Source organism: Staphylococcus sp. HMSC34G04 (assembly GCF_001838765.1).
Classification (GTDB): Bacteria; Bacillota; Bacilli; order Staphylococcales; family Staphylococcaceae; genus Staphylococcus; species Staphylococcus epidermidis.
This window is the reverse complement of sequence record NZ_KV838739.1, coordinates 243,094-358,436: the sequence shown is the minus strand read 5'-3', so window position 1 is coordinate 358,436 and position 115,343 is coordinate 243,094. Positions and strand designations below refer to the sequence as shown.

The 115,343-nt window shown below is 31.9% G+C and carries 85 protein-coding genes, 1 other RNA gene and 1 riboswitch (2 of these 87 only partly in view); of the genes, 74 read left to right on the top strand and 12 right to left on the bottom strand.

Annotation, left to right across the window (positions count from 1 at the left end; genetic code table 11):
• The 3 genes from HMPREF3241_RS08345 to HMPREF3241_RS08335 form a co-directional block, all read left to right on the top strand.
• On the top strand, nucleotides 1-487 hold the end of the coding sequence (locus HMPREF3241_RS08345; protein ID WP_002457710.1) for a dihydrolipoamide acetyltransferase family protein. Its footprint begins 833 nt before the window's first position; 487 of the gene's 1,320 nt are visible here — the last part of the coding sequence; the start codon falls outside the window, past its left edge; it ends in the stop codon at nucleotides 485-487.
• A gap of 204 nt (nucleotides 488-691) precedes the next feature.
• On the top strand, nucleotides 692-1,129 hold the full coding sequence (gene brxB, locus HMPREF3241_RS08340; RefSeq protein ID WP_002446504.1) for a bacilliredoxin BrxB: 438 nt from the start codon (nucleotides 692-694) through the stop codon (nucleotides 1,127-1,129).
• Between the two features lie 12 nt (nucleotides 1,130-1,141).
• Nucleotides 1,142-2,119 carry an aromatic acid exporter family protein gene (locus HMPREF3241_RS08335; RefSeq protein ID WP_002457709.1) on the top strand — a complete coding sequence of 326 codons (978 nt, stop codon included), beginning with the start codon at nucleotides 1,142-1,144 and terminating at the stop codon, nucleotides 2,117-2,119.
• A 52-nt stretch (nucleotides 2,120-2,171) separates the two neighbouring features.
• Here the strand turns inward: HMPREF3241_RS08335 and prli42 are convergent, their stop codons facing one another.
• Nucleotides 2,172-2,267, bottom strand: coding sequence for a stressosome-associated protein Prli42 (gene prli42, locus HMPREF3241_RS12965; protein ID WP_002493579.1), 96 nt, complete (start codon nucleotides 2,265-2,267; stop codon nucleotides 2,172-2,174).
• 230 nt (nucleotides 2,268-2,497) lie between these two features.
• On the opposite strand from prli42, the gene HMPREF3241_RS08330 reads away from it, so the two are divergent.
• The 3 genes from HMPREF3241_RS08330 (at nucleotide 2,498) to HMPREF3241_RS08320 (ending at nucleotide 6,934) form a co-directional block, all read left to right on the top strand.
• On the top strand, nucleotides 2,498-3,622 hold the full coding sequence (locus tag HMPREF3241_RS08330) for a M20/M25/M40 family metallo-hydrolase (RefSeq protein ID WP_002457708.1): 1,125 nt from the start codon (nucleotides 2,498-2,500) through the stop codon (nucleotides 3,620-3,622).
• A 79-nt stretch (nucleotides 3,623-3,701) separates the two neighbouring features.
• Nucleotides 3,702-5,108 (top strand): NADP-dependent phosphogluconate dehydrogenase, encoded by a 1,407-nt coding sequence (gndA, locus tag HMPREF3241_RS08325; protein ID WP_002499780.1) that lies wholly within the window; start codon nucleotides 3,702-3,704, stop codon nucleotides 5,106-5,108.
• A gap of 170 nt (nucleotides 5,109-5,278) precedes the next feature.
• Nucleotides 5,279-6,934, top strand: a complete 1,656-nt coding sequence (locus tag HMPREF3241_RS08320) for a glycoside hydrolase family 13 protein (protein WP_070853589.1) — start codon at nucleotides 5,279-5,281, stop codon at nucleotides 6,932-6,934.
• Nucleotides 6,935-7,168: 234 nt separating this feature from the next.
• Here the strand turns inward: HMPREF3241_RS08320 and HMPREF3241_RS08315 are convergent, their stop codons facing one another.
• Nucleotides 7,169-8,050 carry an AraC family transcriptional regulator gene (locus HMPREF3241_RS08315; protein ID WP_002457705.1) on the bottom strand — a complete coding sequence of 294 codons (882 nt, stop codon included), beginning with the start codon at nucleotides 8,048-8,050 and terminating at the stop codon, nucleotides 7,169-7,171.
• A 201-nt stretch (nucleotides 8,051-8,251) separates the two neighbouring features.
• On the bottom strand, nucleotides 8,252-9,736 hold the full coding sequence (gene zwf / locus HMPREF3241_RS08310; RefSeq protein WP_002446498.1) for a glucose-6-phosphate dehydrogenase: 1,485 nt from the start codon (nucleotides 9,734-9,736) through the stop codon (nucleotides 8,252-8,254).
• Between the two features lie 424 nt (nucleotides 9,737-10,160).
• Between zwf and rnz the strand changes: the two genes are divergently transcribed.
• Complete coding sequence (rnz, locus tag HMPREF3241_RS08305; protein WP_002499778.1) at nucleotides 10,161-11,081, top strand: ribonuclease Z; 921 nt, start codon at nucleotides 10,161-10,163, stop codon at nucleotides 11,079-11,081.
• Nucleotides 11,082-11,130: 49 nt separating this feature from the next.
• Here rnz and proC read toward each other — a convergent pair whose 3' ends face one another.
• A complete protein-coding gene (proC, locus tag HMPREF3241_RS08300) occupies nucleotides 11,131-11,946 on the bottom strand; it encodes a pyrroline-5-carboxylate reductase (RefSeq protein ID WP_001831307.1) in 816 nt (271 codons plus the stop codon).
• Nucleotides 11,947-12,107: 161 nt separating this feature from the next.
• Here proC and HMPREF3241_RS08295 point away from each other — a divergent pair, with 161 nt between their 5' ends.
• The gene (locus HMPREF3241_RS08295; protein ID WP_002446496.1) at nucleotides 12,108-12,866 is read left to right on the top strand and encodes an SDR family NAD(P)-dependent oxidoreductase; all 759 of its coding nucleotides are present in this window, start codon (nucleotides 12,108-12,110) and stop codon (nucleotides 12,864-12,866) included.
• Nucleotides 12,867-13,078: 212 nt separating this feature from the next.
• On the opposite strand, the gene HMPREF3241_RS08290 is transcribed toward HMPREF3241_RS08295, so the two are convergent.
• Nucleotides 13,079-13,987 carry an aldo/keto reductase gene (locus HMPREF3241_RS08290; RefSeq protein ID WP_002446495.1) on the bottom strand — a complete coding sequence of 303 codons (909 nt, stop codon included), beginning with the start codon at nucleotides 13,985-13,987 and terminating at the stop codon, nucleotides 13,079-13,081.
• A gap of 82 nt (nucleotides 13,988-14,069) precedes the next feature.
• On the opposite strand from HMPREF3241_RS08290, the gene HMPREF3241_RS08285 reads away from it, so the two are divergent.
• The 3 genes from HMPREF3241_RS08285 (at nucleotide 14,070) to xerD (ending at nucleotide 16,096) form a co-directional block, all read left to right on the top strand.
• Nucleotides 14,070-14,612: an NUDIX hydrolase gene (locus HMPREF3241_RS08285; protein ID WP_002446494.1), complete on the top strand. Its 543-nt coding sequence runs from the start codon at nucleotides 14,070-14,072 to the stop codon at nucleotides 14,610-14,612.
• Nucleotides 14,613-14,716: 104 nt separating this feature from the next.
• Nucleotides 14,717-15,166, top strand: coding sequence for a ferric iron uptake transcriptional regulator (locus HMPREF3241_RS08280; protein ID WP_002446493.1), 450 nt, complete (start codon nucleotides 14,717-14,719; stop codon nucleotides 15,164-15,166).
• A 42-nt stretch (nucleotides 15,167-15,208) separates the two neighbouring features.
• Entirely contained in the window at nucleotides 15,209-16,096 is an 888-nt protein-coding gene (gene xerD, locus HMPREF3241_RS08275) for a site-specific tyrosine recombinase XerD (protein ID WP_002446492.1), read from the top strand.
• A 52-nt stretch (nucleotides 16,097-16,148) separates the two neighbouring features.
• On the opposite strand, the gene HMPREF3241_RS08270 is transcribed toward xerD, so the two are convergent.
• On the bottom strand, nucleotides 16,149-16,673 hold the full coding sequence (locus tag HMPREF3241_RS08270) for a DUF309 domain-containing protein (RefSeq protein WP_002446491.1): 525 nt from the start codon (nucleotides 16,671-16,673) through the stop codon (nucleotides 16,149-16,151).
• A 97-nt stretch (nucleotides 16,674-16,770) separates the two neighbouring features.
• On the opposite strand from HMPREF3241_RS08270, the gene HMPREF3241_RS08265 reads away from it, so the two are divergent.
• From HMPREF3241_RS08265 to HMPREF3241_RS08240, 6 genes are all read left to right on the top strand, one after another.
• Entirely contained in the window at nucleotides 16,771-17,502 is a 732-nt protein-coding gene (locus HMPREF3241_RS08265; protein ID WP_002475227.1) for a segregation and condensation protein A, read from the top strand.
• Nucleotides 17,495-18,037: an SMC-Scp complex subunit ScpB gene (gene scpB / locus HMPREF3241_RS08260; RefSeq protein ID WP_002446489.1), complete on the top strand. Its 543-nt coding sequence runs from the start codon at nucleotides 17,495-17,497 to the stop codon at nucleotides 18,035-18,037. Before HMPREF3241_RS08265 ends, scpB begins: the two co-directional genes overlap by 8 nt.
• Nucleotides 18,030-18,767 (top strand): pseudouridine synthase, encoded by a 738-nt coding sequence (locus HMPREF3241_RS08255; protein WP_002446488.1) that lies wholly within the window; start codon nucleotides 18,030-18,032, stop codon nucleotides 18,765-18,767. The genes scpB and HMPREF3241_RS08255 overlap by 8 nt, the downstream gene beginning before the upstream one ends.
• A gap of 133 nt (nucleotides 18,768-18,900) precedes the next feature.
• Complete coding sequence (locus HMPREF3241_RS08250; protein WP_002446487.1) at nucleotides 18,901-19,626, top strand: response regulator transcription factor; 726 nt, start codon at nucleotides 18,901-18,903, stop codon at nucleotides 19,624-19,626.
• The gene (locus tag HMPREF3241_RS08245; RefSeq protein WP_070853588.1) at nucleotides 19,610-21,370 is read left to right on the top strand and encodes an ATP-binding protein; all 1,761 of its coding nucleotides are present in this window, start codon (nucleotides 19,610-19,612) and stop codon (nucleotides 21,368-21,370) included. Before HMPREF3241_RS08250 ends, HMPREF3241_RS08245 begins: the two co-directional genes overlap by 17 nt.
• A 408-nt stretch (nucleotides 21,371-21,778) precedes the next feature.
• Nucleotides 21,779-21,914, top strand: a riboswitch (FMN riboswitch).
• A gap of 62 nt (nucleotides 21,915-21,976) precedes the next feature.
• Nucleotides 21,977-22,516 carry an ECF transporter S component gene (locus HMPREF3241_RS08240; protein WP_002457696.1) on the top strand — a complete coding sequence of 180 codons (540 nt, stop codon included), beginning with the start codon at nucleotides 21,977-21,979 and terminating at the stop codon, nucleotides 22,514-22,516.
• Between the two features lie 399 nt (nucleotides 22,517-22,915).
• Here HMPREF3241_RS08240 and HMPREF3241_RS08235 read toward each other — a convergent pair whose 3' ends face one another.
• Complete coding sequence (locus tag HMPREF3241_RS08235; protein WP_001831262.1) at nucleotides 22,916-23,164, bottom strand: ferredoxin; 249 nt, start codon at nucleotides 23,162-23,164, stop codon at nucleotides 22,916-22,918.
• A 108-nt stretch (nucleotides 23,165-23,272) separates the two neighbouring features.
• On the opposite strand from HMPREF3241_RS08235, the gene HMPREF3241_RS08230 reads away from it, so the two are divergent.
• The 4 genes from HMPREF3241_RS08230 to ypdA all read left to right on the top strand — a co-directional run bounded on the left by HMPREF3241_RS08230 (nucleotide 23,273) and on the right by ypdA (nucleotide 28,261).
• The gene (locus HMPREF3241_RS08230) at nucleotides 23,273-24,235 is read left to right on the top strand and encodes a YpbB family protein (RefSeq protein ID WP_002495741.1); all 963 of its coding nucleotides are present in this window, start codon (nucleotides 23,273-23,275) and stop codon (nucleotides 24,233-24,235) included.
• On the top strand, nucleotides 24,222-25,601 hold the full coding sequence (locus HMPREF3241_RS08225) for a RecQ family ATP-dependent DNA helicase (protein ID WP_002446483.1): 1,380 nt from the start codon (nucleotides 24,222-24,224) through the stop codon (nucleotides 25,599-25,601). The genes HMPREF3241_RS08230 and HMPREF3241_RS08225 overlap by 14 nt, the downstream gene beginning before the upstream one ends.
• A gap of 143 nt (nucleotides 25,602-25,744) precedes the next feature.
• On the top strand, nucleotides 25,745-27,142 hold the full coding sequence (gene ebpS / locus HMPREF3241_RS08220) for an elastin-binding protein EbpS (RefSeq protein WP_141763179.1): 1,398 nt from the start codon (nucleotides 25,745-25,747) through the stop codon (nucleotides 27,140-27,142).
• Between the two features lie 132 nt (nucleotides 27,143-27,274).
• Complete coding sequence (ypdA, locus tag HMPREF3241_RS08215) at nucleotides 27,275-28,261, top strand: bacillithiol disulfide reductase YpdA (RefSeq protein WP_001831121.1); 987 nt, start codon at nucleotides 27,275-27,277, stop codon at nucleotides 28,259-28,261.
• A 212-nt stretch (nucleotides 28,262-28,473) separates the two neighbouring features.
• Here ypdA and HMPREF3241_RS08210 read toward each other — a convergent pair whose 3' ends face one another.
• Nucleotides 28,474-29,442: an asparaginase gene (locus HMPREF3241_RS08210; protein WP_002446481.1), complete on the bottom strand. Its 969-nt coding sequence runs from the start codon at nucleotides 29,440-29,442 to the stop codon at nucleotides 28,474-28,476.
• A 78-nt stretch (nucleotides 29,443-29,520) separates the two neighbouring features.
• Between HMPREF3241_RS08210 and cmk the strand changes: the two genes are divergently transcribed.
• From cmk to HMPREF3241_RS08085, 25 genes are all read left to right on the top strand, one after another.
• On the top strand, nucleotides 29,521-30,168 hold the full coding sequence (gene cmk / locus HMPREF3241_RS08205) for a (d)CMP kinase (protein ID WP_002446480.1): 648 nt from the start codon (nucleotides 29,521-29,523) through the stop codon (nucleotides 30,166-30,168).
• 483 nt (nucleotides 30,169-30,651) lie between these two features.
• A complete protein-coding gene (rpsA, locus tag HMPREF3241_RS08200; RefSeq protein ID WP_002446479.1) occupies nucleotides 30,652-31,830 on the top strand; it encodes a 30S ribosomal protein S1 in 1,179 nt (392 codons plus the stop codon).
• A 215-nt stretch (nucleotides 31,831-32,045) separates the two neighbouring features.
• A complete protein-coding gene (der, locus tag HMPREF3241_RS08195) occupies nucleotides 32,046-33,356 on the top strand; it encodes a ribosome biogenesis GTPase Der (RefSeq protein WP_002446478.1) in 1,311 nt (436 codons plus the stop codon).
• 20 nt (nucleotides 33,357-33,376) lie between these two features.
• The gene (locus HMPREF3241_RS08190; protein ID WP_002446477.1) at nucleotides 33,377-34,375 is read left to right on the top strand and encodes an NAD(P)H-dependent glycerol-3-phosphate dehydrogenase; all 999 of its coding nucleotides are present in this window, start codon (nucleotides 33,377-33,379) and stop codon (nucleotides 34,373-34,375) included.
• A gap of 170 nt (nucleotides 34,376-34,545) precedes the next feature.
• A complete protein-coding gene (locus HMPREF3241_RS08185) occupies nucleotides 34,546-34,818 on the top strand; it encodes an HU family DNA-binding protein (RefSeq protein WP_001043863.1) in 273 nt (90 codons plus the stop codon).
• Between the two features lie 475 nt (nucleotides 34,819-35,293).
• A complete protein-coding gene (locus HMPREF3241_RS08180; RefSeq protein WP_002446476.1) occupies nucleotides 35,294-35,860 on the top strand; it encodes a hypothetical protein in 567 nt (188 codons plus the stop codon).
• Nucleotides 35,861-35,865: 5 nt separating this feature from the next.
• Nucleotides 35,866-36,591: a demethylmenaquinone methyltransferase gene (locus HMPREF3241_RS08175; protein WP_002457688.1), complete on the top strand. Its 726-nt coding sequence runs from the start codon at nucleotides 35,866-35,868 to the stop codon at nucleotides 36,589-36,591.
• Between the two features lies 1 nt (nucleotide 36,592).
• Nucleotides 36,593-37,552 (top strand): polyprenyl synthetase family protein, encoded by a 960-nt coding sequence (locus HMPREF3241_RS08170; RefSeq protein ID WP_002495743.1) that lies wholly within the window; start codon nucleotides 36,593-36,595, stop codon nucleotides 37,550-37,552.
• 139 nt (nucleotides 37,553-37,691) lie between these two features.
• Nucleotides 37,692-38,141: a nucleoside-diphosphate kinase gene (gene ndk, locus HMPREF3241_RS08165; RefSeq protein WP_002457686.1), complete on the top strand. Its 450-nt coding sequence runs from the start codon at nucleotides 37,692-37,694 to the stop codon at nucleotides 38,139-38,141.
• A gap of 479 nt (nucleotides 38,142-38,620) precedes the next feature.
• Nucleotides 38,621-39,787 carry a chorismate synthase gene (aroC, locus tag HMPREF3241_RS08160; RefSeq protein WP_002446472.1) on the top strand — a complete coding sequence of 389 codons (1,167 nt, stop codon included), beginning with the start codon at nucleotides 38,621-38,623 and terminating at the stop codon, nucleotides 39,785-39,787.
• A 27-nt stretch (nucleotides 39,788-39,814) separates the two neighbouring features.
• The gene (aroB, locus tag HMPREF3241_RS08155; protein WP_002446471.1) at nucleotides 39,815-40,879 is read left to right on the top strand and encodes a 3-dehydroquinate synthase; all 1,065 of its coding nucleotides are present in this window, start codon (nucleotides 39,815-39,817) and stop codon (nucleotides 40,877-40,879) included.
• 9 nt (nucleotides 40,880-40,888) lie between these two features.
• A complete protein-coding gene (aroA, locus tag HMPREF3241_RS08150; protein WP_002475222.1) occupies nucleotides 40,889-42,190 on the top strand; it encodes a 3-phosphoshikimate 1-carboxyvinyltransferase in 1,302 nt (433 codons plus the stop codon).
• A 3-nt stretch (nucleotides 42,191-42,193) separates the two neighbouring features.
• Complete coding sequence (locus HMPREF3241_RS08145; protein WP_002446469.1) at nucleotides 42,194-43,438, top strand: tetratricopeptide repeat protein; 1,245 nt, start codon at nucleotides 42,194-42,196, stop codon at nucleotides 43,436-43,438.
• 13 nt (nucleotides 43,439-43,451) lie between these two features.
• Nucleotides 43,452-44,015, top strand: a complete 564-nt coding sequence (locus tag HMPREF3241_RS08140) for a YpiB family protein (RefSeq protein ID WP_002446468.1) — start codon at nucleotides 43,452-43,454, stop codon at nucleotides 44,013-44,015.
• An 11-nt stretch (nucleotides 44,016-44,026) separates the two neighbouring features.
• Nucleotides 44,027-44,620: a DUF1405 domain-containing protein gene (locus tag HMPREF3241_RS08135; RefSeq protein ID WP_002446467.1), complete on the top strand. Its 594-nt coding sequence runs from the start codon at nucleotides 44,027-44,029 to the stop codon at nucleotides 44,618-44,620.
• Nucleotides 44,621-44,664: 44 nt separating this feature from the next.
• Nucleotides 44,665-45,360 (top strand): zinc metallopeptidase, encoded by a 696-nt coding sequence (locus HMPREF3241_RS08130; protein WP_002446466.1) that lies wholly within the window; start codon nucleotides 44,665-44,667, stop codon nucleotides 45,358-45,360.
• Nucleotides 45,361-45,539: 179 nt separating this feature from the next.
• A complete protein-coding gene (locus HMPREF3241_RS08125; RefSeq protein ID WP_002446465.1) occupies nucleotides 45,540-45,857 on the top strand; it encodes a nucleotide pyrophosphohydrolase in 318 nt (105 codons plus the stop codon).
• A gap of 21 nt (nucleotides 45,858-45,878) precedes the next feature.
• Nucleotides 45,879-47,021, top strand: coding sequence for an N-acetyl-alpha-D-glucosaminyl L-malate synthase BshA (bshA, locus tag HMPREF3241_RS08120; RefSeq protein ID WP_002489963.1), 1,143 nt, complete (start codon nucleotides 45,879-45,881; stop codon nucleotides 47,019-47,021).
• Nucleotides 47,011-48,213 carry a CCA tRNA nucleotidyltransferase gene (locus tag HMPREF3241_RS08115; protein WP_070853586.1) on the top strand — a complete coding sequence of 401 codons (1,203 nt, stop codon included), beginning with the start codon at nucleotides 47,011-47,013 and terminating at the stop codon, nucleotides 48,211-48,213. The genes bshA and HMPREF3241_RS08115 overlap by 11 nt, the downstream gene beginning before the upstream one ends.
• Nucleotides 48,200-49,171, top strand: coding sequence for a biotin--[acetyl-CoA-carboxylase] ligase (locus HMPREF3241_RS08110; RefSeq protein ID WP_002446462.1), 972 nt, complete (start codon nucleotides 48,200-48,202; stop codon nucleotides 49,169-49,171). Before HMPREF3241_RS08115 ends, HMPREF3241_RS08110 begins: the two co-directional genes overlap by 14 nt.
• Nucleotides 49,172-49,195: 24 nt before the next feature.
• Nucleotides 49,196-51,904, top strand: a complete 2,709-nt coding sequence (locus HMPREF3241_RS08105) for a helicase C-terminal domain-containing protein (protein ID WP_070853585.1) — start codon at nucleotides 49,196-49,198, stop codon at nucleotides 51,902-51,904.
• 120 nt (nucleotides 51,905-52,024) lie between these two features.
• Entirely contained in the window at nucleotides 52,025-53,317 is a 1,293-nt protein-coding gene (asnS, locus tag HMPREF3241_RS08100; RefSeq protein WP_002446460.1) for an asparagine--tRNA ligase, read from the top strand.
• Between the two features lie 93 nt (nucleotides 53,318-53,410).
• Nucleotides 53,411-54,097: a DnaD domain-containing protein gene (locus HMPREF3241_RS08095; protein WP_002446459.1), complete on the top strand. Its 687-nt coding sequence runs from the start codon at nucleotides 53,411-53,413 to the stop codon at nucleotides 54,095-54,097.
• Nucleotides 54,087-54,746 (top strand): endonuclease III, encoded by a 660-nt coding sequence (nth, locus tag HMPREF3241_RS08090; RefSeq protein WP_002446458.1) that lies wholly within the window; start codon nucleotides 54,087-54,089, stop codon nucleotides 54,744-54,746. Before HMPREF3241_RS08095 ends, nth begins: the two co-directional genes overlap by 11 nt.
• 4 nt (nucleotides 54,747-54,750) lie before the next feature.
• Complete coding sequence (locus HMPREF3241_RS08085) at nucleotides 54,751-55,083, top strand: YpoC family protein (RefSeq protein ID WP_002446457.1); 333 nt, start codon at nucleotides 54,751-54,753, stop codon at nucleotides 55,081-55,083.
• Between the two features lie 189 nt (nucleotides 55,084-55,272).
• Here HMPREF3241_RS08085 and HMPREF3241_RS08080 read toward each other — a convergent pair whose 3' ends face one another.
• Complete coding sequence (locus HMPREF3241_RS08080; protein ID WP_002446456.1) at nucleotides 55,273-57,504, bottom strand: transglycosylase domain-containing protein; 2,232 nt, start codon at nucleotides 57,502-57,504, stop codon at nucleotides 55,273-55,275.
• Complete coding sequence (recU, locus tag HMPREF3241_RS08075) at nucleotides 57,501-58,127, bottom strand: Holliday junction resolvase RecU (protein WP_002476769.1); 627 nt, start codon at nucleotides 58,125-58,127, stop codon at nucleotides 57,501-57,503. Before recU ends, HMPREF3241_RS08080 begins: the two co-directional genes overlap by 4 nt.
• A gap of 345 nt (nucleotides 58,128-58,472) precedes the next feature.
• Between recU and HMPREF3241_RS08070 the strand changes: the two genes are divergently transcribed.
• The 9 genes from HMPREF3241_RS08070 (at nucleotide 58,473) to ebh (ending at nucleotide 97,824) form a co-directional block, all read left to right on the top strand.
• Complete coding sequence (locus HMPREF3241_RS08070; protein ID WP_002457676.1) at nucleotides 58,473-58,805, top strand: YppE family protein; 333 nt, start codon at nucleotides 58,473-58,475, stop codon at nucleotides 58,803-58,805.
• Between the two features lie 11 nt (nucleotides 58,806-58,816).
• A complete protein-coding gene (locus HMPREF3241_RS08065) occupies nucleotides 58,817-59,383 on the top strand; it encodes an SLOG family protein (protein ID WP_002475224.1) in 567 nt (188 codons plus the stop codon).
• 13 nt (nucleotides 59,384-59,396) lie between these two features.
• Nucleotides 59,397-59,735 carry a cell division regulator GpsB gene (gpsB, locus tag HMPREF3241_RS08060; RefSeq protein WP_001831034.1) on the top strand — a complete coding sequence of 113 codons (339 nt, stop codon included), beginning with the start codon at nucleotides 59,397-59,399 and terminating at the stop codon, nucleotides 59,733-59,735.
• Nucleotides 59,736-59,803: 68 nt separating this feature from the next.
• An RNA gene (rnpB, locus tag HMPREF3241_RS08055) (RNase P RNA component class B) lies at nucleotides 59,804-60,187 on the top strand.
• Nucleotides 60,188-60,377: 190 nt separating this feature from the next.
• Nucleotides 60,378-61,514, top strand: coding sequence for a THUMP domain-containing class I SAM-dependent RNA methyltransferase (locus HMPREF3241_RS08050; protein WP_002499766.1), 1,137 nt, complete (start codon nucleotides 60,378-60,380; stop codon nucleotides 61,512-61,514).
• A gap of 167 nt (nucleotides 61,515-61,681) precedes the next feature.
• On the top strand, nucleotides 61,682-62,320 hold the full coding sequence (locus HMPREF3241_RS08045; RefSeq protein ID WP_001831317.1) for an SDR family oxidoreductase: 639 nt from the start codon (nucleotides 61,682-61,684) through the stop codon (nucleotides 62,318-62,320).
• Nucleotides 62,321-62,696: 376 nt separating this feature from the next.
• Entirely contained in the window at nucleotides 62,697-66,134 is a 3,438-nt protein-coding gene (locus HMPREF3241_RS08040; RefSeq protein ID WP_070853584.1) for a dynamin family protein, read from the top strand.
• Between the two features lie 18 nt (nucleotides 66,135-66,152).
• Nucleotides 66,153-67,031 (top strand): 5'-3' exonuclease, encoded by an 879-nt coding sequence (locus tag HMPREF3241_RS08035; protein WP_002457673.1) that lies wholly within the window; start codon nucleotides 66,153-66,155, stop codon nucleotides 67,029-67,031.
• Nucleotides 67,032-67,374: 343 nt separating this feature from the next.
• Nucleotides 67,375-97,824, top strand: a complete 30,450-nt coding sequence (gene ebh / locus HMPREF3241_RS08030; protein WP_070853583.1) for a hyperosmolarity resistance protein Ebh — start codon at nucleotides 67,375-67,377, stop codon at nucleotides 97,822-97,824.
• Between the two features lie 172 nt (nucleotides 97,825-97,996).
• On the opposite strand, the gene HMPREF3241_RS08025 is transcribed toward ebh, so the two are convergent.
• Together HMPREF3241_RS08025 and HMPREF3241_RS08020 are read right to left on the bottom strand one after the other, a co-directional pair.
• The gene (locus HMPREF3241_RS08025) at nucleotides 97,997-98,392 is read right to left on the bottom strand and encodes a ribonuclease HI family protein (RefSeq protein ID WP_002446449.1); all 396 of its coding nucleotides are present in this window, start codon (nucleotides 98,390-98,392) and stop codon (nucleotides 97,997-97,999) included.
• A 325-nt stretch (nucleotides 98,393-98,717) separates the two neighbouring features.
• Nucleotides 98,718-99,422, bottom strand: coding sequence for a queuosine precursor transporter (locus HMPREF3241_RS08020; RefSeq protein WP_002446448.1), 705 nt, complete (start codon nucleotides 99,420-99,422; stop codon nucleotides 98,718-98,720).
• Nucleotides 99,423-99,673: 251 nt separating this feature from the next.
• Here HMPREF3241_RS08020 and HMPREF3241_RS08015 point away from each other — a divergent pair, with 251 nt between their 5' ends.
• From HMPREF3241_RS08015 to HMPREF3241_RS07925, 19 genes are all read left to right on the top strand, one after another.
• Entirely contained in the window at nucleotides 99,674-99,868 is a 195-nt protein-coding gene (locus HMPREF3241_RS08015; RefSeq protein ID WP_002446447.1) for a zinc-finger domain-containing protein, read from the top strand.
• 11 nt (nucleotides 99,869-99,879) lie between these two features.
• Nucleotides 99,880-100,140 carry a NifU N-terminal domain-containing protein gene (locus HMPREF3241_RS08010; protein WP_001831110.1) on the top strand — a complete coding sequence of 87 codons (261 nt, stop codon included), beginning with the start codon at nucleotides 99,880-99,882 and terminating at the stop codon, nucleotides 100,138-100,140.
• A gap of 51 nt (nucleotides 100,141-100,191) precedes the next feature.
• Nucleotides 100,192-100,629 carry a bacilliredoxin BrxA gene (gene brxA, locus HMPREF3241_RS08005; protein WP_002457670.1) on the top strand — a complete coding sequence of 146 codons (438 nt, stop codon included), beginning with the start codon at nucleotides 100,192-100,194 and terminating at the stop codon, nucleotides 100,627-100,629.
• Nucleotides 100,630-100,838: 209 nt separating this feature from the next.
• Nucleotides 100,839-101,888 (top strand): ABC transporter permease, encoded by a 1,050-nt coding sequence (locus tag HMPREF3241_RS08000; RefSeq protein ID WP_002446446.1) that lies wholly within the window; start codon nucleotides 100,839-100,841, stop codon nucleotides 101,886-101,888.
• 15 nt (nucleotides 101,889-101,903) lie between these two features.
• Nucleotides 101,904-102,566 (top strand): ABC transporter ATP-binding protein, encoded by a 663-nt coding sequence (locus tag HMPREF3241_RS07995; protein WP_070853582.1) that lies wholly within the window; start codon nucleotides 101,904-101,906, stop codon nucleotides 102,564-102,566.
• A gap of 321 nt (nucleotides 102,567-102,887) precedes the next feature.
• Entirely contained in the window at nucleotides 102,888-103,844 is a 957-nt protein-coding gene (locus HMPREF3241_RS07990; RefSeq protein WP_002446444.1) for a thymidylate synthase, read from the top strand.
• Nucleotides 103,845-103,885: 41 nt separating this feature from the next.
• Nucleotides 103,886-104,371 (top strand): trimethoprim-sensitive dihydrofolate reductase DfrC, encoded by a 486-nt coding sequence (gene dfrC / locus HMPREF3241_RS07985; RefSeq protein WP_002476114.1) that lies wholly within the window; start codon nucleotides 103,886-103,888, stop codon nucleotides 104,369-104,371.
• Between the two features lie 9 nt (nucleotides 104,372-104,380).
• Entirely contained in the window at nucleotides 104,381-105,229 is an 849-nt protein-coding gene (fakB2, locus tag HMPREF3241_RS07980) for a fatty acid kinase binding subunit FakB2 (RefSeq protein WP_002446442.1), read from the top strand.
• A gap of 102 nt (nucleotides 105,230-105,331) precedes the next feature.
• Nucleotides 105,332-105,859: a peptide-methionine (S)-S-oxide reductase MsrA gene (msrA, locus tag HMPREF3241_RS07975; protein WP_002446441.1), complete on the top strand. Its 528-nt coding sequence runs from the start codon at nucleotides 105,332-105,334 to the stop codon at nucleotides 105,857-105,859.
• Nucleotides 105,852-106,280, top strand: coding sequence for a peptide-methionine (R)-S-oxide reductase MsrB (gene msrB, locus HMPREF3241_RS07970; protein WP_002446440.1), 429 nt, complete (start codon nucleotides 105,852-105,854; stop codon nucleotides 106,278-106,280). Before msrA ends, msrB begins: the two co-directional genes overlap by 8 nt.
• A 12-nt stretch (nucleotides 106,281-106,292) precedes the next feature.
• Nucleotides 106,293-106,793, top strand: a complete 501-nt coding sequence (locus HMPREF3241_RS07965; protein ID WP_002446439.1) for a PTS sugar transporter subunit IIA — start codon at nucleotides 106,293-106,295, stop codon at nucleotides 106,791-106,793.
• Nucleotides 106,793-107,017: a YozE family protein gene (locus HMPREF3241_RS07960; protein WP_001831241.1), complete on the top strand. Its 225-nt coding sequence runs from the start codon at nucleotides 106,793-106,795 to the stop codon at nucleotides 107,015-107,017. The genes HMPREF3241_RS07965 and HMPREF3241_RS07960 overlap by 1 nt, the downstream gene beginning before the upstream one ends.
• A 344-nt stretch (nucleotides 107,018-107,361) precedes the next feature.
• Nucleotides 107,362-108,837, top strand: a complete 1,476-nt coding sequence (locus HMPREF3241_RS07955; protein WP_002446438.1) for a S41 family peptidase — start codon at nucleotides 107,362-107,364, stop codon at nucleotides 108,835-108,837.
• Nucleotides 108,838-109,171: 334 nt separating this feature from the next.
• Nucleotides 109,172-109,675, top strand: coding sequence for a GNAT family N-acetyltransferase (locus tag HMPREF3241_RS07950; protein ID WP_002446437.1), 504 nt, complete (start codon nucleotides 109,172-109,174; stop codon nucleotides 109,673-109,675).
• A 17-nt stretch (nucleotides 109,676-109,692) separates the two neighbouring features.
• Nucleotides 109,693-110,766, top strand: coding sequence for an undecaprenyldiphospho-muramoylpentapeptide beta-N-acetylglucosaminyltransferase (locus HMPREF3241_RS07945; protein ID WP_002446436.1), 1,074 nt, complete (start codon nucleotides 109,693-109,695; stop codon nucleotides 110,764-110,766).
• A gap of 12 nt (nucleotides 110,767-110,778) precedes the next feature.
• Complete coding sequence (locus tag HMPREF3241_RS07940; protein ID WP_002446435.1) at nucleotides 110,779-111,393, top strand: phosphatase PAP2 family protein; 615 nt, start codon at nucleotides 110,779-110,781, stop codon at nucleotides 111,391-111,393.
• Between the two features lie 350 nt (nucleotides 111,394-111,743).
• Nucleotides 111,744-112,835: an ABC transporter ATP-binding protein gene (locus HMPREF3241_RS07935; RefSeq protein ID WP_002446434.1), complete on the top strand. Its 1,092-nt coding sequence runs from the start codon at nucleotides 111,744-111,746 to the stop codon at nucleotides 112,833-112,835.
• The gene (locus HMPREF3241_RS07930) at nucleotides 112,832-113,788 is read left to right on the top strand and encodes an ABC transporter permease (RefSeq protein WP_002446433.1); all 957 of its coding nucleotides are present in this window, start codon (nucleotides 112,832-112,834) and stop codon (nucleotides 113,786-113,788) included. Before HMPREF3241_RS07935 ends, HMPREF3241_RS07930 begins: the two co-directional genes overlap by 4 nt.
• A gap of 11 nt (nucleotides 113,789-113,799) precedes the next feature.
• Nucleotides 113,800-115,343, top strand: partial view of an extracellular solute-binding protein gene (locus tag HMPREF3241_RS07925; protein ID WP_002446432.1) — the 5' portion only. The gene runs 145 nt beyond the window's last position; only the first 1,544 of its 1,689 coding nucleotides appear in the window; the start codon lies at nucleotides 113,800-113,802; its stop codon lies off the right edge, out of view.

Sequence of the window (115,343 nt, the reverse complement as noted above, 5' to 3'; positions counted from 1 at the left end):
TTTAAAAGCAAATCCATTACTCAATAGTACATGGCAAGGAGATGAAATTGTTATCCACAAAGATATTAATATCTCTATTGCTGTTGCAGATGATGATAAATTGTATGTGCCAGTCATTAAAAATGCAGATGAAAAGTCAATTAAAGGTATTGCACGTGAAATTAATGATTTAGCTACTAAAGCGAGATTAGGGAAATTATCACAAAGTGATATGCAAAACGGTACATTTACGGTTAATAATACTGGTTCCTTTGGTTCTGTTTCTTCAATGGGAATCATTAATCATCCACAAGCTGCCATTTTACAAGTAGAATCAGTTGTAAAGAAACCTGTAGTTATAGATGATATGATAGCAATTAGAAATATGGTTAATTTGTGTATTTCAATCGATCATCGTATTCTCGACGGTGTTCAAACGGGAAAATTTATGAATCTTGTTAAGAAAAAAATAGAACAATATTCTATTGAAAATACATCTATTTATTAATTACAAACATTGATTACCAATTAAACTTCATATTATAGTTGAACGCTTTAAGGAGGAGAATTTCTTCTTAAAGCGTTCTTCAGTATTCATTTTAAATTTCAACTAGAATTTTTCAATCATCATAAATTAATCCTGTTGAACAATGTGCTGTTAATTAGTAGAATAAAATAAGTAAAATTAACTTATTATGGAAGGTGACAAATCATGGATTTAAACTTTGATTTATATATGAATGATGTTGTTGAACAAGCACGAAACGAAATTGAGCATGCTGGTTATCAACAATTAACTTCTGCTGAGGATGTTGATCAAGTTTTACAACAAAAAGGGACATCTTTAGTCATGGTAAATTCCGTATGCGGATGCGCAGGTGGGATTGCACGTCCTGCTGCGGCACATGCATTACATTATGATAAATTACCTCAACGATTAGTTACAGTATTTGCAGGGCAAGATAAAGAGGCAACACAACAAGCCAGAGAATATTTTGAAGGATATGCACCCTCAAGTCCATCTTTTGCTTTGATTAAAGATGGTAAAATCACCGAAATGATTGAACGACATCAGATTGAAGGTCATGATGTAATGGACGTAATCAATCAGTTGCAATCTTTATTTGATAAATATTGTGAAGAAAGATAAAAGGTTAGTTCCATGCTTAAGTTAAATCCCTATAAAATAGGATTTAGAACTGTCAAAACTGCTGTGGGAATGACTTTAGGAGTAATCATATGTAAACTTTTAGGTTTAGATAATTATGCATCCAGTGCTATTTTAGTTGTATTGTGCATAAAGCACACTAAGATGCATTCAGTACAAGCAATTTTATCTCGACTAGTTTCATGTTTACTCATATTATTTTTAGGTTCAGCAATTTTTAGTCTTTTAGGACAACATGCATTTGTTTTAGGTTTAATTGTTTTGTTGTTTATTCCTTTGACTGTTGTTCTAAATGTGCAAGAAGGTGTTATTACTAGTTGTGTCATATTATTACATGTCTTTAACGCCAAGGCTATTAATGGGCACCTTATTTTAAATGAAATAATGCTATTAATAGTGGGCTTAGGTATAGCATTTCTAATGAACTTAATGATGCCTAGTTTAGATAAGAAATTGAATCATTTTAAGCAGGATATCGAAAATCAAATAACTGAAATATTTAATATTTTTAGTCAAGCCTGCTCAATGCATAATGATCATTTAAATATTAAATTTGATTCATTACTTTTAAATATTAAAAAAGCAAAATCACTTGCTTTTAGAGATGTTAAAAATCACTTTGTACGAAACGAAAATTCATTTTATCATTATTTCGATATGAGGGAAGAACAAGTTGAATTATTAAAACGTATGACATCGTTATTAGAAAAGATAAATACAGATGATCCTATACTTGAAAAGATTTCACAATTAATGTATGAAATTGGAAGTAATGTAAATAGCAATGATTATACGGCTCTAAGACTACATTCACTTTATGAAATACGTTTATCTCTCGATGATTTACCATTACCGACTACTCATAAGACTTTAAATTCCCGTGCACATATTATTCAAATTCTAAATGAACTAGAAGAATACTTAAATATTAAATCTCAATTTGGTTCTTTAAAATTGCATAGTGAAATATAAAAAAACCGTTACTTGACGAAATATTAATTAACGTCATGTAACGGTTTTTTCATTAGTTCATTAATGGAGCTATGCTAGTTAATAGTAATGCTAGTACTACTGCAATTAACATAACAACAATAATGACACGTAACACTTTATTGTTCAATTTTAATCCTCCGCATCATAAAGTCATATTCAACCATTGAGTCATTGACACTATAAACTATAATTCATTCACTCGTAAAATATCAACTTTATAATAATAAAATTATATACTTTATCTTATAGGTTGTAAAATGTCATAGAATTAAATCATTAGTGAAGAGTTAAATTAGTTTTGACAATTCATAATGTCAGTTAAAATATATTTATACAAGTAAAAAGGGGGGACCAAAAATGATTAATCAAAAGCGTTTATTAGATTGTTTTCTAGAATTAGTGCAAATTAATTCGGAAACAGGACACGAAGAAACAATTCAACCTTATCTTAAAGATACGTTTAAAAAAATGGGGCTCAATGTTATTGAAGATGAAGCTTCAAAAAATGATGGATTAGGTGCTAACAATCTTATTTGCACGCTAAAAAGTAATATAAGTCATCAGAATGTGCCGAAAATTTATTTTACAAGTCACATGGATACTGTAGTTCCAGGAAAAAACATCCAACCTGTAGTAAAAGAAGATGGATACGTTTATAGCGATGGAACTACGATACTTGGCGCGGACGATAAAGCTGGTCTTGCGGCAATAATTGAAGCGATTAAACAAATTAAGGAATCAAATTTGCCACATGGACAGATTCAAATAATTATAACCGTGGGAGAAGAATCTGGATTAGTAGGTGCTAAAGCAATAGATACTCGACTTCTAGATGCAGATTTCGGCTATGCTGTAGATGCAAGTAAAGATGTTGGAACTACTGTTATCGGTGCTCCAACTCAAGTAAAGATTTATACAACTATAAAAGGGAAAACAGCCCATGCAAGCACACCTAAAAAAGGTATTAGCGCAATAAATATTGCATCAAAAGCAATCAGTCGAATGAAATTGGGACAAGTAGATGCATTAACAACAGCCAATATCGGTAAATTTCACGGTGGCTCTGCAACTAATATTATAGCTGATGAAGTCACTTTAGAGGCAGAAGCACGGTCACATGATGATCAAAGCATTAATAAACAAGTGAAACATATGAAAGAGACTTTCGAAACAACAGCAAATGAATTAGGTGGTCAAGCTGAAGTGTTAGTTGAAAAAAGTTATCCTGGATTTGAAGTTAATGAAACTGACAAAGTAACACAATATGCTATATCTAGTGCATTAGCCCTCGGGCTAAAAGGGGATACCTGTATTGCTGGTGGTGGTTCAGATGGCAACATCATGAATCAATACGGTATTCCTTCCGTAATTTTAGGAGTAGGATATGAAAACATACATACTACTTCAGAAAGAATAGCAATAAAAGATATGTATATGCTCACAAGACAAATAATAAAAATTATTGAGTTAGTAGCTGAATAAAACATGCATATCATGATTGTTAATTAGCGATTTATGTTACAATATTATTGAAAATTTTTGAACAAGAGAGGTAAGTAATATGACACAACAAATTGGAGTAGTGGGTTTAGCAGTAATGGGGAAAAACCTAGCTTGGAATATTGAATCACGTGGTTATAGTGTTTCTGTTTATAACCGATCAAGACAAAAAACTGATGAAATGGTTAAAGAATCACCTGGAAAAGAAATTTACCCAACATACTCTTTAGAAGAATTTGTAAAATCTTTAGAGAAACCTCGTAAGATTTTATTAATGGTAAAAGCTGGACCTGCAACAGATGCCACTATAGATGGTTTATTACCTTTATTAGACGATGATGATATTTTAATTGATGGTGGTAATACTAATTACCAAGATACGATTCGTCGAAATAAAGCTTTAGCTGAAAGTAGCATTAACTTTATTGGTATGGGGGTTTCTGGTGGAGAAATCGGCGCACTCACGGGACCTTCTTTAATGCCAGGTGGTCAAAAAGATGCTTATAATAAAGTCAGCGATATATTGGACGCAATTGCTGCTAAAGCACAAGATGGTGCTTCATGTGTGACTTACATTGGCCCTAATGGTGCAGGACATTATGTTAAGATGGTACACAATGGTATCGAATATGCTGATATGCAATTAATTGCTGAAAGTTATGCAATGATGAAAGATTTATTAGGCATGTCACATAAAGAAATTTCTCAAACTTTTAAAGAATGGAATGCTGGAGAACTTGAAAGTTATTTAATAGAGATTACAGGTGATATTTTCAATAAATTAGATGATGACAATGAAGCACTTGTAGAAAAAATATTAGATACTGCAGGTCAAAAAGGCACAGGTAAATGGACTTCAATTAACGCACTAGAATTAGGTGTTCCGTTAACAATCGTTACAGAATCTGTATTTGCGAGATTCATCTCATCAATTAAAGAAGAACGTGTTACTGCATCTAAATCTTTAAAAGGACCTAAAGCACATTTTGAAGGCGATAAAAAAGCATTCTTAGAAAAAATACGTAAGGCACTTTATATGAGTAAAATATGCTCATATGCTCAAGGTTTTGCTCAAATGAGAAAAGCCAGTGAAGATAATGAGTGGAATTTGAAATTAGGCGAATTAGCAATGATTTGGCGTGAAGGTTGTATTATTCGTGCACAATTCCTACAAAAAATAAAAGATGCCTACGATAATAATGAAAACCTACAAAACTTATTATTAGACCCTTACTTCAAAAACATTGTTATGGAATATCAAGATGCACTACGTGAAGTAGTAGCTACTAGTGTATACAATGGCGTGCCAACACCTGGTTTTTCAGCAAGTATAAATTACTATGATAGTTATCGTTCAGAGGATTTACCTGCAAATTTAATTCAAGCACAACGTGATTACTTTGGCGCACATACTTATGAACGTAAAGACCGTGAAGGTATTTTCCATACACAATGGGTAGAAGAATAATTAAAATTAAAAAATCTCACTCTAAATTGGGTGGGATTTTATTGAAATTTTAATGTAAACGTTTTCTCTTAGCATAATTTTTATCAAAATTAATGAGTCCTTTTATTTTAACTTATTAATTTTGTTTATTTTAATATTTTAGTTTTTTTAATAATAGAGGAGATGATTTTATGAAAAGAAATTGGTGGAAAGAAGCTGTTGCATATCAAGTATATCCACGTAGTTTTAATGATAGTAATGGAGATGGAATAGGTGATTTGCCTGGATTAATTGAAAAATTAGATTATCTAGAAAATTTAGGAATAGATGTCATTTGGTTAAGCCCAATGTATCCATCACCAAACGATGACAATGGATATGATATTAGTGACTACAAAGGCATTATGAGTGAATTTGGTACAATGGACGATTTTGATCAATTGTTATCAAGCATACATCAAAGAGGAATGAAATTAATATTAGACTTAGTGGTGAATCACACATCAGATGAACACCCATGGTTTATTGAATCAAAATCTAGTAAAGCAAGTGCAAAAAGAGATTGGTATATTTGGGCGGATCCTAAACCTGATGGATCTGAACCTAATAACTGGGAAAGTATCTTTAATGGTTCAACTTGGGAGTTTGACGAATCGACTAAGCAATACTATTTCCATTTATTTAGCAAAAAGCAGCCAGATTTAAATTGGGAAAATCCAGATGTAAGACAAGCTGTGTTTGATATGATGAATTGGTGGTTTGAAAAAGGTATTGATGGATTTAGAGTTGACGCCATTACTCATATTAAAAAGAATTTTGAAGCAGGAGATTTACCTATACCTGATGGCAAAAAATTTGCTCCAGCATTTGATGTAGATATGAATCAGCCAGGAATACAAGAATGGCTCCAAGAAATGAAAGATAAATCGTTAAGTCGATATGACATTATGACTGTAGGCGAGGCTAATGGTGTCACTCCTAATGATGCTGAAGAATGGGTAGGAGAAGAAAAAGGGAAATTTAATATGATATTCCAGTTTGAACATCTCGGTTTATGGAGTACTGGCGATACGAAATTCGATGTTAAAGCCTATAAACAAGTCTTAAATCGTTGGCAAAAGCAACTAGAAAATGTAGGTTGGAATGCTTTATTTATCGAAAACCATGATCAACCACGCCGTGTTTCAACCTGGGGTGATGATAAAAATTATTGGTATGAATCAGCAACTAGTCACGCTACTGCCTACTTTTTACAACAGGGCACACCTTTTATTTACCAAGGTCAAGAAATAGGTATGACTAATTATCCATTTGAAAGCATTGAAAGTTTCAACGATATCGCAGTTAAAACTGAATATCAAATAGTCAAAAAAGAAGGTGGAGATGTCAATCAATTACTAGATAAATATAAAATGGAAAACCGAGACAATGCAAGGACTCCAATGCAATGGAATAATTCAATCAATGGTGGATTCACTACTGGTAAGCCATGGTTTCATGTAAACCCTAACTATACAGAAATTAATGTTAAACAACAACTAAATGATAAGTTTTCGATACTCTCTTATTATAAAGCGTTAATTCAACTTAAAAAATCTGATTTGATTTACACTTACGGTAAGTTTAGTATGGTCGATGCAGAAAATGAGCAGATTTTTGCTTATACACGCTCATTTAAAAACAATACAGTATTAATTGTAGCCAATCTAACAAATGAAGTATCAGAACTAAACCTACCTTTTGAATTAGATATTTCATCTGTAGATATAAAATTGCATAATTATCACTTAAATGATATAAATTTAGACCATATTAAACCTTATGAAGCATTCGTCGTTGAAATATAATACCGTGACGATAATTCAGAAATTAATAATGAACACGCCAGTGACGTTAATTACCTCACTGGCGTGTTCACTATACATTGGTAGTCCATAACTCATTTATATTAAGTTTGTCCCGACTAAATTTAGTTGAACACAACTCGAAGAATTTCATTCTAAAATTCAACAAATCTATCGAGTTGGAATTCAAAACACAATTCATATAATACTGATAACCTCATAACTCTATGTCACATTTTAATTTTGATAATCCTCATCTAAATCATAGATTTCTTGTTTAATAGGTAACCATAGTTGAATCTTAGTGAACGGGTCATTAAATGAAATATCAAGTGGATAAATCTCAACATATAAACTATTTCGCTCATAGGGTAAAGTTAGTTGTAAGCTAGATTCAATATAATACCAAGCCTCGTTTGTAGCATAATCAATTTCACCTTGTAAATTAAACAATGCATAATGGCGACCAGGTAAAAATCTGCTTTCAAGGTGTGAAGGGTAACGTTCACTCGGAACACCAACAAATATTTCTAAACCTTGTTCCAGAGGACAACTGACTACAAATAATTCATACGGGCTCGTATCATTATAACGTTTAAGTTCTTTAATATAACCATCTACTAATAAATCCTCTAAAAAGTCTGGGATATTAAATGGATTTGATAATTGCTTAGTAGGAATAAATCTTGAATAGCCAACTAAAGATATATCATCAGTCTCTTGAAGCCTGTATGTATAGGGTGCATTTTCAGTCGTTGATAATTTTATATACAATCGTTTCTGTATTTTTAGTTCATCTTTTTTTGTTGTAGCTTGAATAGGTGAGATACCATGAAAATCACTAAAATCATTTGCGAAATCATTTGAATTCGCATAACGATATTTCTTAGCAACATCCATTAATCGACTAGCTCCATTAACTACATCGTTTGCTGCTATTGTCATTTTACGTGCACGTGCGTATTCCTCTGGTGACTGACCAACAATCATCTTAAAAGATTGATCCAAATGATACGGCGAAAGACCAACGTAATCACTTAATTCTTGCAAATTAAAAGGCTCTAACAAACGATCCTCAATATATACAATTGCTTGTTGTATTTGCTTGATAACGTCCAAAACTTTCACTCCAATTAAATTCAATCATAATCTTTATTGTACATTATTTTTAAATATTATACATCTTAAAGCTAGATTAATTTTTTGCAAAGATATAAAAATGTGAATGATTATAGTCCTAAATCACTACAAGTTCTTTTGAACGTTGCGTAAATTAAGATATCATCATTCACACTAATCTATATTTATATAAAATTCATATTAGTGGATATCATCCCACCAATGATTCCCATCGCGACTTAATAAAAGATCACTTTCAAGAGGGCCATTTGTACCCGCTTCATAGTTAGGGAAACATGGTTCAACCATTGTCCATTGATCTTGGATTGCATCTACAAATTTCCAAGTAGATTTTAATTCTTCCCAATGTGTAAAATTAGTCGCATCACCTTTAAGACAATCAAACAATAAGTTTTCATATGCATCTACAGTATTCATTTTATCTTGGGCACTCATTGCGTATGATAATTGCACGGGCTCAGTATCAATTCCTTGAATGTTCTTTTTAGCATTTAAATGCAATGAAATTCCTTCATTTGGTTGAATATTAATGACTAGCAAATTGGAATCTAGTAAATTGTCAGTTTCATAATATAAATTCATAGGTACTTCTTTAAATTCTACTACGACTTGTATCGTTTTTGATTTCATGCGTTTACCTGTTCTAATATAGAAAGGAACTCCAGCCCATCTAAAGTTGTCAATTGTTAATTTACCCGATACAAATGTAGGTGTAACCGAATCCTTTGCTACACGATCTTCTTCTCGATATGACTTAACCTGTTTACCATCTATAGTGCCTTGATCATATTGACCACGCACGAAATTCTTTTTAACTTCTTCTGGTTTTAATTGTCTAAGAGATTTAAGTACTTTGACTTTTTCTGCACGTATATCTTCACTGTTCAAACTTATCGGTGCTTCCATTGCAAGTAAAGCAACCATCTGTAGCATGTGATTTTGTACCATGTCTTTAAGTGCACCACTAGATTCATAATACCCACCACGATCTTCGACACCTAATACTTCTGATGATGTAACTTGAATATTTGAAATGTATTTATTATTCCATAAAGGTTCAAACATTGCGTTTGCGAATCGTAATACTTCTATATTTTGCACCATATCTTTGCCAAGATAGTGATCTATCCGATATATTTCTTCTTCTTTAAACGAACGTCTTATTTGATTATTTAATGATTCAGCAGATTTAAGATCACTGCCAAATGGTTTCTCTATAACTAAGCGTTTAAAGCCCTTAGTTTGAGTAAGACCAGAAGATTTAAGGTAATCTGAAATCACTCCAAAAAATTGTGGTGCCATCGCTAAGTAAAACAGACGATTTCCACCTAAAGCAAATTCTGAATCTAGTCGCTCACTAAATTGAAGTAATGACTGATAACTATCTTTATCACTCACGTCAGTTTTATGATAAAAAACATGCGTCATAAACTCATCAATTCTATCTGTATCTTTAACATAAGTTTGAATTGACGCTTTAACTTGGTCGCGAAATTGTTCGTTATTATAGTCGCGACGTCCTATACCAATAATAGCAATATGTTCATCTAAATTATCTTGTTGATATAAATGAAATATAGAAGGAAATAGCTTTCTATGACTCAAATCTCCTGTGGCACCGAATATTGTAATCAAACAAGGAATGTGTTTTTGTTTAGTACTCAAGATTAAAACCTCAATTCTTAAATAAATATAATAAAAGATGATATACTTTATGATTAAACATAATTTTAGTTACGATACTTTTATTGCGTAGTATTAAAAGTAAATCAATCACATAGTTAAATATGCTTATGGATTTCATTTGATAGGAATGTAATTTTAATTCATATCAAAACATACTAGATTAATTTATTATATGATAATCACAACTTAAGGTCATTATATTTGCTTAAAGTTAAGTAAAATAAATTGAAAAATGCTTTATGACTCAAAAAATCAACTTTAACAAATATGAGACACAAGTTTGCGCTTAATAAAATAATATCAAAAATGATTATGCGATAATAGTTTATAATTATATTTTATTTCTTGATATAGAAATTATTCTTACGTATGATAAAATGAGTTAAGAAGAGGAGGATGAAGCATGGAAGTTACATTTTTCGGTACAAGTGCTGGGTTACCGACGAAAGAGAGAAATACACAATCCATTGCTTTAAATCTAGAACCATATTCAAATTCGATATGGTTATTTGATGTGGGCGAGGGAACACAACATCAAATTTTAAGACATTCTATTAAGTTAGGGAAGATAGATCATATTTTTATAACACATATGCATGGTGATCATATTTTTGGTCTCCCTGGACTACTAACAAGTCGTTCGTTTCAAGGTGGAGAAAATAAACCCCTTACTATTATAGGGCCTAAAGGGATTCAAAATTACATCGAAACATCTTTACAACTTTCTGAATCGCATTTAAATTATTCGATTACCTATATCGAAATCAATCAACAATTAGCGTATCACCACAATGGTTTTACTGTACAAGCTGAAATGCTTAACCATGGCATTCCTTCATTCGGATATCGTATTGAAGCCCCAATCACGCCTGGTACAATCAATGTAGATGCCTTGAGAGATATTGGACTAGAACCTGGTCCAAAATATCAGGAAGTTAAATTACAAGAAACGTTCGAATATAAAGGATTAATTTACAATTCAGATGATTTTAAAGGTAAAGCTAAATCTGGTCCAATTATCAGTATATTTGGTGATACAAAACCGTGTGAAAATGAATATAAATTAGCAAACAACTCTGATTTAATGATTCATGAAGCAACTTACATTGAAGGAGATAAGAAACTTGCTAATAATTACCATCATAGTCATATAGACGATGTATTTAATCTAATTAAGCAAGCCAATGTAAATAAAAGTCTTATCACTCATATCAGTAACAGATATAACATTGATGAAGTTACATCAATATACAATGAGTTATCCCTTGATCAAACTTCTCCACATTTTTATTTCGTTAAAGATTTCGATACCTTCAAAATATAATAAAACGCTTTTCTCTCAGAATACTATCTTAGGAGAAAAGCGTTTTTATTTATTCATCTTCTTTATGTGATAATTCCATACTTCTATTCACAGCTGCACCTAAACAATCTTCAAACATCGACACAATATCATATTGAGATAGTGCATCAAGTCCAGCTTGTGTAGTACCACCTTTAGATGTAATATTTTTTCTTAATTGAGACATACTTAAATCTGAACGCTCAATCATTTTACTTGTTCCAATAATTAAATTGCGTATAGATTCTTCGACTTGATTTCGTTCTAAACCTAATTCAGTACCTGCTTTTACATATTGTTCAAATACATGATATAAAAATGCCGGCCCACTTCCTGTAATTGCAGTAACTTGATGTAGATGTTCTTCGGAGACTTCTATAACTGATCCAAATGCATTGATTAATTCATCCACTTCATTTTTAGATTTAGGATCAAAATTATTTGAAAAACTTATTCCAGTAACCGAATGTCCAACTTGAGCATTTGTATTTGGCATAATACGAGCTAGTGGATTATTGGTATTAAGTTGCTGACGAATATAATCAATAGATAAACCTGCCATTATAGAAATAAACCTATTATCATTCGTAATGTGTTCTCTAATACGATTAGCTAAATTTTCAAAATCATGGGGCTTTGTACCTAAAAATACATAATCGGCATCTTTGAGTAATGCTTCATCATCATAACTATAATTAACCCCTAATTTTTCTGCAAAGCTTTTTAATGCTTGTTCATTGGATTTATTAGTTAAATAAATATCATTTGCATTTAAATTGTTGGAATTAATAATTCCAGTAAAAATTGCCTGCGCCATATTACCAGCGCCATAAAATACAAGTTTCATATTCATCTCAACTCCTTCAATTTTGAATACTATTCATTGACTTAAAGTTATGCATATATAGTATCATATATCATAGTTAAGTAATATTACACACAAATAAAATTGAATGCTATCACACTTTATTAAACTTGTTATTAAAATATACATAAAGGAGGAGCGACGTGATAGGTAAACACTTTATTATAACTGGAGCAACGAGTGGGTTAGGGTATGCAATAACCAATGAATTACTTCAAAGAGGCGCCCATGTTACTATACTTGCAAGAAATATCGATAAGTTCAATCGAATCAAAGAAAACTATTTTAAACCTGAACATATCAATGTGATTAAATGTGATTTAATGCAACGAAAAGATATTGAATCATTACAAGCGTTTTTAACCACACCTATAAATGGTTTCATCTATAGTTCAGGTGTCGGATATTTTAAGTCTATAAATGAACATTCAACTCGTGAAATATTAGAAACTTACGAGGTTAATCTTACAAATTTTAATTTGTTATACAAAGTGATTCAACCCCAATTAGTAAAAGCAGCATATATCGTTGGTATATCTAGTCAAGCTGCTTTAGTTTCTCAGGCTAATACGGCCCATTACGGTGCATCGAAAGCAGGGTTTAGCGCCGTGCTTAATGCATTGAGATTAGAACAACCGGAATTAAAAGTACTCAATGCACAGCTCGGTCCAATAGATACACCATTCCATAAAAACGCAGATCCTACTCTTAAGTATTTTAAAAATTATAGACACATGATGATGCAACCACAACAACTTGCCAAGCGAATAGTGGAAGGAATAATACTAAATAAAATTGAAATTAATCAACCATCATGGATGCAAATAATGCTTAAATTTTATCAATTATGTCCACGTACACTAGAAAAATTTTGTCCAAAACTATTTAAAAATAAAGTTTAAGGTAAAAAACAACATTGACTGAATGGACATTTTTACAAATGATCTTTCAAAACCTCATCTTCGGATTTTATCAACGTGGTCAATATGATTTTTGGTATTAGTATTGCCTTAAAATAAAGAGATCCTACAGACGTCATTTAACCGTTTTATCTGTTGGGTCTCTTTATTTAAGTATAGTCATTTAGGTATTTAACAAGTTGGTTAATATCCTTTTATTTCAAATGTTGTGTATATTCAATATCTTTTACTCTATTACGTGCGGATTTGATTTGATCTAAACTGATTTCTTTATAATAATTGCGGACATTCTCTTCAAGTTGTTCAACGTTACTAGCTCCTACAATAATTGACCCCATAGCATCATGAGAAGTTAAATATTTAAATGATAACGCGGTTAAATTACTTTCCAATTCTTTAATAGAAGCAATCGTGCTACCCAATTCGTCTTGAGTGTAATCTAACACACCGTTTTCAAATTTTTCATCTATAACATCAACACTTTTTGAAGTTAATAAACCTTTAAATACAGGGCCACGTGCTAGAATTTTAACTTGCTTATCATGAACATCATTAATAAGACTTTCAGGACGATTATCTATTAAATTAAACTGGGACATAAGTGTTTCAATTTGACTATTTTTAAGATAATAGTCTATCACGTTAGGGCGTATAGATGAAATTCCATATGCACGAATATATCCTTCTTGCTTTAATTCATCAAATGCACTAATAGTTTCGTCCAGAGGATCGTCTATTGTTCCGCCATGTAATTGATATAAGTCTAAATGGTTTAATCCTAATCGTTTCAAAGATCCTTTAACACTTTCTTTAATATGTTTTTTCGAAGGATCCCACGTCATATGTCCATCGTCAGTTAATCGATTTCCAACTTTAGTTCCGATAACGATGTCATCACGATTTTGATATTTTTTTAATGCTTTACCAACAATTTCTTCATTAACTCCTTGATCGTAAATATCTGCAGTATCAAAATACGTAATACCATGATCAATTGCACTTTCAATAATAGGTTGGGCTTTTTTATAATCTGTGCCTAAACTCATGCAACCTAACCCAAGTTCAGAAATTTCGATGCCACTTTTTAGAATATTTTTTTGCATGTCCAGTCTCCTTTCGATACACTTTAACTGACGAATTCAGTTTATCAATTTATAAAAACAATTAAAAGGAACGTGTTTAAATATGAGATTAAACGAAAAAACAATCGATAGAACGGTTATTTACAATGGTAGTATTATTGATTTAGAAGTACATGATGTTGAATTACCCGATGGCAGTACATCTAAACGTGAACTTGTGTTTCATCATGGTGCGGTAGCAGTGTGTGCAATAACACCTGAAAATGAAGTTTTATTAGTTAAACAATTTCGTAAGGCTGCAGATCAACCACTTTTGGAAATTCCTGCAGGTAAATTAGAACAGGGTGAAGATCGTAAAGAAGCGGCTATTAGAGAACTACAAGAAGAAACAGGATATATTGCTTCAGATTTGCAATTTGTCACTAATATGTACGGGTCTCCTGGATTTTCAAGTGAAAAACTTTCTATATACTTTACAGACCAATTAACGATTGGAGAAACCAATTTAGATGCTGATGAATTTGTCGAGCTTCAAAAAGTACCTTTAAATCAAATAGATTCATTGCTAAAAGATAATAAAATTGAGGATGCCAAAACAATCATTGCGTTGCAACATCTATTATTAAATTATAATCATTCTAAATAACAAGTAAATCTTCTTGCTTTTTACCGACAATATTGGTATTTTATTAAATGAACCATGGATTAAATTAAAATGATTATAATTCTTAGTAGAGGAGTGAGGCTTCCGTGGAAGAACGATTAAATCGCGTGAAGCAGCAATTACAACAATCATCATATAAATTGACTCCACAAAGAGAGGCAACTGTTAGAGTATTAATTGAAAATGAGAAAGATCATCTTAGCGCAGAAGATGTGTACTTAAAAGTCAAAGATAAGGCTCCAGAAATAGGGTTAGCAACCGTTTATAGAACTTTAGAATTGCTAGCTGAAATAAAAGTGCTAGATAAAATAAATTTTGGTGATGGTGTAGCTCGTTTTGATTTAAGAAAAGAAGGTGCCACGCATTTCCATCATCATCTTGTTTGTATGGAATGTGGTAAAGTCGAAGAAATTGAAGAAGACTTATTACCTGAGGTTGAAAATCGTGTTGAAAATGAGTTTAATTTTAAGATTTTAGATCACCGTTTAACGTTTCACGGTGTATGTTCTGAATGCCAAGCCAAAAATAAGCAATAACTTAGCCAACAGACAAGTTACCGCTTCAATAGGGGTGCTAACATGAATAATATCATTGACGAATATTTAAATTTTATTCAAATTGAAAAAGGATTAAGTAACAATACTATAGGGGCGTATCGAAGAGATTTAAAAAAATATAAAGATTATCTTGAAGATAACAAGATTTCACATATCGATTTTATTGATAGACAAATTATCCAAGAGTGTCTTGGCCACCTTATAGATATGGGGCAATCTTCAAAATCTCTCGCAAGGTTTATTTCTACAATTAGAAGCTTTCATCAGTTTGCATTACGCGAAAAATATGCTGCCAAAGACCCAACTGTTTTAATAGAAACGCCCAAATATGAAAAGAAACTGCCAGATGTGCTTGAAATAGACGAAGTAATAGCATTACTGGAAACGCCTGATTTAGCCAAGAATAATGGATATCGTGATCGTACGATGTTGGAACTTTTATACGCCACAGGTATGCGTGTAACTGAAATTATTCAATTGGATGTTGAAGACGTAAACTTAATGATGGGATTTGTACGAGTGTTCGGGAAAGGGAATAAGGAAAGAATTGTCCCCTTAGGAGATACCGTCATCGAATATTTAACTACGTATATCGAAACCGTAAGACCTCAATTACTCAAACAAACCACAACCCAAGCGCTATTCCTTAACATGCACGGAAAATCTTTATCAAGACAAGGCATTTGGAAAATCATTAAACAATATGGTTTGAAAGCTAATATCAATAAGACGCTTACACCACATACATTACGGCATTCTTTTGCAACACATCTCTTAGAAAATGGTGCAGATTTAAGAGCGGTACAAGAAATGCTAGGTCACTCTGACATTTCTACAACCCAACTTTATACACATGTATCCAAATCACAAATCAGAAAAATGTATACGCAGTTTCATCCAAGAGCTTAGTAATATAGGAATTTGTAACCAGTAAATTTATGTTTAATAGCCAACCATAAATTTACTGGTCTTTTTTATTACTTTTATTTCGATACTGTCTATGGAATAAAGCACGTTCTCTATTTTTTATCACTTCTGTTCTGTCACGTTTAATATGATGATCAACAATATAAGGTTCCTTAATTATTTGAGAAGTAAATAAATAATCCGGATATTTACGTTTAATAAGTGTCCGAAACTCTGGCTCAATAGGTAATTGTAACGGAGTAAAGTGTTTTTGTAATTTAACTGCTTCAATCCTTTTCATAATAAGTTCTTTAAATTCATTGATATTAAGGTGTAATTGAGTCGCATCTTTAGCGTGGTTAATAGTTAATAACGCTTTTTCAAAAGATTTTAATGCGCCTTTTAAATTCCCACGTCGATAGTGATAATTAGCTGTTGCAAACAAAATCAGACTTACCACTGCATCATGTTTTGAAAAAGTATTTTGTGATTTCCAAGCATCTTCTAAAATATCATGACATAGAAAGTAATGTTGATGCTTATGAAACTGATAATAATAATCCATTAATGATTGTTCCATTAGATTTCACCCATAATTTAAAAGTTATATGTATTCATGCTATAATAATTTAGTGAAATATGCATTAACGACGCAATTTGATATAGAGGTAGATGTAATGTATGAAGTAAAACTCGATGCATTTAATGGTCCATTAGACTTATTATTGCATCTAATTCAAAAATATGAAATTGATATTTATGATATCCCTATGAAAGCCTTAACTGAACAGTACATGCAATATGTTCATGCGATGAATCAGCTAGAAATTAATGTTGCTAGTGAATATTTAGTAATGGCATCAGAATTATTAATGATTAAAAGTAAATTACTATTGCCTCAATCGAGCATCGAAGAAGATATAGAAGAGGATCCTCGTGAGGACTTAGTAGGAAGACTTATTGAGTATCAAAACTATAAAGAATATACTGAAATATTAAATACTATGAAAGAAGAACGCGATCTTTATTTTACTAAACATCCGACGGACCTTACTCATTTAGAGACAAATGAATCGTGGGATCCTAATCAAACGATTGATTTAACTGAATTGATTGTAGCTTATCAAAGAGTTAAAAATCGGGTTGAACTTAACACTCCTAAATCTGTAGAAATTAAAAAAGAAACATTTACGATTCAACAAGCGACAGCCCAGGTTACCGAACGATTAAAACAACATGAATCGTTTAACTTTTTCAGTTTATTTACATTTCATGAACCGGTCGAACAAGTTGTTACTCATTTTTTGGCAATTTTAGAAATGTCAAAATCAGGAATAGTTAATATCAAACAAACAAAACAATTTGATGATATTGACATAATAAGAGGAGTGAACTATAGCATTGGATAATATTGCAATACTTGAGGCATTACTATATACCTCCGGCGATGAAGGATTAGAGCAAAAACAAATTATTGACATATTAGACATCAACCTCAATCAATTAGAAGATTTAGTTAGTAGATATCATTCACATGGCTTAACAATTCAAAGATATGGGTCAACTTATGTACTTACAACAAAAAAAGAAACTTCTACATACATAGAACAATTAGTCAAAGAAAAGTCTAAAATGAAATTATCCCAAGCAGCAATGGAAACACTCTCTATTATTGCATATAATCAACCGCTGACACGTGGAGATATAGAAATGATTAGAGGAATTAATTCGGATGGAGCTGTAAAAACTTTAATTGCTAGAGGATTAGTAGAAGCAAAAGATGTTGATCATTCTAGAAGCCATCATTTACTAACCACAGATTTATTTCTAAATGTGTTTGGAATCGAAAACTTAGATGCATTACCTACTACAGAAGAAGATGAAGCAGAAATGGATGAATTCTTTAGTAATTTAGTTAACCAAAAAGGAGAGTCAAATGAGTAAAGAACAAGAAAGATTACAAAAAAGAATCGCTAAAAGCGGGTATACATCTCGTCGAAAAGCAGAAGTACTTATCACTGAAGGACGAGTTAAAGTCAATGGACAAACTGTAACAGAATTAGGTTCCAAAGTGATGCCATCAGATTTAGTTGAAGTTGATGGTATTAAAATCGAACAAGAAGACAAAATTTATATTTTATTTTATAAACCTACTCAAGTCATTACGAGTGTCTCTGATGATCGTGGACGTAGGGTGGTTACGGATTACTTTGATGATCTAGAATCACGTATTTATCCGGTTGGACGATTAGATTATGACACATCTGGAGTTTTATTATTAACTAATGACGGAGAATTTACCAACTTGATGACACATCCTCGATATCACATTAAAAAGAAATACATCGCTAAATTAAAAGGTTATTTAATGAGAGAGGAAATTAAGCAACTTGAAAAAGGAATAGAATTAGAAGATGGATATACACAACCAGCACAAGTTAAAATAAAAAAGCAAGATAAAGAGAAAAATACGACTTTAGTTGAAATTACAATTAGTGAAGGGCGAAATAGACAAGTTAGACGTATGTTTGAGTATTTCGGTCATCAAGTTAATAAGTTAGTAAGAATTCAATTTGGTCCCATAGATTTAAAAGGTTTGAACGCCGGTGAAGGAAGAGTTCTTACACCACATGAAGTAAAAACATTAAGACATTTGGCTGAAAACGGTAAATAAACACTAAAAAGATGTAATTACCATTTAGATTGATATTTTTTTCACAAGGTTAACCTTTGAGTCACTCAACATCGTTAACCTATGATATAATGACAAATGTATTTAACAGCAAGTGTAGGAGGTAGTAAAAAGTATGACTAACGAAATTTTAATCGTTGATGATGAAGATAGAATTAGAAGATTACTTAAATTATATTTAGAAAGAGAATCTTTTGAAATTCATGAAGCAAGAGATGGTAAAGAAGCCTACGAGCTTGCTCTTGAAAACAACTATGCGTGCATCCTCTTAGATTTAATGCTTCCTGAAATGGATGGAATTGAAGTTGCCTCTAAACTTAGAGAACATAAAGATACACCTATCATCATGCTTACTGCAAAAGGTGAAGAAACAAATCGTGTTGAAGGATTTGAATCGGGAGCAGATGATTATATTGTGAAGCCTTTCTCACCAAGAGAAGTAGTATTGAGAGTAAAGGCGTTATTAAGACGCACACAAACTGCAAACACTGAGCAAAGCGAACCGCACGCACGCGATATTATTGAATTTAGTCATCTAGTGATTGATAATGACGCTCATCGGGTCCTTGCGGATAATCAACAAGTGAATCTAACACCTAAAGAGTATGAATTACTCATCTATTTAGCTAAAACTCCAAATAAAGTATTTGATCGAGAACAGTTACTTAAAGAGGTTTGGCATTACGAATTTTATGGGGACTTGCGTACAGTAGATACTCATGTCAAAAGACTTAGAGAAAAGTTAAATCGAGTATCAAGTGATGCTGCACAAATGATACAAACTGTGTGGGGTGTCGGTTATAAATTTGAGGTAAAACCTAGTGATGAACCGACTAAATAGTGTTGTTATAAAACTGTGGTTAACTATTATTTTAATAGTAGCGACAGTTTTAATTTTATTAAGTGTTTCATTAATCACTTTTATACAATATTACTTTACGCAAGAAACAGAATATGCGATTAAAGAAGATGCCAAAAGAATTAGTTCACTTGTTGAGAAGTCTCATAACAAAACATTAGCTATCCAAAATAGCCAAACACTCATTGATGGACCGGGTGGTCTCATTATTATGAACGACATGAGCGAGAAACCAGACTCATCATATAAAGACACTAAAAAACAAATGTTCAATGAAATAAAAAAGAGCACTAAATTTAAAAAAGTGTTTAAAGAAGGTGAGTATGAAACTCAAAATATTACAATAAAAAATAAAGGTAATTCTCAATCTTATCTTTTGTTAGGATACCCAATGAAAGCTCAAAAAGGTGCTCAGAGCAATTATAGTGGTGTTTTTATATATAAAGATTTGAAATCTATCGAAGATACAAATAATGCTATTACAATTATTATCTTAATAACTGCTATTATATTTACTATAGCAAGCACAATATTTGCATTCTTTTTATCTAATAGAATAACAAAACCCTTACGTCAATTAAAAACTCAAGCACAAAAAGTTTCTGAAGGGGATTATAGTCAAATTTCAACTGTCGCTACTAAAGATGAAATAGGTGATTTATCACGTGCATTTAACAACATGAACGTTGAAATTCAAGAGCATATCAAAGCAATTTCTTCATCTAAGAATATAAGAGATACATTATTAAACTCTATGGTAGAAGGCGTTCTAGGTATTAATAATCAACGTGAAATCATATTGTCGAACAAGATGGCTGATGATATTATGCGTCACATTGATGATTTTTCAAAAGAATCTATTGAACAGCAAATTGAAGCAACATTTGAATCACAAGAAAATGAGTATTTAGAATTAGAAATTAATACAAGGTACTATGTATTTATCTCCAGTTATATAGATAGCATTCAAACAAATGGTAGAAGTGGTATTGTCATGGTCATCCGTGATATGACAAATGAACAAAATCTTGATCAAATGAAAAAAGATTTTATAGCAAATGTATCACATGAATTGCGTACGCCAATCTCTTTATTACAGGGCTACACTGAGTCCATAGTAGACGGTATAGTTACCGAACCAGATGAAATACGTGACTCATTAGCAATCGTTTTAGATGAATCTAAACGACTTAATCGTTTAGTCAATGAGTTACTAAATGTAGCTCGTATGGATGCTGAAGGATTATCAGTTGAGAAGGAATTACAACCTATTCAACATCTTCTTGATAAAATGGAGTCTAAATATCGCATGCAAAGTGAAGAGTTAGGTTTAACAATGACGTTTGATTCTAATAATGAAGAACAATTATGGAACTATGATATGGATAGAATGGACCAAGTATTAACTAATTTAATTGATAATGCAACAAGATATACACAAGCTGGTGATTCTATAAAGATTTCTATTGAAGAAGATTCAGATTTCAATATTTTAACAATAACTGATACAGGCACTGGTATAGCGCCGGAACATCTGAAACAAGTATTTGACCGTTTTTATAAAGTAGACGCTGCTCGAAAAAGAGGTAAGCAAGGCACTGGGTTAGGTCTTTTCATTTGTAAAATGATTATTGAAGCACACGGTGGACGTATTGATGTTGAGAGCGAATTAGGCAAAGGTACTTCATTTATTATTAGACTACCTAAATCAAAGCAAATTAGTTAGAAACCGAAAAGTATCATAAATTGTCAGTTTCAATGATTATTTTGAAAACAGAGAAATTATAATGCTACCCATCAAAATTAATATATGAAATACGCCTGAGACACAGAGTGATGTCTCAGGCGTATTTTGTATATAATCAGTCGATAACTAAATTGAGCATAAATTTAATTATCATTATATTTGAATAACTTCTACAAGTTTAAAGATATCATTTCAGAATCAATAAAGTTTATTTATTTATTTATTTATTTATTTATTGGTAAATATTTTATGTGTTCAAACTTAAATCCAAGTTATATATTGATTTCACATTTTGTTATTAAGGTCTAAAAATTATATTAACCGTAAGCAGAAATATTGAGTTTTTAAAATTAATCATGTAATATAAATTTAAAATAAAATTGATATATTCATCTTCGGGGTAGGGTGTGATTCCCAACCGGCAGTAATTTAAGCCTGCGACGACAACGTATTAATTTTTGCTTTGTCTTGATTCAGTGAAAGTCTGAAGCCGACAGTATAGTCTGGATGGGAGAAGATGGAGGTTTTTTGTTGTACAAATTTCCTCCTTTTCTAAGTAAGATGAATGGAAGGAGAAAATTATATATGCAACAAAACAAACGTTTGATTACAATTAGTATGTTAAGTGCGGTAGCGTTTGTGTTAACTTTCATCAAGTTTCCATTGCCATTTATTCCACCGTATCTAACTCTCGATTTTAGTGATGTTCCGACATTATTAGCAACATTCCTCTTAAGTCCTATTGCTGGGATTATCGTTGCACTCATCAAAAATATTTTAAATTTTCTATTCAATATAGGGGATCCTGTTGGACCAGTAGCTAACTTTTTAGCAGGCGTCAGCTTTTTGCTATCATCATACTATGTTTATAGAAAAAGAAGAAATAATCGTTCTTTAATTTATGGATTAATTACAGGTACAATCGTTATGACTATTGTTTTGAGCATTTTAAATTATTTTGTGTTACTTCCATTATATGGAATGATATTTAATTTAGGTGATGTGCTTAATAACGTAAAAATTGTTATTGTGTCTGGAGTCATACCTTTTAATTTAATTAAAGGCATAATCATTTCCATTATATTTGTGTTGTTATTTAGAAGACTAAGACATATCATTAAATAAAAAACATTTTAAACTTTTTTGATTTATCTATTATAAAGACAATGTTCATATTCAAAAATGGACATTGTCTTTATGTTGTTTCTAAAGATATAAAGAAAATGTAACTCATAAACAATTTAACAATAGTGAGCGTAACGCTTTAAGATATTATGATTTTAAACTTCTTATCAAATAGAACACTGATTTTAATGAGCTATATAAAATGTTATCAATAAAGACTAATAAACAACCCCAAATGAATCATATTAAACAATTCATTTGGGGATCAATTCATCTAATAGCTTATTATTTTATTGTTTATGGCTAGTTAACTTAACAATTAATGCTCATACAAATTGATATACTATAAATAGTAATAAATTATTTAGATTAATTTTTATATATTCTAAGAATCATATATTATTCAAATTTCAGTGCGTCACCATCAAATGGTTCGTCTTCAATTTTGATTGAGTCAGTAGGACAACCTTCTAGTGCATCTTCCATATCTTCATATAACTCTTCAGGCACTTCAGCAGTACCTTGGTTATCGTCGAGGATTACGTATGCAATACCTTCATCATCGTAATCATATATATCTGGAGCAGCTGCACCGCAAGCACCGCATGCTATACATGTATCCATATCAACGATTGTATATTTTGCCATATTTATTCGCCTCCTTTGATAAAAATGCTACACTAGTATTGTAAATACAATTGTAGACATCGATAGATTACATTTCAATTTATTCGTTTTATAGAGTGAGGGTTTAATTTGTACAATATACTATCATACGCCATGAGTCATGCATTTAACTACAAAACCAATAAAAGTATCTATAATATTTTAATAGGCAAGAAGTCACACCAAACGTTTTTTGATGCGTCAAGCCAACAACTTTTGTCATTATATCATAGTTTACCTAATTTAAAGTATTCAACTTTTGAGCAATTTATACTCCAAAAGGATGATTTTGAAAAATCAATTCAAGTAAAAATACATCCACAATACACTTATGATAGTCTCACTCAAACGTTTAGTTGCATACAATTACTTATCCAAACGTTATCTCATAAACGCAAGGAGTCAAATACTTTTATTCCAATTGTTCAAAATACCTATGTTCAACAAAGGGTCAAACAAATTTATCAACAGGTCATTGAATCAAATCAAGTATCAAAAACTATAGACGAAATATATTTATTATTTGAGAATTTAAATAATAAAGCCAACCATACATTTCTTCATTATTATTTACAAGGATATGAGGAATCTATGTATACTAGACAACAAATAAGTTTAATTGAGGGTATACCACAATCAGAACTATTTGAACGAGAAATGAATGAACTGATTGCCTTATTGAATCAATTAAAAGATTCAACGAAATATCCAATACTTTCTCAAGCTATCATTCTTTCACCATTACAATCAAATACATACTTAAGCTATCAAAAGTTAAAATCTGGGCTCAATTTAAAAGAAATTGCTCAACAACAAAATGTAAAACTTAACACAATTGAAGATCATGTTCTAGAAATGTATATTAAGGGTTATCTGATTGACTATACATTATTTATAAATAAAAAAGATATTCTCGAATTTATAAACTACTATCAAAATCATCGAGGTAAACGATTAAAATTTCATAAAGAACATTTTAATGATTGGACTTACTTTCAAATTAAGTTAGTTATAGTAGGAATAGAAAGAGGTGACTTAATTGCTGAAAGATAATTTAAAGAAATGGTTTGGTTTTGATGAATTTAAAGAGGGGCAAGAAGAAATTATTGATAGCGTCCTTCATGGAAAGCATACACTTGGAATTTTACCAACTGGTAGTGGTAAAAGTTTATGTTATCAACTCCCAACATATATATTAGAAAAACCAACATTAATTATATCACCACTCATTTCACTTATGGATGATCAAGTAATGCAAATGAAGTTAAAAGGTGAAACACATGTTGCATGTATCCATTCTGGCATGGACGAAGTAGAAAAAAGAGACAATATTAAACGACTAAGTAAAAGTCGATTTATTTATTTAAGTCCAGAATATATATTGCAACCCCATAATTTTAAGTACATCGCTCATATCAACTTTGGATTAATAGTATTAGATGAAGCACACTGTTTATCAGAGTGGGGGTATGATTTTAGACCTCACTATGCTTTAGTTGGTAAAATTATTCATCATTTTAATTCAGCAACAGTGTTAGCACTAACAGCTACAGCACCACCTCAATTAGAGACTGATTTATCTCACATTTTATCACTCAAATTAAATGTAGTTCAAAAAAGTATGAATCGAAAAAATATTAGCTTACAGCACTTTAATTTTAATGATGATGAGGGGAAGATTGAATGGCTGTTACCATTTTTATCTAATTCTGGGCCTACAATTATATATGTTTCTTCTAAAAAAAGATGTTTAGAACTAGCCCAAATGATTTATGATTCAGGATATCTAACAGGTATATATCATGGAGATTTAAGTTATCAGGAACGCCAAACAGTTCAACAACAGTTTTTTAATAATGACATACCAGTTATAGTAGCAACAAGTGCTTTTGGAATGGGAATAAATAAAAAAGATATTCGTACAGTCATACATTTTCATTTATCATCTTCACCATCTAACTATTTACAAGAAATTGGTCGTGCTGGTAGAGATGGTAAACAAAGTCAAGCCATTAGCTTATTTCAACCTGATGATAGTTTTATTCTAGAAACATTACTATTCACTGATATGATCACTGATGACGATATCACAATGTTTGAGATGGGAAACCACTTACCAGATGAAAAGGAAAAAATTTTAAGTACTTTAAACTTACAATTCACATTTAGCCAACTTAAAGATATATTTCATCAATCATATCAACGTAAGCGACTAGGTTATATGAGAATGATGGGGTATACAAATTTAGATCAATGTAGACGCAAATACTTGCTGGAATTTTTTGGTGAACATCCTCAAAGTCCAAAACAATGTTGTGATCAAGATTCAAGCTTAGAATCTATTCAGATATTGAATCGTAAAAAGGTGAAAAGAAAACTAAGTTTTAATGAAAAATTATATAATTTGTTCGAAACCTAGCTATCGCTTTACTTACTGAAATTTAACAAGCTATAATCAATATGTAGACCCAATTAAGCAGTGTTAAATACTTTTAATTATTTTACATATTTAATTTTAACTTGGGTATAGAGTAATTAATCAAAATAGAAGGGATGATAGTTGTGTCTAATAATAATTTTAAAGATGATTTTGAAAAGAATCGTCAATCTATTAATCCAGACGAGCATCAAAGAGATTTAAAAGAAGATGATAAAACAAATGAAAATAATAAAGAAGTAGACTCTCAAAACAGTGTATCTAATAACTCAAATCAGCAATTTCCACCAAGAAATGCACAACGACGAAAAAGACGCAGAGAGACAGCTACAAATCAAAGCAAACATCAAGACGACAAGCATCAAAAAAATAGTGACGCTAAAACTACAGAAGGTTCATTAGATGACCGTTATGACGAAGCACAGTTACAGCAACAACATGATAATTCGCAACAGCAAAATAAAATTGAAAAACAATCACAAGATAGTAGAATGATAGATGGAAAAGATGCAGCTATTGTAAATGGAAAATCTGAGTCTTCAGAACATAAATCAAAATCAACACAAAATAGACCCGGCCCTAAAGCTCAACAACAAAAGGATAAATCAGAAAGTACGCAATCAAAATCTTCAACAAACAAAGATAAAAAAGTAGCTACAGGAGCTGGAATAGCTGGTGCAGCTGGTGTTGCAGAAACATCCAAACACCATCATAATAAAAAAAATAAACAAGATTCTAAACAGTCAAATCATGAGAATGACGAAAAATCTGTTAAAAATGATGACAAAAAGCAATCTAAAAAAGGCAAGAAAGCAGCAGTCGGTGCTGGCGCAGCTGCAGGAGTTGGTGCGGCTGGTGCTGCGCATCATAACAAACAAAATAAACATCATAATGAGGAAAAAAATTCTAGTCAAAACAATCAGTACAATAACCACTCAGATGATAAGAAAAAAGGTGGTTTCATGAAAATCTTGTTACCACTCATAGCAGCCATTCTTATTCTAGGTGCAATAGCAATATTCGGTGGTATGGCTCTAAATAATCACAACGACAGTAAAAGTGATGACCAAAAAATAGCGAATCAAAGTAAGAAAGACTCAGATAAAAAAGATGGTGAGCAATCCGGAGATAACAAAGACAAAAATCACGATAGTAAAAAAGACAAAAAATCTGATTCTGATAAGAAAGCTAATGATGATTCTGATAAGAACACTAATGATGACTCTGATAATAGTTCCTCAAATCCTAACGCTACTTCAACTAATAATAACGTTAATGTAGCTAATAATAACTCAAATTATACAAACCAAAATCAACAAGATAATGCAAATCAAAATAGCAATAATCAACAGACAACTCAAGGACAACAATCACATACAGTATACGGTCAAGAAAACTTATATCGTATCGCCATACAATATTATGGAGAAGGAACTCAAGCTAACGTAGATAAAATTAAACGTGCGAATGGATTAAGCAGTAATAATATTCATAATGGTCAAACACTAGTTATTCCTCAATAACATGATTAATAGTCCCAGTATTGGTGACAAACACCAATATTGGGGCTATATTTTTATTTAATTCAAAATTCAGGTCTTAGCTAAAATAGTGAATAACTGATATAATTATTTGGTGATTAAAGGAGGATAAGTATGCAAACTATTGAAAGCATCATTATAGGTGGCGGTCCATGTGGATTAAGTGCAGCAATTGAACAAAAGAAAAAAGGTATTGAAACATTAGTAATTGAAAAAGGTAATGTTGTTGAATCAATCTATAATTATCCAACACATCAGACTTTTTTCTCATCAAGTGATAAATTAAGTATCGGAGATATTCCTTTTATTGTTGAAGATAGTAAGCCAAGACGCAATCAAGCGCTTGTATACTATAGGGAAGTCGTTAAACATCATCAACTTAACATACATCCGTTCGAAGAAGTTTTAACAGTTAAAAAAATAAATAATAAATTTGCAATTACAACCACAAAAGGTGTATATGAATGTAAATATTTAACTGTTGCTACGGGTTATTATGGTCAACATAATACTTTAGAAGCGGAAGGGGCAGAATTACCTAAAGTATTCCATTACTTTAAAGAAGCACATCCGTATTTTAATCAAAATGTTGTTATTATTGGAGGCAAAAACTCTGCTGTTGATGCTGCGTTAGAATTAGAAAAAGCTGGTGCTAATGTAACTGTTTTATATCGTGGTGAACAGTATCCTAAAGCAATTAAACCATGGATATTACCTAATTTCGAATCATTAGTCAATCATGAAAAAATAACGATGGAATTTAATGCGACAGTAACCAAAATTACCGATCATTCAGTGACTTATGAAAAAGATGGTCAACTTATAGAAATTGATAATGACTACGTTTTTGCTATGATTGGTTATCATCCAGATTACGATTTCTTAAAAACGATAGGTATAGATATCCATACCAATGAATATGGTACTGCTCCTGTTTATAATCGAGAAACATTTGAAACAAACGTCGAAAATTGTTATATAGCTGGTGTTATTGCTGCGGGTAATGATGCAAATACTATTTTTATCGAAAATGGTAAATACCATGGTGGTGTCATTACACAAAGCATTTTGACAAAAAAACAAACACCACTTGAAACATAGAGCCTACAAAAAGCTTGGGATACTAAACAATGTCCCAAGCTTTCTTAATGTATTGGTAATCAATGACTCAATTAAAATGCACATATTAATGATAGGTAAGCCTTAATTAGAGTATAATTGCACTAAAGAAATTTCATAGACAATGCACGCAACTAATAGAAATCGGAGTGTGACAATGAACTCGATACGAATTTTTGTCCCACTCTTTTTAATTACTCTTCGAAATATCGCTCTAATTGATTATGAGTCATATCCTGACTCAAACCAACTAGTAATTTTAGCCTTGCCTTTGGTCCATTTAAACCATTCGAAAAAATAACATCATTATTTTTTAAATCTGCGCCACCACCTTCATAAGCATATACAGGACTAACAATGCCATTGAATGATCTAGATACGAGAACTAGAGGAATCTTATTCTTTAGACATTGCTGTAGTCCATTAAGACAACTTTTTGGAAGATTACCTTGTCCTAGTGCTTCGATGACTATACCATCAACGTGCTGTTGTGCATAAAATGATAGTACATCATCTTCCATACCCATGTATGCTTTTACAAGTGGAACACGTAAATTTACATCGATATATTGATAGGTAGTTTGTCTGTAGGGATGATGATAAAATTGTACTCGATTCTTGGTAAGTACACCTAGAGGCCCCTGATTAGGACTTTGAAATGTATTTATATTCGAAGTATGTGTCTTTGTCACATTACGAGCAGTATGAATCTCATCATTAAATACAACCATTACACCTTTATGATTAGCCTCAAATGAAGTAGCAACCCTTATAGCAGAAATAAAATTATAGAGACCATCGGAACCAATTTCATTGGATGATCTCATTGCTCCAGTAATTACTATGGGCTCTTGAATATCAATTAATAAATCTATTAAAAAAGCTGTTTCCTCAAGTGTATCTGTTCCATGAGTAATAACAAATCCATCATATATATTTTCTTTAGAATATGTAATGATTTCGTCTCTTAATCGCACAACATTCGAAATTGTCATATGCGGCGAGGGTATATTTAGAAGATTGATTTCGTCAACTTTTGCATATTGACCAATGATATTTTGATGTTGAGATATTGGATTTTCTTCATTCGTTATCACTTTATTAGTTTGATCTTGTGACATACTTATTGTGCCACCAGTGTGTATGACAAGTAGACGTTTCATTACGTATTCCTCCTATTTATTCTTTACTTTTTTATGATAAAATAATATCTATAAAACAACAAGGAAGGTTATCAAATAATGAGTTCAATTAATATTGCACTAGATGGCCCAGCTGCTGCAGGTAAGAGTACTATTGCTAAACATGTAGCCAGTCGTCTATCTATGATATATGTTGATACAGGAGCAATGTATCGTGCCATTACATATAAATATTTACAAAATGGCAAACCCGAAAATTTTGATTATCTAATTAATAACACTAAACTTGAGCTTACTTATGATGAAGCAAAAGGGCAAAGAATCATACTAGACAATCAAGACGTCACTGATTATTTAAGAGAAAATGATGTAACACATCACGTATCTTATGTTGCTTCTAAAGAACCAGTGCGTTCCTTTGCAGTGAAAATACAAAAAGAATTAGCTGCTAAAAAAGGTATCGTTATGGATGGCCGAGATATTGGTACAGTTGTATTACCAGATGCCGAATTAAAAGTTTATATGATTGCATCTGTTGCTGAACGCGCTGAACGACGACAAAAAGAGAATGAACAACGTGGCATTGAATCAAATTTAGAACAATTAAAAGACGAAATTGAAGCACGAGATCACTATGATATGAATCGTGAAATTTCGCCATTACAAAAAGCCGAAGATGCTATTACACTTGATACTACTGGTAAATCTATAGAAGAGGTAACAAATGAAATATTGTCTCTACTTTAAATGTTAAAATTAAAATCCTAATATTGTTTATTGTAAACATTTAAGTGTAGTAGAATTTATAATCAATGACTAGAACATATTAAAATTATTAGTGTTGATTTATTCAAAAGCCACGGACGCTCTGTCTCTGGCTTTTATTTTTGACCATTGAGAACTATGTAAATAATCTTATTTTTAACCAAGTCTCCTCGATAGAGTAGTAATACAATGTTTATTACCAATTCTGATATATCTTTTTCAATTTTATTCCTCATATTATTATGAGCTTAGGATTAATTGCCATGAAATTTATGTTACAATAAAAATAACAATGTTATTAAATATACTACAAACTAAATTGACCATCACTTAACTAGGTGCTCTGTTAAACTTTTGTTATAAATTAAAGATAGATGCAACCTATTCATATAAAGTGGTATCTCTTGACAATTTTACTTGTTTATAAGATGTTATAATTATGTAGTGTATAAGGAGGCATACAAGATGACTGAAGAATTCAATGAATCAATGATTAATGATATTAAAGAAGGTGACAAAGTCACTGGTGAAGTTCAACAAGTAGAGGATAAACAAGTTGTTGTGCATATTAATGGTGGCAAATTTAATGGAATTATTCCTATTAGCCAGCTTTCTACACATCATATCGAAAACCCTAGTGAAGTTGTAAAAGTCGGTGATGAAGTTGAAGCGTACGTCACTAAAATCGAGTTCGATGAAGAAAACGATACTGGGGCATACATTTTATCAAAAAGACAACTTGAAACTGAAAAATCTTATGAATATTTACAAGAAAAACTAAATAACGATGAAGTGATTGAAGCTGAAGTTACTGAAGTAGTTAAAGGTGGTTTAGTCGTTGACGTTGGTCAAAGAGGGTTTGTACCTGCTTCTCTAATTTCAACTGATTTCATTGAAGACTTTTCTGTATTCGATGGTCAAACAATCCGTATTAAAGTGGAGGAACTTGATCCTGAAAATAATAGAGTCATTTTAAGCCGTAAAGCTGTGGAACAGTTAGAAAACGATGCTAAAAAAGCTTCAATATTAGATTCTTTAAATGAAGGCGATGTTATTGATGGTAAAGTTGCTCGATTAACTAACTTTGGTGCTTTCATTGATATTGGTGGTGTAGATGGTTTAGTTCATGTATCTGAATTATCTCATGAACATGTTCAAACACCAGAAGAAGTTGTGTCAGTCGGTGAAGCAGTCAAAGTTAAAGTTAAATCTGTAGAAAAAGATTCTGAACGTATTTCTTTATCTATTAAAGACACTTTACCAACACCATTTGAAAACATTAAAGGGAAATTTCACGAAGATGATGTTATTGAAGGTACTGTAGTACGTTTGGCGAACTTTGGCGCATTCGTAGAAATTGCTCCATCCGTCCAAGGTTTAGTGCATATTTCTGAAATCGATCATAAACATATCGGTTCTCCTAACGAAGTATTAGAACCCGGACAACAAGTTAATGTAAAAATATTAGGTATCGATGAAGATAATGAAAGAATTTCATTATCAATCAAAGCAACATTACCAAAAGAGAATGTCATTGAAAGTGACGCATCCACAACTCAATCATATCTTGAAGATGATAATGATGAAGATAAACCAACATTAGGCGACGTTTTTGGTGACAAATTTAAAGATCTTAAATTTTAATTAAACTAAAATCATTTGCGATATAAAATATAATGACTCCAATTTACGCGTAAACTTAAAATCAAATTTACGTGTAATAATTGGAGTCTTTTTTTAAACGATATACTGTACAAAATATATCTTTTCGAACATGTAAAATAAACATATTCAAGTTTTGAATAAATCTGCTCTTATGATAAAATTATGTAGATTAAAAAAGAGAGGAAGTTTATCCTATGACTAAACCGATAGTAGCAATTGTAGGAAAACCAAACGTAGGGAAATCTACAATTTTTAATAGAGTTGTCGGCGAACGTGTTTCTATCGTAGAAGATACACCAGGCGTTACTCGTGATCGTATTTATTCATCTGGCGAGTGGTTGACTCATGAATTTAACATCATTGATACAGGTGGTATTGAAATTGGAGATGCTCCTTTTCAAACTCAAATCCGTGCACAGGCAGAAATAGCAATTGAAGAAGCAGATGTCATCATTTTTATGGTCAATGTTAGAGAAGGACTTACACAAAGTGATGAAATGGTCGCACAAATGCTTTATAAATCTAAGAAACCTGTTGTATTAGCTGTGAATAAAGTTGATAATCTTGAAATGCGAAATGATATCTATGATTTCTATTCTTTAGGCTTTGGAGATCCATATCCTATTTCTGGTTCACATGGATTAGGACTTGGGGATTTACTAGATGCTGTCGTTGAAAACTTTAATAAAGAATCAGAAGATCCTTATGACGAAGATACGATACGTCTTTCCATCATAGGTAGACCTAATGTTGGTAAATCTAGCTTGGTCAATGCTATTTTAGGCGAAGAACGTGTTATTGTGTCTAATGTTGCTGGTACAACTCGAGATGCCATTGATACCGAATACTCTTATGATGGACAAGATTATGTATTGATTGATACTGCTGGAATGAGAAAAAAGGGTAAGGTGTATGAATCGACTGAAAAATATTCTGTATTACGTGCATTAAAAGCGATTGAGCGTTCAGAAGTAGTATTAGTAGTTATTGATGCTGAACAAGGTATAATTGAACAAGATAAACGTGTAGCTGGCTATGCACATGAGGAAGGTAAAGCTATTGTTATTGTAGTAAATAAATGGGATACAGTCGAAAAAGATAGTAAGACAATGAAAAAATTCACTGATGATATTAGAAATGAATTTCAATTTTTAGATTATGCTCAAATTGCGTTCGTATCAGCAAAAGAAGGGCTAAGATTAAAAACATTATTCCCTTATATCAATCAAGCCAGTGAAAATCATAAAAAGCGTGTCCAAAGTTCGACACTTAATGAAGTTGTTACTGATGCCATCTCAATGAATCCAACACCTACTGACAAAGGTAGAAGACTTAACGTATTCTATACAACTCAGGTTGCAATTGAACCACCGACATTTGTAGTATTTGTTAATGATGTCGAATTAATGCATTTTTCTTATAGGAGATATTTAGAAAACCAAATACGTAATGCTTTTGGTTTTGAAGGAACACCTATTCATATTATTCCAAGAAAAAGAAATTAAAAACAAAGGGGAATTCAATAATGAGAAAAATTACAGTTTTTGGTATGGGTAGTTTTGGTACTGCATTAGCTAATGTATTAGCTCAAAATGGTCATGATGTTTTAATGTGGGGCAAAAATGTAGAGAATGTAGATGAACTTAACACACATCATATGAACAAAAGTTATCTTAAAGATGCTAAATTAGATTCATCTATAAAAGCAACTGCAGATTTAAATAGCGCAGTGCAATTTTCAGATATCTATCTTATGGCTCTACCTACAAAAGCAATAAGAGAAGTATCAAAAGATATCGATCAATTACTCACATCTAAAAAGACTTTTATTCATGTTGCTAAAGGCATTGAAAACGGTACATTTAAGCGCGTATCTGAAATGATTGAGGATTCTATCTTGCCAGAACATAATGGAGGAATCGGTGTCTTATCAGGTCCAAGTCATGCTGAAGAAGTTGTTATCAAACAACCTACAACTGTAGCTGCATCATCTAAAGATAATAATGTGAGCAAACTTATTCAAGATTTATTTATGAACGACTATTTACGTGTTTACACAAATAATGATTTAGTAGGTGTAGAACTAGGTGGTGCTTTAAAAAATATTATAGCTATAGCTAGTGGTATCGTTGCCGGCATGGGTTACGGTGATAATGCCAAGGCTGCTTTAATGACACGAGGTTTAGCCGAAATCAGTCGACTTGGTGAGAAACTTGGAGCAGATCCAATGACTTTCTTAGGTCTAGGTGGCATAGGTGACTTGATCGTAACTTGTACGTCCACACATTCACGAAATTACACACTTGGATTTAAATTAGGGCAAGGCAAAACAGCAGAAGAAGCTTTAAAAGAGATGAAAATGGTAGTTGAAGGTATTTATACAACTAAGTCAGTATATCATCTTGCTCAACAAGAAGGAGTAGAAATGCCTATCACCAACGCACTATATGAAGTTTTATTTGAAGATGTTCCTGTAAGTAAAAGTGTCAGAACACTTATGGAAAGAGACAAAAAAGCAGAATAGATAGTGTAATATTACTTTTTATGAGCGAATATTAAAAAAATTCGTCATAAATCGCATAAAACCAACGTTTCTATTGCATAAATCGTTGCGATGACAGTAACCCTTGTGTTAAAGTCAAAACATAATGATATAATGAATATCATTATAAAACCTCAGGAGGTGAATTCATAATGAATAAAACTGATTTAATCAATGCAGTTGCAGAACAAGCTGACTTAACTAAAAAAGAAGCTGGTTCAGCAGTAGATGCTGTATTTGAATCTATCCAAAACTCACTTGCTAAAGGTGAAAAAGTACAATTAATCGGTTTCGGTAACTTTGAAGTACGTGAACGCGCTGCTCGTAAAGGTCGTAACCCTCAAACAGGTAAAGAAATTGACATCCCTGCAAGTAAAGTACCAGCATTTAAAGCTGGTAAAGCATTAAAAGATGCTGTAAAATAATTTACTTAAAAAAGCCCCTTTGAGGGCTTTTTCTTTTTAACTTATAGATCAATGGTCTATCACTCTATATATTTTATTTTTAAGTAGATTCAACACTTCATAACTTGTATCAATATTAAAAATATTTATATTATCGACTGTCTTAGTCTTAAAATTTGATAAATTACGTCATTTCAATCAATTACATATATATTTAGGAATGAGTTTGGGTTGATATACTCATTTACTATTTAATTAAGCTCGTTTATCTAGCTATACTAGCTAGTAATCATCTAGTTAAAAAATTTATATAAAGCCATCTAGTAATTATTATCATATTAGTAATTACTAGATCTTTGGTAAAATGAGTTTTATTCCTAAAATCGCAAGCCACTTGCATAGAATAACTATTTATTTTAAAAGACTTAATCCAATAGATTTTATTTTTTTACATATAATGTTAATATTGTTAATGATAATATCGTGAGGTGTGAACATGGAAACGACAATAAGCAAACTGAACAAACATGTAGAACAACTGCTTAAGGGCATTAATGAGTATGAGTCTATTGAAATCAATAGCTCTTTAAGTCAATTATTAGATATGTACTCTATCCCAGATGAAGCTAAGATTGCTTGCCTCACAATTGATACATCTATGCGTCATTTGGATGCTATCGGTGATAATCATCTATCTAAGAAAGCAATATTAATAGGGGACCTATTAAGTGCTCATTTCTATACTCTATTAGCAAATATTCAAGATTCCACTTTTCAACTTACAATGAGCAAGGCCATTGTTAAAATCAATGAGGATAAATCATCAATTAATCAAAATGATCTCACTGATGAAGAATTGAAAGATGCGATTCTAGATATCGAAATACTATTTCCATATCTTACAATTAACCATTTTGGAAGTTCTGTTGATAAAATCAAATTATTCACTGAATTGACTTCTAAATATAAAGATTACCATCCTGAGTATCTGGGTAAGTTTAACAGACATGAAATAGATAAATATATTCAAGAAATTAGCAAAAGTTATAAAAAGAAGAGGTAATGAAAATGGCTGAAAATCAAGCTAAAAAAGAACAAGTTCATACAGTATTCCAAAATATTTCTCAAAAATACGATCGACTCAACAACATCATAAGTTTCGAACAACATAAAGTATGGAGAAAACATGTTATGAGTACTATGAATGTACAAAAAGGTAGTAAAGCTTTAGATGTGTGTTGTGGTACCGCTGATTGGACTATTGCATTAAGCGAAGCAGTAGGCTCAAAAGGTCAAGTAACTGGTCTTGATTTTAGTGAAAATATGCTTGAGGTAGGTAAACAGAAAACTGCTTCATTGGACAATATCCAGCTTGTTCATGGTGATGCTATGAATTTACCATTTGATGATAACTCATTTGATTATGTTACTATTGGTTTTGGCTTACGCAATGTACCGGATTATTTGTCAGCACTCAAAGAAATGCATCGAGTTTTAAAACCAGGAGGCATGGTGGTATGTCTTGAAACAAGCCAACCGACATTGCCATTATTCAAACAAATCTATAGTTTATACTTTAAATTTGTGATGCCAATTTTCGGTAAGATGTTTGCTAAGTCTAAAGAGGAATATGAGTGGTTGCAACAATCAACATTTAATTTTCCTGACAAACAAACATTGAAAGGCCTATTCTTTGAAGCAGGTTTTAACGATATCATTGTACGTAGCTTTACAGGTGGCGTTGCTGCAATGCACCTTGGCTATAAAGAAAACAGTTCTAGCAAAGGTGATTAACGTGGCAAAGTTAAACATTAACAACGAAATAAAGAAAGTAGAAAAGCGACTTGAAGAAGCAATTATAAGTTCTGATCAAACATTACAAGATGCCTCATTCCATTTACTATCTTCAGGTGGAAAAAGAGTTAGACCCGCTTTTGTTATTTTAAGTGGTCAATTTGGCTCTAACAACAAACCTTCAGAAGACACGTATCGTGTAGCAGTAGCTTTAGAATTAATTCACATGGCTACCTTAGTCCACGATGATGTGATAGATAAAAGTGATAAACGTAGAGGCCGACTCACTATTTCAAAAAAATGGGACCAAAGTACAGCTATTTTAACTGGAAATTTCTTACTTGCTATGGGACTCAAGTATCTATCTGAAATCAGTGATACTCGTGTCCATACGACCATTTCTAAATCAATTGTTGATGTGTGTAGAGGAGAACTATTCCAATTTCAAGATCAATTTAATAGCAATCAAACAATTACTAATTATTTACGTCGTATCAACCGTAAAACAGCACTTCTTATTCAACTGTCTACACAAGTTGGTGCGATTACTTCTAATGCGTCAAATGACGTTATTCGTAAATTAAAAATGATCGGACATTATATAGGTATGAGTTTCCAAATTATAGATGATGTGCTAGATTTTACCAGTTCTGAAAAGAAACTTGGTAAACCGGTTGGTAGTGATCTTATGAATGGTCATATTACATTACCTGTACTATTAGAAATGCGAAAAAATAAGACTTTTAAAGATAAAGTTTCACAACTTAATCCTGACAGTCCTCAACATGCTTTCGAAACTTGTATAACAATAATTAGACAGTCCGAAAGCATAGAACAGTCAAAACAAATAAGTGAAAAATATTTAAATAAAGCAATCAATTTAATCGATGAATTAGAGGATGGTCCTAATAAAGAACTATTTAGAAAGCTTATTAAAAAAATGGGAAGTCGAAATAAGTAAGTTTTGTGACAAAAGTTGAAAGCGCTTCATTATCCTGTTACCATACTAAGTAGCAGGATATTTTTATAGCTTGCAATGTTTTAAGTTTTTTACATACTTATAAAAATGAATGAAACACATGCACAGGGGGACACACGAAGTGGAACGCACATTTTTGATGATTAAACCGGACGCTGTCCAAAGAAATTTAATTGGTGAGATTATATCTCGCATTGAAAAGAAAGGTCTTAAGCTTGTTGGCGGTAAGTTTATGCAAGTGCCTATGGAACTAGCTGAAAAACATTATAGTGAACATAAAGGAAAACCGTTCTACGACAAGTTAATTTCATTCATTACTTCTGCACCCGTTTTTGCTATGGTAGTAGAAGGTGAAAATGCTGTAGCTGTATCTCGTAAAATTATTGGAAGTACAAATCCAAGTGAAGCAGCTCCTGGTACAATTCGAGGCGACTATGGTTTAAATCTAGGTCGTAATATTATACATGGTTCGGATTCAACAGAATCAGCACAACGTGAAGTTAAATTATGGTTTACAAGTAGTGAAATTGCTGATTATAAAGAACCTAGAGAAGATTGGTTATACGAGTAATAAAAATATCAAATAATGAAATTCATTTTATCCGTTAATGTCTGTGACGCACATTTGTGTCTCAGGCATTTTTTTGATTAACCAAATGCCATTTGTTTAAAATAATAATTATTGAATTAGTCTATTTAAATTTCTATCTAGGGATTAAACGATGTAACAGCATAAAATGTTCGATTATGTAGCAATTTTTATCTTTTGACAATTGAGTATTCATTATTAAGTAATGACGTATTTTTAGTATTTCATTCATGTATCTAATGATTTAGCTCTTTTGATTTTTTCAGTAGACTAATTTTTAATTTGTATAATGTCACTACGAATAACAATCATCTTGGTGCTATTCTTTCTAAAATATTTATAACTGCTAAAATAAAAATCTTCTTGTTTATCTAACTGACTTATGTTGTTTGATTGAATATGATAATATATTAAACATATTACAATTTAATGTATTGAAGAATAGAAAGGGGCGTGCGATCATGAGATACCTCACATCCGGTGAATCACATGGACCACAACTTACAGTCATCATTGAAGGTGTTCCAGCTAATTTAGAAATTACGGCTGAAGATATTAATAAGGAAATGTTTAAACGTCAAGGGGGATATGGTCGGGGTCGTCGTATGCAAATTGAAAAAGATACTATAGAAATTGTGTCAGGCGTCAGAAATGGCTTTTCTTTGGGAAGTCCAATAACTTTAGTAGTTACTAACGACGATTTCACTCATTGGAGAAAAATAATGGGCGTCGCACCAATTAGCGATGAAGAAAGAGAAAATATGAAACGTACCATTACAAAACCTAGACCAGGCCATGCTGATCTTGTAGGCGGTATGAAATATAATCATCGTGATTTAAGAAATGTGCTCGAGCGTTCATCTGCTAGAGAAACAGCAGCAAGAGTTGCTGTGGGTGCTGTTTCAAAAATTCTTTTAGAACAATTAGATATCCACTTATACAGCCGTGTAGTCGAAATTGGTGGTATTAAAGACAAAGGTTTATATGATGTAGATATGTTCAAAAATAATGTAGATAAAAATGATGTACGTGTAGTTGACGAAAATATTGCGCAACAAATGAGAGATAAAATAGATGAAGCGAAAAAAGACGGAGATTCAATCGGAGGCGTAGTTCAAGTAATGGCTGAAAACATGCCTATTGGTGTGGGAAGTTATGTACATTATGACCGTAAATTAGATGGACGCATTGCACAGGGTGTTGTGAGTATCAACGCATTCAAAGGTGTAAGTTTTGGTGAAGGATTTAAAGCAGCTGAAAAACCTGGTAGCGAAATTCAAGATGAAATTCATTATAATCAAGATTTAGGCTATTTTAGAGCTACAAATCACTTAGGTGGATTTGAAGGAGGCATGAGTAATGGGATGCCTATCATTGTTAATGGTGTGATGAAGCCTATCCCTACTTTATATAAGCCACTAAACTCAGTTGATATTAACAGTAAAGAAGACTTCAAAGCTACTATTGAACGCTCAGATAGTTGTGCAGTGCCCGCAGCTAGCGTAGTATGTGAACACGTTGTCGCTTTTGAATTAGCAAAAGCAGTACTCGAAGAGTTTCAATCTAACCACATGGACCAACTCATAGCACAAATTAAAGAGCGTCGACAACTCAATATAGAATTTTAATTACCCTAGAATGATTGAGGTGAAAGCATGGAACTTAAAACATCATATGCAAGTGATAATTATCCCATTATCGTTGAACATCACGCAATTAACTCTTTAGAAAAATACATTAAAAATGAAGAACAACGATTTTTCATTATCGATAAGCAAGTCTATAATTTATTTGTAGATAAACTTGAAGCTTTGGCTCAAAAACTTGATGCTAAATGTATCGTAATCCCTTCTGGAGAAACGTCAAAATCATTCGAACATTATCATCGTACTATTGAATATTTACTAAGCCATCAATTAACACGTCAAACGTGTATTGTTGCCATTGGTGGTGGTGCTACAGGAGATTTCGCAGGGTTTATTGCTGCAACTTTACTTAGAGGCGTATCATTTGTCCAAGTACCGACAACTATTTTAGCCCACGATTCAAGTGTAGGTGGTAAAGTTGGAATTAATTCTGAGCATGGTAAAAATTTAATTGGTGCTTTTTATCGACCCAAAGCTGTCATTTATGATTTAGATTTTTTAGAAACTCTACCATATTCTGAAATACTAAGTGGGTATGCTGAGGTCTATAAGCACGCTTTATTAAACGGCGAGGATTCAACAAAAAATATCGAATCTAATTTTACCTCAAATAAAAATTTACAAGCGTTAAAAAATCTAGATCATTATTTATTTGAGGGTATAAAAACAAAACTAAATATTGTTGTTGAAGATGAGAAAGAAAAAGGTAAAAGAAAGTTTCTTAATCTTGGTCATACATTTGGTCATGCAATTGAATATGAGCATAAAATTCCTCATGGTCATGCAGTTATGATTGGTATTCTTTATCAATTTATTGTTGCGAATCACTTATTCGAGTCAAATTATAACATTCAACACTATATTAATTATATGAAAAAACTTAAATATCCATTATCTATCATCAAACAACTTCATTTTGAAGATACATACCATTTTATGCTTCTAGATAAAAAAAATGATTACAATGGTATTCAAATGGTCTTACTTAAAAATTTAGGTAAACCAGTTGTCACTCATGTTGATAAGGATACGCTTTTATCAGCTTTCGAGGAATTACAATCTTATTTTAAGTAGGTGAATCAAATGAATAACAGTGAAATAATTAATATTAATGGACCACTCAAAGGTGAAATAGAAGTACCTGGTGATAAATCGATGACACACCGCGCTATTATGTTAGCTTCATTAGCTAAAGGTATATCAACCATTTATGAACCATTATTGGGAGAAGATTGTCGACGTACTATGGATATCTTTAAACAATTGGGTGTAACAATTGAAGAGCAGGACAATTCTATCATAATCAATTCACCAGGATATCAAAATTTCACAACGCCACACCAAGTTCTCTATACTGGTAATTCTGGTACTACTACACGATTACTTGCTGGTCTTTTAAGCGGATTAGGTATTGAAAGTGTGTTATCTGGTGATGTATCTATAGGCAAAAGACCCATGGATAGAGTGATGAAACCTCTTCTGAAAATGAACGCTAATATATCTGGAATTGATAATAATTACACACCGCTTATTATTAAGCCTTCAACCATTAAAGGTATAAATTATCAAATGGAGGTTGCAAGTGCACAAGTTAAAAGTGCTATTTTACTTGCTAGCCTATTTTCAAAAGAAGCAACGACACTCACAGAAATTGATGTTAGTAGAAATCATACAGAAACATTGTTTGCACACTTTAATATTCCTATATCAATTCAAGGTAAGACAATCCAAACCTTACCTTATGCAATTGAACATATACAGCCTAGAGACTTTCATGTTCCAGGCGATATCTCATCTGCTGCATTTTTCATAGTCGCAGCTCTAATTACGCCCGGTAGTGACATTACAATTCATAATGTTGGCATTAATCCCACTCGTTCAGGTATCATAGATATCGTTAAACAAATGGGAGGAAACATTGAATTAAGTAATGTAAGCAAAGGTGCAGAACCAACTGCATCAATACATGTAACATATACACCGAACTTGAATGCTGTTACAATTAAAGGCGACTTAGTTCCAAGAGCTATCGATGAATTGCCAGTTATTGCATTACTTTGCACACAAGCTTCAAATTCTTGTATTATCAAAGACGCAGAAGAATTAAAAGTGAAGGAAACAAATCGTATAGATACTACTGCAGACATGCTAAATTTACTTGGTTTTAATTTACAACCCACACATGATGGACTTATTATACATCCATCAGAGTTTAGATCAAATGCAACTGTAGATAGTCAAACAGATCATCGCATAGGAATGATGTTAGCTGTAGCTTCACTACTTAGTTCAGAACCACTCAAAATAGAGCAATTTGACGCTGTTAATGTTTCCTTCCCAGGTTTTTTACCTAAACTAAAGCTTTTAGAAAATGAGGGAAAATAAAAAATGGAAGATATCTATAAACTTATAGACGATATCAATCTACAAAAAATAGAAAACTTAGATTCTCGAGTAAATGAGGCATTGAGTTCAAACAATGATGATGCGCTATTTATACTTGGTGAAACTTTATATAATTTCGGTCTTACACCTCAAGGGTTAGAAGTTTTTAGAACGTTATATCATAAATACCCAGATGAAAGTGAATTACTCATTTACTTTATCGAAGGTCTCATGTCTGAAAATCAAACTGACGAAGCACTTGAATATTTAGCACAAGTAGAACCATCTACCGAAAAGTTGATGCTTGAAGCCGATTTATATCAACAAATTAATATGTTAGAAGTAGCAATTGACAAATTGCAAGAAGCATTAGATCTTGAACCTAATGATCCAATTATTCACTTCGCCTTAGCAGAGCTATTATACTACGATGGGCAATACTTACGAGCTACAAGAGAGTATGAAACAGTATTGGAAACAGGTGAATATGAAGTGAATGGAGTAAATCTTTTCTCGCGAATGGCAGATTGTAGTTTACAAAGTGGTAATTATTCAGATGCTATTAGCTTATTTGATGAAATTAATGAAGAAGAGATGAATTCTGAAGATTACTTTAAAAAATCAATTGCCTATGAAAAAAACGATTTAACGCAAGAAGCAATTAAAATTATGCAAACATTACTTTCAAAAGATCCTGATTTTATACAAGGATATTTTTATCTTCAATCTCTATTTGAAAATGAAAAAAATTATCCTGATGCTATAGAAACTGGTAAGGAAGGATTACGTTTAAGTCAATTTTACAAAGAATTAATGGTTTCTACAGGTAGCTTAGAAATAGAGCATGGAGATGCAAATGAAGGTGTAGAATTGTTAAAACAAGCCTTAGAGGTCGATAATGCATATCATGAACCATTGTTGATTTTAAGTGATTTATATCGTAATGAAGAAGACTATGAATCAATTATACAATTGTTGACTTATGTAGACGAAGAAGATTTAGATCCTATTTTCATGTGGCATTTAGCATATGCATACGGTCAAGAAGAACGAGATAAAGAAGCGCAACATTTCTTTGAATTAGCATATCCAACATTACAAACCCAAGTTGAATTTTTAAGCGATTATTACTTCTATTTATTAGAAATTGGTCAAAAAGAAAAAGCACTTTTGATTTTAAATCAATTATTAGAAATTGATCCCAGCAATGAAAATTGGCATGATGAGTCAATGAGATTGCAAATGTAAGTTGGTGACTTAAATGAATGATTCTCTTATTCGTATCAAACAAAATTTTATAGAATATATTCTGTTTAACTATCGTTTTAAATCAAGAATTACTGTGTGGGTATTAAATTATTTAAAGGCAAATCAAGATAAGCTAAATAATGTACATTTCGTAAATAGTAAAATCAATAATCATTATACTTTAGAAATTGCAGAAGTGGATACAACTGCTTCTGCAATTCAATTGAGCAAGGATAATAAAGCTTATATTAATACAAATCAAATTTTTAATTATATTGCAAATCATACATTAAGATTAGATATACAAATACATTTTGCTCATTGTCACGCGCGAGAACCTCGCTTAGATGATTTAATATTAATGCAGCTCATTCATTCACCTAGTTATTCATCTTATGTACAAGACTTGTATTCAATTTCTATGGATAAAAGAAAACAAACAACTATTATTCAAACCTTACAAAACAATATTGATTTAAGTTTACAAATGAATGAACCTGATTATTTTTATCAACTCACACAAATTCTTAATGTGTTAAAATCAAAAGATATTCAATCAACTTTAAATGATAGGTAGCCCATACTAAGATGAATCAATGGCTTTGGGAAACTTCACTTTATCAAAAATGGTTGATTTCTTTTATTTTAGTTTGCAATATATTTGGTACGATATACGGTTATCATTGGTATAGTAGTCAATTAGCTAACACGCCAAATTATTTTAAATTATTTGTTCCAGATAGTCCCACTGCTACATTATTTTTATGTTTATCATTATTACTCATACTATTTAATAAGCGTAATGCACTGATTGACGCTTTAGCTTTTATAACTCTATTTAAATATGGTAGTTGGGCTGTAATTATGAATATTTTGATGTTCATAAAAATGAATGATGTTGCTATAAACGGACTTATGTTGCTCATATCTCACGCAATTATGATGTTAGAAGCTATCTATTTTTATCCTCGTTTTAAAATATCTAAGTTGGCTGGATTGATGACTTTCATATGGGTGACTGTCAATGACGTAATAGATTACATATACGGACAATATCCATACTATAATTTTATCGCCAAACATTTAATTGAAGTAGGGGTGTTGGCTTATAGTCTCACTATCATATCGTATATTTTATTTTTAAAATTACAAAAGTGGTTGAAAGTTAAAACATTTGATTAAAGATAAATTTGACAGTAAAATGAAAATAAAGGAGAGTGAGTTTAATGTCTTTAATATCAATGATTATATATTTCGTAATATTAATGGTCATTCCAATGTGGGCTCAACATAAAGTTAAATCTAATTATGAAAAATACTCACAAGTGAGATCCACAAGTGGTAAAACTGGTCGTGAAGTAGCTGAAGAAATTTTACATTCTAATGGCATTTACGATGTTGACGTCGTTAAAGGCGAAGGCTTCTTAACTGATCACTATGACCCAAATAAAAAAGTTGTTTGTTTATCTCCTGCAAACTACGATAGACCATCAGTTGCTGGTACTGCAATTGCAGCCCATGAAGTAGGACATGCAATTCAACATCAGCAAGGTTACGCACCATTAAGATTTAGAACAGCATTAGTACCATTAGCTAATATTGGTAGTTCTTTAAGCTACATTATTATTATGGTAGGTATTGTTTTAACAGCTCTCGGTAGTGTCTTTGGCTCTACAGTTCTATGGGTTGGTGCTGGTTTAATGTCACTTGCAGTTTTATTCTCTATCGTGACATTACCTGTTGAGTTTAACGCTAGTTCAAGAGCGATGAAACAAATAACGGCTTTAAATATCGTTAATGAGAAAGAATACAAACACGCGAAAAAAGTTTTATCTGCAGCAGCAATGACATATGTGGCATCTACTGCAGTTGCGTTAGCTGAACTTGCTCGTATTATATTAATTGCAAGATCAAGTGATTAATCATATATAACAACGCAGTTCCTGGTAATCATTACAATTGATTTGTAATGGTTACCTTTTTTATTTGAATACGTGACAAAAGCCTATCTTTTAATACATATTAAACATTGCACTTGAAATGCAAGGCACTTTATTTTGTAATATACTATATAAGAATAGCGATAAAGGAGTACTTTCATATGAAATCTATGGAGCAAATGCAACAAGAAGTTGATGACTATATCAGTCAGTTTAAAACTGGTTATTTTTCTCCACTTGCCAATCTTGCAAGAATGACAGAAGAAGTTGGAGAATTAGCACGCGAAATAAACCATCATTTTGGAGAGAAAAAAAAGAAAGATACTGAAGAAGATAATACAATTAAAGCTGAATTGGGAGACAATTTATTTGTTTTACTGTGTATTGCAAACTCTCTGAACATAGATATGACAGAAAGCTTTAATGACACGATGAATAAGTTTAATACAAGAGATAAAAATCGCTTTGAAAGAAAATAATTTAAGAAAGGATGGGCACAAATGAAAATCGGTATAACATGTTACCCGTCCATGGGTGGTTCTGGCATTATTGCTACAGAACTCGGTATTAAAATGGCAGAACGTGGCCATGAAGTTCACTTTATTACCTCAAATATACCCTTTAGAATACGCAAACCTTTACCTAACATGACGTTCCACCAAGTTGAAGTCAATCAATATGCCGTATTCCAATATCCACCATACGATATTACATTAAGTACAAAAATTTCTGACGTTATACAAGAATATGATTTAGACATATTGCATATGCATTATGCTGTACCTCACGCTGTATGTGGTATATTAGCTAAACAAATGTCAGGTAAAGACGTCAAAATTATGACAACACTACATGGCACTGATATAACAGTGTTAGGTTATGACCATACTTTACAAAACGCGATAAAATTTGGCATAGAACAAAGTGATATTGTGACAAGTGTTAGTCATTCACTAGCACAGCAAACTTATGAAATTATCAATACTCAAAAGGAAATCATCCCTATATATAATTTTGTACGGGAAAATGAATTCCCAACTCGTCATAATGAAGAATTAAAAGATTGTTATGGTATCTCTTCTGAAGAAAAGGTACTGATACATGTTTCTAATTTCAGAAAAGTAAAACGCATTGATACAGTGATTGAGACATTTGCAAAAGTTCATGAGAGTATACCGTCCAAGTTGATACTTTTAGGAGATGGCCCAGAATTAATCGATATGCGACATAAAGCACGAGAACTCGATGTGGAAGCACACGTACTCTTTTTAGGCAAACAAAATGACGTAAGCGCATTCTACCAACTATCTGATTTAGTATTACTCTTAAGTGAGAAAGAAAGTTTTGGATTAACTCTCTTAGAAGCAATGAAAACAGGCGTCTTACCTTTAGGGAGTCGTGCAGGTGGTATTAAAGAGGTCATCAGACATGAAGAAACTGGATTTATAGTAGATATAGGAGATAGTACACAAGCTGCAAAGTATGCTATTAAACTTTTATCAAATCCAGAATTATATCAAAAAATGCAATCCCAAATGCTAAAAGATATTGAAGCAAGATTTAGTTCAGATTTAATTACTGACCAATATGAAAACTATTATCGAAAGATGCTAGAACAAGGTGAGAACAGCAATGAGTCATGAGATATTTAAACAAGCAAAACCTATTTTAAAAAAGATTCAAAATAATGGTTTTAAAGCTTATTTCGTTGGTGGATCAGTACGTGATTACATCATGCAACGACCTATACATGATGTTGATATTACCACCAGTGCAATGCCTGACGAAATAGAATCTATATTTGATAAAACCATACCAGTGGGTAAAGAACACGGTACGATCAACGTGGTATTTCAAAATGACAATTATGAAATCACTACATTTAGATCTGAAGATGAATACATCAATCATCGTAGGCCCAGTGAAGTGTATTTTGTAAGAGATTTATATCAAGATGTTCAACGTAGAGATTTTACAATGAATGCTATAGCAATGGATCTAAATTACCAGTTGTATGATTATTTTAATGGTCAACAAGATATAAAAAATCGAGTAATTCGTACTGTTGGTGTACCAAGTGAAAGGTTCTCAGAAGACGCGCTTCGTATTATTAGAGGATTACGTTTTCAATCACAACTTAATTTTCAAATTGATTCAGACACATTACAAGCAATGTCTTCTCATATTTCAGATATACAATATTTATCCGTTGAACGTGTAGTAGTAGAGCTTAAAAAGCTTATCATGGGAAACAATGTTAAACAAAGCTTTGAAGTCATGCAAAACATGAAAGCATTTAATTATATACCTTTTTTCAAATCATTTGAGATGTCTCATCTTCATATAGATGAGCCCATCACATTTGAACTTTGGATTGCAATCTTAATCGTCCAACAACCAAAAGATGTACAATTAAGCTCCTTGAAAATTAGCAATCAAGAAAAAGCAACTATCAAAAAATGGATTACACTCATCCAAACATTGCCTAAGATACAGTCAAAGCAATCTTTAATAACATTAGTATATGATTACAATTTAAAAGATATTGAAATCCTATTATCATTACATCATTTGCTTAAACAAAATGGGCTTACAACAGCCAATCAATTAATCATTAATGAAATAAGTATTCGCGAAGCAAATAAAAAATTACCTATCCATTGCAGAAAAGAATTGGCAATAAATGGTAAAGATATACTCAATCATACGAATAAAAATTCAGGACCATGGCTAAAAGATACACTTAGAGAAATAGAAATCGCAGTCATATCAAATCAAATAGCCAATACTAAAGAAGAAATATTAGAATGGGTGGATGCACATGTCAAAATATAGTCAAGACGTCATTAAAATGTTGTATGAACATCAATCAAATTACATATCAGGGCAATATATTGCCGATCAACTCAATATTTCTAGGGCAGGTGTCAAAAAAGTTATTGATCTATTAAAAGAAGATGGTTGTGATATCGAGTCAATAAACCACAAAGGTCATCAACTGAATTCATTACCTGATCAGTGGTATAGCGGTATTGTAAAACCCATTCTTGATGAACTTGGTCTTTTTAATCATCTAGAAGTTTATCAAACTGTAGATTCAACACAATTAAAAGCAAAGAGAGCACTCGTTGGAAATAATGATACATTTTTAATCTTGAGCGATGAACAAACAGAAGGTCGAGGTAGATTCAATCGTAATTGGGAATCATCTAAAGGAAAAGGGTTGTGGATGTCACTTGTACTAAGACCTGACGTACCTTTTTCTATGATACCTAAATTTAATTTATTTATTGCTTTAGGTATTAGAGATGCAATTCAACAATTTTCGAACGAACGTGTAACAATTAAATGGCCAAATGATATATATATTGGTAATAAAAAAATTTGCGGATTTTTAACTGAAATGGTTGCTAACTATGATGCAATAGAAGCAATAATTTGTGGTATAGGTATAAATATGAATCATGTTGAAAGTGATTTTGATGAGGATATTAAAGATAAAGCAACAAGTATACGTATGCATTCCGATAGTAAAATTAATAGATATACTTTTTTAACTACATTATTAACTCAAATTATACATCGATTTGATCAATTTTTACATCAAACTTTTGAGTCAATTCGAGAAGAATATATTCACGCTACTAATATATGGCATCGTCAACTTAAATTCACTGAAAATGATCATCAATTTTTGGGGGAAGCCATAGATATTGATTCAGATGGATTCCTTATAGTTAAAGATGAAGAAGGTCAATTACATCGACTTATGAGTGCAGATATAGATTTATAAACACAAAAATGAGGAGCGGACATTATGGGAATAGCAACATTTGCAGTTGTGGATTTAGAAACAACTGGAAATCAACTGGATTATGATGAAATCATTCAAATTGGCATTACATTTGTACGTCAGAATCAAGTCATTGATACATACCATTCAATGATACGTACCGATTTAGAAATTCCACCGTTTATCCAAGCCTTAACTTCTATAGAAGAAGAAATGTTGGTACAGGCACCTTATTTTAATGAGGTCGCAGATGACATTTATCAACTTATCAAAGACTGTGTTTTTGTTGCACATAATATCTCATTCGATCTTAATTTTATAAAAAAAGCTTTTGAAAAATGTAATATTCAATTTAAACCTAAAAGAGTCATGGATACTTTAGAATTGTTTAAAATCGCATTCCCTACAGACAAAAGCTACCAGTTAAGCGCATTGGCTGAATCACATCATATCCCGTTAAATAATGCACATAGAGCAGATGAAGATGCAACAACAACTGCTAAATTGATGATTAAAGCTTTTGAGAAGTTCGAGCAATTGCATTTAGATACTCAAAAACAACTGTACTATTTAAGTAAAAATCTCAAGTATGATCTTTATCATATTTTGTTTGAAATGGTTAGAAATTATCAAACTAAACCGCCTAACAACCAATTTGAACAATTTGAACAAATTATTTACCGTAAACAAATTGATTTAAAAAAACCGGCTGTCAATTTTGATGGTACCTTAAAAGATTTATATAAAAATGTTACTCAATCTTTAAATCTTACATATCGGCCACAACAGTTATACCTAGCCGAAATTATACTTGATCAGTTGATGCATAGTGATAAAGCAATGATTGAAGCACCTTTAGGTAGTGGAAAGTCTCTTGCTTATCTGCTTGCAGCAACAATGTATAATATTGAAACCGGTCGTCATGTAATGATTTCAACAAATACAAAATTATTACAAAGTCAGCTATTAGAAAAAGACATACCATTACTCAATGATGTTTTAGATTTTAAAATTAACGCGTCATTAATCAAAAGTAAAAATGATTATATATCTCTTGGTCTTATCAGCCAAATTCTTAAAGATGATACAAGTAATTATGAAGTAAATATTCTTAAAATGCAGTTACTTATTTGGATAACTGAAACAAATACTGGGGACATACAAGAATTAAATCTTAAAGGTGGACAAAAAATGTATGTTGACCAAAAAATTGAAACATACGTTCCAGTTCGTCATGATATCCATTATTACAATTATATAAAAAGGAATGCTCAAAACATACAAATTGGTATCACTAATCATGCGCACTTAATTCATTCAGACAGTGAAAACACTATATATCAACTATTTGATGATTGCATCATCGATGAAGCACATAGATTGCCTGACTATGCGCTAAATCAAGTTACCAATGATTTAAATTATTCAGATGTTAAATATCAATTAGGACTTATTAGCAAAAATGAAAATGAAAAACTACTTAAAGCAGTAGACAAACTTGAGCAACAACGTATTTTAGAGAAACTAGATATTGCACCTATAGACGTTTTTGGTTTAAAAATAAATATCAATGAGTTACATGATTTAAATGAGCAACTATTCACTACAATTTATAACATTATTCAAACATCAGACGTTTATGATGATGACATTCATAAGTATCATTACGTTTATGAGTTTGAAACGAGTGAGATTTTAAAAGATTTACGTTCAATCATAGATAAATTAAATAAAACAATAGAAATATTTAACGGAATGAATCACAAAACAATCAAGTCTGTACGGAAACAATTATTATACTTACATGACAAATTTAAACTTATCGAACAAAGTATAAAAGATCATCATACAAGCTTTATTTCAATTAAAAATTTAGCACAAAAATCAACAATCCGACTCTTAGTCAAGGATTATGATGTAAAGGATATCTTGACGAAGCAAGTACTTGAAAAATTTAAGTCTCTTACATTTATATCTGGCACATTAACTTTCAATCACTCATTTAAAGCATTCCAAAATTGGTTTAATGAAGATATAGACTTTAATACATTTGAAATATCAACACCTTTAACATCATCCAACCATACAAATGTTTTTGTGCCCAATGATGTTGAAACGTACAATTATAAAAATTTAGACGATTATGTAGCTTCAATTGTTGACTATATTGTTGAATACATTACAGTAACACAGTCGAAATGTCTTGTCTTATTTACAAGCTATAAAATGATGCATATGGTTCAAGATTTGTTAAATGAATTACCTGAATTAGAAGATTATGTCATTTTAACCCAACAGCAAAACCAAAATTATAAAATTGTTCAACAGTTTAATAACTTTGATAAATCAATACTTCTTGGAACATCAACATTTTTTGAAGGTTTTGATTTTCAAGCCAATGGCCTTAAATGTGTAATGATAGCTAAATTACCATTTATGAATAAACATAATATTAAATACTGGCTCATGGACTCTGAATTCACATCAACTTTTAAAGATTATGTATTACCTGATGCTGTGACTAGGTTTAGACAAGGTCTCGGACGTCTTATTCGACACGAAGACGACAAAGGACTTATTGTGTCATTTGATGATCGACTGATAAATAGCACATATAAAAACTTTTTTGCTCAATCACTAGAACATTTTAAACAGCGAAAAGGTAACATTAAACAGTTTAATAAATTATTGAATCAAATACAGAAGTCTATTGATAATGAGAGTAAAAGCTAGCTTTTTAGAAATCTATAATAAATCATATCGTATGATTCCAGTTACTCAACTTGTAGAAGTTAAAGACATATTTTGTTAAAATAAATGAGTATTTAAAAAGAAAAATATAGGAGTTTGGTTATGAAGACTACGATTAAACAAGCGAAAAAACATCTTAACCAAGAAGTAACAATTGGTGCTTGGTTAACTAATAAACGTTCAAGTGGTAAAATAGCGTTCTTACAATTACGCGATGGTACAGGATTTATGCAAGGAGTAGTAGTAAAATCTGAAGTAGATGAAGAAACATTTCAACTAGCAAAAGATATTACTCAAGAATCATCTTTATATATCACAGGAACGATTACAGAAGATAATCGTTCTGATTTAGGCTACGAAATGCAAGTTAAATCAATCGAAATTGTACATGAAGCACATGATTATCCTATTACACCAAAAAATCATGGAACAGAATTTTTAATGGATCATCGTCACTTATGGTTACGTTCAAAAAAACAACATGCTGTCATGAAAATAAGAAATGAAATCATCCGTGCAACATATGAGTTTTTCAATGAAAATGGCTTCACTAAAATTGATCCACCTATTTTAACAGCAAGTGCACCAGAGGGGACAAGTGAGTTATTCCATACAAAATATTTTGATGAAGATGCATTTTTATCACAAAGTGGGCAATTGTATATGGAAGCAGCCGCAATGGCTCACGGACGTGTTTTTTCATTCGGCCCAACTTTTCGTGCAGAAAAATCTAAAACACGTCGCCATTTAATTGAATTCTGGATGATTGAACCAGAAATGGCCTTTACAAATCATGCAGAAAGCTTAGAAATACAAGAACAGTATGTGTCTCACATTGTTCAATCTGTTTTAAATCATTGCCAATTAGAACTCAAAGCTTTAGATAGAGATACAACTAAACTAGAAAAAGTTGCTACACCTTTCCCTAGAATTTCTTATGATGATGCTATCGAATTCTTGAAAAAAGAGGGATTCAATGATATTGAATGGGGTGAAGACTTTGGTGCACCACATGAAACAGCAATCGCTAATCACTATGATTTACCAGTATTCATTACAAATTATCCAACTAAAATTAAACCATTCTATATGCAACCAAATCCGGACAATGAAGATACAGTATTATGTGCTGATTTAATTGCGCCTGAAGGTTACGGTGAAATTATTGGTGGTTCCGAACGTATTAATGATTTAGAATTATTAGAACAACGCATTAATGAGCACGAATTGGATGAAGAAAGTTATAGCTATTATTTAGATTTACGTCGTTATGGTAGCGTACCACATAGTGGTTTTGGCTTAGGCTTGGAGCGAACAGTAGCTTGGATTTCTGGAGTTGAACATGTTCGTGAAACATCTCCATTCCCACGTTTACTTAATCGCTTATATCCATAATTGATTATTCGTATTTATGTTCAAAATACCATTTTTGAAACGTCCAGTCATTTTAAGGCTGGGCGTTCATTTTAAATAGGAGGTAGTAATATTATGGATCTAATTCAATTAAAAACAAGACCTGTTGTTATAAGACGAGAATTGTTTGATCATTATTCAGAGTTAGGTTTGGATGAACAAGATTTAGTTATTTTGATAAAACTTTTATATGCATCTGAAACTTCTAATAAGCAACCTTCTATTGAGTTTCTTCAAAAAGGATCAACTATGGAACCTCGTCAAATTACTTCCGTAATACAAAACTTAATTCAAAGAGAATTATTAGAACTCAATGTTAATAAAGACGAAGAAGGTAAATTCACTGAATACATGAATTTAGATCCCTTCTATCACAAATTAAATCAATTATTAAAACATCAATACTTAAAACATGAGGAACAAGATAAAAAAGAGCAATTTAAACAATTGTTTCAGTTAGTTGAGCAATCGTTCGGCAGACCACTATCGCCGTATGAAATTGAAACATTAAATCAGTGGATTGATGTCGATCACCATGACTTATCAGTTATACAAGCCGCTCTTGATGAGGCACTTAGCCAAAATAAACTTAGTTTTAAATATATTGATCGTATTTTATTAAATTGGAAAAAGAATAATGTGAAAACAGTTGACGATTCAAAGAAAATAAGAGAACAGTTTAACAAACCAAAAATGAAGCATGTTGTTAAAAAGGTACCTAAATTTGACTGGTTGAATGGAGAGAATCCTAATGATAAGTAAGAAAAAAGCATTACAAATGATTGATGTTATAGCGGATATGTTTCCTAATGCAGAATGTGAGTTAAACCATAGAAATGCATTTGATCTTACAATAGCTGTATTATTATCAGCACAGTGTACTGATAATCTAGTCAATCGTGTTACGCAATCATTATTTAGAAAATATCGAACACCCGAAGATTATTTAAATGTGAGTGATGAAGAATTACAAAATGATATACGCTCTATTGGATTATATCGCAATAAAGCCAAAAATATAAAAAAATTATGTCACTCTTTAATTGAACAATTTAATGGTCAAATCCCACAAACACATAAAGAATTAGAGAGTCTAGCTGGAGTGGGACGTAAAACAGCAAATGTTGTAATGAGTGTTGCATTTGGAGAACCTTCTTTAGCTGTCGACACTCATGTTGAGAGAGTTTCTAAACGTTTGGGAATTAATCGTTGGAAAGATAATGTAAGACAAGTAGAAGATCGATTATGTGATATTATCCCAAGAGATAGATGGAATAAAAGCCATCATCAATTAATATTTTTTGGGAGATATCATTGTCTTGCTAGAAAACCTAAATGTGAGATATGTCCATTGTTAAATGATTGTAGAGAAGGGCAAAAACGACATAAAGCAAAGATAAAGGAGGCGTGATGATATGATTGAAAAACAGGATTTCAATCATATAGAAGACCAACTTGATCAACTAGCAAGTAATAAACAACTCAAAACACCAGAAGCTAGGGAACTTTTAGATACTTATTTCGATTTAATCATTAACTATTTTAAACAAATAAATAACATAGATGAAATTCATTTTAATCAACTCGATACATATCCAGTGGTTCCAATGAATTTTGATGAACGCTATCATTATATGGTTGCACGTAAACACCATTTTATGGGCTATCGTCAAATGAAAACATTGAAATTAGAATTAATAAAAATGAATGCATCTTATCTAATTAGAAAGCAACGTCAACAAAAATAAATTAAAATTCATTTTAATTATTCTATTTTATACCTATATCAACATTTATAATTCACATTCGATGTAGTTAATCAAATTAATTAATAACTAGAGAACTCAGATTATTACTGCACATGCTAAATTTACATTTCTAGGACAGAAAAAGCTCCAATTTCATTTTCTTGAAATTGGAGCTTTAAGTTTAATTATTTATGAAACTTTATAATCGAATATAGAGTTTAAATTGAATAGACGTGTAAATGTATTGCCTGAGTTACCTTGACTGGCACCATTTGAACTATTCGAGCTGTTTCCACTTGATGCTGAGTTAGAGCCACCATTTGATGAAGAAGAGGTATCGCTACTTCCATGAACACTACGGTTAGTAGTATTATTGTCAGAATGACCCGATACAGATAGACTGTCCGGTGAACTTCCTTGTACATCATTAGGCTTTTTGAAATCTTCACCATCTTTAGATGAGATACTAGACATCACATCTTCATACAAGTATTGTGGATACTCTTGTTCTGAATGACCGATAAATGAATTTGTTCCGTATTGTTTAACCTTATTGAAGCCCATCCATACCGACATAGTATATTCTGGACTGAAACCATTAATCCAAACATCTTTGGCAGCATTATCAGGTAAATTATACTTTTCGTATATTTCTTGTCCATACGTACCAGTACCAGTTTTCGCACCCATGTTTACGCCTGACACACCATGTCCATAAGCCGAACCATATGCTTTAAATGTACCTTTAAGAATTTCAGCTAACATATATGATGTATAGTCTTTCATAGCTTTGTGACTCGTATGTTCATACTCAATTGTATCTCCTTCATGAGTAACAACTTTTTGTATTGAATGCGCGTTATTATAAGTACCACCATTTGCTATTGCTGCAAAAGCGGAAGCTAGTTGAGTAGGTGAGAATTCTGATGAAGATCCACCTAATACTTCTGAAGGTCCAATTTTGCCACTATAATCCAATCCTAATTTAGATGCAAATTTCTGAGGTGCATCATTACCAGCTTGACTTTTAACTTGTTGCCAAGTTTTTAAAGCTGGAATATTGAAACTTTGACGCAATGCATCATAGATAGAAACTGTTCCATGGCCTTTCGTATCATAGTTCTTGAATTGAGAACCATCTACCCAATATGATGATTCGTCTTGAATCGCATGATTTGTTGACCACTTCATATTTTCTATTGCAGGTCCATAAGCTAAGAAAGGTTTTAATGATGAACCAGTAGGGTGAGGGTCAGTAGCTTGGTTTCTTTCAACAACATTTTTATAATTACGTCCACCTGAGATCGCAACTAATCCACCAGTTTTACTATCTAGAATTGTTGCACCAACTTGTTGGTCTTCATTCTTGTAGAAAGAACCATTGTTAATTCGATCTTGTAACGTTTGTTGAACATCTTTATCCATATTAGTATAAATTTTTATACCACTTTGAAGAACTGAACCTAAATTTTTATCCTTAAAGTACTTGTTATTCATTAATTCAGATTGAACGAAATTAACGTAAGAATCATACTCAGGATTTTTTTCATTTCCAGTGACTTGACGTTCTTTTTTAGTACGTTCAACTAAGTTAGCTTTAAGATCAATCTTCTTCGCATCCGCATATTGTTTATCATTAATACGGTTATGTTTATGCATAAGATAAAGCACAGTATCTTTACGATTATTAGCTTCCTTAGGATTGTTGTAAATGTTGTAAAGGTTAGGAACTTGAGGTAAACCAGCTAGATAAGCTTCTTCAGCTAAATTTAAATCCTTCATATCTTTGTTGAAGTAATATTTAGCGGCGGCCTTAATTCCAGTAACGCCATCCGAATAATAAATCTTATTCATGTAAACTTGGAATATTTCATCTTTGCTGTACTCTTGTTCTAATCTATAAGAAAGATAAGCTTCTTGTGCTTTACGACCGATAGATTTTTGTTGTGTCAAGAATGAGTCTTTTACAACTTGTTGTGTAAGTGTAGACGCACCTTGCGAACCAAATCCACCTGTTAAGTTTTTACCAATGGCACCAAATAAACGTTTGTAATCTAATGCTCCATGTTGGTAGAAACGGTTATCTTCAGTAGCTAAAACAGCATTTTTCATGTCTTTAGGAACATCTTTGATATTCACATGTTCATGTCGCTGTCCGTTATCAAGTGTTTTTACAAGTTCTCCGTTTTTATCGTAAATCTTTGCTGGAATTGGATCATCTAATTTTGATTCGCTAAATGCTGGAGCTTTCCACGCATAATATGCAAACAACAAGATACCGAGTAGCAATAGAACGAAAAAGGCAATAATCATAAAACCTATAATCTTAATAATCGTTCTCTTTACATTCCTATTCTTTTTTCCATTGGACTTCCCATTGTTGTTCTTTTTAGGTTGGGAAGACCCTTTATTTTCCGTCATACGCGGTCCTCACTTTCATCTAATATCAACTTATCAACTGCCTTGAGGTAATTCAATCTTGGTTGATATTGATAAGGAATATGGTAACCATTTTTCCGAATTTCTTCAACAGTTATCGACTTTTTAATATTATTAATGTATCTTTGCCAATATTTTTCAAATTTTGAATAGGGTAAAAGATACACTTCATCAAGTGATTTAAAACGTATCATTAAAAAGACAATTCCTTTTTGATGATATGTATTTTTCATATGTTCTACTTGATGTGCATGAATATTATTGAGTGGAAATGAAGTTTTGTTCTTAGTTTCTTTAGCTTCAAAATCAATGTAATATCCATTATAGACACCATTATAATCAGTTGTTGAAGGAGTGCGAAAATAAGCCTCATTTATTACAGCCTTACTACGTTTCGGATAGTGAACATTAACTATTTGAACCGGAGTTGGCTTTTTATGAATAACTGCTATGCCACTTTTAAGATAGAAAGTATTCGATTGTTCAATATCTTTCTCAAGTGTCATACCTCGTCCACCATATTCAATATTACTTGAAAATGGCGAACTCTTACGTCCGTCCAAAGGCTTATTTTTAGAGTATGGTTTACCATTTGGATAATTCATCATAATTCACCACACAAGTTTGTTCCTATTTTATACTAAATGATTATTTAAAATTATAAAATTAAAACAAACTATCGTATTTGAATGTATATGTCACAAAGAAAACATACATCAATCACTATTTTAACTTGCTTATGCCAATCTGTCACGATTTCTTTCATAAATGAAAGATAAATGTAATCTTCAAGTTAATAAAATTCCATAAATTTCATATTTTTTTTTATTTAGTATTACTAATAGAATTTAACAAACCAAAAATATCATTTTCTAATTTTTTACTCTATGTATATTTCCATGACTTTCGGATTTATAATATGTTAAATTAATTAAGTAGGAGGCATCTAAATGTATCAAATCATTAAACAATTGTTAGAGGATATTGATGAAATGAATTATAGGTATCAACATGTAAAAATTAACGGCGGTTCATTCGATTTTTATAAAGATGTTGAACCCTATGTCAAAAATATTGATAATCATTTAGAGGCACTCAACTGTTACTCAAAAAGCATTACAGAAACACAATATATGAGCCAACAAAAGTTAGATTTATTGATATTAAATATACAAAAGCTTTCTGTAGATTGTCATTTTCCTAGAACGAGCCGTAAATTATTTGTCGAAAAACTTAAAAGTGCCCAGTACGATTTAAAAAATATTTTATCGAATTATGTTTAGTGAGGAAAAAAATGGTTAAAACTGTTTATATTACTGGCTATAAATCTTTTGAACTCAATATCTATAAAGATGATGCACCAGAAGTATATTATTTAAAGCAATTTATAGCTCATAAATTAAAACATCTTCTAGATGAAGGTTTAGAGTGGGTATTGATACAAGGACAAATGGGTATAGAATTATGGTCTGCTGAAGTAGTGATTGAACTAAAAAAAGACTTCCCAGATATTAAACTAGGTATAATTACGCCATTTCTAGGTTATACACAACGATGGAATGATAAGAATCAAGCTAAGTATACAAATATTATACAACAAGCCGATTTTACTGAAAGCATTCATCACACTGAGTATATGGGTGCCTATCAATTTAAACAAGCAGATCAATTCATGCTTGATCATACCGATTACACTATTTTAATTTATGATGATGAACAAGAGGCAAGCCCTAAATACTTTAAGGCTATGTTAGTTGAATTTATGGAAAAAACAAACTATACTTGTGATATTGTGACGTTTGATGAACTCACTGACTTCATCAACGACTTGCAGTGGTCTCAAGATCAAAGTTTCGAATGAGGTGGAAAAAAAGATGTCAGATGTTTCATTAAAATTATCAGCGAAAGATATTTATGAAAAAGATTTCGAAAAAACTATGGCAAGAGGCTATAGAAGAGAAGAAGTAGACGCTTTTTTAGATGATATCATTACAGATTATCAAAAAATGGCGGATATGAACAATGAAGTAGTAAAGCTTTCTGAAGAAAATCACAAATTAAAAAAAGAACTTGAGGAATTAAGATTACGTGTTGCTACATCAAGACCACAAGACAATAAAAACTTTTCTTCAAATAATTCAAGCAGTGCTTCAAATAATGTAGATATTTTAAAACGTATTTCAAACCTTGAAAAAGCAGTATTCGGTAAATAAAATTTTTACTTATTTCGTATAAATTTTATGACTTTACACTTAAAATTATGTTATAATCTCAAAAGTGATATTTCGGGTAATCGCTATAGCAATATAGAGGAAAGTCCATGCTCACACAATCTGAGATGATTGTAGTGTTCGTGCTTGATGAAACAATAAATCAAGGCATTAATTTGACGGCAATGAAATAACCTAAGTCATTTGATATGGTTAGAATAGTTTGAAAGTGCCACAGTGACGTAGCTTTTATAGAAATATAAAAGGTGGAACGCGGTAAACCCCTCGAGTGAGCAATCCAAATTGGGTAGGAGCACTTGTTTAGCGGAATTCAACGTATAAACGAGACGATTTTTACGCGAAAGTAAAAATATGTAGACAGATGGTTACCACCGACGTACCAGTGTAACTAGTACACATTATGAGTACAACGGAACAGAACATGGCTTACAGAAATATCATCACTAGTTTAGCTCTCCCATTTATGGAGAGCTTTTTTAATTGAAATCATAATTGATTTAGAATAATTTGTTACAATATACACTTTACATTTATGGTTTTCCGCTTCAAAATTAAATTAATTAATACTTATAAATATTAAAATTATACATATATTGATTCAATAAATTAAAAGGAGACTCGGTCATGTTTCAATTATTAGCAGTATGTCCAATGGGATTAGAAGCAGTTGTAGCTAAAGAAATACAAGAATTAGGTTACGATACACAAGTAGAAAACGGTCGTATCTTTTTTGAAGGTGATGAAAGTGCTATTGTTAGATGTAACTTATGGTTACGTACCGCAGACCGAATAAAAATTGTAATGGGTCGATTCAATGCTACTACTTTCGACGAATTATTTGAGCAAACAAAGTCATTACCATGGGAGACCGTAATTGACAAAGAAGGTAATTTCCCGGTTCAAGGGCGGAGTGTAAAATCAACATTATATAGTGTACCTGACTGCCAAGCAATTACTAAAAAGGCTATAGTAGAACGACTTAAGCATGCTTATCAAGAAAAAGGATGGCTAAGTGAAACAGGCGCCAAATATCCTGTAGAAGTAGCAATATTAAAAGATAATGTATTATTGACCATTGATACTGCTGGTTCTGGACTCAACAAGCGAGGTTATCGCATTGCTCAAGGTGAAGCACCCATTAAAGAAACATTGGCAGCAAGCCTCATTCGTTTAGCAAATTGGAATGGTAACACACCTTTAATTGATCCTTTCTGTGGTTCAGGCACCATTGCTATCGAAGCATGTCTTATTGCACAAAATATTGCTCCTGGTTTTAATAGGGATTTTGTATCTGAACAATGGAATATGATGCCACCTAATATTTATGACAAATTTCGTGATGAAGCTGATCAATTGGCTGACTATGATAAAGACATACAAGTATATGCTTCTGATATTGATCCAGAAATGATTGAAATTGCAAAGCGTAATGCAGAAGAAGTTGGTCTCGGAGATATCATACAGTTCAATGTTAAAGATGTGAATACTTTGTCTATTGATACCGACATGCCTGTAGCACTTGTTGGCAATCCACCGTATGGTGAAAGAATTGGAGATCGTGAAGAAGTTGAAGAAATGTATCGTTATATAGGTACACTTTTGAAACAACATCCTCATTTATCGGCCTATATATTAACAAGTAACAAAGAATTTGAATACTTAGTTAATCGAAAAGCGACTAAAAGACGTAAGTTGTTCAACGGGTATATTGAATGTACGTACTATCAGTATTGGGGTAAAAAGCAAAGTAATAAAAATTAAATTTTACATTTTATAATACTTGTGTAATTATAGTAATTATTCAAGTACTATTTATTCGCACTCTTATCTTGACTGTAGTACAGTTAAATAGGAGTGTTTAATTTTATTAAAAAATAAGTCATATACTAAAAATGTATCATATTTTAATTAGAAAGGGGCTTTTAAATATGAAGACTGTTTTGATTGTAGGCGCAAATGGTAGAGTATCTATCGAAGCGACAAAAATTTTCCTAGAGAACTCAAGATTTAATGTTGATTTATTTTTGAGAAATGCGCATCGTATACCTGATTACGCCTCTAATAGAATTAAAGTTTATGAGGGAGACGCTAAAAATATTGAGGATTTAGAAAGTGCTTTAAACAATGTTGATGTTGTTTTTGCAAGTTTATCGGGATCACTTGATAAACAAGCTGAAACTATCGTAAAAGCCATGGATAACAAAAATGTTAAGAGACTGATTTTTGTAGCAGCTCCTGGTATTTATGATGAACTACCAGAACCATTCAATCAATGGAATAAAGAACAATTTGGCGAAAAATTGAATCGCTACCGCAAAGCATCTGATATTATAGAAAATTCAGATTTAGATTACACAATAATACGTCCAGGCTGGCTTACAGATAAAAATGAAAATGTATATGAGATCACAGCAAAGAACGAAACATTTAAAGGTACTGAAGTATCACGTAAAAGTGTAGCATCTTTAGCAGTACAAATTGCCAAAAACCCAGAACTACACTCTAAAGAAAATATTGGTGTGAATAAACCTAATACAGAAGGTAATAAACCTGCTTGGTTCAATTAGTATAAAGTTTGTATCTACATGCATGGGTTTTCAATCAATATTATGATAGAATTTGAAATAGATAAATAAGCTTTAATTTAGGGCAAGTCATCATGGCTGCCTTATTTTTTTGAATTTATTGCTAATTATCATAAAATAAATTGTACAATATTACTTAAATTCAAACAGGGGATTATCTTTCATTCAATTATAAAAACAAGATAGAATTCATTTATTATACTTCTAATATCTTTGATGAAAGTTACAATAATCATTTAGCTACAGATACTTTTCATTTAAATTTAATTTACCTTTCAAATAATTTTGAATTCTGATTTTGTTACTTTAATCGAGTAAAAATACTGTGATTTATCACTGAACTAAAGGGGTAATACTTATGGCAATAAATGAACAATTAGATACTTTATATAAATTAAAAAAAGAATTGGAAAAATCTAATAACAGACCTTTAATTAATACTATTAATCAAGTAATAAAAAAAGTTTATTTAAATCAATACACCGCAACATTTGTAGGACATTTCTCAGCTGGAAAATCAACGTTAATTAATTTGTTATTAGAACAAGATATACTACCAAGTTCTCCAGTACCAACAACGAGCAATACAGCTATCGTTTCAGTAGCCAAGGAAGACGAAATCATTGCCAACCTTACACAACAACAATATACAAAATTAAAAACGTACAACGATGTTAAACAAATGAATCGTCAAAATGTCGATGTAGAATCGATAGAAATTAATTTTCCATCAAACAAATTTAATCTAGGGTTTACATTTCAAGATACACCGGGTGTTGACTCTAACGTTGCAACGCATCAGTCGAGTACAGAGCAATTTATGTATACAAGTAACTTGTTGTTTTATACAGTAGACTATAATCATGTCCAATCAGCGTTGAACTTTAAATTTATGAAACGTATTAATGAAGCTGGTATACCAATTATTTTTGTGATTAATCAGATTGATAAACATAATGAAGAAGAAATTACATTTGAAACTTTTAAATCAAGAGTCGAAAAATCAATCAAAGACTGGGATATCAAACTTCAAGATACTTATTACGTTTCAAAGTTTGATCATCCACAGAATGAAATTGACAAACTTTCAAATTTTCTAGTATTTATGGATCAACATCGTGAATCAACAGAAGACTATGTTAATAGAACAATTCAATTCATTACCGACGCACAATACATATACATTCAAAATGAAATGCAATCTATTCTTGACACCCTTCAAATTAATGAAGAACAATTCGAGGAAGCATATATTCAATTTCAACAAAATCAAGAAGTCAGCGCAGAAGCACAATTGCTCAATGACTCTAATCAATTATTTAATTATTTAAAACAGAAGCGTAAAGATATATTAGATAATGCTTATATCATGACGTACGATATGCGTGAATCTTTACGGAATTATTTAGAAAGCATGGCAACTGATTTTAAAGTGAATGGATTTTTTAATAAAAGGAAGAAAAAAGAAGAAGAACAAATCAAACGACTTAATGAGGCGACCACTCAATTGCAAGAGAAAGTTAATCAACAAGTACGACAACCACTTCGTGAAGATATGTCATTTTTAACTAGATTCATAAATAAACATGCTGTGAATGAAAAAATACTAAATCAAGATTATGACGTCGTTCCGTCACTTATATCAGAGCTATATCAAACTCAAACGAGCATTAGCAACACATACGTTTTAACATTTTCAGATGAAGTTATAAAAGCTTTGAATAAAAAAATAGAAAATGAGTCAACGCCACTATTTGAAGAAGCTGTCAATCATGTACAAGTTAATGAATTATCAAGTGATGAAAATGAAGATAGGTATGAATATGATAGATACATTGAACTTAACACATTAAAGGATTCGCTTACATCCCACAACTACAAACATTACTATATCCATTTAGACGATTCTTTAGATAAATTAATTGGAAGAACAGAGACTCATTTTGAACTTAAACAAGAAAATTCGACTGCTTATCATCGTAAACATGAGACACAACATAGTAAAGAGTTTGTTACATCTAATCAAGATATTAAGCGTGCATTAGATATCGTTAAAGATGTACCATTATTTGATCGCACTAAACAAGATATCACCGATACCATTCAGAGACTCGATAATCAAATAACAAAAGTAGGTGTTTTTGGTACATTTAGCGCAGGTAAAAGCAGCTTAATCAACGCTCTACTAGGTGATAACTATTTAGTTAGTTCTCCTAATCCAACAACAGCGGCAACGACGGAATTATCATATGGTAAAGAGAGTCAAATCACATTAAAATCTAAAGAGCAATTACTAGAGGAAGTTAATCATGTACTAGAATTTTATGAAATATCATTTAACACCTTAGACAACTTTATTGAGAGCGATTTAGAGAAGTTAAAATCGAAACTAGAAAAGAACCAACTTGCATTTATTAGTGCAATTGAGAAACATTATGAAATGTACACGTCAATGCTAGAACATTCACTTATACACACAGTATCGCTTGAAGAAATTAAAAAGTGGAGTGCCGAGGATGAGTATGCCACTTTCGTGAAAACTGTACACCTTAAGCTACCTTTAGATTGGCTTAAGGGTAAAATCATTATTGATTCACTGGGTTTACATTCCAATAATCAAAGACACACGAATGAAACTGAACAAATTCTCACTTCTTCTGACCTTATTTTGTATGTAACTTACTTCAATCATTCATTTACAGATAACGACAAAGCCTTTATCGAACATATGAAAGATATGAATCAATTAAATGAAAATCAAGCTTTTAAAATGATAATTAATGCGGTTGACCTAGCAGAAGATAAACAGGATATACAAGCCGTTGAGGATTATGTTGCAGATGCACTGGGGCAAGTTAACTTACACTCTGATATATATAGTGTTTCAAGTCGTCAAAGTTTAAATGGGAATAACATTGGCATAAATGAATTAAGAGAAAGTATACAATACTTTGCAAAGGTTGAATCTAGAACAATTTTAGAGCAGCAGATGACTTATCAATTGCAACAAATGAATAACTCCTTTAAAAAAATGATTAAAGATTTTCACGATGACAACGCAAAATTATCAGCTAGACAACATAAATTAAATCACTATAAAAACCAAACCCTATTAAATCAAGAGTTGATTGATACAACTGCACAACGTACTTTCAATGAAGTAGAAGAACAAGTATATCATCTAAATGAACGGTTAAAACTACAACTTTTAGATGAGGTTAAATCTGTGTTTAATAGTCAGATGACACAAAATAACGACTTTAATGAGGAAAAGAAAATTTCAACTAAAATATATTTAGATCAAATTCATCAACGCTTATTCTTAGAGCAATCACTTATCACAGAAAGGATTAAAAAATATTTTAATTCACAACTAGAAGAACAAATCCTACCAGTCATGAAAAAGTTAAATCAGATTCATGTTATTATAAATGCAAAATTTAATGTTGAGCCATTACTCGTTGATACGGCGTTACTTCAAATTGAACTTAATTCAATGTTGCAATCACTACCAAAACAGTTAACTAAACGTAAAATAGTTAATCCAAAGTCACAAAAGGATATACAAGTACACATAGCTAATCAAACTCTTGAATTATTACAAGATGATTTGAACTCATTGCGCCGACAATTAAATGATTATATCCATGAGATGACTCAACTTGCCGAACATCAATTTCAAATGTTGGAGACATCCATTCAACAACAAATTGATGAGTTACTTTCATTCACTATCGATGATACATTAATACAACAACTAGAATTGAAAACGACACAATTAGACAATATTTTATAGTAGAAAGAAGGATTAAAAATGCCTCAAAGAGTATTGCTCGTTGATGGAATGGCTTTATTATTTAGACATTTTTATGCAACAAGCTTACACAATCAATTTATGTACAATTCTAAAGGAATTCCTACAAATGGTATTCAAGGTTTTGTAAGACATATTTTTAGCGCTATCAAGGAAATCGAACCTACTCACGTAGCAGTTTGTTGGGATATGGGGCAAGAAACATTCAGAAATGAAATGTATGATGGCTATAAACAAAATCGCCCAGCACCTCCTGATGAACTTATTCCTCAATTTGATTATGTTAAAGAAATATCCCATCAGTTTGGTTTTGTAAATGTTGGTAAGCGTAATTATGAAGCTGATGATATTATTGGCAGTTTAGCTGAAACATATTCACAAGAACATGAAGTTTATATCATTACCGGAGACCGAGACTTACTCCAATGCATTAATCATAATGTAGAAGTTTGGCTTATTAAAAAAGGTTTTACAATCTATCAACGTTACACGCTTGATCGTTTCATTGATGAATACGGGCTTAATCCTCAACAATTAATAGATGTTAAAGCTTTTATGGGTGATACTGCAGATGGCTATTCTGGTGTAAAAGGGATAGGTGAAAAAACGGCAATTAAATTGATTCAAAATCATGGAACTGTCGAAAATGTAGTGAACAATTTATCATCACTAACTCCCGCTCAACAGAAAAAAATAACAAATAATTTAAATCATCTGCATTTATCAAAGTCACTCGCAGAAATATATACGAAAGTTCCAATTGAAACAGACAAACTTTTTAAAGAGATGACATATGCTCATACACTAAATGAGATTTTATCCATTTGTAATGAACATGAACTATACGTTTCAAGTAAATATATTGCAAGTCACCTCTAACCATAAACCAATGAACATTTCATTTAGATATTGTTCATTGGTTTTTTTAATATCAATAAGCATCTCCATCAAAAATATAAATATTTTATTAAAACTTTGTGAATTAATTTCACAAAGTTATCTTAAAGTGATATTATTGTTTAGAACAAATAAATTGTTGTTCAAAATGCTATTGTGATAAATGAAGAGCAAACCGAAATCAAATGGTCGGAACATCTGCTCTTTTTTATTGAGCAAATGTATAAGTTATTCATTGTCAAAATTATCAACATTAAATACGTATAATTTTCAAATCACATCAAACAACAAAGAAAAAACATCAAGAATAGGAGTGGCAATAGCTTTGAATAATCGTGATAAATTACAAAAATTTAGTATCCGAAAATACGCAATTGGAACATTTTCTACTGTGATTGCAACACTTGTGTTCATGGGTATCAATCCAAACCATGCAAGTGCCGACGAGTTGAATCAAAATCAAAAGTTAATTAAACAATTAAATCAAACAGATGATGATGATTCGAATACGCATAGTCAAGAAATCGAAAATAACAAACAAAATTCAGCTGGGCAGACTGAATCATTAAGTTCATCAACTAGTCATAATCAAGCAAATGCACGACTGTCGGATCAAGTCAAAGACCCTAATGAAACATCGCAACAATTACCTACAAATGTTTCTAATGATAGTATCAATCAATCGCATAATGAAACAAATATGAATAACGAACCATTGCAAGTTGATAATAGTACTATGCAAGCACATAGTAAAAAAGTAAGCGATAGCAATGGAAATACTTCTGGAAATGAACATCATAAACTAACAGAAAATGTACTTGCGGAAAGCCGAGCAAGTAAAAATGACAAAGAAAAAGAGAATCTACAAGAGAAAGATAAACCACAGCAAGTACAGCCACCATTAGATAAAAATGCATTACAAGCTTTTTTTGACGCATCATACTACAATTACAGAATGATTGATAGAGATCGTGCGGATACAACAGAATATCAAAAAGTCAAATCTGCTTTTGACTACGTCAATGACCTACTAGGTAATAATCAAAATATTCCTTCAGAACAGCTTGTTTCGGCATATCAACAATTAGAAAAAGCATTAGAACTTGCACGTACGTTACCACAACGATCTACTACAGAAAAACGTGGTAGAAGAAGTACGAGAAGTGTTGTTGAGGAACGATCATCAAGAAGCGATTATTTAGATGCAAGAACTGAATATTATGTTTCAAAAGATGATGATGATTCTGGTTTCCCTCCTGGTACTTTCTTCCATGCTTCAAATAGAAGATGGCCTTATAATTTACCAATATCTAGGAACATCTTACGTGCTTCTGATGTACAAGGTAATGCTTATATCACTACAAAACGACTTAAAGATGGATATCAATGGGATATTTTATTTAATAGTAATCATAAAGGTCATGAATATATGTACTATTGGTTTGGACTTCCAAGTGATCAAACACCAACTGGTCCTGTAACTTTCACTATTATTAACCGTGATGGTTCAAGTACATCTACTGGTGGAGTGGGATTTGGATCAGGTGCACCACTACCTCAATTTTGGAGATCAGCAGGTGCTATTAATTCTAGCGTAGCGAATGATTTTAAACATGGCTCCGCTACAAATTATGCATTTTATGATGGTGTTAATAATTTTTCTGACTTTGCTAGAGGGGGAGAATTATACTTCGACAGAGAAGGCGCTACACAAACTAATAAATATTATGGCGATGAAAACTTCGCAATGTTAAATAGTGAGAAACCAGATCAAATAAGAGGATTAGATACAATATATAGTTTTAAAGGTAGTGGTGATGTAAGTTATCGTATTTCATTTAAAACTCAAGGAGCTCCAACTGCAAGATTGTATTATGCTGCTGGCGCGCGTTCTGGTGAATATAAACAAGCAACGAACTATAACCAACTCTATGTCGAACCTTATAAGAATTATCGAAATCGAGTACAGTCAAATGTCCAAGTTAAAAATCGTACACTTCATTTAAAAAGAACAATCAGACAATTCGATCCTACATTACAGAGAACTACTGATGTTCCTATTTTGGATAGTGACGGTTCCGGAAGTATTGATTCGGTATACGACCCATTAAGTTATGTAAAGAATGTGACTGGTACAGTCCTAGGTATTTATCCATCTTATCTTCCTTATAATCAGGAAAGATGGCAGGGAGCTAATGCCATGAATGCCTATCAAATTGAAGAACTTTTTTCACAAGAAAATCTTCAAAATGCAGCACGTTCAGGCCGTCCAATTCAATTTCTTGTAGGTTTTGATGTTGAAGATAGCCATCATAACCCTGAAACTCTTTTACCAGTAAATTTATATGTAAAACCTGAGTTAAAACATACAATTGAGTTATATCACGATAATGAAAAACAAAATAGAAAGGAATTTTCAGTATCGAAACGAGCGGGCCATGGTGTTTTCCAAGTAATGAGTGGAACGCTTCATAACACTGTAGGATCAGGAATATTACCTTATCAACAAGAGATACGTATCAAACTTACTAGTAATGAACCAATTAAAGATAGTGAATGGTCTATTACAGGATATCCTAACACGCTTACATTACAAAACGCTGTGGGTAGAACAAATAATGCTACTGAAAAAAACTTAGCTCTTGTTGGTCATATTGATCCAGGAAATTATTTCATCACTGTTAAGTTTGGTGATAAAGTAGAACAATTTGAAATTAGATCAAAACCAACACCACCAAGAATCATTACAACTGCTAATGAATTACGTGGAAACCCTAATCACAAGCCTGAAATAAGAGTAACAGATATACCAAATGATACTACTGCTAAAATCAAACTTGTGATGGGCGGAACCGATGGTGATCATGATCCAGAAATAAATCCATATACTGTCCCTGAGAACTACACAGTAGTTGCAGAAGCATACCATGATAATGATCCAAGTAAAAATGGGGTCTTAACATTCCGTTCATCAGACTACCTTAAAGATCTACCATTAAGCGGTGAATTAAAGGCAATTGTTTATTACAATCAATATGTACAATCAAACTTTAGTAATAGCGTTCCGTTTAGTAGTGATATAACACCACCTACAATTAATGAACCAGCAGGATTAGTTCATAAGTATTACAGGGGAGATCATGTAGAAATTACTCTTCCAGTCACTGATAATGCTGGCGGTTCAGGTTTAAGAGATGTAAACGTCAATTTACCTCAAGGTTGGACAAAATCTTTTACAATCAATCCTAATAATAATACTGAGGGTACGCTTAAGTTAATTGGTAATATTCCTAGTAATGAAGCATATAATACGACATATCATTTCAATATAACTGCAACTGATAATTCTGGAAATACAACAAATCCAGCTAAAACCTTTATTTTAAATGTTGGTAAGTTGGCTGATGATTTAAATCCAGTCGGATTATCTAGAGATCAACTACAATTAGTGACAGACCCTTCTTCATTATCTAATTCAGAACGAGAAGAAGTAAAAAGAAAAATAAGTGAAGCAAATGCTAATATAAGATCATATTTATTACAAAATAACCCAATACTCGCTGGAGTAAACGGCGACGTTACATTTTATTATAGAGATGGTTCTGTAGATGTTATTGATGCTGAAAATGTAATCACATATGAGCCCGAAAGAAAATCCATTTTCAGTGAAAATGGTAATACAAATAAAAAAGAAGCAGTAATCACTATTGCTAGAGGACAAAACTATTCCATTGGTCCAAACTTGAGAAAATATTTCTCATTAAGTAATGGTTCGGATTTACCTAATAGAGATTTCACCTCTATATCAGCTATTGGATCTTTACCTTCATCGAGTGAAATTAGTCGACTCAATGTTGGAAATTATAACTATAGAGTTAATGCTAAAAACGCTTATCATAAGACTCAACAAGAACTTAATTTAAAACTTAAAATAGTAGATGTTAATGCACCTACTGGTAATAATCGTGTATATAGAGTTAGTACTTATAATTTAACTAATGATGAAATCAATAAAATCAAACAAGCATTTAAAGCAGCTAATTCTGGACTTAATTTAAACGATAACGATATCACTGTTTCGAATAACTTCGATCATAGAAATGTTAGTAGTGTGACAGTAACTATACGTAAGGGCGATTTGATAAAAGAGTTTTCATCAAATCTAAATAATATGAATTTCTTACGTTGGGTTAATATTAGGGATGATTATACTATTTCGTGGACTTCTAGTAAGATTCAAGGCAGAAATACAGATGGTGGATTAGAGTGGTCACCAGATCATAAATCTCTTATTTATAAATATGATGCAACATTAGGTAGACAAATAAATACTAATGACGTGTTAACTTTACTTCAAGCAACAGCTAAAAGCTCAAATTTACGTTCAAATATCAATAGTAATGAAAAACAGTTAGCAGAACGAGGGTCTAATGGGTATTCTAAATCTATAATTAGAGATGATGGTGAGAAATCTTATTTACTTAACTCAAATCCTATTCAAGTATTAGACTTAGTAGAACCAGATAATGGTTACGGTGGACGTCAAGTCAGTCATTCTAACGTTATATATAATGAAAAAAATTCTTCTATCGTAAATGGTCAAGTTCCAGAAGCTAATGGGGCATCCGCTTTTAATATTGATAAAGTTGTTAAAGCCAATGCGGCAAATAATGGTATTATGGGTGTTATCTATAAGGCACAATTATACTTAGCACCATACAGTCCAAAAGGTTACATCGAAAAATTAGGCCAAAATTTAAGCAATACCAATAACGTGATTAATGTTTATTTTGTACCTTCTGATAAAGTAAATCCTAGTATAAGTGTAGGTAATTACGACCATCATACGGTATATTCTGGTGAAACATTTAAAAATACTATCAATGTAAATGATAATTATGGATTAAATACAGTAGCTTCTACAAGTGATAGTGCAATTACTATGACCAGAAACAACAACGAGTTAGTAGGTCAGGCTCCTAATGTTACTAATAGCACAAATAAAATTGTAAAAGTTAAAGTCACAGATAAAAGTGGAAATGAAAGTATTGTTTCTTTCACAGTAAATATAAAACCATTAAACGAGAAATATAGAATAACAACTTCATCAAGCAATCAAACACCAGTGAGAATTAGTAATATTCAAAACAATGCTAACCTTTCAATTGAAGATCAAAATAGAGTAAAATCTTCACTCAGCATGACTAAAACTTTAGGTACAAGAAATTATGTCAACGAGTCAAATAATGACGTTCGTAGTCAAGTTGTAAGTAAAGTAAATAGAAGTGGAAACAATGCTACAGTTAATGTTACAACTACATTTTCTGATGGCACAACTAATACAATAACTGTTCCAGTTAAACATGTGTTATTAGAGGTTGTACCTACTACTAGAACAACAGTAAGAGGACAACAATTTCCAACCGGCAAAGGAACTTCCCCAAATGATTTCTTTAGTTTAAGAACGGGAGGTCCAGTTGATGCGAAAATAGTTTGGGTTAATAATCAGGGACCCGATATAAACAGTAATCAAATTGGTAGAGATTTAACATTACACGCTGAAATATTCTTTGATGGTGAAACAACACCAATTAGAAAAGATACGACTTACAAACTTAGTCAATCTATTCCAAAGCAAGTATATGAAACAACTATCAATGGTCGATTTAATTCATCAGGCGATGCATATCCAGGAAATTTTGTTCAAGCAGTAAATCAATATTGGCCAGAACATATGGACTTCAGATGGGCCCAAGGATCAGGTACACCAAGTTCTCGTAATGCAGGTTCATTTACTAAAACAGTTACGGTAGCTTATCAAAACGGCCAAACTGAAAACGTTAATGTACTATTCAAAGTCAAACCAAATAAACCTGTTATTGATAGTAATAGTGTGATTTCAAAAGGACAATTGAATGGTCAACAAATTTTAGTTCGAAATGTTCCACAAAATGCACAAGTCACTCTATATCAATCAAATGGAACTGTTATTCCTAATACAAGTACAACTATAGATTCTAACGGTATAGCTACTGTAACAATTCAAGGCACTCTACCAACCGGAAATATTACTGCTAAAACCTCAATGACAAATAATGTAACGTACACTAAACAAAATAGTAGTGGAATTGCTTCAAATACAACTGAAGATATAAGTGTTTTTTCAGAAAACAGTGATCAAGTAAATGTTACCGCTGGCATGCAAGCTAAAAATGATGGTATTAAAATAATTAAAGGTACAAACTATAATTTTAATGACTTCAATAGTTTCATAAGTAATATACCAGCGCATTCTACTCTTACATGGAACGAGGAACCTAATACTTGGAAAAACAACATTGGTACTACAACAAAAACTGTTACAGTTACTCTACCTAATCATCAAGGTACGAGAACTGTAGATATTCCAATAACAATCTATCCCACAGTTACAGCTAAGAATCCAGTAAGAGATCAAAAAGGGCGAAACTTAACCAATGGTACTGACGTTTATAATTATATTATTTTTGAAAATAATAACCGTCTTGGAGGAACAGCTTCTTGGAAAGACAATCGTCAACCTGATAAAAACATAGCCGGTGTACAAAATTTAACTGCACTTGTTAATTATCCTGGCATATCTACACCATTAGAAGTTCCTGTTAAAGTGTGGGTATATAATTTTGATTTCCCTCAACCTATCTACAAAATTCAAGTAGGTGATACATTCCCTAAAGGAACATGGGTAGGCTATTACAAACATCTTGAAAATGGTGAGGGATTACCAATAGATGGTTGGAGATTTTATTGGAACCAGCAAAGTACAGGAACTACTAGTGATCAATGGCAATCATTAGCATATACTAGAACTCCTTTTGTTAAAACTGGTACTTATGATGTCGTTAATCCTAGCAACTGGGGTGTTTGGCAAACATCACAATCAGCTAAATTTATAGTTACAAATGCTAAACCTAATCAACCAACCATAACTCAGTCTAAAACTGGTGATGTAACAGTAACACCTGGTGCTGTGCGTAATATACTAATTAGTGGGACAAATGATTATATCCAAGCATCTGCAGATAAGATTGTTATTAATAAAAATGGAAATAAATTAACTACTTTTGTTAAAAATAATGATGGCCGTTGGACTGTTGAAACTGGGTCACCTGACATAAATGGTATCGGACCAACAAATAACGGAACTGCTATATCTTTAAGTCGATTAGCAGTTAGACCTGGGGATTCAATAGAAGCAATAGCGACTGAAGGTTCCGGAGAAACTATAAGTACTGCAGCAACTAGTGAAATTTATATTGTCAAAGCTCCACAACCTGAGCAAGTAGCAACTCATACTTATGATAATGGAACATTCGATATATTACCTGACAATTCACGTAATTCTTTAAATCCAACTGAACGTGTCGAAATTAATTACACTGAAAAATTAAATGGCAATGAAACACAAAAATCATTCACTATTACTAAAAATAACAACGGCAAATGGACGATAAATAATAAACCAAATTATGTCGAGTTCAATCAGGATAACGGTAAAGTTGTATTTTCAGCCAATACAATTAAACCTAATTCTCAAATTACAATAACTCCTAAAGCAGGTCAGGGTAACACTGAAAACACAAATCCTACTGTAATTCAAGCACCTGCGCAACATACTTTAACAATCAATGAAATTGTTAAAGAACAGGGTCAAAATGTAACTAATGATGATATTAATAATGCGGTTCAAGTGCCAAATAAAAATAGAGTTACGATTAAACAAGGAAACGCTCTTCCAACAAATTTAGCTGGTGGTAGTACATCACATATTCCAGTAGTTATTTATTACAGTGATGGAAGTTCTGAAGAAGCTACTGAGACTGTTAGAACTAAAGTTAATAAAACCGAATTAATCAATGCACGTCGTCGCCTAGATGAAGAAATTAGTAAAGAGAATAAAACACCATCAAGTATCAGAAACTTTGATCAAGCTCTGAATCGTGCTGAATCACAAATTAATACCGCTAAAAGTGAAGCTGACCAAGTTATAGGCACAGAATTTGCAACACCTCAACAAGTAAATTCAGCGTTATCCAAAGTTCAAGCGGCACAAAATAAAATAAATGAAGCTAAAGCATTATTACAAAACAAGGCTGATAATAGTCAACTCGTGAGAGCAAAAGAACAATTACAACAAACGATTCAACCAGCCGCTTCAACTGATGGTATGACTCAAGATAGCACAAGGAACTATAACAATAAACGCCAAGCTGTTGAACAAGCAATACAACATGCAAATGACGTTATAAATAATGGAGACGCGACATCCCAACAAATTAATGATGCTAAAAATACAGTTGAACAGGCACAGAGAGAATATGCTGAAGCCAAAAGCAACTTACGTGCTGATAAGTCACAGTTACAAAGTGCTTATGATACGTTGAATAGAGATGTGTTAACAAATGATAAAAAGCCAGCATCTGTAAGACGCTATAATGAGGCCATTTCAAATATTAGAAGTGAATTAGATACAGCTAAAGCTGATGCAAGTAGTACTTTGCGAAACACTAATCCTTCCGTTGAACAAGTTAGAGACGCTTTAAATAAAATAAATACTGTTCAACCTAAAGTGAATCAAGCAATTGCTTTACTTCAACCAAAAGAAAATAATTCAGTACTTGTACAAGCTAAAAAACGTTTACAAGACGCTGTAAATGACATACCTCAAACACAAGGTATGACCCAACAAACAATTAATAATTATAATGACAAACAACGTGAAGCTGAAAGAGCACTTACTTCTGCACAAAGAGTGATTGATAATGGGGATGCTACAACTCAAGAAATTACTTATGAAAAATCTAAAGTAGAGCAAGCAATGCAAGCATTAACTAATGCTAAAAGTAGTCTGAGAGCTGATAAGAATGAATTACAGACAGCATATAACAAATTAATTGAGAACGTATCTACTAACGGTAAAAAACCGGCGAGTATACGTCAATACGAAACAGCCAAAGCCAGAATACAAAATCAAATTAATGATGCTAAAAATGAAGCGGAGCGAATTTTAGGTAACGATAATCCACAAGTCTCACAAGTAACTCAAGCCTTGAACAAAATCAAAGCTATTCAACCAAAATTAACCGAAGCAATCAACATGCTTCAAAACAAAGAAAATAATACAGAATTAGTCAATGCTAAAAACAGACTTGAAAATGCAGTAAATGATACAGATCCAACACACGGTATGACACAAGAAACAATTAATAATTACAACGCTAAAAAGCGAGAAGCTCAAGATGAAATACAAAAAGCGAACACGATTATTAATAATGGAGATGCTACCGCTCAAGATATTTCTTCTGAAAAATCTAAAGTAGAGCAAGTATTACAAGCATTACAAAATGCTAAGAATAACTTAAGAGCTGATAAAAGAGAATTACAGACTGCATACAATAAACTTATACAAAATGTTAATACCGATGGTAAAAAACCATCTAGTATTCAAAACTATAAGTCTGCAAGACGAAATATCGAAAACCAATATAATACCGCTAAAGACGAAGCTCATAATGTTCTTGAAAATACAAACCCTACTGTAAATGCAGTAGAGGATGCCCTACGTAAGATAAATGCAATTCAACCAGAGGTTACAAAAGCTATTAATATGCTTCAAGATAAAGAAGATAATAGCGAACTCGTCAGAGCAAAAGAAAGATTAGATCAAGCCATTAATAGTCAACCATCACTAAATGGTATGACTCAAGAATCTATTAATAATTACACAGCAAAACGTAGAGATGCACAAAATATAGCAAGTTCTGCTGAGACTATTATTAATAATGGAGATGCATCTATAGAACAAATAACAGAAAATAAAATTCGAGTTGAAGATGCAACTAATGCACTTAATGAAGCAAAACAACATTTAACTGCAGATACAACTTCGTTAAAAACTGAAGTACGAAAATTAAGTAGGAGAGGCGACACAAACAACAAAAAACCTAGCAGTGTTAGTGCTTATAACAATACTATTCATTCGCTACAATCTGAAATTACACAGACTGAAAATAGAGCAAATGCTATCATCAATAAGCCTATTCGTTCTGTTGAAGAAGTAAATAATGCATTACATGAAGTAAAGCAATTGAACCAACGCTTAACAGATACGATTAACTTACTACAACCTTTAGCGAATAAAGAAAGCTTAAAAGAATCTCGTAATCGACTTGAAAGTAAAATTAATGAAACCGTTCAAACAGAAGGTATGACTCAACAATCTGTTGAAAATTATAATCAAACTAAAATAAAAGCTCAAAATGAATCTAGTATTGCACAAACTCTTATTGATAATGGTGATGCATCTGATCAAGAAGTTTCTACAGAAATAGAAAAATTAAATCAAAAGCTGTCTGAATTAACAAATTCAATCAATCACTTAACAGTTAATAAAGAACCTTTAGAAACTGCTAAAAATCAATTACAAGCAAATATTGACCAAAAACCTAGCACTGATGGTATGACGCAACAATCTGTACAAAGCTATCAACGTAAATTACAAGAAGCTAAAGATAAAATAAATTCAATTAATAATGTCTTAGCGAACAATCCAGATGTTAGTGCCATCAGAACAAACAAAGTTGAAGCAGAACAAATCAATAACGAGTTAACACAAGCGAAACAAGGTCTTACTGTTGATAAACAACCATTGATTAATGCAAAAACTGCTTTGCAACAAAGTTTAGATAATCAACCAAATACAACTGGTATGACTGAAGCAACAATTCAAAATTATAACGCTAAACGTCAAAAAGCTGAGCAAGCTATTCAAAAGGCAAATAAAGTAATTGAAAACGCTCAACCTAGCGTACAACAAGTGTCTGCTGAGAAATCTAAGGTAGAGCAAGCACTCAATGAATTGAACAACGCCAAATCAGCGCTTAGAGCTGATAAAGAAGAATTACAGCATGCATATGACCAGTTGATTCAACCAACGGATTTAAATAATAAGAAACCAGCTACTATCAATGCGTACAATCAAAGATATCAACAATTTAGTAATGAATTGAACAATACTAAAACAAATGCTGACCGAATTTTAAAAGAGCAAAACCCAAGTGTAGCTAACGTCAACAATGCACTAAATAAAGTAAGAGAAGTACAACAAAAATTAAACGAAGCCAGAGCACTTTTAGAAAATAAAGAAAACAACGACGAACTAGTTCGAGCAAAAGAGCAACTTCAACAAGCAGTTGATCAAGTTCCTTCAACTGAAGGAATGACGCGACAAACTAAAGATGATTACAATTCAAAACAACAAGCTGCTCAACAAGAAATAACAAAAGCACAACAAGTTATCGATAATGGCGATGCGACTACACAACAAATTTCTAACGCAAAAACAAATGTTGAACGCGCTTTAGAAGCATTAAATAATGCAAAAACTGGTTTAAGAGCAGACAAAGAGGAACTTCAAAATGCATATAATCAATTAACTCAAAATATTGATACGAGCGGTAAAACGCCATCAAGTATTAAGAAATACAATGAAGCTAAGTCTCGTATTCAATCTCAAATTGATTCAGCTAAAAATGAAGCAAACAGTGTTTTAACAAATGACAATCCTCAAGTATCACAAGTGACTGCTGCGTTAAACCATATAAAATCCGTTCAACCTGAACTAGATAAAGCAATCTCATTATTACAGAATAAAGAAAACAATGATGCATTAGTTCAAGCAAAACAACGACTTGAACAAATTGCTAATGAAGCAGATCCAACACAAGGCATGACAACAGATACTGCTAATAGCTATAAATCCAAAAAACTTGAAGCTGAAGATGAAATACAAAAGGCTCAACAAATCATTAACAATGGCGATGCCACTGAACAACAAATTAGTAACGAAACAAATAGAGTAAATCAAGCGATTAATGCATTAAATAAAGCTAAAAACGATTTACGTGCTGATAAGTCTCAATTAGAACACGCTTATAACCAACTAATACAAAATGTTGATACAAATGATAAAAAAACTGCAAGTATTCAACAATACCAAGCTGCTCTACAAGCCATTGAGACACAATACAATAACACTAAATCAGAAGCACATCAAATTCTTGAAAATGGTAACCCTTCAGTTAATGAAGTAGCACAAGCATTACAAAAAGTTGAAGCCGTACAACTTAAAGTTAACGACGCGATTCATATGCTTCAAGATAAAGAAGATAACAGTGCACTTGTCACAGCAAAAAATCAACTTCAACAAGCAGTTAATGATCAACCATTAACAACAGGTATGACTCAAGCTTCTATTAATAACTATGAAGCTAAGAGAAATGAGGCTCAAAGTGCTATCAGAAATGCAGAATCTGTCATCAACAATGGCGATGCATCAGCAAAACAAATTTCAGACGAGAAATCTAAAGTTGAACAAGCACTAGCACATTTGAATGAGGCTAAACAACAATTGACTGCAGACACGAGTCAATTACAAACAGCTGTTCAACAATTAAACCGAAGAGGCGATATAAATAATAAAAAGCCAAGAAGTATCAGTGCCTATAATAAAGCAATTAAATCATTAGAAACACAAATTACGTCTGCTAAAGATAATGCCAACGCTGTGATACAAAAACCTATACGTACTGTTCAAGAAGTAAATAATGCATTACAACAAGTGAATCAGTTGAATCAACAATTAACTGAAGCAATTAGTCAACTTCAGCCACTATCAAATAATGATGCATTAAAAGCTGCAAGATTAGAGTTAGAAAATAAAATAAATCAAACAGTACAAACTGACGGTATGACGCAACAATCTGTAGACGCTTATCAAAACGCTAAACGTGAAGCCCAAAATGAATCTAACACTGCTTTAGCATTAATTAATAATGGTGATGCCACTGAACAACAAATTACAACTGAAACAGACCGAGTTAATCAGCAAACTACAAACTTAACTCAAGCAATCAATGGGTTAACAGTTAATAAAGAACCATTAGAAACCGCAAAAACAGCGTTACAAAATAACATCGACCAAGTACCTAGTACAGATGGTATGACTCAGCAATCAGTTGCTAATTATAATCAAAAACTACAAATAGCTAAAAACGAAATTAACACAATTAATAACGTTTTAGCTAACAATCCTGATGTTAATGCAATTAGAACAAATAAAGCAGAAGCGGAACGAATCAGTAATGATTTAACACAAGCTAAGAATAACTTACAAGTTGATACTCAACCTTTAGAAAAAATAAAAAGACAACTACAAGATGAAATTGATCAAGGTACTAACACAGATGGAATGACTCAAGATTCAGTGGATAACTATAATGATAGCTTAAGTGCAGCAATTATAGAAAAAGGCAAAGTAAATAAATTACTTAAACGTAATCCGACAGTAGCACAAGTTAAAGAAAGCGTTGCTAATGCACAACAAGTTATACAAGATTTACAAAATGCTCGTAATTCACTTGTTCCAGACAAAACTCAACTTCAAGAAGCTAAAAATAGATTAGAAAATAGTATTAACCAACAAACAGATACTGACGGTATGACTGAAGATTCACTTAATAATTACAATGATAAATTAACTAAAGCTAGACAAAATCTTGAAAAAATCACTCAAGTTTTAAACGGCCAACCTACAGTAGCTGAAATAAGACAGAACACTAGCGAAGCTAATAGTCATACACAAGCGTTAGACACTGCTCGTTCTCAACTTACATTAAATAGAGAGCCATATATCAATCATATAAATAATGAAAGTCATTTAAATAACGTGCAAAAAGATAATTTTAAAGCTCAAGTTAACTCAGCACCTAATCATAATGCTTTAGAAACGATTAAAAACAAGGCAGATACTTTAAATCAATCTATGACAGAATTAAGTGAAAGTATTGCAGATTACGAAAATCAAAAACAACAAGAAAATTATTTAGATGCATCTAACAATAAACGTCAAGACTATGACAATGCAGTCAATGCGGCTAAAGGAATTCTCAACCAAACTCAAAGTCCGACTATGGGTGTTGATGTGATTAATCAAAAAGCTGAAGAAGTAAAACGTACTAAAGATGCTCTTGACGGAAATCATAGATTAGAAGAAGCTAAACAACTAGCAATAGCTCATTTAAATACCTTAAATGATTTAAACGATGCTCAGCGACAAGCTTTAACTGATACTATAAATCACTCTCCAAACATCAATTCAGTAAATCAAGCTAAAGATAAAGCTAATACTGTTAACACAGCAATGACTCAACTGAAACAAACTATTGCTAACTATGACAATGAATTGCATGACGGCAATTACATTAATGCAGATAAAGACAAACAAGATGCTTACAATAACGCTGTTACCAATGCTAAACAACTGATTAGTCAATCTGATGCTAATCAAGCTCAACTTGATCCAGCTGAAATTAATAAAGTTACACAAAGAGTCAATACGACTAAAAATGATTTAAATGGTAATGACAAATTAGTTGAAGCTAAAAGGGATGCTAATACAACCATCGATGGTTTAACTTATCTAAATGAAGCTCAACGTAACAAAGCTAAAGAAAATGTAGGCAAAGCTTCTACAAAAACAAATATTGCGAGTCAGTTACAAGATTACAATCAGTTGAATACTGCTATGCAAGCATTACGTAACAGTGTGAACGATGTTAACAACGTCAAAACGGGCAGCAATTATATAAATGAAAATAATGGTCCAAAAGAAGCTTACAATCAAGCTGTTACTCATGCTCAAACATTGATAAATGCACAATCTAACCCTGAAATGAGCCGTGACGTAGTAAATCAAAAAACACAAGCAGTAGATACTGCCCATCAGAATTTAAACGGACAACAAAAGTTAGAACAAGCACGAAATAGTGCTAATACAGAAATCAATGACTTACCAAACTTAACTAATGATCAAAAAGCTAAAGAAAAGGAACTGGTAAATAGTAAACAAACTCGTACGGAAGTACAAGAACAACTTAATCAAGCTAAGGCGCTAGATGGTTCTATGGGCACTTTAAAATCACTCGTTGCTAAGCAGCCTGAAGTACAAAGAACAAGCAACTATAATAACGAGGATCAACCTGAACAATCTGCATACAATGATGCCATTACAATGGGACAAACTATAATTAATAAAACAGCTGATCCAGTACTTGATAAAACTTTAGTTGATAACGCAGTTAGTAACATTTCAACCAAAGAGAATGCACTACATGGTGAACAAAAATTAGCAACTGCTAAAACGGAAGCAATTAATGCACTTAATACATTAGCTGATTTAAACACTCCTCAGAAAGAGTCTATTAAAACAGCTATTAACACTGCTCATACAAGAACTGATATAACTGCAGAGCAAAGTAAAGCAAATCAAGTAAATAGTGCAATGCACACGTTGAGACAAAACATTTCTGACAACGAATCAGTAACAAACGAAAGTAAGTATATTAACGCTGAACCCGAAAAACAACATACGTTTACTGAGGCTCTAAATAATGCTAAAGAAATTGTTAATGAACAACAAGCCACTCTTGATGCCAATTTAATTAATCAGAAAGCACAAGCGATTCTCACTACTAAGAATGCTTTAGACGGTGAAGATCAATTACGTCGTGCTAAAGAAAATGCCAATCAAGAAATCAATACGTTAAATCAATTGACTGATGCACAAAGAAACAGTGAAAAAGGTTTAGTCAATAGTTCTCAAACTAGAACAGAAGTTGCTTCTCAATTAGCAAAAGTTAAAGAACTAAATAAGGTGATGGAGCAACTGAACAATCTCATCAACGGTAAAAACCAAATGATAAATAGCAGTAAATTTATCAATGAAGATGCGAATCAACAACAAGCATATACGAATGCGATTGCTACTGCAGAAGCACTTAAGAACAATTCTCAAAATCCTGAATTAGATAAAGCTAACATTGAACAAGCAATTAATAATATTAACTCTGCAATTAACAATCTAAACGGTGAAGCCAAACTGACTAAAGCTAAAGAAGATGCTGTTGCTTCAATAAATAGCCTAAGCGGATTAACTAATGAGCAAAAAGCTAAAGAAAATCAAGCTGTTAATGATGCAGAAACAAGAGATCAAGTTGCTAATAAATTACGTGATGCTGAAGCATTAGATCAATCAATGCAAACATTACGTGACTTAGTTAACAATCAAAATGCAATCCATTCAACAAGTAATTATTTTAACGAGGATTCAACTCAAAAGAATACTTATGATAATGCAATTGATAATGGCTCGACATATATAACTGGTCAACACAATCCAGAATTAAATAAATCTACTATTGATCAAACGATTAGCCAAATTAACACAGCTAAAAATGATTTACATGGTGCAGAAAAGTTACAAAGAGATAAGGGCACTGCTAACCAAGAAATTGGACAATTAGCATATTTAAATAATCCACAAAGATCTGGTGAAGAAGCATTAGTTAACGGTTCAAATACACGTTCTGAAGTAGAAGAGCATCTTAATGAAGCTAAAGCATTAAATAATGCTATGAAGCAATTAAGAGATAAAGTAGCTGAAAAGACTAATGTCAAACAAAGTAGCGATTACATTAATGATTCAACTGAACATCAACGTGTGTATGATCAGGCACTTCAAGAAGCAGAAAATATTATTAATGAAAATGCTAATCCAACATTAAATAAATCGAAAATTGAACAAAAGTTACAACAATTGACTGACGCTCAAAATGCGTTACAAGGTTCACATCTTTTAGAAAATGCTAAAAATAATGCTATTTCTGAAATCAACAAACTCACAGCATTAAATGATGCACAACGTCAAAAAGCAATTGAAAATGTTCAAGCACAGCAGACAATCCCAGAAGTTAATCAACAATTAACTTCGGATAGAAAAATAAATACTGCAATGCAAGCTTTACGAGATAAAATAGGCCAACAAAATAACGTTCATCAACAAAGTAATTATTTCAATGAAGATGAACAACCAAAACATAACTATGATAATGCTGTACAAGCCGGTCAAAGAATTATTGATAAATCTCAAGATCCAATCATGAGCAAAAATGAAATTGAACAAGCAACAAATCAAATCATTACGACTCAAACAGCACTAAATGGTGAAAACAAATTACACACTGATCAAGAAAGCACAAATAGACAAATAGAAGGTTTATCTAGTTTGAACCAAGCTCAAATTAATGCTGAAAAAGGTTTAGTAAACCAATCAACTACTAGAACAGAAGTTGCTCAAAAGTTAGCTGTAGCCAAAGAATTAAATTCTGCTATGAGTAATTTAAGAGATGGCATTCAAAATAAAGAGGACATCAAACGTAGCAGTGCATATATCAACGCAGATCCAGCTAAAGTTACAGCTTACGATCAAGCGCTACAGAACGCAGAAAATATCATCAATGCCACACCAAACGTAGAGCTTAATAAAGCTACAATTGAACAAGCGTTAACTCATGTCCAACAAGCTCAGCAAGATCTTGATGGCGTTCAACAATTAGCAAACTCAAAACATCAAGCAACTCAAAATGTAGACGGACTATCTAGCTTAAATGACGGTCAAAAGCGTGAATTAAATCTATTAATCAATTCAGCTAATACCCGTACAAAAGTACAAGAAGAATTAAACAAAGCAACTGAATTGAACCATGCGATGGAAGCTTTAAGAAACAGTGTTCAAAACGTTGGTCAAGTAAAACAAAGTAGCAATTATGTTAATGAAGATCAACCTGAACAGCACAATTATGATAATGCTGTCAATGAAGCTCAAGCTACAATCAACAACAATGCTCAACCTGTTCTAGACAAATCAGCTATAGAACGTTTAACTCAAACTGTTAACACTACAAAAGATGCATTACATGGTGCTCAAAAACTGACACAAGACCAACAAGCTGCTGAAACTGTAATACGTGGTTTAACGAGTCTCAATGAACCTCAGAAAAATGCTGAAGTAGCTAAAGTAACTGCAGCAACAACACGTAATGAAGTGAGTAATATTCGTCAAGAAGCAACAACATTAGATACTGCAATGCATGGTTTACGTGAAAGCATTAAAGATAAAAACGATACTAAAAATAGTAGTAAATATATCAATGAGGATCATGACGAACAACAAGCTTATGACAATGCTGTAAATATTGCTCAACACGTTATCGATGAAACTCAAGCAACGTTAAGCTCAGATACAATCAATCAATTAGCAAATGCCGTAACTCAAGCTAAATCTAATCTTCATGGAGATACTAAACTACAACACGATAAAGATAGTGCTAAACAAACGATTGCTCAATTACAGAATTTGAATTCAGCTCAAAAACATATGGAAGATTCTTTAATTGATAATGAATCTACACGTACGCAAGTCCAACACGATTTAACAGAAGCTCAAGCTTTAGATGGATTAATGAGTGCCTTAAAAGAGAGTATTAAAAATAATGCTAATATTGTTTCAAACGGTAATTACATCAATGCGGAACCATCTAAAAAACAAGCATATAATGACGCTGTACAAAATGCTCAAAATATAATAAACGGAACAAATCAACCAACTATTAATAAAAGTAATGTCAATACAGCAACGCAAGCCGTTAACAATACAAAAGATGCTTTAGATGGTGATCATAGATTAGAGGAAGCTAAAAATAATGCTAATCAAACAATCACAAATCTATCTAATTTGAACAATGCCCAAAAAGATGCAGAGAAAAATCTAGTTAATAGCGCATCAACATTAGAACAAGTTCAACAAAACTTACAAACCGCTCAACAATTAGACAATGCTATGGGTGAGTTACGACATAGTATTGCTAACAAAGATCAAGTGAAATCAGATAGTAAATATCTAAATGAAGACCCACAAATTAAGCAAAACTATGATGATGCAGTTCAACGTGCTGAAGGTCTTATTAACGCAACTCAAAATCCTGAATTACTTAAAGCAAACATTGACCAAGCAACTCAATCAGTTCAAAATGCAGAACAAGCTTTACATGGTGCTGAAAAATTAAATCAAGACAAACAAACGTCTTCGACTGAACTAGATGGATTAACAGATTTAACAGATGCACAACGTGAAAAACTTAGAGAACAAATTAATAGTTCAAATAGTAGAGATGATATCAAACAAAAAATTGAGCAAGCAAAAGCACTAAATGACGCAATGAAACAACTTAAAGAACAAGTTGCGCAAAAAGATGGTGTTCATGCTAACAGTGATTATACAAATGAAGATTCTGCACAAAAAGATGCGTACAATCATGCACTTAAACAAGCGGAAGACATTATTAATAACAGCTCAAATCCTAACTTAAATGCGCAAGACATTACTAATGCTTTAAATAATATTAAACAAGCACAAGATAATCTTCATGGAGCACAAAAATTACAGCAAGACAAAAATACAACTAATCAAGCGATCGGTAACTTAAATCATCTTAATCAACCTCAAAAAGATGCGCTTATACAAGCTATTAATGGAGCTACATCTAGGGACCAAGTTGCTGAAAAACTTAAAGAGGCCCAAGCGCTTGATGAAGCTATGAAACAACTTGAAGACCAAGTGAATCAAGATGATCAAATTTCAAATAGCAGCCCATTCATAAATGAAGACTCAGACAAACAAAAAATTTATAATGATAAAATCCAGGCTGCAAAAGATATAATTAATCAAACATCTAATCCAACCTTAGATAAACAAAAAATTGCTGATACACTCCAAAATATTAAAGATGCAGTGAATAATTTACACGGTGATCAAAAATTAGCTCAATCTAAACAAGACGCTAATAATCAATTAAATCGTTTAGATGACTTAACCGAAGAACAAAAGAACCATTTTAAACCGTTAATTAATAATGCTGATACTCGTGATGAAGTAAATAAACAACTAGAGATTGCTAAACAATTAAATGGTGATATGAGTACACTTCGTAAAGTCATAAATGATAAAGATCAAATTCAACATTTAAGCAATTACATTAATGCTGATAATGATAAAAAACAAAATTATGATAATGCTATTAAAGAAGCTGAGGATTTAATTCATAATCATCCAGATACATTAGATCATAAAGCATTACAAGATTTATTAAACAAGATAGACCAAGCGCATAACGAGTTAAATGGAGAATCTAGATTTAAACAGGCATTAGACAATGCTCTAAACGACGTAGATGGCTTAAATAGTCTCAATGTTCCACAACGTCAAACTGTTAAGGATAACATTAACCATGTGACAACTCTAGAAAGTTTAGCTCAAGAATTGCAAAAAGCAAAAGAGCTTAATGATGCTATGAAAGCAATGAGAGATAGCATTATGAATCAAGAGCAAATTCGTAAAAATAGCAATTATACTAATGAAGACTTAGCTCAACAAAATGCCTATAATCATGCAGTTGAAAATATAAATAGCATTATTGGTGAAGACAATGCGACGATGGATCCTCAAATAATCAAAAAAGCAACTCAAGATTTAAATACAGCTATAAATGGATTAAATGGAGATCAAAAACTTCAAGATGCAAAGACAGATGCTAATCAACAAATTACTAACTTTACTGGTTTAACTGAACCACAAAAACAAGCATTGAAAAACATCATTAACCAACAAACAAGTAGACCAAATGTTGCTAAACAGTTAAGTTATGCCAAATTCTTAAATGGAAAAATGGAAGAATTAAAAGCTGCAGTTGCCAAAGCGCCATTAGTAAGACAAAATAGTAACTATATTAACGAAGATGCCTCTGAAAAAGAAGCATATGAACAAGCTATTGCAAAGGGTCAGGAAATAATTAATGCTGAAAATAATCCAACAATAAGTAGTACTGATATCAATCGTATCATTCAAGAAATTAATGTCGCTGAACAAAATCTTCATGGCGAAAATAAATTAAGACAAGCACAGGAAACTGCAAAGAATGAAATACAAAATTTAGACGGATTAAATTCAGCTCAAATAACAAAATTAATCCAAGATATAGATAGAACAATAACTAAACCTGCAGTAACTCAGAAACTAGAAGAAGCAAAAGCTATAAACCAAGCTATGCAACAACTTAAACAAAGTATAGCCAATAAGGATGCTACTCTAAATTCTAGTAACTATCTCAATGAAGATTCTGAGAAAAAGTTAGCTTACGATAATGCTGTAAGCCAAGCTGAACAACTCATAAATCAACTTAACGACCCAACTATGGATATAAGTAATATTCAAGCTATTACTGAAAAAGTCATTCAAGCAAAAGATTCATTGCACGGTGCAAATAAACTAGCACAAAATCAAGCAGATTCAAATTCAATAATAAATCAATCATCAAACTTAAATGATAAACAAAAGCAAGCATTAAATGACTTAATTAATCATGCTCAAACTAAACAACAAGTGGCAGAAATTATTGCACAAGCTAATAAGTTAAATAATGATATGGGCACACTGAAAACATTCGTAGAAGAACAGTCAAAAGTTCATCAGCAAAGTAAATATATTAATGAAGATCCACAAGTTCAAAATATTTATAATGACTCCATTCAAAAAGGACAAGAAATATTAAACGGTACTACGGATGATGTTTTAAACAACAATAAAATAGCAGATGCCATTCAAAACATTCAATTAACTAAAAACGATTTACATGGTGAGCAAAAATTACAAAAAGCACAACAAGATGCAAATAATGAATTAAACTATTTAACAAACCTAAACAATTCTCAAAGACAAAGTGAGCATGATGAGATTAACTCTGCGCCTTCAAGAACTGAAGTTTCTAATGATTTAAATCATGCTAAAGCACTTAATGAAGTTATGCGTCAACTTGAGAATGAAGTTGCTCTTGAAAACAGTGTTAAAAAATTAAGCGACTTTATCAATGAAGATGAATCGGCACAAAATGAATATAGTACTGCACTTCAAAAAGCTAAAGACATTATCAATGGCGTTCCAACTAGCACTATAGATAAAGCTACAATTGAAGGTGCTTTATTAGACTTGCAAAACGCTAGAGAAAGTTTACATGGTGAGCAAAAACTTCAAGAGGCTAAAAATCAAGCTGTTGCTGAAATTGATCATTTACAAGCATTAAATCCTGGACAGGTTCTTGCTGAAAAAACATTAGTTAACCAAGCATCAACCAAACCAGAAGTTCAAGAAGCCTTACAAAAAGCAAAAGAACTTAATGAAGCTATGAAAGCACTGAAAACTGAAATAGATAAAAAAGAACAAATCAAGGCTGATAGTAAATATATAAATGCTGATAGTGGTCTTCAAGCAAATTACAATTCTGCATTAAATTATGGTTCTCAAATTATTACAACTACTCAACCACCAGAGCTTAATAAAGATGTAATAAATCGAGCAACTCAAACGATTAAAAATGCTGAAAATAATTTAAATGGGCAATCTAAATTAGCAGAGGCTAAGTCAGATGGAAATCAAAGCATCGACCATTTGCAAGGATTAACACAATCACAAAAAGATAAACAACATGATTTAATTAATCAAGCTCAAACTAAACAGCATGTAGATGATATAGTAAATAACTCTAAACAGTTAGATAACTCTATGAATCAACTACAACAAATTGTTAACAATGACAATACAGTAAAACAAAATAGTGATTTCATTAATGAAGATTCTAGCCAACAGGATGCTTATAATCATGCAATTCAAGCAGCAAAAGATTTGATAAATGCTCATCCTCCTATCATGGATAAAAATCAAATAGATCAAGCTATTGCAAATATTAAACAAGCACTTAATGATTTACATGGTAGTAATAAACTATTAGAAGATAAAAAAGAAGCTTCAGAACAACTACAAAATCTGAATAGCTTGACGAACGGGCAAAAAGATACGATTTTAGATCATATTTTCAGTGCATCAACAAGAAATCAAGTAGGAGAAAAAATTGCAAGTGCTAAACAATTAAATAATATAATGAAAGCACTTAGAGATTCTATTGCTGATAATATTGATGTTTTACAAAGTAGTAAGTACATCAATGAAGATTCTGAACAGCAAAATGTTTATAATCAAGCTGTTAATAAAGCTAAAAATATAATTAATGATCAACCAACACCAGTAATGGCAATTGATGCGATTCAAAGTGTACTAAATGAAGTTAAACAAACTAAAGATAATTTACATGGTGATCAAAAACTTGCTAATGACAAGACAAACGCTCAAGCAACATTAAATGCGTTAAATCACTTAAATCAAGCGCAAAGAAGTAATCTTGAAACTAAAGTTCAAAACTCTAATTCTAGACCAGAAGTACAAAAAGTAGTTCAATTAGCAAATCAACTTAATGAAGCGATGAAAAAATTAGAAGATGCTTTAACTGGTAATGACGCAGTAAAACAAACGAGTAATTATATTAATGAGGATACTTCTCAACAAGTTAACTTTGATGAATATACAGATAGAGGTAAAAACATAGTTGCTGAACAAACAGATCCAAATTTGTCTCCAGCTAATATTAACACTATTGCTGATAAAATTACTGAAGCTAAAAATGATTTACATGGCGAACAAAAACTAGAACAAGCTCAACAACAGTCCATCAATACTATTAATCAAATGGCTGGTCTAAACCAAGCTCAAAAAGAACAATTAAATCAAGAAATTCAACAAACTCATACCCGTTCTGAAGTACATCAAGTAATTCATAAAGCACAAGCTTTAAACGATTCAATGAATACTTTACGTCAAAGTATCACTGATGAAAATAATGTTAAACAAACAAGTAACTACATTAATGAAACTGTTGGTAAACAAACTGCATATAACAATGCCGTTGATCGTGTAAAACAAATAATCAATCAAACATCTAATCCAACTATGAATCCTTTAGAGGTGGAACATGCAGCATCAAATGTAAAAACTTCTAAAGATGCACTTCATGGTGAACGTGAATTGAATGACAATAAAAATTCAAAAACTTTTGCAGTCAATCACTTAGATAACCTCAATCAAGCTCAAAAAGAAGCATTAACTCATGAAATTGAACAAGCAACTATAGTTTCACAAGTAAATAATATCTATAACAAAGCGAAAGCTTTAAATAATGATATGAAAAAACTTAAAGATATCGTTGCTCAACAAGATAATGTGAGACAATCAAACAATTATATAAACGAGGATAGTACACCTCAAAATATGTACAACGATACAGTTAATCATGCACAATCAATCATTGATCAAGTAGCAAACCCTACGATGTCTCATGACGAAATAGAGAATGCAATCAATAATATAAAGCATGCCATCAATGCACTCGATGGAGAACATAAATTACAACAAGCAAAAGAAAATGCAAACTTATTGATTAATAGTTTAAACGATTTAAATGCACCACAAAGAGATGCCATAAATAGATTGGTTAATAAAGCTCAAACAAGAGAAAAAGTAGCTGAACAACTTCAAAGTGCGCAAGCTCTAAATGATGCTATGAAGCATTTAAGAAACAGCATTCAAAATCAATCAACTGTAAGACAAGAGAGCAAATATATTAATGCAAGTGATGATAAAAAAGAGCAATATAATCACGCAGTTAGAGAAGTCGAAAATATTATCAATGAACAACATCCAACACTGGATAAAGAAATAATTAAGCAACTAACGGATGCTGTAAATCAAGCGAATAATGACTTAAATGGCGTTGAATTGTTAGATGCTGATAAGCAAAACGCACATCAATCTATACCTACATTGACGCACTTAAATCAAGCGCAACAAAACGTATTAAATGAGAAAATTAATAGCGCAGTTACCAGAACTGAAGTTGCTGCTATTATTGGCCAAGCAAAACTACTCGATCAAGTCATGGAGAATTTAGAAGAAAGTATCAAAGATAAAGAGCAAGTTAAACAGTCAAGTAACTATATTAACGAAGACCCTGATGTTAAAGAAACATATGATAACGCCGTTAATCATGTGACAGAAATACTTAACGAAACAGTAAATCCAACGTTATCTATTGAAGATATAGAGCATGCTATCAACGAAGTTAATCAAGCGAAAAAACAACTCAGAGGTAAACAAAAACTTTATCAAACTATCGATTTAGCTGATAAAGAATTAAGTAAATTGGATGATTTAACATCACAACAAAGCAGTTCAATATCTAATCAAATATATACTGCTAAAACGAGAACAGAAGTTGCGCAAGCGATTGAAAAAGCAAAATTATTAAATCATGCAATGAAAGCACTTAACAAAGTTTATAAAAATGTAGATAAAGTGTTAGATAGTAGTCGATTCATTAACGAAGATCAACCCGAAAAAGAGGCCTATCAACAAGCTATAAATCATGTTGATTCAATCATTCATAGACAAACAAATCCTGAAATGGATCCAACAGTAATCAATAGCATAACTTATGAACTTGAAACTGCTCAAAATAACTTACATGGTGATCAGAAACTTACTCATGCACAACAAGATGCTGCTAATGCAATTAATGGGCTAATTCATCTTAACGTTGCTCAACGCGATGTCATGATAAATGCGAATACAAATGCTACAACACGCGAACAAGTTGCGAAGAACTTAGATAATGCTCAATCTCTTGATAAAGCTATGGAAGCACTACAACAAGTAGTTGCTCATAAAAATAATATATTGAACGATAGTAAATATTTAAATGAAGATTCAAAATATCAACAACAATACGATCGAGTTATTGCTGATGCTGAACAACTACTTAATCAGACAACAAATCCAACATTAGAACCATATAAGGTCGATATTGTTAAAGATAATGTCTTAGCTAACGAAAAAATACTATTTGGTGCAGAAAAACTATCATATGACAAATCAAATGCAAATGATGAAGTTAAACATATGAATTATCTTAATAATGCACAAAAGCAATCTTTAAAAGATATGATTTCTCACGCAGCTTTAAGAACTGAAGTTAAGCAACTTCTGCAACAAGCTAAAGTCCTAGATGAAGCCATGAAATCACTTGAAGATAAAACTCAAGTAGTGATTACAGATACTACTTTGCCTAATTACACTGAAGCTTCAGAGGATAAAAAGGAAAAAGTAGACCAAACTGTTTCACATGCTCAAGCTATCATTGATAAAATAAATGGCTCAAATGTAAGTTTAGATCAAGTACAACAAGCACTAGAACAATTAACTCAAGCATCAGAAAATCTAAATGGTGATCAGCGAGTTGAAGAATCTAAAGCTCATGCTAATCAAACAATTGACCAATTAACACATCTTAATTCATTACAACAACAAACTGCGAAAGAAAGTGTTAAAAACGCAACAAAACTAGAAGAAATCGCTACTGCTAGTAACAATGCTCAGGCATTAAACAAAGTAATGGGTAAATTAGAACAATTCATTAATCATGCTGATTCAGTTGAAAATAGTGATAATTATAGACAAGCCGACGACGACAAAATTATCGCTTATGATGATGCACTAGAACATGGACAAGATATACAAAAAACTAACGCAACCCAAAATGAAACAAAACAAGCGTTACAACAAATAATAAATGCAGAAACATCGTTAAATGGTTTCGAAAGATTAAATCATGCTAGACCACGAGCTTTAGAATATATCAAATCACTAGAAAAAATAAACAATGCTCAAAAGTCTGCTTTAGAAGATAAAGTAACGCAATCGCATGATTTATTAGAATTAGAACATCTTGTCAACGATGGTACAAACCTCAATGACATTATGGGTGAATTAGCTAAGGCAATCGTTAATAACTATGCTCAAACCAAAGCAAGTATAAATTACATTAACGCCGACAACCTACGCAAAGATAACTTTACACAAGCTATCAACAATGCACGTGATGTGCTTAACAAAACTCAAGGTCAGAACTTAGATTTCAATTCAATTGATACATTTAAAGATGATATATTCAAGACTAAAGATGCACTAAATGGTATTGAACGTTTAACAGCTGCAAAATCAAAAGCAGAAAAACTAATTGATAGTTTAAAATTTATTAATAAAGCTCAATTCACACATGCAAACGATGAAATTATGAATACTAATTCTATTGCACAATTGTCTAGAATCGTGAATCAAGCATTTGATTTAAATGATGCAATGAAATCTTTAAGAGATGCACTTAATAATCAAGCTCTTCCTGTCCAAGCAAGCTCAAATTATATAAATTCAGATGAAGATTTAAAACAACAATTTGACCATGCTTTAAGTAATGCTAGAAAAGTACTTGCAAAAGAAACTGGTAAAAACTTAGATGAAATACAAATTGAGGGACTCAAACAAGTGATTGAGGATACTAAAGATGCTTTAAATGGTATCCAACGTTTATCAAAAGCTAAAGATAAAGCAATTCAATATGTACAATCTTTATCTTATATCAATGATGCACAACGTCATATTGCTGAAAATAATATTCACACCTCTGATGATTTATCATCTTTAGCAAATACATTATCTAATGCTAGTGATTTAGATAATGCAATGAAAGACTTACAAGATACTATAGAAAGTAATTCATCTTCTGTTCCAAATAGTGTGAATTATATTAATGCAGATAAGAATTTACAAATTGAATTTGATGAGGCACTACAACAAGCAAGTGCAACAAGCTCTAAAACTTCAGAAAATCCAGCAACGATTGAAGAAGTATTAGGCCTTAGTCAAGCCATTTACGATACAAAAAATGCATTAAATGGTGAACAACGACTTGCAACTGAGAAAAGCAAAGATCTAAAATTAATAAAAGTATTAAAAGATTTAAATAAAGCGCAACTTGAAGATGTCACAAACAAGGTAAATGCAGCAAATACTTTAACAGAGTTATCTCAGCTCACTCAATCAACGTTAGAATTAAACGATAAAATGAAATTATTGAGAGATCAACTTAAAACTTTAGTAAATCCCGTTAAGGCAAGTTTAAATTATAGAAATGCTGATTATAATTTAAAACGTCAATTTAACAAAGCTTTAAAAGAAGCTAAAGGCGTGTTAAATAAAAATAGCGGTACAAATGTCAATATCAATGACATTCAGCATCTTTTAACACAAATAGATAATGCAAAAGATCAATTAAATGGTGAACAACGTCTAAAAGAACATCAACAAAAATCTGAAGTATATGTTATTAAAGAATTAGATATACTTAATAATGCTCAAAAAGCTGCAATAATTAATCAGATTAGAGCGTCTAAAGACATTAAAATGATTAACCAAATTGTTGATAATGCAATTGAATTAGATGATGCTATGCAAAGTTTAAAAGAACATGTAACTCAATTAACAGCAACTACAAAAGACAACATCGAATATTTAAATGCCGATGAAGACCTAAAATTACAATATGATTACGCTATCAACTTAGCGAATAATGTTCTTGACAAAGAAAACGGTACAAATAAAGACGTTAATATCATAATTGGTATGATTCAAAATATGGATGATGCTAGAGCACTTTTAAATGGAATCGCAAGACTTAAAGATGCTCAAGCAAAAGCACATAATGACATTAAAGAAACGCTTAAACGTCAACTTGATGAAATTGAACATGCTAATGCAACATCAAATTCTAAAGATCAAACTAAACAAATGGTAAATGAGGAAGCTAGAAAAGCACTTTCTAATATTAATGACGCAACATCAAATGATTTAGTTAATCAAGCAAAAGATGAAGGGCAATCTGCAATTGAACACATACATGCAGATGAATTGCCTAAAGCAAAACTAGATGCTAATCAAATGATTGACCAAAAAGTTGAAAATATAAATCACTTAATTAGTCAAAATCCAAACTTATCAAATGAAGAAAAAAATAAACTAATATCTCAAATTAAGAAGTTAGTAAATGAAATTAAGAATGAAATTCATCAAGCTATAAATAAACAACAAATAGAAAATGCTACAACAAAACTAGATGGAATCATTGATACTACTAAAAAATTAATTATCGCCAAAGCAGAAGCTAAACAAGTGATAAAAGAGTTATCACAAAAGAAACGAGATGCAATAAATAACAACACTGATTTAACACCTTCTCAAAAAGCACATGCTTTAGCAGATATTGATAAAACAGAAAAAGATGCACTTCAACATATCGAAAATTCTAATTCAATTGATGATATCAATAACAATAAAGAGCATGCATTTAATACTTTAGCTCATATTGTTATTTGGGATACTGATCAACAACCATTAGTTTTTGAACTACCTGAATTGAGCCTTCAAAATGCTCTAGTAACAAGTGAGGTGGTTGTTCACAGAGATGAAACGATTTCATTAGAAGCTATAATTGGAGCTATGACTTTAACTGATGAACTTAAAGCAAATATTGTTTCATTACCAAAGACTGATAAAGTAGCTGATCACTTAACCGCTATAGTTAAGGTTATGTTAGCTGATGGCTCATATATCACTGTAAATGTTCCAGTGAAAGTTGTAGAAAAAGAATTACAAATAGCTAAAAATGATGCTATAAAAATAATTGATGTTCTGGTAAAACAAAAAATCAAAGATATAGATTCTAATAACGAATTAACGTCTACTCAACGTGAAGATGCAAAAGCTGAAATTGAAAGATTGAAAAAGCAAGCTATCGATAAAGTGAATCATTCAAAATCGATTAAAGATATTGAAACAGTAAAACGAACTGATTTTAAAGAAATAGATCAATTTGATCCTAAACGCTTTACGCTAAATAAAGCTAAAAAGGATATCATTACTGATGTTAATACTCAAATCCAAAATGGTTTCAAAGAAATCGAAGCAATAAAAGGTTTGACTTCTAAAGAAAAAACTCAGTTTGATAAACAGTTAACTGCACTACAAAAAGAATTTTTAGCCAAAGTCGATCATGCTCATAATTTAGTAGAATTAAATCAATTACATCAAGAGTTTAATAATAGATATGAACATATTATAAACAAGGCACATTTACTAGGTGAAAAACATATAGCAGAACATAAATTAGGATATGTTGTAATAAATAAAACTCAGCAAATATTAAATAATCAATCTGCTTCTTACTTAATAAAAAAATGGGCACTTGATAGAATTAAACAAATTCAATTAGAAACGATGAATTCAATTCGTGATGCACATACCGTACAAGATGTAAACAAAGCATTGTTACAAGGTATAGAGCAAATCATGAAAGTAAATGTAAATATTACAAATCAATCTTTCAAGGATTCTTTGCATAACTTTAATGATCTTCAATCAAAATTTGATGCTAGATTAAGAGAAAAGGATGTTGCAAACCATATCGTACAAACTGAAACATTCAAAGAAGTTCTAAAAGGAACGGGTGTTGAACCAGGAAAAAACAATAAAGAGACACAGCAACCAAAACTTCATAAGAATGATAATGATAGCCTATTCAAACATTTAGTTGATAATTTTGGCAAAACTGTAGGTGTTATCACATTAACTGGTTTACTTTCTAGTTTCTGGTTAGTTTTAGCTAAAAGACGTAAAAAAGAAGAAGAAGAAAAACAATCGATAAAAAATCATCGCAAAGACATTCGTCTTTCAGATACTGATAAAATAGATCCAATGGTAATAACTAAGCGTAAAATAGATAAAGAAGAACAAATACAAAACGATGACAAACATTCAATTCCAGTTGCTAAACGTAAGAAATCTAAAGAAAAGCAATTGAAGGAAGAGGATATTCATTCAATCCCCGTCGTTAAACGTAAACTAAACAGTGATAACAATGATACAAAACAGAAGAAAGTTGCTTCTAAAAAGAAGAAAACGCCTCGATCAACTAAAAAAGTTGTAAAAAACAAAAAGCGTTCTAAAAAGTAAAATATATCTTTAACACAGAACAAGCCCGGGACTTAATGCCCCGGGCTTGTTTTTGTGTTAATCATCGATTATTGAGTACGAACGTATTATAATAAGCTTTTCAAAGCCGAAATCTTATTGGTGAGGTTGAACAAACAATTAAATACATAATATATCATATTAACACTTTAGATTATTGTGATGTAAGTTTGTATAGTGTTTGTTGAGCAAGTTGATTCGCTTCTTTATTTTGTTTTCGTGGAATCCATTTCACAAACATCAAATCAAAACTTTGCTCTAAGATTTCTATGTTTTCAAAATAAACTTTAAACTTAGCATTTTTAACTTTACCTTGTAGCATACTATCTTCAATTAATTTTGAATCAGTATAAAGTAACGCGTTAGATACTTTTAATTCGCGTGCGTGTTCCAAAGCGTGCAACATTGCTGCCCATTCTGCACTATGATTATCCATTTCACCTAAATCATGGGTAAATGCATATCTTTGTGAATTTTCTTTTATAATAATCGCACAAGCACTTCGGCCGGGATTTCCTTTAGTCGCAGCATCAAAATGTATTTTAGCCATTACTTTTACTCCTCTTCAGAATTGTCTACTCGCTAAAATGTATCTATTATATTGTATCAAACTAAAAAGACAAAACGCTAAAAATTAAATCAAAAACAAACAGAACCTAAGATAACATATATACTACAGGTTCTGCTAACAAATAGGGCATTGATGTCTATATTGAGCCCTTATATTAAGATTTATTTAACTTTGGTCGTACGTCCTATCATTGAAAATTTCACTTGGAATTTCTACGGACAAATCAAATTGAATTTCGAAGCTAGTTCAGCACAAGGAATTCTGTTTCGTTTTTTGTATATCTACATATCGAATACAATAAATATTAATACCCATTATCTAATTGTTCTATCTTTCCTTTTCGATATAGAGACTTAGCAATATATCCAAATGGTACGTTAAAAATTGTTGACACTAATTTTAACAGGTAAGTTGTAATAAATATTTCAAAAACAGCAGTACCTGGCATAGTACCAATAAAAGCAATTGAAACAAATAAACCGGTATCAATAATAGAACTTAAAATGGTACTACCATATGCTCTAATAATAAAGGTTTTATCAGAGCTAAATATCTTTTTAATCATACTGAATATAAATACATCAATATGTTGGCCTATGATATAAGCAATAATGGAACCTATAGCAATTCTAGGCACTAAATCAAAAATCATTTTTAATGAGTTTTGCGCATTGTCTACTGGAGCAGGAATAAAATGCAATGACATTTGCATGACTATAATCATTACTAAGGTTGAAGAGAAACCAAGCCACACTGCTCTTTTAGCAACTTTACGACCATAGATGTCATTTAATATATCAGTAGCTAAATATATAGAAGCAAACATGACATTTCCAAGTGTAGCCGTAATACCAAAAATATGAACTGCTTTTATGACTTGTATATTAGCGATAATCGTTCCTATTGCTACCCAAGCAATTAGTCCTTGTTTACCAAAGCAACGATACATCAGTACCATTAAAGCGAATGTAACAATAAATGACGCAATACCAAATATTTCATTATACATATCATTTTCCTCCTAAATTTTGTTAAAGCGGGTGTTTAGAAACCGCCAAAATTAACTATACTAGTTTACTTAAAATTTATCTTTAATGCAATGCTAAAAAAGAAGAGTAAATAAATATTAACTTAAACCAACATCTAAGTTATCAATTTTCTCAAAACTAAAATTGATTATTTCAAATTCCCAACTTATAAATGCTATAATACAAACATGTGAAATGAGTATATATTATAAATAGTCTATAGCTAAGGGAAGTGGAAGCTATACTCACTTATACAGAACAACAAGCAATTCAACACATCGACCAATTGATGAATATTTATTGTCACCAATGTCCATTAAAAAAGCACAATAGAAAAACTCACGGTAAAACACAAGCACATCATTTTTGTATAAATGAATGCACGGTCGGTAAACAAATTAAACAAATTGGTAATGAGTTACAATAGGAGGATGTCACATGGAGATTATAGCAATTTCAGAAACACCTAATCATAATACAATGAAAGTTTCTTTGAGTGAACCACGTCAAGATAACTCATCAACAACATATACTGCCGCTCAAGAAGGTCAACCTGAATTTATTAACCGATTATTTGAAATAGAAGGTGTTAAATCAATATTTTATGTTTTGGATTTTATATCAATTGATAAAGAAGATAACGCTAACTGGAATGAATTATTACCACAAATAGAAAACACGTTCGCTAAAAGCAATTAATTTTCTATATAGTACAATTAGAAACAATTTATAGTAGAGGAGCATTTTATGATGAATGGATACGAAGCTTATATGAAAGAACTTGCACAACAAATGAGAGCTGAATTAACAGACAATGGATTCACAAGTCTTGAAACGAGTGATGATGTCAATCAGTATATGCAAAATATAGATAATGATGACACAACATTTGTTGTAATCAACTCAACATGCGGTTGCGCTGCAGGATTAGCACGTCCAGCAGCTGTTGCAGTTGCAGAACAAAATGAAGTAAAACCAGATCATAAAGTAACCGTATTTGCTGGTCAAGACAAAGAAGCAACACAAACAATGAGAGATTACATCCAACAAGTTCCTTCAAGTCCCTCATACGCATTATTTAAAGGTCAACATTTAGTTCATTTTATACCTCGAGAACATATTGAAGGGCGCGACATCAATGATATAGCTATGGATTTAAAAGATGCTTTTGACGATAATTGTCAATAAACTTAATATTGTCTAATAAGATAGCTATGTCAAAGAATCACTAAAACTAATATCATTCACTAGAGTGGGACAGTCGATTCAACATGAATCCTGTCCTATTTTTTTCAATTACAATCATACTTACATATTAAATGTAATTGTTCTTTAACTCATTCTATTTGATTACTTTCTCTACCAACGATTATGTAAAAAATTGAGGTGCATCATTCATGTTTTTAGCTTGGAATGAAATAAAAAGAAATAAAATTAAATTCAGTTTAGTCATTGGCATATTAGTACTTATAAGTTATTTATTATTCCTACTGTCTGGACTTGCAAACGGCCTTATTAAAATGAATACTGAAGGTATAGAAAAGTGGAATGCAGACGCTATCATATTAAAAAAAGATGCTAATCAAACTGTAGAGCAATCCTTATTCAATATATCCAAAGTGCAAAATACTTATGAACAATCAACCACATTAAAACAACAAGGGGTCATTATCTCAAACCATCATCACGAAGAAAACGCGTTACTTTTCGGCGTTACACACAAATCATTTTTAATCCCTCCTATAATTAAAGGTCATCAAGTTGAAAGTTCAAATGAAGTAGTCATTGATCAATCACTAGCCGATAAGGGGTTCAAAATAGGTGACATCTTATCTTTATCTCAATCAGATGAAAAGCTAAAAGTGGTAGGTATTGTAGAAAGTGCTAAATATAATGCTTCACCCGTGCTATTCTCTAATAATAAAACCATTGAGAAACTTAATCCCAAATTATCAAAAGATAAAACAAATGCCATAGTAGTCAAAGACTCAAATTGGAAAAATCATAAACTTAACAAAGATTTAGAAAGTATTTCAATCTCGCAGTTTATTAAAAATCTTCCTGGCTATAAAGCTCAAAATTTAACTTTGAACTTTATGATCGTTTTTTTATTTATAATTTCAGCGACAGTTATTGGCGTATTCTTATATGTTATAACGCTCCAAAAAACACACTTATTTGGTGTACTTAAAGCACAAGGCTTTACCAACGGCTATTTAGCAAAAATGGTTTTTGCTCAAACTTTCATATTATCTTTAATTGGAACAATCATTGGATTTCTCTTAACACTATTAACAGGTACATTTCTACCGAGTGTCGTTCCAATTCATTTTAATTTATTAACGATGTTGATATATGGAATTGTTCTTATCATTATTTCTTTATTAGGCAGTCTATTTTCTGTTCTGTCTATAATAAAAATAAATCCACTTAAAGCAATTGGATAGAAAGGAATCATAAACATGTTAGAGTTCAAACAAGTGAGCAAATCTTTCAGAGACGGCAATCAAATAATTCAGGCAGTAAAACCTACCGATTTAAAAATAATTCAGGGTGAACTGATTGCTATCGTGGGACCTTCAGGTTCAGGGAAAAGTACATTTTTAACTATGGCTGGCGCCTTACAACGACCTACTTCAGGAAATATTTACATCAACAACAAAAATATATCAATATTATCTGAAAAGCACTTATCAAAAATAAGAATTAACGAAATAGGTTTTATATTACAATCGACGAATTTCGTGCCTTTTTTAACAATCGAACAACAATTCAAACTTCTTGGCAAATATAAAAAAGATACATTAAGTGAAGATGGATATCAAAAATTGGTTAAACAGCTAAATTTATCGGATATTACCAATCAATTACCAAATCAAATATCCGGTGGTCAAAAACAGCGTGTGGCAATTGCTAAAGCTATCTACACAAATCCATCAATCATACTAGCAGATGAACCTACCGCTTCACTAGATACGAATAATGCAATGGCTGTAATGAAAATACTTCAAGAACAAACGAAAGAAAGAAATAAAACATGTGTGATTGTTACTCATGATGAACGTTTAACTCATTTTTGTGATAAAACATATTTCATGGAGGATGGACTTCTTTCACTCCAATAGAAATAAAATATTCACAATTACTTGCATTTCATATTTGAAATTCCCGAGTCAACATTTGTTGTGACTCGGTTTTTTTATAAAAAAACAGTCCATTGAGTCTTTAAAAAATCTTATGTAAGAAAATTTCACAACTCAAATTCATATTGTCAAGATTGAACAACCAATTCAACACATTCCCATTTATTAATTTGTTTTATATGAGATATTTTACATAAAAGATTTAAAATTTTATAAACTCAAAACCCTCTCTCTTCTATCGATACATCTTTTCTAGTATAATGTTCATTAAGATAATACATATTTTTATAAGGAGTTGTACGCATGTATAATCCATTCGACGAAGCTTATCATGGCTTATGCGAAGAGATATTAGAAATAGGGAATAGACGCGATGATCGCACACATACAGGGACAATTTCCAAATTTGGGCATCAATTGCGTTTCGATTTAACCAAAGGGTTTCCTTTACTTACAACCAAAAAGGTTTCTTTTAAATTAGTAGCAACTGAATTATTATGGTTTATTAAAGGAGATACAAACATTCAATACCTACTTAAATATAATAACAATATATGGAATGAATGGGCTTTTGAAAATTATGTTCAGTCTAATGATTATCATGGACCAGACATGACAGATTTTGGACATCGTTCTCAGCAAGACCCTGAATTTAACGAGCAGTATAAAGAAGAAATGAAAAAATTTAAAGAACGTATATTAAACGATGATGCATTTGCTAAAAAATACGGCAACCTAGGGAATGTTTATGGTAAACAATGGAGAGATTGGGAAGATAAAAATGGTAATCATTATGATCAATTAAAATCAGTTATACAACAAATTAAAAACAATCCAAACTCTCGACGACACATTGTTTCAGCATGGAATCCTACTGAAATCGATTCAATGGCATTACCACCTTGCCACACAATGTTTCAATTTTATGTACAAGAGGGTAAATTAAATTGTCAATTATATCAAAGAAGTGCTGATATATTTTTAGGTGTTCCCTTCAATATTGCAAGTTATGCTTTACTGACACATCTTGTTGCAAAAGAATGTGGACTTGAAGTGGGTGAATTCATTCATACGTTTGGAGATGCACATATTTATTCCAATCATATGGATGCAATACATACACAATTATCAAGAGAAAGTTATCTACCACCTCAATTAAAAATTAATACAGATAAATCAATTTTTGATATTAATTATGAAGATTTAGAATTGATAAATTATGAATCACACCCTGCTATTAAAGCACCTATTGCGGTATAAAAAGATGCATTAATATTTCGCATACAGAAAGGAGGTATACCATGACATTATCAATAATTGTCGCTCACGATAAACAAAGAGTCATTGGGTACCAAAATCAATTACCATGGCATTTACCAAATGATTTAAAGCATGTTAAACAACTGACCACTGGAAATACACTTGTAATGGGACGAAAAACTTTTAATTCTATCGGGAAACCACTGCCAAATAGACGTAACGTTGTGCTCACTAACCAAGCTTCATTTCACCATGAAGGGGTAGATGTTATAAACTCTCTTGATGAAATTAAAGAGTTATCTGGTCATGTTTTTATATTTGGAGGACAAACGTTATTCGAAGCAATGATTGACCAGGTAGATGATATGTATATCACCGTAATAGATGGGAAGTTTCAAGGAGACACTTTCTTTCCACCGTACACATTCGAAAACTGGGAGGTCGAATCTTCAGTGGAAGGTCAACTAGATGAAAAAAATACTATACCGCATACATTCTTACATTTAGTGCGTAGAAAAGGGGAATAGGAGGCAATTATGGCTAAACAAATTATCGTCACAGATTCAACCTCTGATTTATCACATGAATATTTAAAACAACATAACATTCATGTTATACCATTAAGCCTGACAATCGACGGAAAATCTTACACTGATCAAGTTGATATCTCTTCAAGTGAGTATATCGATTATATTGAAAATGATGCAGACGTCAAAACAAGTCAACCACCTATTGGTCGATTTATTGAAACATATGAGCAATTAGCTCAAGATGACGTTGAAATTATAAGTATTCATCTTTCGTCAGGTTTAAGTGGTACTTATAATACTGCTGTTCAAGCGAGTCATATGGTAGATGGTAATATTACAGTGATTGATTCTAAATCTATTTCGTTTGGGTTAGGTTATCAAATTAAGCAAATTGTTGAATTAATAAGTCAAGGTACATCAACAGAAAAAATAGTGGAAGAAATGACACAATTACGTGATAACTTGCAACTGTTTGTGGTTATCGGTCAGCTTAATCAACTCATTAAAGGTGGCAGGATAAGTAAAACAAAAGGTTTAATTGGAAACATTATGAAAATTAAGCCAATCGGAACTTTAAGAGATGGTCAACTTGAACTAGTGCATAATTCCAGAACTCAAAACTCTAGTGTCCAATATTTAAAAAAAGAAATTACAGATTTTGTTAAAGATCACAAAATTAAATCAATAGGGATTGCTCACGCCAACGTTAAAGATTTCGTTGATAAAATCAAAAAATCATTTACAGAATCATTTGATTTTAACCAATTTGATATTAATGTAACAACTCCAGTGATTTCGACGCACACTGGACAAGGTGCAATTGGACTTGTGGTATTAAGAGATACGTTGAACTAAGTTGTCAAAAAATCACATATAAGATTCTGAGTTAAATACTTTAAATTCCCGACAATATAGCGTAAATTTAAACAAACAGATAACTTAAGGAGGGAATATAACATGACATATGCGACACTAGCTGGAGGTTGTTTTTGGTGCATGGTTAAACCCTTCACCTCATATCCTGGAATAAAATCAGTCGTTTCTGGATATAGTGGAGGACATGTAGAAAACCCAACATACGAACAGGTATGCACAAATCAAACAGGGCATGTGGAAGCAGTACAGATTGAATATGATCCTGATATTACAACATTTGAAAATATCTTAGACGTATATTTTAAAACATTTGACCCGACTGATGACGGAGGGCAGTTCTTTGATAGGGGGGAAAGCTATCAACCTGTCATTTTTTATCATGATGAGAATCAACGCAAAGCTGCCGAATTGAAGAAACAACAAATTGACGAAGAGGGTATCTTTAAAAAACCGGTTATCACACCGATTAAACCATATAAAAATTTCTATCCTGCAGAAGAATATCATCAAGATTACTACAAAAAGAATCCTACGCATTATGAACAATACCAACGTGGATCTGGTAGAAAAGCATTTATCGAATCACACTGGGGGTCTCAAAATGATTAAAAAAAACAAAGATGAACTGAATGACATAGAGTATCTAGTCACTCAAGAAAATGGTACTGAACCTCCTTTTCAAAACGAGTATTGGAATCACTTTGAAAAAGGAATTTACGTTGATAAATTGTCCGGCAAACCATTATTTACTTCAGAGGATAAATTTGAATCTAATTGCGGTTGGCCAAGTTTCTCCAAAGCATTAAATGATGATGAAATCGTAGAACTTGTTGATAAATCATTTGGTATGATTAGAACTGAAGTTCGATCAGAAAAAGCGAATAGCCACTTGGGACATGTTTTTAATGACGGACCTAAAGAAAAAGGTGGTTTAAGATACTGTATTAACTCTGCTGCGATTCAGTTTATACCTTATGATAAACTAGAAGAGTTAGGATATGGAGATTTAATTAAACATTTCAAAAAATAGGAGTGCATTTACATGTTTAAAAAGTTATTTGGAAAAGGTAAAGAAATTGACAAAAACATTAAAATCTACGCACCTTTGACAGGTGAGTATGTCAAGATTGAAGATATTCCTGATCCAGTCTTTGCGCAAAAAATGATGGGAGAAGGCTTTGGTATTAATCCTACAGAGGGTGAGGTTGTTTCACCGATTGAAGGCAAAGTCGATAATGTTTTTCCAACAAAACATGCTGTAGGGTTAAAAGCCGAAAATGGATTAGAGTTATTAGTTCATATCGGATTAGATACCGTTCAATTGGATGGCAAAGGGTTTGAAGTACTTGTTGAAAGTGGGGATGACATTAAAATAGGCGATCCTCTTATACGTTTTGACTTAGAATATATTAATAATAATGCAAAATCTATTATTTCCCCTATTATTATTACAAACTCTGATCAAACTGAATCAATTCATATTGAAGACGTACAAGCAGTAGTTAAAGGGGAAACACAAGTTATTGATGTGACAGTAAGCTAATGGTTAAGAATTATTCATTTTATCAATTTATTATGACCGTGCGTGGAAGAAAAGATGATAAAGGGGTTTTTGCTGAGCAAATTTTTGAAGACCTTGCCTTTCCAAAACACGAAGATGATTTTAATACATTATCTGAATATATTGAGACACATAGCGAATTCACCCTACCAATGTCTGTATTTGATGACTTGTATGATGACTATACGGAATGGTTGAAGTTTTAAATTCTTTTCATTAATAAATATTGATAGAGCCTGGGACACGACTCATTGTCTCAGGTGTTTTAATGTAAAGGGATTCAAACTCTACACTTTTTTAGTTATAACTTTTGTTTGACGTACACAGAATAATTACACTGTTTTCTCAATGAAACATACGTTTAATATAGTAATTTTTAGCATGTACTACTCAAGCCTCATGTGATTTTTACTTACATACATCATAATTAAAAATATTCGAATACATACAAGATGAAAATTCCTCAATAACTTGTTAATGATTAAGTATAAATATAACCATGAATTTATATTTTGTATAACTCAATATGAACGTATAAGGATGTGATACCATGAATGATCATCAAAAAAATCATGCAACATCTCAAGATGATAATACAAAGTCAACACCGTCTAAAAATAGCAAGCAAATAAAAATTAAATTATGGCATTTCATACTCATTATTTTGGGCATTATTCTTTTAACATCTATCATAACTGTAGTATCAACGATTTTAATTAGCCATCAAAAAAGTGGTTTAAATAAAGAACAACGTGCAAATTTAAAAAAAATTGAATATGTCTATCAAACACTTAATAAAGATTATTACAAAAAGCAAAGTTCTGATAAATTAACTCAATCTGCCATAAATGGTATGGTTAAAGAACTGAAAGATCCATATTCAGAATATATGACTGCTGAAGAAACAAAACAATTTAATGAAGGTGTATCAGGTGATTTCGTTGGCATAGGTGCCGAAATGCAAAAGAAAAATGAACAGATAAGTGTTACTAGTCCAATGAAGGATTCACCAGCAGAAAAAGCTGGTATTCAACCTAAAGATATCGTCACACAAGTGAATCATCATTCGGTAGTCGGTAAACCACTTGATCAAGTTGTTAAAATGGTCAGAGGTAAAAAAGGAACATATGTTACTTTAACTATAAAACGTGGTTCGCAAGAAAAGGATATTAAGATTAAACGCGATACCATTCACGTTAAGAGTGTAGAGTATGAGAAAAAGGACAATGTAGGCGTTTTAACAATCAATAAATTCCAGAGCAATACTTCTGGTGAACTCAAATCTGCAATCATCAAAGCGCATAAGCATGGCGTCCGTCATATCATTTTAGATTTGAGAAATAATCCGGGTGGTTTATTAGATGAAGCAGTCAAGATGGCAAACATCTTTATTGATAAGGGAAATACAGTCGTTCAATTGGAAAAAGGTAAGGATAAGGAAGAATTAAAAACTTCTAATCAAGCACTAAAACAAGCAAAAGATATGAAAGTATCCATCTTAGTTAATGAGGGATCAGCTAGTGCTTCAGAAGTGTTTACAGGTGCTATGAAAGACTATCATAAAGCTAAAGTTTATGGTTCTAAAACATTTGGTAAGGGTATCGTTCAGACCACTCGTGAATTCAGTGATGGTTCATTAATTAAATATACAGAGATGAAATGGCTAACGCCTGATGGCCATTATATACATGGTAAAGGAATTAGACCAGATGTTAGTATCTCAACACCAAAATACCAATCACTCAATGTCATTCCAGATAACAAAACTTATCATCAGGGTGAAAAAGATAAAAATGTTAAAACGATGAAAATAGGTCTAAAAGCTTTAGGTTATCAAATTGATAATGAAACAAACATATTTGACGAACAATTAGAATCCGCTATTAAAACATTTCAACAAGACAATAATTTAAAAGTTAATGGCAATTTTGATAAAAAAACAAATGATAAATTTACTGAAAAACTTGTTGAAAAAGCGAATAAAAAAGATACTGTTTTAAACGATTTACTAAACAAACTAAAATAAACTTGCGAGAAAACCATTAAACGAAAAGAACGCATTCAACTCTTTAAGTGTAATATCATTCTTAAAGAGTTGGATTTCTTAAATTTAATAACCATTCACGTTTGAATTAAGAGCCTGAGACATATAGTATATGTACAGGCTCTTAATCATATCTGATAATTCTGATTAGTTGGAAATACAACTTTTATAAAAGTTATTCCTATTAAGGTATGGTCCCAATCATTTCTTAACATTTTCAGATTTTCGTTAATTGATTGAGTCTTGAAAGTATCAATATGATTTAAATTTATTGTTACTACTCGTTAAAATTTAAAAAAAGAGGTGTTTTAGTAAGATGATTAGATTAGCAACTAAAGATGATTTACTTAGTATTACTCAATTAGTCAAAGAGGCTAAACAGATTATGGAAGAATTCAACAACAACCAATGGGATGATGAATATCCCGCGAAAGAGCATTTTGAAGAAGACATCGAAAATAAAACACTATACGTTTTAGACGTTGATCATACAATTTATGGTTTTATTGTTATCGACCAAAACCAATCGGAGTGGTATGATGACATTGATTGGCCTGTTAATCGAAATGGAGCATACGTTATTCACAGATTAGCTGGATCAAAACAATATAAAGGTGCTGCGACTGAACTTTTCCAATTTGCCATGGACTTAGCAAATGAACATGATATTCATGTCATTTTAACGGATACATTTGCCCTCAATAAACCTGCTCAAGGATTATTTGAAAAGTTTGGTTTTACTAAAGTTGATGAGATAGAGATAGATTATCATCCTTTTGATAGAGGGGCACCTTTTTATGCTTATTATAAAAACATATAAGAATAGAGGTTGTAATTATGACAAAAATTGCATATACAGGTGGAGGAACAGTAGGACATGTTTCAGTGAATTTAAGTTTAATTCCTACTTCGATTGAAAAAGGACACGAAGCATTTTATATTGGTTCAAAACATGGTATTGAAAGGGAAATGATAGAGTCACAACTCCCCAATATTCAATATTATCCAATATCAAGCGGTAAATTACGTCGTTATCTATCCTTTGAAAATGCAAAAGATGTCTTTAAAGTTTTGAAAGGAATTTTAGATGCACGTAAAATACTAAAAAAACAAAAACCAGACTTACTCTTTTCAAAAGGTGGTTTTGTTAGTGTTCCGGTAGTTATAGCCGCACGTTCTTTAAAAATTCCAACTATCATACACGAATCAGATTTAACTCCTGGATTAGCTAATAAAATTGCTTTAAAATTTGCTAAGAAAATATACACAACCTTTGAAGATACACTTGCATATCTTCCAAAAGATAAAGCTGATTTTGTTGGAGCTACTGTACGTGAGGACTTAAAACAAGGGAATAAAGAAAGAGGTTATCAACTCACTGATTTTGATAAAAATAAAAAAGTGTTATTGGTCATGGGTGGAAGTTTAGGTAGTAAAAAACTTAATAATATCATTCGTCAAAATATTGAGGCACTTCTCCATGATTATCAAATTATACACTTAACTGGAAAAGGACTTGTTGATGACTCAATTAATAAAAAAGGTTATGTTCAATTTGAATTTGTTAAAGACGACTTAACTGACTTATTAGCAATCACTGACACTGTTGTAAGTCGTGCAGGTTCTAACGCAATTTATGAATTTTTAACGCTACGCATACCGATGCTACTCATCCCCTTAGGACTTGATCAATCAAGAGGAGATCAAATTGATAATGCTAAAAACTTTGAATCTAAAGGTTATGGTCGTCATATTCCTGAAGATCAACTTACAGAAGTTAACTTATTGCAAGAATTAAATGATATTGAATTACATCGTGAATCTATTATCAAACAAATGGAAACATATCAAGAGAGTTACACGAAAGAAGATTTATTTGATAAAATTATTCATGATGCATTAAACAAGTAGGGGGCACCTATAATGAATCGATGGAAACGCATTTCATTGCTGATTGTTTTTACACTTATTTTTGGTATAATAGCTTTTTTTCATGAGTCAAGGCTTGGAAAATGGATAGATAACGAGGTATATGAATTTATTTATTCATCTGAAAGTTTCATTACCACATCTATTATGTTAGGTGCGACAAAAATTGGTGAAGTTTGGGCAATGGTTGCGCTATCCTTATTATTAGTTGCTTACCTTATGCTAAAACGTTTCAAAATTGAAGCTTTATTCTTTGTAATAGTAATGAGCCTATCTAGTACACTCAATCCACTATTAAAGAATATCTTTGATAGGGAACGTCCAACATTATTGCGTTTAATTGACATTTCCGGCTTTAGTTTTCCAAGTGGTCATGCTATGGGCTCAACTTCATTCTTTGGAAGCGCTATATATGTAATAAACCGTCATGATTCGGGTATCTCTAAAGGCGTGTTAATCGGTTTATGCGCACTTTTCATTTTATTAATATCAACTTCTAGAGTATACCTAGGCGTTCATTACCCTACAGATATTATTGCCGGCATTATTGGTGGTGCCTTCTGCATTGTTTTATCAACGTTAATATTGAAAAAACAACTCGCTGTATAAAGAAGCGCGGTTGGAATTTTAAATTAAATAGGTATTGACCAAACCACTGAAATGATTGTGAGTAAACAATGATTTTAGTGGTTTATTTAGTATATTCAAATCGGCGTTTTTAAATAAATATTGTTTGTAAGCTCAATGTTAATAATATTTATCTTATATTAATTTCTTTGTTTTCATTTTTGTTAATAAAAGACTTAAAATGTTGTCTTATAAATGTTTTAAGTCTTTTGTTTTTTGAAAAATTACAAACAAAAAATTTTGATTTACGAAAACTTAAATTTGAAAAAAGTTTACTTTAATAGCGATTACTTATACTGAACTTGTGATTAAATCTTCAAAGGAGCAAAGACATGATACAAATCAAGGATTTAAACAAAGTTTACGACAATGGTAGTCACGCAGTTAAAGATTTCAATCTAGATATTGAGGACAATGAATTTGTAGTATTTGTAGGACCTTCGGGATGTGGGAAATCAACAACGTTACGTATGATTGCAGGACTTGAAGATGTGAGCAAAGGGACAATTAGTATCAACGATCAAGTAATCAATGATTTACAACCTAAAGATCGTAAGATTGCTATGGTCTTTCAAAACTATGCATTATATCCACATATGACAGTTTATAAAAATTTAGCTTTCGGCTTAAAAATGCGAGGAATCAAGAAGAAAATTTATGACGAAAAAATTCAACATGCAGCTCAAATATTAGAAATTGAAAACCTCCTCGACCGTAAACCTAAAGCCTTATCTGGAGGACAACGTCAACGTGTGGCACTTGGTCGAGCTATCGTTAGAGAAGCTCAAATCTTTCTCATGGATGAACCACTTTCTAATTTAGATGCTAAATTACGAAGTAACATGAGAAGCGAAATTATAAAAATACATAAACAAATGAAAGCAACAACGATTTACGTGACACACGACCAAACTGAAGCTATGACAATGGCATCACGTATCGTCATATTAAAACAAGGCGAAATACAACAAATTGGTACGCCTGAAGAAATTTATCGTCATCCTGTCAATGAATTTGTTGCCACTTTCATTGGTAGCCCATCAATGAATATGGTTCCAATGACCTACAACATGGATGCTTGGTACTTCGATGGACAAAAAGTGGCTGATGCTACATTACTTCAACTTGCATCGCATGCACAATACAGACTTGGTATACGACCTGAAGACTTACATCTTGTTAATGATAACGAAATAAGTAATTATCCAATCCAACTTTCTCAATTCACTGTAGACTTAGTTGAGTTAACTGGTTCATACAAATTACTTCACTGTCATCACAATGAGCATAAAATCATAGCAGCTGTAGATAGTAATTTGGATTTTGAATTAGGACAAACAGTTTCCTTCGGTATAAAAACGGAAGATGCACACTTTTTCGATTCTGATTCAGGCGAAAGAGTACAAGAGGAGGTTTTATCATGAGTAAAAACAAAAAACAAAGCCTTCAATCCGCTCATCAAAAACCTTTGTTAAAAAGAATGTGGGAACACAAAGTACTTTACTTAATGATTTTACCTTGTTTACTCTTTTTCTTGATTTTCAACTATATTCCAATGACAAGTCTTGTTCTGGCATTCAAAGATTTCCGCTTCGATACTGGTATCATCGGCGGTGATTGGAAAGGGCTATACTATTTTAAACGCTTTTTCTCTGACCCTCGCTGTATTCAAATTATTATGAATACGCTAATTATAAGTGGCATGAAATTGATTTTAGCTCTACCATTTCCAATTATTTTAGCCATTATGTTTAACGAAATTAAAGATTCTAAATTAGGTAAGATTAGAGGTTTATTTCAAGGCGTACTTTACATCCCTCACTTTTTATCTTGGGTTGTAGTTATCGGTATTTTCAAGAAATTACTCGCTCCAGATGATGGACTTATGAATCAACTGATCCATCAATTTGGTGGCGACGGGTCGACTTACTTTATGATGAACCCTGAGTATTTTCACACCATCATGTTTTCTAGTTATATATGGAAGAATGTAGGCTGGGATTCCATTATTTATTTTGCAGCAATTATGAGTATTAATCCTGAAATTTATGAATCAGCTACGATTGATGGCGCGAATCGTTTCAAACAAATTATACATATTACCTTACCTATGTTAACGCCAACAATTGTTATCTTATTCATCATTTCTCTAGGCGATATTTTAAAAGCAGGGTTCGATCAAATTTACCTACTCAAAACACCAGGTAACGCTAACGTTTCAGAAATACTGGATACATTTGTGATTCGTACTGGTATTGAGCAAGGCGATTTCAGTTACGCAATTGCGATTAGTCTATTACAGGGTGTGATAGGACTTATCGCTGTCGTCATTATTAATAAATTCGCAGATAAGAAACTGGATACATCACTATATTAAGGAGAATGTACATGTTTAGAAAGTCTATGCTCATCTTAATAATTGCAGTCATTTTGTTCGTAACAGCATGTAGCAAAGATAAAACGCAAGATGAAGCGAAAAGAAAAGCAGATGCTAAAGGTAAACCAGATACATGGATTGCAGATAGAAAACTTAAAGGACTTGTGTTTCAAAGTGATAACGATGCCTCTCCTAAAATGAATAAAGAAGTCGCTCAAGAACTTAAGAAAAGGACTGGCATCACATTAGAACTTCAAACCGTTTCTAATGAAGATTCCACAGAAGCATTAACTTCAGGACTCGCTTCTGGAGATTTACCCGATTTCATCGTTTATTACTTAGATGATAGTGGACGACCTGAAATGAAAGTACTAAATAAAGCAGCGAAACAAGGTCGACTCACAGACTTAACGAAAATGCTTAAAAACACAAAAATTTATAGTAAGTATTTCAAAAAAGGATATTTACCAAAAGATACGAAAGATAACATCATGTTTAATAAAGAACAAGATGGAACGTACCTTGTACATATGGGGATTAACCGTCATCCAGGACAAGAAGAACGTCGCACTGTAGGTGGTCCTTACGTCAGAAAAGATATCATGGATAAACTTCATATCGACCCTACTTCTATCAAGACGTCCAAAGATGTAGAAAAACTTGCTGAAAAGATGAAAGAACACCACTTCAAAGATGATAATGGTAAAGAAATCACACCTATTGGCCCAACAGCATGGGGCGGTGACGATCGTACTAAATTCTATAATGACCTTGTGTGGACTGGTCAGTCTGATGAGAAATTTTTAAATAAAGGTAAGAAAATTATACATGAATCACAAACCGAATATCCACTTAAACGTGTACATTACGTTAAAGACCTTATGAAGAAAGGCTTAATGACAAAAGAGTTCTATACAATGGAAGAAAATAAAGCAAAAGAAGGACTCGTTAATGGCTCATGGGGCATTGTTTCAGATTTACATAACTATGTTACTGAAAATCAAAGTATGAAATACGTTCCACTTGGGCCACTCAATACAGTCAAAGGTAAATTTAGAGTTGAAAAGCCATATAAATCAGGCGCAAACGGTTGGGCTGTACCAAGTACGACTGAACATCCTGAAGACGTCGTTAAACTCGCTGATTTCCTTGCAAGTCGCAAAGGTAAATTACTCGGTCAGTACGGTATTAAAGGACGTGACTATACGTTAAATAAGAAAGGTAACCCTCATGTTAAACCTGAAGTGTTAAAAGAAGTTGAAAATAATCCAGACGAAGCTAAAAAACGTGGTTTTAGAGGTGCGGGTTCTTATTGGGCAGATCATCTTGGTTATACTGATATAGATAATAAAGCTGATTTCGGTGAAACTGAATACGGGGATAATACAAAAACGAAAAAGACGACTCCTGAAAAGATTGCTGATATGTGGCATTATGATGAAAGACAGAAACACGCCAAAATCGTAAACGGACTCACAGTAAAGTCATTCTTATCTAAATATGAATATGGCGAAGATTTAGAAATTGCACTCGATGATTATAGTGACGCTATTAA

Bases quoted from the DNA above. Each gene is read 5' to 3' on its own strand.
- HMPREF3241_RS08095 (WP_002446459.1), top strand. From the start codon at position 53,411: ATGGATCTAATTCAATTAAAAACAAGACCTGTTGTTATAAGACGAGAA.
- HMPREF3241_RS08145 (WP_002446469.1), top strand. From the start codon at position 42,194: ATGGAAGATATCTATAAACTTATAGACGATATCAATCTACAAAAAATA.
- dfrC (WP_002476114.1), top strand. From the start codon at position 103,886: ATGACATTATCAATAATTGTCGCTCACGATAAACAAAGAGTCATTGGG.
- HMPREF3241_RS08045 (WP_001831317.1), top strand. From the start codon at position 61,682: ATGAAGACTGTTTTGATTGTAGGCGCAAATGGTAGAGTATCTATCGAA.
- HMPREF3241_RS08125 (WP_002446465.1), top strand. From the start codon at position 45,540: ATGAAATCTATGGAGCAAATGCAACAAGAAGTTGATGACTATATCAGT.
- HMPREF3241_RS08020 (WP_002446448.1), bottom strand. From the start codon at position 99,422: ATGTATAATGAAATATTTGGTATTGCGTCATTTATTGTTACATTCGCT.
- brxA (WP_002457670.1), top strand. From the start codon at position 100,192: ATGAATGGATACGAAGCTTATATGAAAGAACTTGCACAACAAATGAGA.
- HMPREF3241_RS07935 (WP_002446434.1), top strand. From the start codon at position 111,744: ATGATACAAATCAAGGATTTAAACAAAGTTTACGACAATGGTAGTCAC.
- HMPREF3241_RS08255 (WP_002446488.1), top strand. From the start codon at position 18,030: ATGAGTAAAGAACAAGAAAGATTACAAAAAAGAATCGCTAAAAGCGGG.
- HMPREF3241_RS08270 (WP_002446491.1), bottom strand. From the start codon at position 16,673: ATGGAACAATCATTAATGGATTATTATTATCAGTTTCATAAGCATCAA.
- HMPREF3241_RS08320 (WP_070853589.1), top strand. From the start codon at position 5,279: ATGAAAAGAAATTGGTGGAAAGAAGCTGTTGCATATCAAGTATATCCA.
- nth (WP_002446458.1), top strand. From the start codon at position 54,087: ATGATAAGTAAGAAAAAAGCATTACAAATGATTGATGTTATAGCGGAT.
- HMPREF3241_RS08285 (WP_002446494.1), top strand. From the start codon at position 14,070: ATGAGATTAAACGAAAAAACAATCGATAGAACGGTTATTTACAATGGT.
- HMPREF3241_RS07965 (WP_002446439.1), top strand. From the start codon at position 106,293: ATGTTTAAAAAGTTATTTGGAAAAGGTAAAGAAATTGACAAAAACATT.
- brxB (WP_002446504.1), top strand. From the start codon at position 692: ATGGATTTAAACTTTGATTTATATATGAATGATGTTGTTGAACAAGCA.
- HMPREF3241_RS07955 (WP_002446438.1), top strand. From the start codon at position 107,362: ATGAATGATCATCAAAAAAATCATGCAACATCTCAAGATGATAATACA.
- HMPREF3241_RS08265 (WP_002475227.1), top strand. From the start codon at position 16,771: ATGTATGAAGTAAAACTCGATGCATTTAATGGTCCATTAGACTTATTA.
- HMPREF3241_RS08250 (WP_002446487.1), top strand. From the start codon at position 18,901: ATGACTAACGAAATTTTAATCGTTGATGATGAAGATAGAATTAGAAGA.
- HMPREF3241_RS08175 (WP_002457688.1), top strand. From the start codon at position 35,866: ATGGCTGAAAATCAAGCTAAAAAAGAACAAGTTCATACAGTATTCCAA.
- rpsA (WP_002446479.1), top strand. From the start codon at position 30,652: ATGACTGAAGAATTCAATGAATCAATGATTAATGATATTAAAGAAGGT.
- HMPREF3241_RS08065 (WP_002475224.1), top strand. From the start codon at position 58,817: ATGGTTAAAACTGTTTATATTACTGGCTATAAATCTTTTGAACTCAAT.
- HMPREF3241_RS08335 (WP_002457709.1), top strand. From the start codon at position 1,142: ATGCTTAAGTTAAATCCCTATAAAATAGGATTTAGAACTGTCAAAACT.
- HMPREF3241_RS08235 (WP_001831262.1), bottom strand. From the start codon at position 23,164: ATGGCAAAATATACAATCGTTGATATGGATACATGTATAGCATGCGGT.
- gndA (WP_002499780.1), top strand. From the start codon at position 3,702: ATGACACAACAAATTGGAGTAGTGGGTTTAGCAGTAATGGGGAAAAAC.
- HMPREF3241_RS08110 (WP_002446462.1), top strand. From the start codon at position 48,200: ATGTCAAAATATAGTCAAGACGTCATTAAAATGTTGTATGAACATCAA.
- HMPREF3241_RS08190 (WP_002446477.1), top strand. From the start codon at position 33,377: ATGAGAAAAATTACAGTTTTTGGTATGGGTAGTTTTGGTACTGCATTA.
- HMPREF3241_RS08140 (WP_002446468.1), top strand. From the start codon at position 43,452: ATGAATGATTCTCTTATTCGTATCAAACAAAATTTTATAGAATATATT.
- HMPREF3241_RS08050 (WP_002499766.1), top strand. From the start codon at position 60,378: ATGTTTCAATTATTAGCAGTATGTCCAATGGGATTAGAAGCAGTTGTA.
- cmk (WP_002446480.1), top strand. From the start codon at position 29,521: ATGAGTTCAATTAATATTGCACTAGATGGCCCAGCTGCTGCAGGTAAG.
- HMPREF3241_RS07995 (WP_070853582.1), top strand. From the start codon at position 101,904: ATGTTAGAGTTCAAACAAGTGAGCAAATCTTTCAGAGACGGCAATCAA.
- bshA (WP_002489963.1), top strand. From the start codon at position 45,879: ATGAAAATCGGTATAACATGTTACCCGTCCATGGGTGGTTCTGGCATT.
- HMPREF3241_RS08330 (WP_002457708.1), top strand. From the start codon at position 2,498: ATGATTAATCAAAAGCGTTTATTAGATTGTTTTCTAGAATTAGTGCAA.
- HMPREF3241_RS08210 (WP_002446481.1), bottom strand. From the start codon at position 29,442: ATGAAACGTCTACTTGTCATACACACTGGTGGCACAATAAGTATGTCA.
- fakB2 (WP_002446442.1), top strand. From the start codon at position 104,381: ATGGCTAAACAAATTATCGTCACAGATTCAACCTCTGATTTATCACAT.
- HMPREF3241_RS08290 (WP_002446495.1), bottom strand. From the start codon at position 13,987: ATGCAAAAAAATATTCTAAAAAGTGGCATCGAAATTTCTGAACTTGGG.
- aroC (WP_002446472.1), top strand. From the start codon at position 38,621: ATGAGATACCTCACATCCGGTGAATCACATGGACCACAACTTACAGTC.
- HMPREF3241_RS08085 (WP_002446457.1), top strand. From the start codon at position 54,751: ATGATTGAAAAACAGGATTTCAATCATATAGAAGACCAACTTGATCAA.
- HMPREF3241_RS08180 (WP_002446476.1), top strand. From the start codon at position 35,294: ATGGAAACGACAATAAGCAAACTGAACAAACATGTAGAACAACTGCTT.
- HMPREF3241_RS08105 (WP_070853585.1), top strand. From the start codon at position 49,196: ATGGGAATAGCAACATTTGCAGTTGTGGATTTAGAAACAACTGGAAAT.
- asnS (WP_002446460.1), top strand. From the start codon at position 52,025: ATGAAGACTACGATTAAACAAGCGAAAAAACATCTTAACCAAGAAGTA.
- HMPREF3241_RS08130 (WP_002446466.1), top strand. From the start codon at position 44,665: ATGTCTTTAATATCAATGATTATATATTTCGTAATATTAATGGTCATT.
- HMPREF3241_RS07940 (WP_002446435.1), top strand. From the start codon at position 110,779: ATGAATCGATGGAAACGCATTTCATTGCTGATTGTTTTTACACTTATT.
- aroA (WP_002475222.1), top strand. From the start codon at position 40,889: ATGAATAACAGTGAAATAATTAATATTAATGGACCACTCAAAGGTGAA.
- HMPREF3241_RS08135 (WP_002446467.1), top strand. From the start codon at position 44,027: ATGAATCAATGGCTTTGGGAAACTTCACTTTATCAAAAATGGTTGATT.
- HMPREF3241_RS08035 (WP_002457673.1), top strand. From the start codon at position 66,153: ATGCCTCAAAGAGTATTGCTCGTTGATGGAATGGCTTTATTATTTAGA.
- HMPREF3241_RS08080 (WP_002446456.1), bottom strand. From the start codon at position 57,504: ATGACGGAAAATAAAGGGTCTTCCCAACCTAAAAAGAACAACAATGGG.
- HMPREF3241_RS07990 (WP_002446444.1), top strand. From the start codon at position 102,888: ATGTATAATCCATTCGACGAAGCTTATCATGGCTTATGCGAAGAGATA.
- msrB (WP_002446440.1), top strand. From the start codon at position 105,852: ATGATTAAAAAAAACAAAGATGAACTGAATGACATAGAGTATCTAGTC.
- HMPREF3241_RS08185 (WP_001043863.1), top strand. From the start codon at position 34,546: ATGAATAAAACTGATTTAATCAATGCAGTTGCAGAACAAGCTGACTTA.
- msrA (WP_002446441.1), top strand. From the start codon at position 105,332: ATGACATATGCGACACTAGCTGGAGGTTGTTTTTGGTGCATGGTTAAA.
- HMPREF3241_RS08240 (WP_002457696.1), top strand. From the start codon at position 21,977: ATGCAACAAAACAAACGTTTGATTACAATTAGTATGTTAAGTGCGGTA.
- HMPREF3241_RS07960 (WP_001831241.1), top strand. From the start codon at position 106,793: ATGGTTAAGAATTATTCATTTTATCAATTTATTATGACCGTGCGTGGA.
- HMPREF3241_RS08070 (WP_002457676.1), top strand. From the start codon at position 58,473: ATGTATCAAATCATTAAACAATTGTTAGAGGATATTGATGAAATGAAT.
- HMPREF3241_RS08115 (WP_070853586.1), top strand. From the start codon at position 47,011: ATGAGTCATGAGATATTTAAACAAGCAAAACCTATTTTAAAAAAGATT.
- xerD (WP_002446492.1), top strand. From the start codon at position 15,209: ATGAATAATATCATTGACGAATATTTAAATTTTATTCAAATTGAAAAA.
- proC (WP_001831307.1), bottom strand. From the start codon at position 11,946: ATGAAACTTGTATTTTATGGCGCTGGTAATATGGCGCAGGCAATTTTT.
- der (WP_002446478.1), top strand. From the start codon at position 32,046: ATGACTAAACCGATAGTAGCAATTGTAGGAAAACCAAACGTAGGGAAA.
- HMPREF3241_RS08245 (WP_070853588.1), top strand. From the start codon at position 19,610: ATGAACCGACTAAATAGTGTTGTTATAAAACTGTGGTTAACTATTATT.
- HMPREF3241_RS07930 (WP_002446433.1), top strand. From the start codon at position 112,832: ATGAGTAAAAACAAAAAACAAAGCCTTCAATCCGCTCATCAAAAACCT.
- aroB (WP_002446471.1), top strand. From the start codon at position 39,815: ATGGAACTTAAAACATCATATGCAAGTGATAATTATCCCATTATCGTT.
- HMPREF3241_RS08040 (WP_070853584.1), top strand. From the start codon at position 62,697: ATGGCAATAAATGAACAATTAGATACTTTATATAAATTAAAAAAAGAA.
- HMPREF3241_RS08000 (WP_002446446.1), top strand. From the start codon at position 100,839: ATGTTTTTAGCTTGGAATGAAATAAAAAGAAATAAAATTAAATTCAGT.
- HMPREF3241_RS08010 (WP_001831110.1), top strand. From the start codon at position 99,880: ATGGAGATTATAGCAATTTCAGAAACACCTAATCATAATACAATGAAA.
- ypdA (WP_001831121.1), top strand. From the start codon at position 27,275: ATGCAAACTATTGAAAGCATCATTATAGGTGGCGGTCCATGTGGATTA.
- recU (WP_002476769.1), bottom strand. From the start codon at position 58,127: ATGAATTATCCAAATGGTAAACCATACTCTAAAAATAAGCCTTTGGAC.
- HMPREF3241_RS07950 (WP_002446437.1), top strand. From the start codon at position 109,172: ATGATTAGATTAGCAACTAAAGATGATTTACTTAGTATTACTCAATTA.
- HMPREF3241_RS08025 (WP_002446449.1), bottom strand. From the start codon at position 98,392: ATGGCTAAAATACATTTTGATGCTGCGACTAAAGGAAATCCCGGCCGA.
- gpsB (WP_001831034.1), top strand. From the start codon at position 59,397: ATGTCAGATGTTTCATTAAAATTATCAGCGAAAGATATTTATGAAAAA.
- rnz (WP_002499778.1), top strand. From the start codon at position 10,161: ATGGAAGTTACATTTTTCGGTACAAGTGCTGGGTTACCGACGAAAGAG.
- HMPREF3241_RS07945 (WP_002446436.1), top strand. From the start codon at position 109,693: ATGACAAAAATTGCATATACAGGTGGAGGAACAGTAGGACATGTTTCA.